Source organism: Heyndrickxia sp. FW510-T9 (assembly GCF_058781025.1).
Genome location: NZ_JBYSWK010000008.1, coordinates 1 through 115,343 on the forward strand (window position 1 = coordinate 1; position 115,343 = coordinate 115,343).

Sequence of the window (115,343 nt, forward strand, 5' to 3'; positions counted from 1 at the left end):
GTAAAACAACGTTATTTGGGTTAAAAATCAATAAACTTGGTAAGAAAAGATGCCCCGAAACCAAGCCTACTTAGGATTTATAACAAAGGACGAAAAGCAACAATTATTGCGAAAACAGAGTTACTTTATAAATAAATATACAATTCCGATAAGGATAAAGCAGCCACATAAAACAAATAACACTTTTGCTAATTTCTCCATTATTCAAATTCTCCTCTTACGAAATACTGGCTCCAATAACAAAGGAAAGTCCTATTGAAATCATCATGGAAATAAACCCAACTGCACGGTTGTCATTTTCAATTTCTACGTCTATTTTAAACTTAGGCGTTAAAAATTCATAAATAAAATATCCGATTAATAGTAAAATAAATCCATAAACTCCCCACTTAATCATCACAAATAATGAATCATGATTGAGAATCGAATACCTGAAAATATTCGCAATACCAAAGATTTTTCCACCTGTTGCCATTGCTACTGCAATATTTCCTTTTTTTATTTCTTCCCAATTTTTATATTTCGTCACTATTTCAAATATGGTTAAAAATACAATCATACATAAAATAACAACACTATAATAACCGGCAGTTTGTACAAAATGATTTTCCCAAAAATGTTTCATGTAAATTAAATACTCCTTCATATCAAGATTAGAGGTGGAAGGACATATGGAAAGCAAGCAAGGCGCTTTCGCTTTTCTATATGTCTAGCTACAGCGCCTATCGGCTAACGAATTTCTACGTCTCCTCCCTACGATAAGTCAACATCAGGTGAAATTGGTAGTTCAATTTTCAATAGCTCGTGAACTACCTCAGCACGGTTTCCTTTATCTCAGTCGAAGACTACTCAGGTGAAATTACACTTCAAATTTCACTCATCCGTACGCCGATGTGCAAGGCGCTTTCGCTTTTCTTATTTAAATTCTACAACTGTAATCCCGCTGCCGCCTTCCCCGGCCTCTCCTAATCTTATACGTTTTACAGAGCGATGTTGTTTCAAATATTCTTGAACTCCTGATCTAAGGGCACCAGTACCTTTTCCATGAATAATAGAAACTCTCGGGTAGCCGGCTAATAATGCGTCGTCTATATACTTTTCCACTCTGAGTAAAGCATTTTCAAATCTTTCACCACGAAGATCAAGTTCTAGACTAACATGATAATCTTTTCCTTTCACCGTAGCAAGAGGCTTAGGGGTCACTTTCTTTTCAGATTGAACAAATTCCATATCCGATTCTTTTACTTTCATCTTCATAATTCCCATTTGAACTTGCCATTCATTATCCCCAATTTTTTCAAGGAGCTGACCTTTCTGATTAAAGCTCAGAACCTTTACCTCGTCGCCTGGGACTAATATGCGTTTTTTCTTGGTCGGCTTTGCAATCACGGACTTCTCAATAGAAGGAACTGCTTGTTCTAATTTTTTGCGCGCTTCTATTAATTCATGTTCTTTTATCTCGGCATGATGATTTATTCGCATTTTACGCAAATCACGAATAACATCCTCTGCTTCTTCTTTAGCTTTTTCTACTATCTTCGCCGCTTTTAATTCTGCTTTCTCAAATAATACATCCTGTTTCTCATAGAACTCGTTCATTTGTTTTTGTAAATCATTATGAAGCTTTTCTGATTGCTTTAAAAAATCCTGTGCCTTCAAAAGCTCGCGTTCTGCCTCACGCTTGCTATTTTCTAAAGCAGCGATCATATTTTCTACTTCATTACTTTCTGTCCCTATATGGGCACGAGCAGATTTAATAACATAATCAGATAAGCCTAATCGTTTGGAGATTTCAAATGCATTGCTTCGACCTGGAACACCAATCAATAATTTATAAGTCGGACTCAGTGTTTCTACATCGAATTCCACACTTGCATTAATAACACCTTCACGATTATATCCGTAAGCCTTTAATTCAGGGTAATGGGTTGTTGCAACCACTTTTGCCCCTCTTTGGTACACCTCGTCTAATATGGAAATTGCAAGAGCTGCTCCCTCTTGAGGGTCAGTACCCGCTCCAAGCTCATCGAATAATACTAATGACTCATGATCAACATATTTTAATATATCAACGATATTGACCATATGGGATGAAAAGGTACTTAAGCTCTGTTCAATCGATTGTTCATCGCCAATGTCTGCAAATACTTCTTTAAAGACGGCAATTTCTGAACCATCTAATGCGGGAATTTGCAAACCTGCAAGTGCCATTAAAGTACATATTCCGATCGTTTTTAAAGTAATGGTTTTCCCACCTGTATTCGGACCAGTAATAACCATCGTTGAATATTCTTTTCCAAGTGTTATGTCATTCGTCACTGCTTCTTCGATTGGTAACAGAGGATGTCTTGCTTTAAACAAATGGATAATGCCATTGTTATTTACTTTCGGCTTAGTACCTTTAATTGTTTTGCCGTAACGTGCTTTTGCAAAAATAAAATCCAGTTCACCAAGGACTTCGACTATAATCATCAAGTCGTTCGCAGCTTCGGCTACTTCAGCTGATAATTCCATTAAGATCCGTTCGATTTCCTGAATCTCTTTCATATGAATTTCTCTTAATTGATTATTTAATTCTACAACAGATTGCGGCTCAATAAAGAGTGTTTGTCCCGATGATGATTGGTCATGAACAATCCCACCATAGTTTGAGCGGTATTCTTGTTTTACAGGGATTACATAACGGTCGTTCCGTATCGTGATGATGGCATCCGAAAGCATTTTCGCAGCATTTTTGGAACGAATCAAGCTTTCAAGCTTTTCACGTATCCTTGTTTCATTTGAGCGAAGCTGCCCGCGAATATGCCTCAATGTATCGCTTGCAGAGTCTAATATTTCACCGTTTTCATCAATAGCTTGCTTAATCTTATGCTCTAGCGGGGTTAAAACTTCGATTTGCGAAACCTTCTCTGCTAAAATAGGTACTTCCACTTCGTTTTCGATTAAGCCCTCGATAAATCGTTTCATATTTTTAGATGCGAATATCGTGCTTGCTGCTTGCACTAATTCAATTGGATTCAAAACACCGCCAATCTCAGCTCTTTTTATATGGGCACGAATATCATATATCCCACTTAACGGTGCATGACCTCTTAACCGTAATGCATTAGCGGCTTCATCTGTTTCTGCTTGGAAACGTAAGACTTCTTCATAGGAAGAAGATGGTTTTAACGCTTGGATTTTTTCAGCCCCTAATGTGGAGGATGCATGCTCTCCTAGTAAATCCTTAATTTTATTAAACTCTAATGTCTTTAATATTTTTTCTTGCATTAAGTCAGCCTCCTGCCGTAGCTGTTACCCACGATTAAGAAATGCGATTAACTCTTCTGGTTCAAGTGTATTTAACACAGTATTTTTTTCAACCCAGCCTTTTCGCGCAGTTCCTACTCCTATATCCATATAATTTAAGTTTTCAATATGGTGGGCATCAGTATTAATCACGATTTTCACACCTTGCTCTTGTGCTTTACGAACATAAGCAGGCATTAAATCCAGTCTGTTTGGATTAGCATTCAATTCCAGAACAGTATTCGTTTCCTTTGCTAGTTCAATTAATAAATCAATATCTACATCATAACCTGGCCGTCTTCCTATTTTACGACCTGTTGGATGAGCAATAATATCAACATGCGGATTCATTAAAGCTGTTTTCAAGCGTTCAATTATTTTCGATTGGGGCTGTGAAAACCCCGAATGTATGGACGCAATCACAATATCCATCTCCGCTAATATTTCATCATCATAATCTAATGTACCATCGGGTAAAATATCCATTTCAATTCCGGATAATACTAATATATCATCATATTTTTCATTTAATCGCCTAATTTCTTCTTTTTGCTCTCTAAGTCTTTCCACTGTAAGACCATTTGCTACTTTAAGATATTGGGAATGGTCGGTTATCGCCATGTATTTATAGCCCTGTTTCCGACATGCTTCAATCATATCCTCTATGGAAGCTGTCCCATCTGACCATGTGGTATGCATATGGAGGTCACCTTTTATATCATTTAAAGAAACAAGCTCAATATTAGAATGAAACTCTGTTACTTCTTTGCCATCTTCCCGAATTTCAGGAGGGATGTAAGGAAGTCCAAAGTGATCGAAAAATTCATGCTCTGATGAAAAGGTATGAATATTTCCTGTTTCTTGATTTTCCACACCGTATTCGCTAATCTTCTCTCCGCGCTCTTTTGCAAGCTGGCGCATTTTAACATTATGATCCTTAGATCCGGTAAAATGATGAAGCGCAGTAACAAATTGTTCTGGTTTCACAAGACGAAAATCAATATTGATATCATACGTATCCGAAATGGTAATAGACACTTTTGTTTCACCGCTGGCGATTGCCTCAGATGCCTCATTTAATCTCAGCAATTGTTCCTTTACTAACTTTGGATTTGTAGTTGCAATCACATAATCTAAATCTTTTAACGTTTCCTGTAATCTTCTAAGACTACCTGCTCTTGAATATTTTTCGATGCCTTTCATTTCCTTAAGTGCTGCTTCGACTATGTCAATATATTTCAGCATATAAGCAAGGGAAAAGCGATCAGGCTTAGTGCCAATGGAGTCGATTGCCTCCAAAATCTTTTCCTCTGTCTTTTTCCCGAATCCCTTTAGTGCTTGAACTTCCCCTGACTCACAGGCATCTCGTAATGACTCGACATCAATCACACCTAGTTCCTGATACAAACGGGCAATCTTTTTCCCGCCAAGTCCCTGCAATTGCAATAAGGGAATAAGACCTTTTGGAACCTCTTCTTGAAGCTCCTTTAAAAATGTCGATGCACCGCTTGAAATATATTCTTCAATAACGGTAGCAGTGCCTTTCCCTATACCATTCAATAAAGTAAAATCCTCAATTTCCGATAATACTTTCGGTTCTGCTGTTAAGGAAGCAGCTGCTTTCCGAAAAGCAGCTATTTTAAAGGAGTTTTCTCCTTTTAATTCTAAATAAATAGCAATTTGCTCTAATAACCGGATAACATCTTTTTTGTCTATATTCATGAATTAACACCATCCCCATCCTAATTACCAACTCCATATCTATACTATATACTAGCAAATGAATGTAAAAAAAGAAAAAACTCCTCATTTTGAGAAGTTTTATCCTACATACTCTAGCCACCATTGCTTTACTTGATCGGATAAGATCGGAGTATTTTTAATAATTTCCTTGGCTAAAAATGATTTGTCGATCCAATGCTGGATAATTTCGATTGGAATTAAGGCCCCAATGTATAATACAATAAAGACAAGTAGGTAGACTTCAATAAATCCCAGAATACCACCTGCCCAAACATTTAATTGTTTAATCACCGGGAATTTAGCAACAAAGTCAAGCATATTACCAATAATATGCAAGATGATTTTTACAGCAAAAAAGATGATCGCAAAGGCAATAGCTCTGTAATATGCTTGTTCGAGATTCATTCCATCAAAGATCATTGTAAACGAAGCATTTTCATGCAAGGAAGGGTACGGTATCCAAAGCTTTAATTTTTCTGCAAAATCAGCATAATACATATATGCAACAATAAAGGCAATGATAAAGCCTGTCACATGAATTAATTGAAGAATAAAACCTCTTCTTAACCCATTAAAAAAACCGATCACAAAGATTAATAGTATTACAATATCAACCATGTCAGTTTCATTCCTTTATGTTTATTCTTTTTAGGTGTGGCAAAAAGATGTTCACAATCCTTACAAAAGCAATATATTGCTATGAATCAAATTCATTCCATCATTATGCCTTCTTCTAAAATACTAGATATTATCATAACACGAACCAAGCATTTTTGGGAAGAATTTGTCCACCCATGTCGATTAGGAAAGAAATATTAATTTAGAGAGTACTGTTAAAAATATAGAGTTCTAATCCGCCTTATGCATACACATTCACTAAAGTTATTCGAACCGAATAAAAGCCCGTTCACGTGCATGCATAAGGCTATATATCAACATCCATGGCATATCGAGTTTGGAGGAACAAAATGTCCAATATTATTATTCAAGCAGCACCAACTTTATTAGAGAAAATGAAAGCACATTATCAATCTTCAATTATTGAAAAAGTTCCACAAGGCGGACTGTTTGTAGCAAAAGAAAATAACTGCACTATTACCGCGTACCGTTCAGGAAAGGTCATGTTTCAAGGGAAAAATAATGAGTTGGAGGCAGTTAAGTGGGGAAATGCTGAGCCTTCAAAACCTTCTGGTGTTTCCAAAGCAAAAACATCCGGTTCCGCTCTTCCAGAAAATATTGCCACCATGTCCTTTATCGGCTCCGACGAGGTTGGAACTGGAGATTATTTTGGACCAATAACCGTTGTAAGTGCATATGTCAAAAAGGAGCAAATCCCATTACTGAAGGAGCTTGGCGTTAAAGATTCAAAGGATTTAACCGATCCACAAATCATGAAAATTGCAAAGGATTTACTTTCTGTTATTCCATATAGCTTACTTAAACTGAAAAATGAAAAATATAATCAATTACAGTCTTCTGGAATGTCTCAAGGGAAAATGAAAGCAATCCTGCACAATCAAGCATTGATTCATTTATTAAACAAGATTTCACCTGAAGAACCAGAAGGCATTCTCGTGGACCAGTTTGTCGAGGCAAATACTTATTTCCGCCATTTACAAGGCCAGAAGGAAATTTGTAAAAAGAATATGTTTTTCAGTACAAAAGGGGAAAGCATTCACATTGCCGTAGCTGCTGCTTCTATTTTAGCAAGATATGCTTTTGTAAAGGCAATGGATGAATTAAGTGCGGAGGCTGGTTTTACCATTCCTAAAGGGGCTGGTCATCAAGTGGACCAGGCTGCTGCAAAACTTATTAGGCTTAAAGGGGAAGTTTGTTTAGATCATTTTACAAAGCTACATTTTGCCAATACGGAGAAAGCAAAAAAACTTTTGCGGAATAAGTAGTTTCTTGTGAGGCGGCGCCCTTCACCCATTCCGGATAATCGGTATTGGTGTGTATTCGAATTCTGCGGACTTCAGATCCCTTATCTGTGACAAAACAAGCTGATTCCTGGGTCCCGCATATACATGTTCCGTTATTTTTGGCAAAAAACAGTGATTTTCTTATGTTTATAGAAAATAACCGGACACAGGTTCCGCTATTTGCTTAAAAAACCGCTTTTTTATCATATTTGAGGACTCACGTTCCGCTATTTGCAAAAATTCATAGAAAAACTGCTGTTTTTTGGCCAATAACGGATCTGGTGTCCGCTTAACCCTTGAAAATGCCCATTTTGTCACAGATAGCGGAATCTCTGTCCGCTTAAACTATGGTACTAAGTTTTTTACACATTATCGGAACTACCTTCTATTATTCTTTCAGGATGGGAATAAATATTAAACTGGTTTTTTCTAATAAAACCTACAACTGTTATCCCTAGATCATTAGCCAGCTCAATAGCCAATGTTGTTGGCGCTGATTTTGAAAGAACAATCCCTATTCCCATTTTAGCCACTTTTAATAAAACTTCCGAAGAAACTCTACCGCTAAAAGAAATTATTTTATCATTACGAGGTAGTTTTTCCTTCAAACAAATCCCATAAAGTTTATCAAGTGCATTATGACGACCTATATCGGTTTGAATATAAAGTAGTCCCTCAACATTGCAAAGAGCCGCATTATGAACCCCGCCGGTTTGCTGAAAATCAACGGATTGCTCCTGCATAAGCTTCATAAGACGAAAACATTGCTCATTTGTAATCTGGGTTTTACTAAAGACAGTTCTCGCTGTTCTTGCATCATTATGAAAATAAAATTGTCGACTTTTTCCACAACAGGAACCGATAAATCGCTTTGAATAAAATTCCTTATTAATAGATTGCTTTACCTTCAGGCTGATATAAACGAGTCCCTTTCCCTCGTCTACTGACATAGATTCGATTTCTTCGAATGTACGAATCAAACCTTCGGATGCTAAAAAGCCAATCACCAGCTCCTCTAAACTGGTCGGTGAACAGACCATTGTAGCAAACTCCTCATTATCAATAAAAATAGTAAGAGGATATTCAATCGCCACCTCATCCTCCATATCAACAAAGGAATTACCATCATATTTGACCATAGGTAAACTTTTCCTTACATTCTGATTCATGATTCTCCCTACTATCACAGAATATTCTTAATAATTATTAATCTTAGAGTAGCAAACTTTTAAGAAATTGTATAGAAAGACGCTATAAAATGAGTAACATAAGGGTCCTATCATAATTTGTAGATTTAGCTTGTATAATTTATATGATAAAATGAATAAAATGATTATAAAGGAGATGAGTATAATGTACGATGTATATACTAGTGTAAATAAACGGGAACTTATGGGATCGGTCTTAAAGGCATTTGCGCTTGCACTTTGTATGGCAGTAATCGGGATGCTTATCGGTACCATGGTACCACCAGCATTGTTTATGCCATTAATGGTTGTTGAATTCATCATGATTTTATCCGCATTCCTTTTAAGGAAGAAAAAGAGTGTAGGCTATGGATTCTTATACGCCTTTGCTTTTATCTCAGGGATTACAACCTATCCGATTGTTGCCTATTACTTAGCGACATCAGGAGCTAAAGTTGTTTTATCCGCATTCACTGCAACACTTGTTATCTTTGCAGTTATGAGTTTTGTCGGCACGAAAACGAAAAAAGATTTATCGTTCTTAAGCGGGATTTTAATGACAGCTCTACTTGCATTAGTGGTAATCGGATTGATTAATATCTTTTCACCGTTTTCCTCTACTGCACTCTTTGTTGCATCCATTATCGGAACAGTTGTCTTCTCACTTTACATTATGTTCGACTTTAATCGCATGAAGCGCATGGAATTTACAGAAGAAGCAGTTCCAATGCTTGCACTTAGTTTATTCTTAGACTTTATTAACTTGTTCATAGAGTTGTTAAGGCTGATTGGGTTTATTAGTAGGGATTAATAGACAAAACGCAGAACCAATTCAAGGTTCTGCGTTTTTTTATTATCCTCGTAATTCAGCACCGGCTTTGTCTTTCACCGCTGCAAGAACTTTATCATGTGCTTTTACCACTTCTTCATCTGTTAAGGTTCTTTCCGGATCCATATAAGTTAACGAGAAGGCGATGGATTTTTTGCCTGGTTCCATATGTTCCCCTTCATATAGATCGAAAATAGATACATTCTTCAATAATTTGCCGCCTGCGTTCTCAATAATTTCTTTTAGCTCACCGGCATTCACTTTACGATCTACCACTAGTGCGATATCGCGTGTCATCGCTGGGAAACGTGGAATAGCATTGTATTGAAGAGCTGAAACTTGATGTTCAAAAACTGGTTTCATATTGATTTCGTATACATACGTTTCTTTTAAATCCAAGTCTTTTTGAACTTGTGGATGTACCTGGCCCACATATCCAATTACGTTTCCGTCAAGGACAATCTCAGCTGTTCTTCCAGGATGCGTTCCTTCCACAGCAGCCGCTTGATAAGAGATGGAATCACTTACACCAAGTTCTTCAAACAATCCTTCAAGAACACCTTTTGCAACATAGAAATCAACTGGCTTTTTCTCGCCTTGCCATGGATGATTTAACCAAAGCCCTGTGATTGCTCCTGCTAAATGTTCATGTTCTTCTGGCTGCTCACTATCTGTTGTTTTTAGAAATACAGATCCAATTTCATATAAAGCAATAGAATCATTTTTGCGTGCATTATTATAAGAAACTACTTCTAAAACTTGCGGAACGATGCTTAAACGTAAATAGCTTCTTTCTTCACTCATCGGCATTGCAAGACGGATTGGTTCGCGCTTTTCAAGGGCAAATTGAGAAGATTTCTCTAAGCTTGTCAATGAATACGTAACCGCTTGGTTTAGTCCTGCTCCCTCTAAAAATCTTTTAGTCGTACGGCGTTTTCTTTGAATATCGTTTAACCCACCTGGAGTAGCAGCACCGGTTGGCAAGGTTGTTGGTAAATTATCATATCCATAAAGTCTTGCAACTTCTTCGATTAAATCTTCTTGGATGGTAATGTCTCCACGGCGTGTTGGAACAGTAATAGTAAAGGTGTCATTGTCAACCTCAACGCCAAATTGCAAGCGATCGAAAATGTCCTTCACTTCTTCTTTTGTGATGGAGGTTCCTAAGAAAGAATTAATTTTTTCAAGTGAAATGGATACAACAGCAGGTTCCACTTTTAAAGAATTAACTTCAACTGTACCATCAAGAACTTCACCACCAGCATATTTAGCCATTAATTGGGCTGCTCTTTCTGCCGCAGCATGAACTCGATTTGGATCAATGCCTTTTTCATATCTTGCACTTGCTTCACTTCGTAAGCCAAGATCTTTTGATGCATTTCGGACTGTTTGAGCGTCGAAATATGCGGATTCAAGTAAGACTGTAGTTGTATCAGAAGTAACCTCTGAATTCGCACCACCCATTACACCTGCCATCGCCACAGGTTCTTTACCATTGGTAATAACAAGATGGTTAGCTTTTAATGTTCTTTCGGCATCATCAAGAGTGACGATTTTTTCCCCTTCATGTGCTAAGCGGACTACGATTTCTTTTGAGCCAAGTTGATCATAATCAAATGCATGTAATGGCTGACCATACTCTAAAAGGATAAAGTTTGTAATGTCTACCACATTGTTATGTGGACGAATCCCTGCAGACATTAATCTAGTTTGCATCCATAATGGGGATGGACCAATTTTTACATTTTTAATCACTTTTGCTGTATAGAGTGAATTTTCTTCTTTTGCTTCCACTTTAACAGAAATATAATTGGAAGCTTTTTCAGAAGAGTGCTCATGGCAGGCGCTTGGAAGCTTTACTTCTTTCCCTAAAATAGCTCCCGTTTCATAAGCTACACCAAGCATGCTTAAACAATCAGATCGGTTTGGCGTTAAGCCTAACTCTAGCACTTCATCATCAAGATTCAATAATGCTAGTGCATCAGCTCCAACTTCCACATCATCAGGGAAAACAAAAATTCCTTCCGCAAATTCTTTTGGAGCAAGTTTCGCATCGATTCCAAGCTCTTTAAGAGAGCAAATCATCCCGTTTGATTCTTCTCCACGAAGCTTTGAACGTTTGATTTTAAAATTGCCGGGTAAAACAGCACCAACTGTTGCTACCGCAACCTTTTGACCTTTTGCAACATTAGGTGCACCACATACGATTTGTACTGGTTCCCCTTCTCCTAAATCAACTTGGCAAACGTTTAATTTATCAGCATCTGGGTGCTTCTCACGTTCCAATACATGGCCCACGACGACACCACTTACACCCTTGCTCTTTTGTTCTACACCTTCAACCTCGATACCGCTGCGTGTTATTTTTTCCGCAAGGTCCCCGGCTTCAACTCCTGTTAAATCTACATATTCTTGCAGCCATTTATAAGAAACTAACATTTATATCCCTCCTACTATAATTAGGATTTTCACCTAATTGTTGCCCTTCGAATTTTGTTTAATTTCCTAATAAGATTTCATTCGGGGCATCTTTTCTTTTATAAGAAATCCATCTACCCTCAGAATCAGAAACTTTATAGTTTTTCCTTACACAAACAACAATAATAAAGAAAAGAACCTTTACTCCTGAACAGCAAATTGCTTTAAGAAGCGAATATCATTTGTATAGAAATGACGAATATCATCAATACCATACTTTAACATCGCAATACGCTCAGGTCCCATTCCAAAAGCAAATCCTGTATATTTTTTCGAATCAAATCCGGCCATTTCAAGAACATTTGGATGAACCATCCCTGCTCCTAAAATTTCAATCCAGCCAGTACCTTTACATACATTACATCCTTCACCACCGCAAATCTTGCAAGTGATATCCATTTCAACAGATGGTTCTGTGAATGGGAAGAAGCTTGGGCGTAGGCGGATTTCACGATCTTCACCGAACATTTTCTTCGCAAACACTTGAAGAGTGCCTTTTAAATCACCCATTGTGATGTTTTCATCCACTACTAATCCTTCGATTTGCATGAATTGATGAGAGTGTGTCGCGTCATCATTATCACGACGATATACTTTACCAGGGCAAATAATTTTTACTGGTCCTTTACCTTCATGCTTTTCCATCGTTCTAGCTTGCACAGGAGATGTGTGAGTACGAAGCAGCAACTCTTCTGTAATATAGAAGGAATCCTGCATATCACGAGCCGGATGTCCTTTCGGCAGATTTAATGCTTCAAAGTTATAATAGTCCTTTTCTACCTCAGGACCTTCTGCCACTTGATAGCCCATTCCGATAAACAAATCTTCAATTTCTTCAATCACCTTTGTTAAAGGATGTTGGTTACCGATCTTTACTGGACGGCCAGGAAGAGTGATATCAATTGTTTCAGAAGCTAATTGCTTCTCAACAGCTGCCGCTTCTAATGCTTTTTGCTTTGTTTCGATTTTTTCACTGATTGCTTCTCTCACTTCATTTGCAAGAGCACCCATTTTAGGTCGTTCTTCAGCAGATAGTTGACCCATTCCTCTTAAAACTTCGGTAATCGGTCCTTTTTTTCCTAAATACGCAACACGAATATCATTAAGTACTTTTAAATCTTCAGCTTGCTCAATTTTTTGTAGAGCCTCTGCTTGAAGCTCTTTTAATTTTTGCTCCATGTTTTTTCCTCCTTTATTAAAAATGGCTATATTAATTAATCTGTTTTATAGCCTTGGTGCGTACACAGGAACGAATTTTTTTCTGGGCGAATAATTATAGTGAACGTGTACGCCGTATCAAGGCGGTTTGAACAACTATTATTGCCTGAAATATAAAAAAACCCCGTCTCCACAAAGGGACGAGGTTATCATCGCGGTACCACCCTAATTAACATAAAATAACATTATGTTCACTTACTTTGATAACGGTTTTTCACCGAAGCATCTTTACGTTTCAAGAAACGGTCCCGATGCTGACTCCAGGGGTGAACTTCACTTATTTTTTCATAAAAATGCTTTCAGTCTTAGGCATTTTCTCCCTGCATGAAATTCATAAGCTACTTTTCCCTATCATTGTCTTTCATTTTAATTCAATTGTTTTTATTATAGTATTTTGTGAAATGATTTTCAAATGTATTTTGATATATTATGTCATTTTTTATATATGGTAACGCCTAATTTTTAAAATAATACATCAAAATGCCAGCAGCGACTGCAACATTCAATGATTCACTCTTTCCGAAAATTGGGATGTACAGATTTTTATCTGTTAAAGATAACACTTCTTTAGATACACCATTTCCTTCGTTACCTAGAATAAGGGCGAAAGACGGTTCTGGCTGCACTTCTTTATACGAAATTCCATTTTCTAGAGCTGTACCGTATATTGGTACATTTGCATCTTTAAGTTTGGGAATCCATTCCTGCAAACTTCCCGTTAAAAATTCTACATGAAGGTGGCTACCTTGAGCAGACCGAAGAACCTTCGGATTATATATATCTGCGGTGCCTTTACCTAAAATAATAGCATCTATCCCTGCAGCATCTGCCGTACGAATCATAGTACCAAGATTTCCAGGGTCTTGAACACCATCAAGTAATAAAAATGATTTTCCTGAGAAGTTATCAAGCTTGGTCCTCTTTATTTTACATATAGCGAAAATACCTTGAGTCGTTTCTGTATCAGAAATCATTCTGCTTATTTCCGGTGTAACTCTAGTTATCGATAGATTACTCACGTCCCAGTTTGCAGGGATATCCACTTCTTCACTAATGATTATCTCTAAAACTTCCTCTTTATACTGTAAAGCTTCCTCCACTAAATGAAAGCCTTCTAGAATATATGTATTTGTTTTCTCACGTTCTTTTTTGGTTAAAAGCTTCTTCCATTGCTTAATTTGCGGATTTTGAACAGATTGGATATATTTCACAAGTTTTTTCTCCTTATTATTACTTGTCTACCATTATAACTTATTTTTCATACATAGAAAATTTACTAGGTGTAATGATAAGAGAGATAAGATTAAAAAGGAGTGTGTCTTCATGAACTTAAATCTTCGAAATGCCGTTATTCACAATGTCTCCGGGAATACCCAAGCGGAATTAAAGGATACGATTGTTGACGCGATTCAAAGAGGCGAGGAAAAAATGCTGCCGGGATTAGGCGTTTTATTTGAAGTAATTTGGAATAATGCAGATCAACAGGAACAGAATATGATGCTTGATACGTTAGAACAAGGATTAAAACAATAAACGAGTTTGGTCTGTCCGGATTATCCTTTGATTCGGACAGGACTCTGCGGTTTCTCGCTTGGTCTGTCCGAATTATCCTCTGAATTGGACAGTTATCTTCCATTTTAACGGACTACTTACCATTCTTTTTCTTCAGCTTGTCCTTTTGAACCCTTATAAAGGACAGCTTGATTTGCTTTTTGCTCCTCTTGTCCTTTTAAACTCTTTTAAAGGACAGCTTGACTTGCTTTTTACTCCATCTTGTCCTTTTAAACACTTTTAAAGGACAGCTTGACTTGCTTTTTACTCCATCTTGTCCTTTTGAACCCTTTTAAAGGACAGCTTACACTGATTTCTGCTCCCACTTGTCCTTTTGAACCTTAGAAAGGACAGCTTACACTGTTTTCTGCTTCAACTTGTCCTTTTGAACCCTTTTAAAGGACAGCTGACCTTGATTTCTGCATCAGCTTGTCCTTTTGAACCTTTATAAAGGACAACTTTCCCTGTTTTCTGCTTCAACTTGTCCTTTTGAACCCTTTTAAAGGACAGATTACCTTGATTTCTGCATCAGCTTGTCCTTTTAAACTCTTATAAAGGACAGCTTTCCTTGTTTTCTGCTTCAACTTGTCCTTTTGAACCCTTTTAAAGGACAGATTACCTTGATTTTTGCTTCAACTTGTCCTTTTGAACCCTTTTAAAGGACAGATTACCTTGATTTTTGCTTCAACTTGTCCTTTTGAACCCTTTTAAAGGACAACTGACCTTGATTTTTGCTTCAACTTGTCCTTTTAAACTCTTATAAAAGACAGCTTTCCTTGTTTTCTGCTTCAGCTTGTCCTTTTAAACTCTTATAAAGGACAGCTTTCCTTGTTTTCTGCTTCAGCTTGTCCTTTTAAACTCTTTTAAAAGACAGCTTTCCTTGTTTTCTGCTTCAGCTTGTCCTTTTGAACTCTTATAAAGGACAACTTTCCTTGTTTTCTCCTTCAACTTGTCTTTTTGAACCCTTATAAAGGACAGATTACATCACTTTCCGCTCACTCTTGTCCTTTTGATCCCTTATAAAAGACGACTAACCCTGATTTCCGCTCCCTATTGTCTTTTAAAGCCTTATACTCCATTACGTTAATCCATATGTGAAAATTTTGATAGAAAAAACACACGAGATTTCCACTGCGAAATGTCGTGTGTTTGATAATTGCTTTTCTTTCCTTACTCAAATGTAATTCTATTTACAGTATCACTATCTAAGCGTTTAATTACTTCTGTAATTAGCTTCACTGCGTTTTCATAATCATCACGATGCAGCATGGCAGCATGTGAATGAATATAACGAGTTGCTATCGTAATTGCAAGTGATGGCACTCCGTTTGCAGTTATATGAATGGAACCTGCATCTGTCCCACCACCTGGGATGGATTCATATTGATATGGAATATTTAATTCATCCGCAACACCAACGACAAAATCACGAAGCCCTTTATGGGATACCATAGATGCATCAAATAGGATAATTTGCGGACCTTCACCCATTTTACTCATTGCTTCTTTGTCGGAAACTCCTGGTGTATCGCCGGCGATACCTACGTCTACAGCAAACCCGATATCCGGTTTGATCACATGAGCAGCAGTTTTGGCGCCGCGAAGACCGACTTCTTCTTGTACATTTCCTACACCGTAAACAGTATTCGGATGGCTTTCATTTTTCAAGTTCTTAAGAACATCGATCGCAATTGCGCAGCCAATACGGTTATCCCACGCTTTTGCTAACAGCATTTTTTCATTATTCATAACGGTAAATTCGAAATAAGGTACAACCATATCTCCTGGCAATACGCCCCAGGCAAGCGCTTCTTCCTTACTGGATGCGCCAATATCAATGAACATATCTTTGATTTCATATGGCTTTTTACGCACTTCAGCTGATAATACATGTGGCGGCTTAGAACCGATAATACCTGTGACATCGCCTTTTCTTGTGACAATTGTTACGCGTTGGGCAAGCATGACTTGTGACCACCAGCCACCAACGGTTTGAAAGCTAATAAAGCCTTTGTCATCAATTTTTGTTACCATGAATCCAACTTCATCTAAATGGCCAGCTACCATGATTTTCGGACCGTTTTCATTGCCTACTTTTTTCGCAATTAAGCTTCCTAAACCATCGGAAGTTACTTCATCAGCGAATGGTTCTATGTATTTTTTCATTACATCATGAACTTCACGTTCGTTTCCTGGAATCCCTTTTGCATCTGTCAGGTCTTTCAGCATTGTTAATGTTTCATCTAATTTCGCCAATATCATGACCTCCGAATTAATAATATTTATCTTCTCTATTATAATAGAACGAATCAAAATGCACAAAAATTCTGCTATTAATATCCTTACCCTTGTCTTTAATATTTTATTTTATTTATGCTAAATGTTCACGATTCTTTCTTTTCTCGCGTTTCCCGAAAACAATTTTAAAATTGAAACTAATTTCTATTTTTATCGTAAGTATAGAACGAAAAAGGAGGTTTCTTTAACATGAACTTGTTAGAATGTATTAATAGCAATTCTTTTAAGCATTGTACCACTTATTTTGTATATTTTTCTTCTAGTTTGGGTACATTCCATAAAAACAACTAACCAAAAACAAGTGGAGCAAAATGAACAAATCATTAGATTGTTACTTGACATTAATCATAACTCGAAAAATTCACAAGTGTAGTCAAAAATAAAAATGCCCTTTAACGGGCATTCCTTCATATTCATGAAGTTTCATTAAAAAATTCACGCCACTTCATGACAATTACTTTTTCTCTTAATATAAAAAACAATATGGAGAGTGCAAGTAAAATCATCACTATTATACCTGGTGTAAAACGGGAAATGAATTGTCCGAATACAGTGTAGAAAAAGACTAGAGGAATATTAGTTATTACAGAGCCTTTCATGTAGTCACGAAAATTCGGGCTTCTTTCTAATAAACAGATCGTTAAAAGTTGATAATGTATGAATGGAATAAGACGTAAAATAGCGATTTGACCAACGGTTAGCTTTGCGCGATGCCCGAACCATTTTTGTTTAATCTTTACGAATTTATCATAGGTGCGCGGCATTTTTTTAAGCCAAACATAGCTGATTGCGGACAATAGCAGTAACCCTATTAAAGAATAAACAATTCCGAGTAAGCTTCCAAATAGAATTCCTCCTGCCATACAAACGACTGCAACAGGGATAAATAGAAATTGCCTTAGTAAATGGAATAAGATAAAGAGGAATGGGGCTAAAATGGCACTACTTTCAACAAATGAAAATAAGATCAATAATTGATCATTCACCTTCTCACCCGCCTTCGATGATTTCTCTTGGATGACTGACATATAATATAACATATTGAACAAACATAATTGTTATTACTCAAATATGTAAAATGAGATAGAAAAGGACTAGATCCAGCAGTGCTAAAATCGGAAATCCCCATTTAAAATTACGATGCTTTGTTTTATGGTGAAATAGATTCATCCCAATCGTCGTTCCACATGCCCCACCAATAATTGCAATTGTCCATAGCGTTTTTTCCGGGATTCTCCATTTATGTTTTTTTGCATAACTTTTATCCACCCCCATGATAATAATCCCCGCTAAATTGATAATGATAAAATAAGCAATAGCAATCTTACTTAACACTCTTCTCCCTCCTATTATGTAAAAAGCCATTCTCTGGAACTAGAGAATGGCTTTTTAGGTCTAGCTACAGCGCCTATCGGCTAGCGGATTTCTCCGTCTCCTCCCTACGATAAGTCAACATCAGGTGAAATTGGTAGTTCAAATTTCAATAGCTCGTGAACTACCTCACTGTGTTTCCTTTATCTCAGTCGAAGACTACGAAATCCGTACGCCGATGGGCAAGGCGCTTTCGCTTTTCTTATTTAGAAAATTGTGTTTTAGCTTGGTTAGCAAGTTCTGCAAATGCTTTTTCATCATGAATAGCAAGATCAGAAAGCATTTTACGGTTTACTTCGATACCAGCAAGCTTAAGACCATGCATTAAGCGGCTGTAAGAAAGACCGTTAATACGTGCAGCTGCATTGATACGAGTAATCCATAGCTTACGGAAGTCGCGTTTTTTCTGACGACGGTCACGATAAGCATACATATAAGATTTCATTACTTGTTGATTTGCAACTTTAAATAATGTATGTTTTGAACCAAAATAACCTTTTGCTAATTTAAGAACTTTTTTACGACGTCTGCGGGTAACTGTTCCGCCTTTTACACGTGGCATAATATTTCCCTCCTATATCAAATCGTTCAATTACTTAAGATTGTCAAGCATATGGCGAATGCGTTTGAAATCACCTTTAGAAACAATTGCTGCTTTACGAAGCTTACGTTTTTGTTTTGTAGATTTATTTGCAAATAAGTGGCTTGTGTAAGCATGAGAACGTTTTAACTTGCCAGAACCAGTTCTCTTGAAACGCTTAGCTGTGCCGCGGTGAGTTTTCATTTTTGGCATGGGGTATTCCTCCTCATTACATTACTTTTCAGTTTTTGGTGCAAGAACTAAAAACATACTGCGTCCGTCCATTTTAGGCTTTGATTCCACTGTACTTACCTCTGCACAAGCTTGTGCGAAACGATCAAGTACTCGTTGACCAATTTCTTTATGTGTAATAGCGCGGCCTTTGAAACGAATGCTTGCTTTTACTTTATCTCCCTTTTCAAGAAACTTAAGGGCATTGCGAAGCTTTGTATTAAAATCATGTTCTTCAATGGTAGGGCTCAAACGAACCTCTTTAATACTGATGACTTTTTGATTTTTACGTGCTTCTTTATCTTTCTTTTGCTGTTCAAAACGATACTTACCATAGTCCATAATTCGAGCTACTGGTGGTTTCGCATTTGCTGCAACCAGAACAAGATCAAGGTTCACCTTTGAAGCAATTTCAATTGCTTCATTACGAGATTTAACACCAAGCTGTTCACCGTTTTGACCGATTAATCGCACTTCACGTGCACGAATGCCATCGTTAACCATCATATCTTTACTAATAGTTAGCCACCTCCAAGGTATTTTTCGAGCAATCAGAAAATCTTATGATTACAAAGAGTAACTATAGCTCGTCTTATGCTTCCTGGAAGCCAAGGCAAGCTAGAATAAATGGTTTGGGTTAAAGAAACGTTGCTTTTCACCATCCTGAAGCGTTTTGTATCGTCAGGTTTCTAAAAAACAATAAAAAAGTGCGGGAGAAAGTTCCCGCACTTACATTCACGCATGAATAGTTTTGAATGTGATGAATTTCGAAACCTGCCAACTGCAACACATGCGTCAATCAGGCGAGAAGCGGGAGCTTCTTCTTTTCCTCAAACGAATATTCAATTTACCTTAGATAATATATCATATAATATTATTTGATGTCAATGGCTTTCTACTTTTTACTTTTTCAAACAACATCATTAATATTATCAAAGATTCTTTCAATGCGCAATAGATTTTCTATTATTTTTGCACTTCTGCTTTTAAGCTTGCAAGAAATTGTTCAAACGGTACCGTTTCGGATTTTTGTTCTCCATATTTTCTTACATTTACCGCATTTTCGCTAACTTCATTATCGCCTACTACAAGCATATATGGAATTTTTTGCATTTGAGCCTCACGAATCTTATAGCCCATTTTCTCGTCACGGACATCTAACTCAACCCTAAATCCTGCTGCACGAAGCTTTGCTTCAACCTGCTTAGCATAGTCTAAATGGGCATCTGGAGAAACAGGGATAATAGTTGCTTGAACTGGTGCTAACCATGTAGGGAATGCCCCTTTATATTCCTCAATCAAGTACGCAACAAAGCGTTCCATTGTGGATACTACACCACGGTGAATAACAACTGGACGATGTGGTTTTCCGTCTTCACCAATATAGTTTAAGTCAAATCGTTCAGGAAGCAAGAAATCAAGCTGTACAGTAGATAAAGTTTCATCTTTACCTAATGCAGTACGAACTTGTACATCTAGTTTTGGACCATAGAAGGCAGCTTCTCCTTCTGCTTCAAAATAGTCTAAGCCAAGATCGTCCATCGCGTCCTTTAACATGCTTTGTGCCTTATTCCACATCTCATCATCATCAAAATACTTTTCCTTATCCTCTGGATCACGATAAGAAAGTCTGAAAGAATAATCCGTTATATTAAAGTCTTTATAAACTTCAATGACTAATTCTACTACTCGTTTAAATTCATCGCGAATTTGATCCGGACGAACAAAAATATGAGCATCATTTAAAGTCATCCCCCGCACCCTTTGCAGTCCTGATAAGGCACCTGACATTTCGTAACGATGCATCGTTCCAAGTTCAGCAATTCGGATTGGCAGTTCACGATAGCTATGAATGCCATTTTTAAAGACCATCATATGATGTGGACAGTTCATTGGACGTAGTACTAGTTGTTCATTATCCATATCCATGACAGGGAACATATCCTCTTGGTAATGATCCCAATGCCCGCTTGTTTTATATAGATCCACACTACCCATGATGGGTGTATAAACGTGATCGTATCCTAGGCTTTCTTCTTTATCCACAATATATCGTTCAACCACACGGCGAATAGTTGCGCCTTTAGGAAGCCATAATGGCAAGCCTTGTCCTACTTTTTGTGATGTCATAAATAAATTTAATTCTTTCCCGATTTTACGATGATCCCGCTCTTTTGCTTCTTCTAATAAGCGAAGATGTTCTTCTAAGTCTTCTTTTTTGAAGAAGGCTGTTCCATAAATACGTTGAAGCATTTTATTGTCACTATTACCTCGCCAATATGCACCTGCAATACTTAAGAGTTTGAATTCTTTAATCTTTCCAGTAGATGGCACGTGGACACCACGGCAAAGATCAATGAAATCTCCTTGTTCATATACTGTAACGTTTTCTCCCTCAGGAATGGCATCGATTAATTCTTGTTTATATTCATCTCCGGCAAATAGTTGCTTCGCTTCTTCGCGGGATACTTCTTTCCGGATAATTTCAATATTTTCATTTACAATTTTTTTCATTTCTTTTTCGATTTTAGGAAGGTCTTCTGGTGTAATCGAAACATCGATATCCATATCATAATAGAACCCGCCTTCAATTACGGGACCAACGCCTAGTTTTACATTATCAAACAAGCGTTTAATCGCCTGAGCCATTAAATGTGCTGTACTGTGGCGAAGAATTTCTAGTGCTTCCGGTTGATCAGGAGTAATAATTCCAATCACGCCATCTTCATGGATTGGTGTGCGCAAATCAATCAATTTGTCGTTCAATTTTCCTGCAAATGCTTTTTTCTTCAAGCCAGGACTAATGGATGCTGCAATATCTTCTGTTGTTGTTCCACTGGCAAATTCCTTAACAGCGCCATCTGGAAACGTAATTTTAATGTCAGACATATATGTCCACTCCTTTAATTTATTAAAAATAAAAAAACCCGTCCCTATGGAAAGGGACGAGTATTATTTACACGTGGTTCCACCCTATTTTTCATCACTAAATAAATAGAAATGACTTAGGAAATTTTTAACGGAATTTAGCCGTCAACTATTACTAATATTCATAGTTGAAGTTTAGAGGTGGTAAGTATTCGTATCGTGTTAGAAAGCTTTCACCATTACTTTCCTCTCTGAAAACCGTAAAAGAATACCCTTGTCCTCATCATTACTTTTCGTATGTTTCAATTCGTATGTACGTTATTATAGAAGTTTCTTTTCAGAAAATCAAGAGTATGCGAATTTTTTTCCTTTACCAATGGCTCTTTTCTTAAATCATGCTGCTTTTGTATCAATCTATACGAAAACAGCCTTATTTATTTGCAGCTTTTCCAAGATAAATTGATCTTTCCTCCCAAAATTGATCCTTAGTTCCGAGAATAATTCTTTCTTCAAAAATTTTTTGAAGTGTACGAATTAACCCATTATCGAATGAATCCGCATAAAGGTATATTTTATTGGGAGCAATTGATAATAATGGTGCGATAGTTACAGAATCTATATAGATGGGGTGATTGGTTAATAGTCTCCGATCTAACAATTGAGTAAGATTGCTTTTTGTCATTTCTTGAAATTGTTCATTATAGAAAATGCCATATTCTTCGAAATAAATTCTTACCACATCTAATTTAGATTCACGGTTTTGTATATATTCTCTTAACATCTGGATAAATACCTGATATTCTTGCTCCATTTTATATTCATCGATAGCTAATTCTACGTATACAATGATTTGTTCGTAATAATCCTTCAATCTAAATTTCGTAAGGGAATCAAATGAAACGGTATCGTATTGTTCTAATAAAGCAGAGACTGCTTGACGAATCATTTTTGTTTCATTTATTCCACCGATGATAGAAGTTAATTCGGGTCTATCGCCATTAAACATCTCAATAACAATCTCCAAAATATTATTTTGTTCGTCTTCCTCTTTATAGAAGAAATACTCTGATAAGATATCTTTTACCCAATCATTTCGCTTCTTTTGCATAATAAATTGGATGAATCCAGATTGAACATTTTCTAGCGAAATGGCGGAAAGATCTATTGTTAAAAAATATTGTTTTTGATTTTGAAAGATTGTTTCGTGGAACCATATTTCTTTGTCTCTTTTTATAAAATATTCATGCAGCCACACGGCATCATCTAAATGTTTAAAAATAAAATCCAACATTAGCCCCCCTTGCTATGGAAAATTCCATGTTATATATATATGGGGGGCTTGGTTATTTTAGAAGTCGTGGATAAAAAACAATCATGACTGCTTTCAGGCAAGGGATGTAATTGTTGGTCGATTTACTTCTTTTCGCAGTTATTCGGCACATCTAAAGCTTGTTCAAAAGGGTTGACCAAAATTTTATTTTTTATATGAAAAAAGAGCCAAGTCACTACTTTGGCTCTTAACTTCTCATATTTGGTCCTTCTACTAAAATTGGAGTGGAGAGATATTTCACTCTTTCCATAATCCTAGCAGCTTTCATCCGTTCTTCTTCTCCTCGTTGTGAATATGTGAGGTGATGCTCTAAGCCGCCATAATCGAAATTCGATGTGAAAAAAGTTGGCAAGTTTTCTTGCATTCTAAACTGGAGAATAGATCCTAGAATTTCATCACGAGTCCAGCTTGTCATGGCCTCAGCACCAATATCGTCCAGCATTAGCACCGGCGCATTCTTGACCATTTCAAGTTTTTCATTTAACGTATGATCCGCTAATGATTGTTTCATTTCTCGGAAAAATTCGGGAACATAAACAAGTAACGAAGATACTTGCTTATGTTCGGCTAAATGATTGGCAATCGCTCCTAAAAGGTATGACTTTCCAACACCAAAGCTACCATGAAGAAATAAGCCTTTTTGCTTTTTTTCGGTTTCATATTCTCTGACAAATCGTTCAGCAAATTCGTAAGCATTTAGTCTTCCAACAGATTTCAATGAAAATTCACCAAAGGACGCATGCAAAATATCTTTCGGAACATATAAACTTTGAATTAATTTTTCATTTTTCTTTCGTTCATCGTATGCAATTTTTTTGCGACATGGGCGATAATGAACATCAATATCATTTTTTCGTAAAACTAGCTCCGGTTCATACCCTTGCATCATATTAACACAGCGGTCTAAACTGGAACATTTCCCGCAATCCTTTGTTTGCGAAATGTACTCATATAATTTCATCAAACTCTTTTCGACCATGGAGGTAGTAACCTCTCCTGGATTTTGCAATAAAAATTCTCGAATATGAGGATGATTTAATATTTCTTGCTTCATTTCATTATACGTTTTTTGAAAACTACTGTTTTTTGATAGCTTTTTTAACGTATCATTAATATTCTCCAACGTATTCACCTCCTATTTTTTATATTTTTGTTGGATGGATTCAAGTCTTTTCCGCTTTTCTTCCAAAGATTCTTCCGCAGTCGCTTCACCTTGTTCATTATTTTGCTTGTCATCCTTTTCCATGAACCACTCAGGTAGCTTTTCAGTTCGGATTGTTTTCCTGCTAGAACTTTTTTGTGTATTTTTATTTTCTGCCCATTGTTGATATTGACGATGTTCACTTTTTGCTAATTCCATTGCCTCTTTAACTGTTTTTACCTTTTTACGAGTCCAATGAGATGCAATTTTCTCCATATAATTCTTTGTTAGCTTCATATCCGTTTTTAATAATACATATTGTATTAAGACATTAATGACTCCAGGTGAGAGTTTTTGCTGAAACATAATATCTTCAATCGCTTGCAGATCGCCTTTTGACGGTTCTCCGCCATCAGAAATATCAATTAACAGCTGCCTTGGAGAAGTCGTTTCAAGATAATGAACAAGCTTATCTTCACGTGTATCTCCAACTTCAATCATTGTACGGTCTTTTAATGGTTGCAGTCGATCAACAAGTTTCGGCAAGTCATTTGCATGTTCAAGTTGATACCAATCACGAGCCGCCTTCCTAAGTTCATCGATATCAATGCTTTGTTCTGCATTTAAGGCACTTAAGAAAATATTCTGCATATCAATAGCATTAATGTGATATAAGAATGAAAGCTTCATAATTGCTTCTTTCACACTTGTAGAAATAACTTTCTGCGGTAAAATTAAACCCTTTAGACCAGATAAAAATAACTCAAAATCGAAGTTTACTTCCTCAATTCTTATATTTTCTGGACTCATTTTTGAATGAAATTGTAGGTCTTCATGAATATTACTTTCCTCGTGCGCCTCATGACTATTTATTAAATAATCCCCATTGCCAGATAAAAAAACATCCTGAAAGGAACGTGTAATTTCTTGATATTCGTCTTTTTTAAAGGCTTTATCAATAAAAAACTTCTTTAATTTCAAAAAATGCTGCTTTCCTAATTGTTTATATAAAAATACATTTAGAATTCCATCAGTAAAAAATTGTTCAGGAGTAAGTGGAGGCTGCAGTTCATAAACAAAGATTCTCTCTTCATTACTGTTTTTCACGTATGTCTTCAACAAACCAATGCCCTCTAATTTTAGGCGTGCATCATAAATATCGCGTAAATTTAATGATAAAAAATTCATCAAATGATAATGCGTACATTCTTCAGACCATAATCGATTTCCTTCTATTTCATTCCAAAGAGAATTATATAAACTAAAACAATTTACTCCAATAAGTGGCTGATAAAGTAATGAGATAACTTTACGATCATATTCATGCAATATCCCATTTGTTAAAACTTGGTATCGATCAACCGGTTGTATCTCATTCCAAAACTGTTTCATGAAAGCCACATCCTTGCAAAAATCAATAATGAAAAAGACTAGAACGAAAAATCTCTAGCCTTCTACTATTCCTTTTTGATTAGTTCCTTTAATTCTTCTAAAAACACGTTTAGATCTTTAAATTGTCTATAGACCGATGCAAATCTAACATATGCCACCTCATCTACAGATACAAGCCTGTCCATCACGAGTTCACCGATTTTTTCAGAGTTAACCTCAGAATATCCTAGATTACGTAGCGTTTTTTCAATTTCTAATGAAATTCTTTCTATTTCAGCTAGCGCAACCGGCCGTTTTTCACATGCCTTTATGAGCCCTCTTAAAATCTTCTCACGGGTGAATTCCTCGCGAATCCCTTCTTTTTTCACTACAATCAGTGGGGTTTCCTCTACTTTTTCAAAGGTCGTAAATCGATATAAACATTCCTCACATTCACGCCTTCTTCTTATTGCACGTCCTTCATCAACGTGGCGAGAATCAATCACACGAGTTCCATTATTTTGACATGACGGACATTTCATTATATCAGCTCCGTTTATATGTACATAGTTATTTTCATCATATATAAAAGAAGCCAAAATCACAAGAAATATTCTTTTAGCAGTACAAAAAAACGAGGAGAAAATACACCTCGTTTTACTTTTTAATTCATTTTTAAAGAGCAGTTATTTTAGATTGTTTTACTTGGACAGGACCCATTCCACGAGGCAATTCAATTGTTTCACGTGTCTCGGCACCAAGGCTTTCAGCAATATAGTTAGCGGCAATATTTGGATCTAAATTACCGCAAGTGTATACATCAATACTTGCATATCCATGTTCAGGAAAGCTATGAATTGTTAAATGAGATTCCGAAATAATAACAACTCCGCTTACACCTTGTGGTGCAAATTTATGAAATGCTACCTCACGAATTTCAGCACCTGATTTCAATGCTGCATCAACAAACGTTCTTTCAACAAACTCCATATTATTGAGTTTTTCAAAATCACAGCCCCATAATTCAGAAATTACATGACGACCCATTGTTTCCATTGATCGTTCCCCCTTTTAAGAAATATTTTTGCGATCAAAGAAAATTTCAAATGAAATTTTCATGCAACTACCACGGGGGAAAGTTAGTCCAAAGAGGTCCTAACCCTTTAAGCAGTTACAAATTATTCAATTTCTGCTTCTGAAATACAACTAACTGTTTCAAGAAGTTCACGATTGATAGTATACTTTGTTACCGTCAATTTTGCAATATAGGAATGAAAAAAATATAATTTATTAAAATCATATTTTCTAAAATTGTGATTTTACTGCTGTAAAAATCGGATTTTCCTTCTAATAATTAAGCATAGAAAAACCCGCTGATTTTCAGCAGGTTTTTCGTGATTTATCCAGCTTTTACCTCTAGAGATGAGGTAAGTTCATTCGCAACATATTTCATTAAATCGACAACTCTGCAGGAATAACCCCATTCATTATCATACCATGCCAATACTTTCACCTTTTTTCCGTCCATCACAATCGTTGATAATCCATCTACAATTGCCGAATGACTGTTCGTATTAAAGTCAACGGAAACAAGCGGCTCCTCTGTAAAATCAAGAATGCCATTTAATTCGTTTGCAGATGCTGAAATAAATGCAGCATTCACTTCTTCTATTGTTACTTCGTTTTGTAAATCTACTACTAAATCTACTAAAGACACGTTCGGAGTCGGAACTCGAAGCGCCATCCCATGCAGCTTTCCTTTTAATTTTGGAAGAACTAATGCAAGTGCCTTTGCAGCACCGGTAGTAGTTGGGATAATTGATTGTCCGCATGCTCTTGCGCGACGTAAGTCTTTGTGTGGATTATCAATATTTTTCTGATCATTTGTATAGGCATGGACAGTTGTCATTAGGCCATTTTCAATGCCAAATTTTTCATCAAGTACTTTAACGACAGGTGCTAAACAATTTGTTGTACAAGATGCATTCGAAATAATGTCATGCTCCTGAATATTTAATGCGCTTTCATTCACACCCATTACTATCGTAACATCTTCATTTTTGCCAGGTGCAGTTAAGATCACTTTCTTAGCACCAGCCTCAAGGTGCAATGCTGCTTTTTCACGCGAATTAAACTTACCAGTTGCTTCTATTACAATATCTATATTAAGCTCCTTCCATGGAAGCTCAGCAGGATTTCGATTATTTAATAGTTGTACACGTTTTCCATTTACAATAATTGCTTCAGCTTCTGCAAAAACATCTGCTTCAAATTTACCGTGATTTGTATCATATTTAATTAAATGTGCTAATGTTTCAGCTGGATAACTAGCATTAATGGCTACTATCTCGATATTTTGTTCTAGAATTGCTTTTCTAAATACCATGCGACCTATGCGGCCGAAGCCGTTAATTGCTACTTTTGCGTTCATAAATGCTGTCCCCCTGTATAAATGTTATGCACTATTTACAAACAGTATAACATATTAATCCGATTATGTGATACTGTTTTCGCTAAAAACTTAGTTTCGGGCATCTTTTCTACAAAAAGCTACTGATTCATAGTCCAATTAAGGATGTTTATACCGTTATCGTTTACAAAAGCGATGCTTAAGAAAAAAGACAAAAAAAACACCATATTTAGAAATACGGTGTTTTAAGGAGTTAATTTCCAGCTATTTATTAACATATTTAACTGATTTTCTGTATCTATTATAGAACCATTATTATCGATAACAGCATCAGATAATGGGATTTTATCTTTCAACGGCATTTGTGCGGATATTCTTGCTCTCGCTTCCTCTTCTGAAAATTGATTACGGTTCATCAATCGATTTAACTGGATATCTACTTCAACATATACAAGTATCGTTTTCTGAACCATATGGGTTAACTTACTTTCAAACAAAAGCGGGATATCGAGAATAATTGTCTTCTTCCCAATAGAAATTGCTTCATCCTTTTTCTCATTCATATATTTTCTTACGGCAGGATGGACAATGCTATTAAGAAGTAGTCTTTTCTCTTCCTGGTGAAATACGATTGCACCTAGTTTCCCCCGATTAATCGATAAATCATCCATGAGGATTTCTTCCCCAAATTCTTTTACTATTTCCAAATAAGCATCTTCACCAATATTAACGACCTCCCTTGCCGCAATATCAGCATCAATAATCGTATATCCCTTTTCTCTTAACATATTGGAGATAGTACTTTTTCCGCTTGCAATTCCACCTGTTAATCCAATAATTATTGCCATGTTGTACTTGTCCTTTCAAATTTACAAGAATAAACAACTGGTTATTTTCCCCTTACTTTTTGACAGTTTGGGCAGTAATGAGTCCCTCTTCCTGCTGTGACTCGTTTTTCGATAGGAGTTCCACACTTTTGACAAGGCTCTCCTTTTTTCCCATAAACAAAATGTCGCAGCTGAAACATTCCGATTTGTCCTTGTGTATTAACATAGGTTCTTACGGTACTGCCACCTTTTTCAACCGCTTCATTTAAGGTGGCAATAATTTCTTGATGGAGGACGTTTATTTCTTTCTTTGTTAAAGAGAGTGCCTTGCGCTCTGGATAAATGTTCGAACGAAATAACGCCTCATCCACATAGATATTTCCTAAACCGGCTAGAACTGTTTGATCTAGAAGAACCGCTTTAATATTTCGCTCTGTTTTCCCTAATCTTTCTTTTAAATAGGCACTTGTAAATTCACGAGAAAACGGTTCAGGTCCGAGCTGCGATAATGGGAGAGAGGAAAGTTCCTCGCCTTTTTTAAATAAATGCATCGTGCCGAATTTACGTACATCTTTATAGCGCAGTTCTGTTCCGTCTACAAACTGAAAAATAATATGTGTATGTTTATCGACTTCCTCTGTTTTTGGAAACAACCCATAACGGCCTTCCATTCGTAAATGGGATACTAGGGCATAGTCATTCGTATAAAAGATTAAAAATTTCCCTTTACGATCAATCTTTTCAAATGTTTGGCCTATTAGAGCATCGATAAATTGTTCTTTATCCTCTGGTTTTTTGATTATTTTTGGCCAATGAACGATTATCTCTTCTATCGTTCTGCCTATCACCAATTCTGTCAAGGTTCTTTTGATTGTTTCTACTTCTGGTAATTCAGGCAATTTCATTCGCCTCCTAAACTGCCTTGTTTATTATTTTGCATCAAACCATGTCGCACCATATGAATAATCGACTTTTAATGGAACATCAAGTGAAAGTGCATTTTCCATTACTTCTGGCACTATTCTCTCTAAAATCTCAAGCTCTTCTTTTGGCGCTTCAAAAATCAATTCATCGTGTACCTGTATTAATAAGCGTGTTTTCAAGTTTTCTTCTTGTAACCTGGCAGCCATATCAATCATCGCTTTTTTGATAATGTCTGCTGCACTGCCTTGGATAGGTGTATTCATTGCCGTACGCTCAGCAAAGCTGCGGATGTTAAAATTCCTGCTTGTAATTTCAGGGATATATCTCCTTCTATTCAATAAGGTTGTTACATATCCTTTTTGCTTAGCCTCTTGCACAATATCTTCCATATAATCCTTCACACCTGGAAAGCTTTTAAAATAACGATCAATAAACTGACCAGCTTCTTTTCGAGTAATCCCCAAATTTTGCGAAAGACCATAATCACTAATACCATATACAATTCCAAAGTTAACTGCTTTTGCTTGTCTTCTCATATTAGAGGTCACTTCATCATGAGAAACATGAAAAACATCCATGGCCGTTTTTGTGTGGATATCCATGTCTTCATTAAAAGCTTCGATTAGCTTATTATCGCCAGCAATATGTGCTAATACACGTAATTCGACTTGAGAATAATCAGCTGAGAAGATAAACCAGCCTTCCTCAGAAGGAACAAACGCCTGTCTAATCTTGCGTCCCTCTTCTAATCTGATTGGAATATTTTGCAGGTTTGGATCGATGGAGCTTAATCTGCCTGTTTGTGCCAATACTTGATTAAAGCGGGTGTGAACTTTCCCATCCTGTTCATTGATTACCTTTAACAAGCCTTCAATATAGGTGGATTGTAATTTCCCAAGTTGTCGATACTGAAGAATTTCTTTTACAATCTCATGATCAGACTCAAGCTTTTCTAATACATCTGCAGAAGTGGAATAACCTGTTTTCGTTTTTTTCAACGGTGGCAATCCGAGCTTTTCAAATAAAATGACCCCTAATTGTTTTGGTGAATTAATATTAAATTCTTCGCCTGCTAATTCATGAATTTTTTTCTCAATTTCATTTAATCTTTTCGTAATCTCCTTGCCCATTTCTTCTAATTTGCCTTTATCCACTGTGATACCGGTTGATTCCATTTCAGCTAAAATAAATGATAATGGTAATTCCAGATTTTCATAGAGGGATAGCAGTTCATTTTTTTCGAGCTCTTTCATGCATGGATTCACTAATTCTGATATTCCTAATACTTTCCGTACAACATGTTCAGCTACTATTTTTTCCTCAGGAATTTTCCGTTTAGCACCTTTTCCATACACTACTTCATCGGTTTGGACATTTGTATACCCATGTAATTTAGATACAGAAGTGAAGTCATCTGCATTTTCTGATGGATTAAGAAGATATGATGCGATCAATAAATCAAATTGAATGCCTTTTAGATGGATCCCATGCTTCTTTAGTGCAACGATCGCTTGTTTTCCATCATAGACATTTTTTATTTTCGTATCATCTTCCGCCCAATTTTTAAACACATCAGAAGATAATGCTACTTGTGCTGGAATATAGTATTGACCTTTTTCATTTTTTAAACCAAATCCAATAATCTCACCGGTATGATAATTTTCATCAATCATTTCTAGGTACATAGAATTTTCTGCAGCAAATATTTCTTCCGTAATATTGCTAATTTGATCGTAATTAATTTCGTCCATCGGCTCATTTGAATTACTCGTATTTTCTACGTTCATTTTATCTAGTAAGGAATTAAAACCTAGTTCCTTAAATAACCCTATCAATTTCTCATTGGTATCCATCTTGTATTCTGTATCTTGAAGAGAAATTGTAACTGGTGCCTCTCTGAATATTGTCGCAAGTTCTTTACTCATGATTGCTTGGTCTTTGTTCTCTGCTAGTTTTCCTTTTAATTTATTCCCACTTACTTGATCAATAGAATCAAGTAGTTTTTCTAGTGTTTCAAATTCCTTTAATAATTTTATAGCCGTTTTTTCGCCGACACCTGGAACCCCCGGAATATTATCAGAAGTATCACCCATTAGTCCCTTCATGTCGATGATCTGCACAGGTGTTAAGCCATATTTTTCTTTAATATGCTCTGGAGTGTAGGCTTCTATTTCGGTAATTCCTTTTTTGGTAATGCATACAGTTGTTTTTTCGGAGCTTAATTGAGTTAAATCTTTGTCACCGGAAATTACCTTTACCTCAAAGCCTTCTTGTTCAGCAGTTTGTGATAAAGTACCAATGATATCATCTGCTTCATAGTTTTCTAATTCATATCTATTGATACCATAAGCGTCTAATAACTCGCGAATATACGGAAATTGTTCTGACAATTCTGGTGGAGTTTTTTGACGAGTTCCTTTATATTCTTTAAATGTATTATGTCTGAAGGTTGTTTTTCCCGCATCAAAAGCCACTAGAATATGAGAAGGGCTTTCTTCTTCTAAAATCTTCATCAGCATCGTTGTAAAGCCATAAACAGCGTTTGTATGTATTCCCTTATCATTATTTAAAAGTGGCAATGCAAAAAAAGCACGGTATGCAATACTATTGCCATCAATTAGAATTATTTTCTTTGTCAACACTATAACCTCCCCAAATATTAGCACTCGTTCTGTTCTTTTTATTCTATCATGTACATGGCTAAAGCGAAAATTTCATGTGCGGATAAATACTCTTATAAAACAAAAATAAGTCAGCAAAATGCTGACTATAAGTAAAACATATTCAGTTTAAAAATTTTCTAATGCACTTCCATTTAACATCTTAAGGCGATGTGGTGGACAAACGGATAATTCTCCCGCTATAACCTCTTCATTTTCTTCATTGGTCGCAGTAACCTGTATATTAATCGTATGTTGTTTTGAATTTACTTCTGTAATTTCAAACATAAATTGCACAGTTGCATAATGGTATACCGGTTTAATAAACCTAATATTTTGCGATAGTATATGAGATCCAGGACCAGGCATATATTTCGAAATAGCTGAGGTAATGATACCTGTAAGCATAATTGCTGGTACAATTGGTCTTTCATACGGGGTTTGTGAAGCATAATCATGCTGAATGTATAAAGGATTTGCATCATCTGTTAATCCAAGAAAAAGCAGAATATCTTTATCTTCAATTTTTTCTGTTAGTGATAGTTTCTCTCCAACTTTAATTTCATCCATTTTTCTTCCTAGTTTTCTCTTCTTTCCTAATAACATAATAATGTCGCCTCCATCAGCTGTAAACGGTTACAAATTATAAAATATTGAAAAGTCAATATTATCTGTATTTCACTATAATATCATTATTATTGATCCTAAACAAGAACAAAGACGGAAGCGCTATAGATAGACGAAAATGAAGAAAAGGTCAAGCCAGTAAATTGGCATGACCTTAAAAGAAGAACTTTCGTAAACTATTATGCTAAAACATTCATTACATTGCGAACGGACAAAGCAGACTTATCTAAAGCTGCTTTTTCATCAGTAGTTAATTCTAATTCAATTACTTTTTCAATTCCGTTAGCACCAAGAACAGTTGGTACTCCAAAATAAATGCCATCATATCCGTATTCACCTTCAAGGTATGCGATGGAAGGTAATACACGGCGTTGGTCTTTCACAAGCGCTTCTACCATTTCTACAAGGGATGCAGCTGGTGCATAATATGCACTTCCATTTCCTAAAAGGTTCACAATTTCGCCGCCGCCTTTGCGTGTACGTTCCACAATAGCATCTAAACGATCTTTCGGAATTAATGTTTCTAATGGGATGCCACCAGCATACGAATATCGAACTAATGGAACCATATCATCACCATGGCCCCCTAGAACAAAACCGGTTACATCTTTAACAGAAAGGTTCAATTCTTGTGCCACAAAAGTACGGAAACGTGCAGTATCAAGTACTCCGGATTGACCGATTACTCGGTTTTTAGGGAAACCTGATTCTTTAAATACTGTATATGTCATAGCATCGACAGGATTTGTTAAAACAATGATAAAGCAGTTTGGAGAGTATTTCACAATTTCTTGAGTAACACTTTTCATTACTTTTTGGTTTGTTTGCACTAAATCATCGCGGCTCATCCCCGGTTTACGTGCAATACCAGCAGTAATAACAACTACATCTGAGTCTTTTGTATCTTCATAATTAGAAGTACCGATAATATTTGCATCGAACCCTTGAACAGGACCAGCTTCTAACATATCAAGAGCTTTTCCTTTTGTTGGATTTTCTGCTTGAGGTATATCAACAAGAACAACATCACCAAGTTCTTTTTGTGCTAATAAGAATGCAGTTGTAGCTCCAGTAAAACCTCCGCCGATAACGGAAATTTTCTTTCTTTTCATTGTCATTTGAAAGTCCCCTTTACTTCTATGAAATGAAAATTGCCGGCATGTGAGAGTACCCACCAGCCGGCAATTTCTTGTCGCCTGTAATCAGGCCGAAATCATAATAGAGCTTTATGCTTATTCCATATTTTTGATTAATTCAGTTCCGAACTCAGAGCATTTTACTTCTGTAGCTCCGTCCATTAAACGAGCGAAATCATAAGTTACAACTTTAGAAGCAATTGTATTTTCCATTGACTTAGTAATTAAATTAGCAGCTTCAGTCCATCCTAAATGTTCAAGTAAAAGAACACCAGAAAGAATGACAGAAGATGGGTTTACTTTATCTAGTCCAGCATATTTAGGTGCTGTTCCGTGAGTTGCTTCAAAGATTGCATGCCCTGTTTCGTAGTTAATGTTTGCACCAGGAGCAATACCGATACCACCAACTTGTGCAGCAAGTGCATCAGAAATATAGTCACCGTTAAGGTTCATTGTTGCAACAACATCGAATTCACGAGGACGAGTTAATATTTGTTGTAAGAAGATATCTGCAATAGAATCTTTTACAAGGACTTTTCCTGCTGCTAATGCATCATCTTGCGCTTTGTTCGCAGCATCTGTACCTTGCTCGTCTTTGATTTTATCGTATTGAGCCCAAGTAAATACTTTATCACCGAATTCTTTTTCAGCTAATTCATAACCCCAATTTTTGAATGCGCCTTCTGTAAACTTCATGATATTTCCTTTATGTACAAGAGTTACAGATTTACGGCCTTCTTTAATTGCATAGTTAATCGCAGCGCGTACTAGGCGAGATGTACCTTCTTTTGAAACAGGCTTAATACCGATACCAGAAGTTTCAGGGAAACGGATTTTATTAGCTCCCATTTGATTTTGAAGGAATTCAATTACTTTCTTTACTTCAGGAGTGCCTTCTTGGTACTCAATACCAGCATAGATATCTTCTGTATTTTCACGGAAGATTACCATATCAGTATCTTCAGGACGTTTGATTGGAGAAGGAACACCTTCAAAGTAACGTACTGGACGCAAGCATACAAATAGATCTAATTCTTGACGTAATGCTACGTTTAAAGAACGGATACCTCCACCTACTGGTGTTGTTAAAGGTCCTTTAATAGCAATTAAATATTCGTTAATTACATCAAGTGTTTCAGATGGTAACCATTCACCAGTTTGATTGAATGCTTTTTCCCCAGCTAAAACTTCTTTCCATTCAATTTTACGTTCGCCTTTATAAGCTTTCTCTACTGCTGCATCTAGAACTCTTTGAGATGCTGCCCAAATATCTGGACCGATTCCGTCACCTTCAATAAAAGGAATAATAGGATTATTAGGTGTTTTTAATACACCATTTTCAACTGTGATTTTTTCACCTTGTGACATGTCTTTCCCTCCAATTCAGTATCAAAGGTTAGAAGTCAATGCTTCTAACCCATTATCTCCAATGTATATTACACCAATTTTTTAGCTAATTGTAAATACAATCTCTAAAAAGTCTTTATTAACGATTTTCAATTGTTACGTAAGTTTGCATTCCTGGTCCTGTATATTCTGCACGAGGACGGATAAGACGATTATTTGCATATTGTTCTAAAATATGCGCTAACCATCCAGATACACGACTTACTGCAAAGATTGGAGTAAATAAGTCATGATCAATTCCTAAGCTGTGATATACAGACGCAGAATAGAAATCAACATTTGGCGGAAGACCTTTTTCAGAAGTTACGATGTCTGCAATTTTCGTTGACATTTCATAGTATTGTGGTTCGCCAGTAAGCTTTGTTAATTTTTCTGACATAGCTTTTAAGTGTTTTGCACGTGGATCTCCTTGACGGTATACACGATGACCAAATCCCATGATTTTCTCTTTATTATTAAGTTTTTCATGGATATAGGCATCTACATTGTCTACTGAACCAATTTCAGTTAACATTTTCATTACTTGCTCATTTGCTCCACCGTGTAGAGGTCCTTTTAGCGCACCAATTGCAGCTGTTACACCGGAATATACATCAGAAAGTGTAGCAACACAAACACGTGCAGTAAAGGTAGAGGCATTTAATTCATGGTCAGCATGTAATACTAATGCTTTATTAAATGCTTCAACAGCAATTTCATCTGGCTCTTTACCAGTTAACATGTATAGAAAATTTGCAGCGAAACCTAAGTCTTTTCGTGGAGATATAGGTTCTAATCCTTTTCGAACACGAGCGAATGCAGCAACTAATGCTGGCATTTTGGCTTGTAAACGAATTGCCTTACGATAGTTAGCATCATCTTCCATTACATCTGCTTCTTCATCATATAATCCTAAAGAAGATACAGCAGTTCTTAATGCTGCCATAGGATGTACGGATTGTATAGGAAATGTTTTGAAGCTTTCTAGTACTTCTTTCGGAAGCTCCATGTTATCAGCTAATTGTTGTTTTAATTCTTCCAATTGAGCTTTATTTGGAAGTTTTAGATGCCATAGCAAATAAATTACTTCTTCAAAGCTAGCATTTTCAGCAAGATCATCGATATTATATCCGACATATGTAAGTGTATCATCGATAATGGAGCTGATGGATGATGTTGTAGCTACAACACCTTCGAGTCCACGAGTTGTTGTCATGACTTTCTCTCCTTTTACAATTATTCTTACCCAATTTACCTGAGCTATAAAATAAAATAATAAAGTTTATTTGTTCCGGGCTTATCCGGCCACCAAGCAATCGCTTAATGTATGTAATATATGCAAGCGGTCATTACCTATTATAATATAATATCGAAACTTGTCTAATTATAGGCTCACTGACATATTCGCTTCCAACCCTATTATAATCAATTATCTGACTTTTGTGAATGGAAATGGGTTCAACTTGGTGAAGATTGTTTTTTTAGAAAAATAAGATTGATTAAGGCTTTTTTTCTTAATCTTGATTCTTTCGTAAATGAAAATCTTTTAAACCTCTTCATTCATCTTAAGAATCGATATCCTTTTTAAGAAAAGATGCTCCGAAACTAATTCTAAGTTAGGATTTAAAACAAATTTCGAAAAGAACAGATTAAAACCGACTTTTGGATTTAACAATTATACGAAAAGATCCTTGATTAATTTTATCATTTCATTTTTTAAAAATTGTATACAATTTTCATACATTTTCATAAATCTCTTTTTTTTACCATACCTTCCATGTAAAATAATAGTAATACTTGCCAGGGAGGGGCTAGCTTGAATCCTGAATATATATATAGAACAATACGATTATTGATTGTTATCGGAATTATTGTTGGAGCTATTACCTTATTTGTTTTCATTTCAAAGGTAGCTTATCCATTTCTTATCGGAATTGTCATTGCCCTTTTCATCAACCCTCTAGTCAATCTTCTAGAAAAAAGAGTAAAACTACCGAGAGCGCTTGCGGTTATTATATCCATCATTTTGATAATTAGTTTTTTTATAGGATTAATAACATTATTAATAACTGAAATTGTTGCGGGTGCCAATTACTTAGCCGATGTATTGCCAAACCATGTACAAACATTAGTCAACTATATCGAAAATTTTATCGCATCCCAGGTAATTCCTCTATATGACCAAGCTACAAGTTTGTTTAAAAGCCTTAATGCAGGACAACAAGATACAATTATGCACAATATTCAATCCGCTGGACAAAGAATTGCATCAAGTGCCGGTGACTTTCTACAAAATTTCTTTCAAAAATTGCCAAGTATTATCTCTTGGATTCCTAATGCAGCAACCGTTCTGATTTTTTCATTGCTGGCAACGTTTTTTATTAGTAAAGATTGGTACCACCTAACAAAATTCGGGCAGAAATTTCTTCCGGAAAGAGCGCAAAAAAGTGGGAAAACGGTGTTTGCTGATTTAAAAAAGGCACTGTTTGGATTTATTAGGGCACAGTTAACCTTAATTTCCATCACCTTAGTAATTGTTCTTATTGGTCTATTGATTTTACGAGTAGACTATGCGATTACCATTGCGTTAGTAAGCGGAATTGTAGATTTATTGCCGTATTTAGGTACTGGAGTTGTGTTCATACCATGGATTATTTATGAGGTGATAACCGGGCATACATCCCTTGCAGTTGGTCTTATAGTATTGTATACGGTTGTTATTGTCCAAAGACAATTTATGGAGCCTAAAATCCTCTCCTCAAGTATTGGATTAAATCCATTAGCAACACTCATCGCTTTATTTATTGGATTTAAATTAGTCGGTTTTTTAGGGTTAATACTTGGACCAGTTACATTGGTGATTATCACGACACTTAATAAAGCAAACGTCTTTCGCGATATATGGAATTTTATCATGGGCAAACCAAATACTGATTTAAAAGAATAAACCAAGGGTTTTGCCCTTGGTTTTTTGTATGGTTTCTAATTACAATACACTTGCATGACCGTTATAAATTACACCTCTGTTTGCATCCACAGTAATTTCTTGACCATCTACTATTTTCTTCGTCGCATTTTCAACTCCGACAATAACTGGAAGCCCTAGGTTAATTCCAACAACAGCTGCATGACTTGTTAGGCCACCCTCTTCCACAATAAGGGCACTGCATTTTTCAAGGATTGGTACCATTTCACGATCTGTACCGATTGCTACTAATACAGAACCATCTTTGACTTTTTCTATAGCTTCTTTTGCATTTTTAGCAATTACAGCTTTCCCGTACCCTGACTTTCTGCCGATTCCTTGCCCCTTTGCTAAGATATCACCAACAATATGCACCTTCATTAGGTTAGTCGTTCCTGCTTCACCAACTGGTACACCTGCAGTAATAACTACCAAATCCCCATGTTTTACTAAATTAGTATTTAAGCTTTCTTGTACTGCTAATTCTAGCATTTCATCTGTTGATGTAACTTTTTTCCCGTATTGAGGATATACTCCCCAAACTAATGATAGCCTACGAATAACATAGTCATTAGAAGTCACTGCAACAATCGGTGCCTTCGGACGATATTTAGAGATCATTTTGGCTGTGTATCCACTCTCTGTTGGAGTTATTATCGCTTTAAGTTCCAAATTAAGCGCTGTATGTGCAACAGACTGGCAAATGGCATCCGTCATATTGTGATCACTATTTTTGCTGCGATTGGATAATATTTCACGATGATCTAATGCCTCTTCAGCATGAATCGCAATCTTATACATTGTTTTAACGGCTTCAACTGGATATGAGCCTGCTGCTGTTTCACCGGAAAGCATGATCGCATCCGTACCATCAAAAATTGCGTTTGCCACATCACTTGCTTCAGCTCTTGTCGGCCTAGGATTTCTTTGCATAGAATCTAGCATTTGTGTAGCTGTTATGACTGGTTTACCAAGTTCATTACATTTCTTAATTAATTGTTTTTGCACAAGCGGAACTGCTTCTGTAGGAATTTCTACCCCTAAATCTCCACGAGCAACCATTAAACCATCTGAAACATCTAATATCTCATCGATATTATCTACACCTTCTTGGTTCTCAATTTTAGGGATGATCCCAATATGTACAGCATTATTTTCCTCCAATAATTTTCGAATCTCCAACACATCGGAAGCACGGCGAACGAAGGAGGCTGCAATAAAGTCTATGCCTTGTTCAATTCCAAAAAGAATGTCTTTTGCATCCTTATCTGTAATACCAGGTAAATTTACAGATACACCTGGTACATTTACACCTTTTTTATTTTTTAATGTTCCGCTATTTAAAACATTTGTTTTTATTTCTTTTTTATCATGATCAATATCTGCTACTTCCAATTCAATTAAACCATCATCAAGTAAAATTTTCGAACCAATATGAACATCTTCGATTAGTCCTGTATAAGTGATTGAAAACTTTTCTGGTGTTCCTAGGACTTCTGACATTGAAATAACGGTTTGTGTTCCCTCTTGCAATTCAATTGATCCATTTTCCATATCGTTTGTCCTAATTTCGGGACCTTTTGTGTCTAATAAAATTGCCACTGTCTTTTTCGTATTTTCTGATGCTACCCGGATATTATTAATCCGCTTTCCATGTTCTTCATGATCACCATGTGAGAAATTTAATCTCGCAACATTCATTCCCGCATCCATTAATTTTTCCAGCTTTTCTACACTTTCGCTTGCTGGTCCTATGGTACAAACTATTTTCGTCTTTTTCATCTTATTACCTCCGGGATTTAAATAGATAGCTCTTTGGAAAGTTTAAACATATCAAAGTTTAGCTCGTGCTTTCTGTTCAATGCTTCAATAATATCATAATCTACTAACTCGTTTTTTTCGATGCCTACTGCCCTTCCGCCTTTTCCATCCATCAACAGTTCAACGGCTCTTGCTCCAAGACGACTTGCTAGTACTCTATCTGAAGCAGTTGGTGAACCGCCGCGTTGAATATGACCAAGTACAGAGACGCGGGTTTCAATATTAGAAGCTTCTTTCAGTTCATCTGCGAACTTATTTCCGCTTGTCACCCCTTCAGCGACAATAATAATACTATGCTTTTTACCGCGCTCATTACCCTTTTTTAGTCGCTCAACTATATCTTTCATATCATAATTTTCTTCGGGAATAAGAATGGTTTCTGCTCCGCCAGCAAGACCTGACCAAAGAGCAATATCTCCTGCATCTCTTCCCATTACTTCAATAATAAATGTCCTTTCATGAGAAGAAGCTGTATCACGAATTTTATCAATTGCATCTAATACTGTATTCAATGCTGTATCAAACCCAATTGTAAATTCCGTTCCAGGTATATCATTATCAATGGTGCCAGGCACCCCAACACAAGGAAAGCCTTGCAACGTTAGTGCTTTTGCACCTTGATAGGAGCCATCTCCACCTATCACTACGAGACCTTCAATCCCATGTTTTATGAGCTGATCTATCCCTTTTTGTTGTCCAACACTCGTTTTAAATTCTTCACAGCGTGCGGAATGGAGCATTGTACCTCCACGATGAATAATATCTCCTACAGATCCTAATTCTAATTTTTGTATTTTCCCGTTTATTAAACCATTGTAGCCATTGTATACGCCCATTACCTCAAGATTATGGTATATCCCTTTTCTTACAACAGCACGAATAGCTGCATTCATACCTGGTGCGTCTCCACCACTAGTTAGTACACCAATTCTCTTCATATAAAAACACCTCATTGTAAATAGGTTAATAAGTATGAATCCTTTTTAGCTTGTTTAAAGTAAATACTTTCTATCCAAACATCCAAATGTTCAATCATTGAATATTATTAAAATACCACTAATCACTCATCTTCACAATTGATTTAGTGCTGGAAAGCTATAATGCAAAATAAAATCATAATTGTAAGCGTTTTAATGAAAAGAAGCAATCGGGAAAAGTACCGATTGCTTCACAAATTAAAGGCAGGAGAAGACCATTTTATTTAGAATTTACATATTCTTTCAATTCAGTATATTCTCCCATTTTTCTAAACTTATCAAATCGATCTTGGATAAGCTCATCTGAACTTAAAGCAAGCAGTTGTTTCAATGAATTTTGTAATACTTTATCGATTGCTTCTGCTTGGGAATGAATATCCTTATGTGCCCCACCTTTAACCTCAGGTATTAGCTCATCAATAATGCCAAGCTCTTTTAAATCCGGTGCAGTTATCTTCATGATATTTGCAGCCTTTTGGCCTTGGCTAGCGTCCTTCCACAACAGGGCTGCTGCGCTTTCTGGCGCAATAACGGAGAACCAGGAGTTTTCTAATATATGAATATGATTCCCAACACCAATTCCTAATGCACCACCACTAGCTCCTTCACCAATTACAATACATATAATTGGAACGCGAAAACCAGCCATCTCAAACAAGTTTTTGGCAATGGATTCCGCAATGCCACGTTCCTCTGCTGACTTACCAGGAAATGCCCCTTTTGTATCAATAAACGTTATAATAGGGCGATTAAACTTGTCTGCCTGCTTCATCAACCTTAAGGCTTTGCGATATCCTTCGGGATGCGGCATACCAAAGTTACGTCGGATATTTTCCTTCGTATCTTTCCCACGTTGTTGCCCAATAATCGTAACGGGAAGACCTTTATATTTAGCAATTCCACCAACAATAGCTTCATCATCTCCAAAAAGACGGTCGCCATGTATTTCGATAAAGTCAGTGAACAAATGCGGAATATAGTCTAATGTTGTTGGCCTGTTTGGATGACGTGCCACTTGAACACGATCCCACGGCTTCATATTTTCATAAATATCTGTTTCAAGTTTACTTAAACGTAACTCTAATTTTTCGATTTCAGATGATAAATCAACATCAGAGCTTTCCGTAAACTCTTTTAGCTCTTTTATTTTTTTGCGCAATTCTATTAACGGCTTCTCAAACTCCAGTTCATTCACCATTGCAATTCACCTACTTGACCATGAATTTCAAGTACAGTCGTAATTTTTTCTTTTAATTCTAATCTTGATATAACTGCATCAAGCTGACCATGCTTTACTAAAAACTCCGCTGTTTGAAATTCTTCTGGTAATTCTTCACGTATCGTCTGTTCAATAATTCTTCTACCGGCAAAACCAATAAGAGCGCCAGGTTCTGAAAAATTATAGTCCCCTAATGAAGCAAAACTTGCGGTAACTCCCCCGGTAGTTGGATGTGTCATAATCGTAATAAACAATCCACCATTATCACTAAACTTTTTCAACGCCGAACTTGTTTTGGCCATTTGCATTAAGGATAAGACACCTTCTTGCATCCTAGCTCCACCGGAAGCTGTAAAAATAATAAAAGGAAGATTTCGTTTATCCGCTTCTTCAATAGCGCGTGTAATTTTTTCACCAACTACAGATCCCATACTTCCCATAATAAAAGTTGAATCCATAATTGCTATTACAATTTCATGCTCGTTAACCTTCCCAATTCCAGTTAATACTGCCTCATTCATCTTTGTTTTCTGACGTATTTGTTCCAGTTTCTCTAAATAACCAGGGAATCCAAGCGGGTTTTCAGAAATTAGCTGCCCGTCCATTTCTTGAAATGTTCCCTCATCAACAAAGCTTTCCACACGTTCGAATGCGTTCATTTTGAGATGATATCCACAATGGAAACAAACTTTTAAGTTTTTTTCTAGATCCTTGGTATATAAGATTTTACGACAGTTTGGACATTTTGACATTATTCCTTCAGGAACATCATGCTTTGCAGCTTCTGACGGAATGGTTGCATACTTTTTCTTTTTAGGTTTTGAAAAAAAATCTTTCAACAAAATATTTTTCCTCCTTTTAAACAAAGGCTCTTTTCTTAAAATTTGTTGTTTTTATATCGCTAATCTCATAAATTTTTTCATTCCTTATTTGAATGGGTACTCCTTATTAGAAAATATGCCCAGAAACCTTATGAAAAGTATTATCAAATTACGAAAAGCAACAATTTAAACGAAAACAGCCTAAACAAAACTAAGGAAGCAGTAATTTAATCACTTACTTTTTCCAATTTCAGAAAGTTTCATAGTTCTTGATCTAACCTCTTCAGGATCGACCTTCAATCGTGCTACTCCCGTTTCCATTGCAGCCCTAGCTACAGCGGATGCTACTGCTGGAGCCACTCTAGGATCAAATGGTCTTGGAATAACATAGTCAGCGTGAAGCTCCTCAGCCGCAATTAAGTTTGCTATCGCTTCTACTGCTGCTTGCTTCATTTCTTCATTAATATGGGTAGCACGAACATCTAATGCACCACGGAATATCCCTGGGAAAGCCAATACATTGTTGACTTGATTTGGAAAATCAGAACGCCCAGTTCCAATAACAGCTGCACCTGCTGCTTTTGCATCTTCAGGCATAATTTCCGGATCAGGATTTGCCATTGCAAAGATAATGGAATCTGGATTCATCGATTCTACCATTTCTTTTGACAATGCACCTGCGACAGAAACACCAATAAATACATCAGCACCTTTAATAACGTCAGCAAGTGTACCTTCTTCTTTATTTCGATTTGTATATTTAGCAACCTCTGATTTAATTTTATTCATTCCAAATGCACGACCATCAAAGATAGCACCTTTTGAATCGCACATAACGATATCTCGAACACCATAATGATAAAGTAATTTTATAATAGCAATTCCAGCAGCACCTGCGCCACTAGCCACAACTTTTACTTCTGATAATTTCTTGCCGACAATTTTAAGAGCATTCACCAATCCTGCCACTGTAACAATAGCCGTTCCATGTTGGTCATCATGAAAAACAGGAATATTGACTTCTTTCTTCAATCTTTCTTCTACTTCAAAGCAATGAGGTGCAGAAATGTCTTCTAAATTTACACCACCAAACGTTGGTTCCAATAATTTCACTGTTTCAACGATTTTATCTACTTCCGTTGAATTTAAACATATAGGAAAAGCATCAACACCAGCAAAACTCTTAAATAATACCGCCTTTCCTTCCATTACTGGAAGTGCAGCTTCAGGTCCAATATTGCCTAAGCCTAATACAGCTGTTCCATCTGTAACTACTGCAACCATATTTCCCTTCATAGTATATTCATATACCGTTTCTGGTTTATCATAGATCATTTTACATGGTTCAGCCACACCTGGTGAGTAAGCAAGACTTAAATCCTTGGCATTTCTCACAACTACTTTAGAAGTAGTCTCTAGTTTTCCTTTGTTTATGCGGTGCATATGTAATGCTTCTTCTCGTAAAGACATGATTTCCACTCCTTCGTATCCTAAAAAAACATTGGTCAGACCACACATGTCTATTAAATAATATAACATATTTATTTTACACATGAAAAATTTTATTGTAAAACTACGTTTTCTTGCCCCAACAAGTCTTTTAACATCATTAAGCACGCTTCCGAACCATCCACCCAATCTTTTCTTGGAAGCTGCAAAGTACGACTTTTGTTTTCATAATATAAAATTACAGGGATTTCACCTTGAAATTCACTTATTGTTTTTTTCATTTTCTCCAAGATTAATGGTGAATCTATATGTTTTGAAATTCTAATAAACAGTTTTTCATTTTCCTTTTTATATTTTTCCGCTACTTCATCAATACTGGTTATTTTTTGGATAACAAACTGGAGCTTTTCATTTCGCTCTTCCACGTCTCCTTCCATAACCACAATTTCTCCTTGTTTACAAATGCTGCTAAATTGTCGGTATATATTCGGAAAAATAACGGCATCAACTTCTTCCGTAGCGTCACTAATTTTCAAAAAGCCCATTACTTCCCCTTTTTTAGTACGAATAGTTTTAAAATCATTGATATAAATACCAACCTTACAATGCCTTTGTCCCTTTTTTATATCCAATAGCAATGTAATGGAAAGGTCCCCGAGCATTTCACTATATGGACTAACTGGGTGATCAGATAAATACAATCCTAAAACTTGTTTTTCGAGTAAAAGTTTGTCCATACTCTTCATTTTTTCCACTTCCATATATTTTGGTTTCAGTTGAAAAACATCCTCTTCCGAAAACAAATCATATCCTTGTTCATCAGGCTTTACTAATGCAGCATGATCAATAGCAATATCTAAACTGGCAAGTAATGTTGCGCGTTCTTGGTTAAAATCATCCAGTGCCCCCGAATAAACAAGTGACTCTAACACTTTTCGATTTAATGCCTTTGTTGAAACCCTTATACATAGATCAAATAAATCGGCAAACGGCTTTGCTTGCCTTGCATCTATTATTTCCTTTAATGTTGCTAAGCCAACTCCTTTAATCGCTGCTAGGCTATAACGTATCGAACCTTTTTCTACAATGAATGGGTAGAAGCTTTGATTGATGGAAGGCTTTTGTACTTGTATCCCCATTTGCTTCACTTCTCTAACATACTGTGATATTTTATCCTCATTGCCAATCGCAGATGTTAAGAGCGCAGACATAAAATAAAGTGGATAATGTGCTTTCAGATAAGCAAGCTGGTAGGCTATATAGCTGTATGCAACAGCGTGACTTCGATTAAAGCCATAATTCGCAAATCGGACAATTAAATCGTAAATATCATTTGCCGTTTGAGGGTCATAGCCTTTTTCTTTCGCACCTTGTACAAAATGAACTCGTTCTTTATCCAATACTTCCTTTTTCTTTTTGGAAACCGCTCTTCTTAATAGATCTGCCTCTCCTAATGAAAATCCAGCCATTTTGGAAGCAATTTGAATAATCTGTTCCTGATATACTATTACCCCATACGTTTTTTTCAAGATAGATGCTAGATCAGGATGAGAATATTCTATAGATCCTTGCCCATGTTTTCGCTCTATATAAGTTGGGATGTTTTCCATAGGACCTGGCCTATATAAGGCATTAACAGCAACAATATCTTCAAATTCAGATGGTTTTAGCTTTTTCAGGACATTTCTCATACCATCCGATTCCAGCTGAAAGATACCAGTTGTATTACCTTTACTAAGTAATGCAAATGTTGCTTTATCAGTTAGAGGTAATTTTTTTATGTCTATTTTTTTGCCGATCCCTTTTTGAATACTTGTAACAATTCTTTCTATAAGAGATAAATTCCGGAGTCCTAAAAAGTCCATTTTTAAGAGTCCGATTTCCTCCAGTATGTCCATAGGATATTGTGTCAAATAAACACCATCATGTCCTTCCTGAATAGGAATAAGATGACTTAAAGGTTTGTCACTTATAACTACTCCCGCTGCATGGGTAGAGGTATGTCTTGGCAAGCCCTCTAGCTTTAAAGCTGTTGCAAAAAGCTTATTATGCAAATCTGATTCCTTTACAAAGCCTCTAAGCTTATCCGAATCTTGATAAGCCTCTGTTAATGTTGTACCAGGTCGAGATGGAATTAGTCTTGAAAGTTGCTCCAATTCTTTAGTATTAAAACCAAAAGCACGCGCAACATCTCTAATGGCGGCTTTCGCTGCAAAAGTTCCGAAAGTAAGAATTTGGGCAACATGAAGCTTTCCATATTTTTCTGCAACATAACGAATCACTTCATCACGGCGGTGGTCTGGAAAATCAATATCAATATCTGGCATCGTAATTCTTTCCGGGTTTAAAAAGCGCTCAAATAATAACTCATGCTCAAGGGGATCTACATCTGTAATATTTAATGTATATGCAACGAGAGAACCTGCTGCAGATCCACGTCCTGGCCCAGTTAAGATGCCATTCTTACGAGAAAACCTCATAAAATCCCATACTATTAAAAAATAATCATTGAACCTCATCTCATTTATGACTTTTAACTCGTATTCTAATCTTTGTTTATAATTAGTGTTTACATGGTCGATTCGCTCACTCAATCCTTGTAAACACAGTTCACGCAGCAGTTCATTTGTAGATTTGTTTCCCTCTACCGGGAATTTCGGCAATAACCTCTGCCCCATGCTTATTTTTATATTGCAGGATTTTGCGACCGAAATCGTATTTTCCAGGGCATCTACCTCCGCAGCGAAAATCTGAATCATTTCTGCCTTTGACTTGAAATAATACTCTCTCGACTTTAGAGTAGTCCGTGATTCATCACTTAATTTTAATCCTTCACCAATAGCCAACAAACATTCATGACTAAAAGCTTCGTCTTTTTCAATATATTTCACGTCATTTGTAACGATTGATTTCAATCCGATGCTTTGACCTAATTCTTTTAATTTTTGATTCATCTTATCGTCATCGGGAAGCTGGTGATTTTGCAATGACAGAAAAAAGGAGTCCTTCTCAAATAATTGGTGATAAATCTTGGCTGCTTCCATAGCTTTTTCAGGTTCATTTCGCAATAAAAGCTCCTCTATTTCACCTTCCATTCCAGGTGAAAATGCAAATAAGCCTTCCTTATACCCTTTTAACCATTTTGTTGGGATTCCAGAAGGTGAGACTGTTTGAATAGTACTGGATATTTTTATTAAGTTTTCATATCCTTTATCATTTTTAGCTAATAAAACAAGTGGATATGATTTATTTTCCTCTGTAATACTTAAAACATCTGCTGTCATTCCAATAATCGGTTTAATCCCATGCTTCATACATTCTTTATAAAAAGGAATAGCACCATATAAGACATTCCGGTCTGTGATTGCAAGTGTTTGATAATTTAATTCGAGCGCCCGCTCTATTAACTTTTTAATTGAAACGGTACTAGATAATAAACTGTATGCCGTTGATATTTGAAGGTGAATAAATGACAATCTTTTCTCCCACCCTTATATTTCTTTTTTTTATTATAAATCTACAATACCAAAAAAGAAAATATGTTCTCATTTTTATCTTTCATTTTTTTTATTTCATATACGTCCATTTTGTCCCATATAGTATATTAAGGGAATTTAGATTTTAGGAGATGGTTCTAGTGAACGAAGCATTCTTTCCAGCCTTTTTTAATAGCTTTTTTATCGGTTTTGGCGTCATGATTGGAGGTACATTAATCGGAGGTCTTGCCTCCTTCATTACTGGACAACCTCTTCTTACGGAAATTACGAGAATTTCCAGCAATTTGCGAATTTGGGCTATTATCGCTGCAATTGGTGGCACATTTGACACAGTATACAGTTTTGAAAAGGGATTTTTAGATGGTGGGACAAGGGATATTGTAAAGCAACTTTTACTTATTTTATCTGCTATGGGAGGAGCCAATACCGCCTCTATCATCATCTCTTGGCTAACACAGGAGCATGTCCAATGAGAGTCCCAACCATACATCGAAAACCGGTTTGGCAGAGATTTTTTGCAGGGATCGTTATCGGCGGTTGTATTAGCTGGATGATCTTTCTATTCATGTATGGCGCCTTACAGGAAAAACAATCAATAAAAATTAAAACACAGAACTCCACCATTAAAGACCTTATTGATGAAAAAAAAATCTGGCAGGATGAATGGAATAAACTTACGAAGAAAAATACAGAAATGTTAATTATCCAAAATGTAAATGTAAAAATTAAAGGTTATGAGAAATACGGAATAAAGGATTCTCACAGCATTTTTGAAAAGGAAGAAGAGATTAAAGAAGATCTTCGGTCTTTACTTGTAAAGGATATTAATGCAGTATATCAAAATAAGGAATTAATTTATAAAACAATTGAAAATAAGACGTTAAGAATTAATAATCGCCGTTATAATCTAGTAATAAAGGACATATTATTCTATTCAACCATTAATATTAGTTTGGAGTTAAAGTTAGCGGATTAGTAAAGCCTCAAATAGAGGCTTTACTATCTTTACATACTTCTACTAAATCCTTCATTACATTCTTTGCATCTTCCCATGAATAGATCGATGCTCCTGCTGCTAATGGGTGGCCGCCTCCATTATACCTACGGGCAATCTGATTAATAATCGGCCCCTTCGAACGAAGTCTCACCCTGATCTGATCCTCTTCTTCGATGAAAAAGCACCATGCTTTTATACCTTTTATATTCCCAAGCTGACTTACAAGCTGGGATGCTTCTGCTGGGACAACATTATATTCACGGAGCATTTCTTTCTTCAACAGCACAACTGCAGCACCATTATCTAGAACTTCAAAATTTTGTAGGACATATCCTTGTAATTTAACAACTTTAGGATCTAATTCATACATTTTGTTGTAAAGTTCATTCCTGTCAAATGTATAACGGATTAACTCCCCTGCAAAATCAAAGGTTTTTTGCGTAGTACTTGGATATAGAAAACGTCCGGTATCTCCAACAATTCCACCGTATATTAGTCTTGCAGCATCATCCGTCATTTTTAACCCTTTGTCCTTACCATACAAATAAAATTCATAGATCATTTCACTGACGGAAGAGGCATTTGTATCTACCCACAAAATATCTCCATAAGGATCTTCATTCGGGTGATGATCGATTTTTATCAATTTATCTCCTAATGTATACCGGCCATCGCAAATCCTATCTTTGTTTGCTGTGTCACAGACGATAACTAAGGCACCTTTGTAAGTTTCATCTGGAATTACATCAAGTGATCGTAAAAACTCTAATGTCGGTTCCGATTTACCAACTGTATAAATATTTTTGTCTGGATACGAAGCCTTTAAAATTTCTGCCAAACCACCTTGGGATCCGTATGCATCCGGATCAGGGCGTACATGACGGTGTATGATGATGGTTTCATAATGTTTTATCGTTTCTAGTATTTCCTGTTTCATTGTTCTCCCCTTCGCTAATTTGTCATTCGTTTTCAAAGATACTTAGTAGATATTTTAGGCAATTATCGTTACAATATAGTTTGTATTCTTTTAAAGGCTCTTTTCGTAAACCTTGTAACGTTCGGGACATTCATACTAATCCGTATAACAACAATCAATGCGAATATAGCCTTAAAATATGGATTAATTATTGTTTTTTGGAGGATTAAACATGATTTTATTGGTATTTCTAATTGTTATTTCGCTTTCCTTTTACGCTTATTATAAAATGAAATATGTACGTAGCAAACTGCAAATGGAAAGAAAATATTTATCAGGAAAATCCAGTATTGCCCTTGGATTATTTGTAGCCTTATTCGGAATCAATCAATTGTTTCTCTATCATACAACAACGACTTACATCGTTGCGACCATTTTTATTATCATCGGTTTCCTTAGTGCATATTTCGGATTTAAAGCATTAAAATATTATAAACCATTTGCTATTAAAGAAATGGAAGAATTAAATAATTAGTTAATATATGCCGCTTGTAAGAAGCGGCATTTTAATTAAGAGATAACAAGATCAATTATTCTGTCTAGCTTCAGCGGTTAGCGGATGAGCAAGGTGCTGAAGCTTTTCTACCGATCAATAAGCTGGCATGTTAAAAGCGCTTTTCCGACCAATATCCCTTCATGATACACCTCTACATCGACCTTTCCAAATTTCCGCCCAACTTCCATTACTTTTGGAATAATTTCGATTGTACTTTCAATTTGAACAGGCTTGATAAAATAAACAGTCATGTTTTCGATGATGATATCTTCTCTTTTTTGCTGACGTAATTTCCGATTAGCTGCTTCATACACAAGCGTTGTGAAAACACCATAAGAAATCGTACCAAGTGGATTGGTCATTTGCGGAGATACCTCAAAAAAATAACTTTCTCTATCTTGATTTTTAACCGGTGAATCAAGGCGAGTTGTAATAATATCATCAATCGTCTCACCAACTTGAGGCTGGCGTTGTGTCATTTGCAGGGCTTTTAAAATATCCTGTCTGCTAATGATTCCTTGTAGACGTTGATAATCATCCACAACAGGAATGACTTCAATTCCTTCCCATATCATCATATGACTTGCAGAGGTAAGACTCGTTTTTTGACTAACTGTAATCGGGTTTTTCGTCATTACCTTTTCAATCGGCACTGAAATTTCTTGTTCAATGATGTCCTTGGCTGTGACCATCCCCTGCACCTTCATATGAGAATCGACTACAGGAAAACGACTATGTGTGGTATAACGCTCTTTTTCATACCAATTTTCAACCTTTTCATCCATTTTCAAATAAATCGTTTCCGCTAATGGTGTTAAAATATCTTCCACCAAAATAATTTCCTTTTTGATCAGCTGATCATAAATGGCACGATTGATCATTGTTGCAACCGTAAACGTATCGAAGCTAGTAGAAAGGATTGGTAATTCTAATTGATCAGCAAGCTTCTTCACATGATCTTCCGCATCAAAACCACCTGTAATGAGCACAGCAGCACCGGCACGCAATGCAAGTTCGTGAGCATTTGTCCGATTTCCAACAATCAATAAACTGCCTCTGTCAGTGTACTTCATCATCGCTTCTAATTTCATAGCCCCGATGACAAATTTATTTAATGTTTTATGTAATCCTGTTTTCCCTCCGAGAACTTGTCCATCGATGATATTAACTACTTCTGCAAAAGTGAGCTTTTCAATATTTTCTTTTTTCTTTCTTTCAATTCGAATGGTTCCAACACGTTCAATGGTACTGACATACCCTTTATTTTCAGCATCTTTTATAGCCCTATATGCAGTACCTTCACTTACATTCAAAGCTTTTGCAATTTGCCTCACCGAAATCTTCTCTCCGACTGGCAAGGTATCTATGTATTCCAATATTTGTTCATGTTTCGTTGCCAAGCTTTTCACCCTTTTTTTGCAAGAGGCATTATTTATGCTTCATTATAAAGTGAAAAGCTCGGTTATTCAATTATTAAGGTGACGATTTTAAACTTATTAGTGAGACCTAATTCGTTTTCTAGTTGGAATATCTCTCCTGTTATATAGATTTTTCTTTTGTGAATATAAAAGGGCTGAGAGGTTTCCGGCGATCACTAATAAAGCAAAACCTAGCCACACAAAAGCAAATAAACTACCGGCTCCCGAGGCAGCGAAATGCAACTGTGGAATGGCATAATAAATGAGAGCTGCTGCAAGTAAAAAACATAATACATATCTATTTTTTTTCATTACAATACCTCCATTTTTTAAAGCTTGTTCTATTTTATGCGTCAAATATTGAAAAGTGACAAAAAACTAATATAAGCATTTTTTTGATGAAAAATTAATGCGCATTATTAAGGAATGGTGTATGATTTATTGTAAGATAATTCGAATTATTCTAAATGCAAATTGCAAAAAAGGGGCTATTTATGTGTAAGATTAAATGGAGAGGAATCGATGTTATTCAAAAATATATATCAGATAGGAAGTTTTTCAATGTTTAAGTATTTTATTAATGGATTAATAAGCTTGTTACTAGGTATACAGCTATACTATTTTGCAAAAGGATTATCAGTAACGATTATACCTGCAGTTCTCCTAATAATATTAGGTATTCTATTGATGATAGGCTCCTTTATTTACTCAAATAGACAGTTATCAAAGGAAAATAATTCGACTAAATAGTCTTTAAAGAAACAAAAAAATGGATAACTTTACATTTAATACTGTAAAGTCATCCATAATGACTAGTTAAGTTAATTCATTTTCCCTGACGATATTCCTTTTTGAACATCATAATTCTAACATATCACCTGGATTCATTATCTTCCCATTTTTGTGTTCGAGCATTTCTAAAAATTGTTCTGGGTCTTGCTTTATTGGCGGGAAAGTGTTGTAGTGAATTGGTACAACGATTTTTGCATTCAAAATGCGTGCTGCATAGGCCGCATCTTCTGGCCCCATCGTAAAATTATCCCCAATTGGCAAGAAAGCTAAATCAATAGGGTGTCTTTCCCCAATAAGCTTCATATCAGAAAATAATCCGGTATCTCCCGCATGATAAATTGTCTTTCCTTCAGCCATTAATAATACACCTGCAGGCTCACCTAAATAAATGATTTCCTTATTGTCTGTATAATAAGAAGAACCGTGAAATGCTTGTGTAAGTTTTACTTTTCCGAAATCAAATTCGCACGCACCGCCAATATGTAGTGGATGTGTTTTTAATCCTTGCCATTCCATATAGGTTGCTATTTCATCATTAGCTATAATAAGAGCACCGCTTCTTTTGGCGATTTCAACAGTATCACCGACATGATCGTTATGTCCATGTGTTAATATTATCACGTCAGGATTTTCATTCTCAGCCTTTAAGTCAGTTAAAGAATTTCCATTTATAAATGGATCAAATAATATCGTTTTCCCATTCGTTTCAACTTTAATAACCGAATGTCCGTGATAAGATACTTTCAAGTTCTTCACTCCTCTTTTATTTTTCTTTACATACTTCTTGAACCACCCTTGTATTTCCTTCTACAATTTTAATTTATAGAAATAGTTTTTAAAATTTGATATTCTATTAGTGAACTTAATTAAGGGAAGGCTCTTTTCTTAAACTTTTTTGCTTTTGCAAAAGAAGTTTTAAGAACCTTTTTGTTCTTCTTAAGAACAAATCTACTTTTTAAGAAAAGATGTCCTGAAACTAAATCTAAATTAGGATTTAGAACAATTTACGAAAAGCTACAATTTATTTGAAAACAACATAAGGAGATGAATACCCGTGAACCACCGATTACATAGTTTAGTGGAATGGTTAAAAACAGAAAATATTGATGCAGCATTCATCACTTCATCTGAGAATGTTTTTTACTTAAGCGGCTTTAATAGTAATCCGCATGAACGTTTACTTGGTGTAGCAGTATTTCAAAAAAAAGAGCCTTTCTTAATATGCCCATCTTTGGATGTTAATGATGCACAGCAATCAGGTTGGGAATATGAAGTCATTGGCTGCTCCGATACAGATAATGCATGGGATATTCTTTCGAAAAATATGAAGGATAGAGTTCCAAACATCCAAGTATTAGCGCTTGAAAAGGAACATATTAATATTGAACGATATGAAGAAATAATGAAAAGATTCACTGGTACTTCTTTTGTAGCGGCAGAAGAAAAGCTTCGCGAACTTCGCCTTGTTAAAGATGAAAACGAAAAAAGAATTTTAAAAATAGCCGCAGAATATGCGGACTTTGCGGTACAGGTCGGTATTAATGAAATTGCTGAAGGCAAAACAGAGCTTGATATCATTGCAGCTATTGAATATGAATTAAAGAAAAAAGGCATCTCCAAAATGTCATTTGATACAATGGTGTTAACAGGTAATAATGCTGCTTCACCACACGGTAATCCAGGATTAACGAAAATTAAAAAAGGTGATCTCGTATTATTTGATTTAGGTGTCATTTATGAAGGTTATTGCTCTGATATAACTCGGACTGTTGCTTACGACCATATTAATGACGAACAGCATAAAATTTACCATACTGTTCTAAAAGCAGAGGAAGAAGCTGTAAAAGCTGTTAAACCTGGAGTTAAAGCAAAAGAACTCGATCAGCTTGCACGCAATATTATTTCAGAGGCCGGATACGGAGAATATTTTACCCACCGATTAGGACATGGATTGGGAATTGGAGTCCATGAGTTCCCTTCTGTAACGAATACGAATGAATTAGTTATTAAAGAAGGTATGGTCTTTACGATTGAACCGGGTATTTATGTTCCAGGTGTAGCCGGAGTTCGTATTGAAGATGATGTTTTTGTTACGAAGGATGGAGTGGACATCTTAACATCCTTTGATAAATCCTTGCAAATTGTTAAATAGTTAGATTCAAAAAAAGAATCCACTCTTACGATATCTATAGTTAAAAGTGTTCATAAGACTTTTATCTATGAAAACATGTAAACGAAGTAGAAAATATTCTACTTCGTTTTTTAATATTTGTATTTACTTTTGATCACACCAAAAGATACTAATGCATCTTATCTGCATTTGAAATCACTAGCGTTTTTAGTTAAATCAACAGATATAGTTTTTATTTTATATGCAACTTTAGGAACGTATGCTGGAGTTTCATGAAACTTTACGATGTATAAGTCGTAAGGTGGATTATGAGCACCCTCAAAAGTAACAAATTGTGCTACAACTTCATGTTGATTACTGCTATTGTTAATCCTATTTATACTACGTATCTTTGAGCAAAAATAAGCCTTTCCATTAGATAGTTCACTAAAGTAAGTTGAATAGTGCCAAATAAGGGTTTCTTCCAAAAAGGTTTCTTTAGTTTCACTTGTTTGAGTATAACAATTCGGAATAAATAACATTAATAAAAAGAAACAAGTAAGGATTTTAGTTATCAATTTAATTAACCTCCTATTTAGTGAGTATGAGTTGTTTCTTTAAAAACTATTCCCGCTTTGTAAAATTTTCTAATTACGCAAATAAACACCAAAAAAAGAAGAGGTAAACACCTCTTCCTTTACTTTGTTACTTTATTTAATTGTACTTTAGTTATCAATTGGACGAATTCTTTTTTTAATTATCCAATTAATGAATTTGCATCAACATATTCAAGCTGAAGATCGTCAGCAACTGCTTTATAAGTACATTTACCATCTAAAGTATTTAGACCTTTGAATAATGGTTCATTATCCAAGCATGCTTGTTTGTAGCCCTTGTTCGCAATCTGTAATGCATAAGGAACTGTAACGTTTGTTAACGCGATAGTTGAAGTACGCGGAACAGCACCTGGCATATTCGCAACTGCATAATGAACAACACCGTGTTTTTCATAAGTAGGATTATCATGCGTTGTAATACGATCGCTTGTTTCGAAGATACCGCCTTGGTCAATTGCAATATCCACTACAACTGAACCAGGTTTCATCGTTGAAATCATTTCCTCTGTTACTAATTTCGGAGCTTTAGCCCCTGGAATTAATACTGCACCGATTACTAAATCGGCATCTTTTACAGATTCAGCAATATTAAATGGATTGGACATTAAAGTTGTAATATCGCTGCCAAAAATATCATCAAGCTGGCGAAGACGGTCAGGGCTCAAGTCGATTACAGTAACTTCTGCTCCTAAACCTACTGCCATTTTTGCTGCGTTCGTTCCAGCTACACCACCGCCGATAATGGTAACTTTTCCTCTTTGCACTCCAGGAACACCTGATAAAAGAATTCCTTTACCACCATGGTTTTTCTCAAGGAATTGAGCGCCGATTTGTGGAGCCATTCTACCTGCTACTTCACTCATTGGCGTTAATAATGGTAAAGAACGATTTGGAAGTTGAACAGTTTCATATGCAATACCGATCACTTTGCTTTCTAGTAATGCTTTTGTTAACTCAGCTTCTGCTGCTAAATGCAAATATGTAAATAGAATGAGACCTTCTCTAAAATATTTATATTCGCTTTGTAATGGTTCCTTTACTTTCATGACCATTTCCATGGACCATGCTTCCTCAGCTGATTGAACAATTTTAGCACCTGCTTGTGCATAATCCCCGTCCATAAATCCGGAACCTAATCCCGCACTAGTTTCGATAAAAACTTCATGCCCAGCTTTCGTTAAAGATACAACACCAGCTGGAGTCATAGCCACACGATTTTCATTATTTTTTATTTCCTTAGGTACACCAATACGCATAGGAAAAAACCTCCTTTATTACATTCGTTTAAATAATATATTAAAAAAATAATTGTAGAAAGCACTTTCATTTTATCAAATATACTCGTATTTTCCTATTAATTTCTCTCTCAACATAAAATTAATAGAAAAACCGCCATAATGGCGGCAAAATTGATGCTTATCTTTCATCATTTTGATCATTGATATGAAATTGTCCGTCAGGCTGATCTACTACACCGCTCGCATAAGCATCCATAATTTGATTTGTCGTTTCTTCAATTGCTTGATCATCATAGGACAGGTTTTCGTTTTCATTTCGCTTTTTCATTCAAACACTCCTTCAATATTAAATCTCTTCTATTTTTCGATAAATTTCATAAAATATCCGAAAAAAGGAGAGGAAATAAATTGAAGTCTAGAGATCTTTATCGAGTTCCCGGACAATATGATTTAATTCTGGGAGTATAAGTTTTTCCAAAGCTAATTTAACTGCACCAGATGAGCCTGGTGTTGAAAAAATCACCCGATTACGATAAGTGCCCGCTGCAGCTCTGGAAAGCATCGCAGCTGGTCCAATATCTTCTGTATAGCTTAAAAAACGAAATAATTCACCGAAACCGACAATTTCTTTTTCAAATAAACTCGAAACCGTTTCAATCGTAACATCCCGTTTTGCAATACCAGTTCCACCATTTAGAAGAATAGCTTTAATTTTGCTATCTTCCAATATAGTATGAATGGTTTGAATGATTTGATTCCGCTCATCCTTTACAATCTGGTAGAACACCACTTCATGCCCTTTTTCCATCAGCATCTCTTTCATCAATCGTCCGCTTTTATCATTTTCAACATTCCTAGTATCACTTACCGTGATAATGGCACAATACACTTGAACTGGAGCTAGTCGCTTGTGTTCCGTCACACTCATTTTTTATTCGTCCCTCTGCTTATCTAATAAAAATCGATACTGATAATATTTTTCAGCAAATTGATTCACTTTTCTAGAGAATTGATAGTTACTGCTAGCTCCAATTGCAAGCGAAATTAGTGAAGATTTGGATGAATTTTTTTTATTAAAAAGAGAAATAAAAAATACCTTCATTAGTTGTTTAAATGGTTCCTCAAGCCAACGACAATCCATAATCTTTTCCATACCTTCATAAAAATACGAGGTGTTTTTCTCTTCTAAATCTCTTAACAAATCGTCCCAACCCATTCCTCTTAATCGCCTTGGAAGCGAAGCTGCATGAAATACTTTTAAAGAGGTCATCATTTCAAACGGCTGCTGAACATCATAGCCGTAAGAGACAGCTGTTAATTGTACAGACCGTAAGTTTATTAAGATTAACGCTAAGAAATCAGAGCTTAAGATTAGGGGCTGCCCAGTTGCAGTCATACCACCTTGAAACAAGGAATAAACCTTATGGAGGGAAATATGTCGGTCTGTTATATATGCTAATTGATCAACGGAAAGCTTTTGCATATCTTGAATCATATAGATGGAATCATCAAAAACTCTTGCAGATTTTAGGATTCTCTCCTTCGCATCCTCTTGAATTTGCAAACCTTGTAGCAGTGAATGAAGATGAAATAACCATGTGTCTATTTTTTCAAAAAAAGGCTCTGATAAGTTCTCTGGAATTGCAGAGAATGCCTTGTCCACCCACTTTCCATACAGACTTTGCAAATCATTTTCTTCATATAATTCAAAGGATCTAATCCATTGATCAATATTTTCCCACACTTTTTGATCACTTTTAGTCCATGTCATGTAATAACTCACCTCATCCTGAGGAATATATTTCTATTAAAAGAAGTATAACAAAAAGAAATGAATCATGGTACTTGGTTTGAAAATTACATTTTCATTTGAGTCTGGTACAAAATTGTCAATTACATCAAAGTCATAAGCTAAACATCTGTTAATTACTTCAGCACATGAAGGAATGCTAATACTAATCTGTAAAACTATTAAGGTTAATAAATTAACAGTTCTTTCAAAATTACAACCTCCAGTAAATTTGTGCGTTCTAATATAACGTGAAGGAAGCAATAAGATAATAAAATTATCTAAGAATTCAAAAAAAAACCAAAAATACCACCGATAAATAATATCATTGGCTTTCAAATAAAAAAATATCCAGCCATAAAGACTGGATACAAAGTGTAAAGTAGAAAGTTCAGAATTTTTAAGGGGGATAAAAATTATTCTTGTTACTCATTATAGGCTTATTTAAAGACTATTTCATGAGCCAATGTATATAGGAATAATTATCCATTTTTTCTCTGTTTATTAATTTCAGCTCATAAAGTAATTGTGCCAAAAGTCTATGATAACGTTCAATGTCGTTTGGAACATCAACTTGTTTTATCCCACCCATTCAAAATCATTTTTATCTAAATACAAATTAAATTGTGAAAGGGATAAATCAGGTTAAGATAGAATATATATTCAGGTGATAATTTTGCTATAAATATATAGTTTAACTATTACTTACTTTTTCAGTGAAAATAATAAATGGAACAAAGTCATGTAATTACTCGAACATAAAGGAATTGAACCAGGAGAAATAATAAATTTCATTAACGTTTTGAAAAAATTGTCATCAATCGGTTATCTTAGCCCTACTCAAATGAGAAGGGCTTTTATTGTTTTATTTTAACCATAGATACTAGTCCACTCCATAATGGACAGAGTGAATAAACTGTTTGTATCAATTTTTACATTTGGTATTTCGGGATGTGATAAAATTGCCAGCTTTAATAGGAAATATACAAATTTTAAATGTAGCCGGGTCTGCAACAGTAAATTTTGGAGATACAGGATTTATATCGCCAAAGTCTGCTGCTAAAGAAACATTTGGTTCAAACGGAGGTGCTAATGGGGTTGTCGTAATAAACTTTTCTGCAATCAGTATAAACAATACTTTTAATAAAAGCATTCTGGATCAACCTATAACAGGAAATAATTAAAAAAATGGCCCTCTCAAATGAGAAGGGCCATTAGTGTGGATCGTGATGGATTGTTATTTTGTGTAGTTGACAATCAAAATATACTACTTAACTCGCATTTCTTGGTCAACTTTGATTAAATAGTGATTATTAAACATATTCCACTTTAATGCCCTAAACTCACTACTTGATTGTGATTACTTTTTTCTTCGCTTTAGTATAACGTTTAGTTTTATGATGAATTGGATTAGTGGACAGAAGAATAAGCAACCTCCTTCATGTAACATTACTTACATAAGGAATGTTGCTTTATTTTAGGTTTTGGTCTGATAATCACAATGATACTGCAATAAGATGTTTATAAATCTTGATTTGACGCAATTCGGATAACATCTCTCGCAATCATCACTTCTTCATTCGTTGGAATGACCATTACTTTGACAGGTGAATGAGGATAACTGATAAATGCTTCTTTTCCACGAATTTTATTTAACGCTGGGTCCCAATACACTCCCATAAATTCAAGACCACGAAGCACTTTTGCTCTGATGACATCACTATTTTCACCAATACCCGCTGTGAAAATAATCGCATCGACACCAGACATTTTCGCTGCATAAGTCCCAATGTATTTATGGATACGGTTAGCAAAAATTTCAAGGGCTAAATCAGCACGTTCATTCCCTTCTGCTGCTTGTGATTCGATATCACGAAGATCGCTTGAGAAACCTGACACCCCTAGTATTCCTGATTGCTTATTGAGGACATCTAATACCTCATCAACCGTTTTTCCTGTTTTCTCCATTATAAAAGGAATAAGTGCTGGGTCCAGATTTCCGGAACGTGTTCCCATCGCAACGCCTGCTAATGGAGTAAATCCCATCGAGGTATCAATTGATCTCCCGCCTTCTATCGCCGCAATACTAGCACCATTTCCAAGATGACAGGAAATTAATCTTAATTGTTCAATCGGACGTCCAAGCATTTCTGCAGCACGCTCCGATACATACTTATGCGAAGTGCCATGAAATCCATATTTCCGAATTCCGTATTTATTATAATATTCATAGGGTAAGCTATATAAAAATGAACTTTCCGGCATTGATTGATGAAATGCTGTATCAAATACCGCTACCGCTGGAATATTAGGTAGAACATTTTTAAATGCTTTAATTCCAGTGATATTTGCGGGATTATGAAGAGGTGCTAATTCTGATAGACCCTCTATTTGGTGAATAACTTCATCATTAATTAATATGGAGTCATTAAATACTTCTCCGCCATGAACAACTCGATGGCCGACACCATTAATTTCCGCTAGAGATTTAATAATCCCTAGCGATGTCAGCTTCTCTAGAAGCAATTTTACTGCTACTTCGTGATTTGGAATATCAAAAGTTTCCGTTTGTTTTTCACCGTTAACCGTTATATTAAAAATCGAATCTGTTAATCCGATTCGCTCAATAAGTCCTTTTGTGATTACTTTTTCCTCGGGCATTTCAAATAATTGAAACTTTAAGGAAGAACTTCCGGCATTTATTGCAATTATTTTTGACATTGATACCGTCCCTTTTTTCATATGATTTATCCATACGATACATTTAAACATGTAAAAAAGTGTTTATCAAGCTAATGCGGTAAATGGAATCGGTTCCAATACGAAGTAAATATATTCAAAGCTTTTCAAAAATTACGCCGGTGTTAACCGGCATTTTATTTCTTATTTTCAACAAACCAATTTTCGATTTTCTGAAGGATACTCTCCATTGCTCGCTGATTGGACAGTGACGGTAAGGATGCAAATAGAATTTGTTTTGGTGCAGCAATCTCTTCTGTCTTTTTTTGTAAAATTAAAATACTTTTTGCTGCCTTCTCATTTTTAAACATAGATAATGGAAGCTGAAGAACTCCTTGAATATGTGCTTGTTCTTGTAAAAAAGCATGCAGTTTAGGAGATTCCTTGGATTCAAATAAATCATTAGGGATAAGAAAGAATAAATATCCCCCAGGTTTGATATGATTCATGCTTTGTTCTATAAATAAATGATGAGCATAGGAGTGTCCTTCTTCTGCTTTTAATTGGTATTTTTGTGCTCCGAGATCATTCGGATAATATCCGACAGGCAAATCACTTACAACGGCATCAACAGGGTCCACAAATAAGGATTGTAAAGAATCTTGGTGGAAAAATTGAACAGGATGCCTTTGTAAATTTGCTCCAATATAAGCAAGCTTAAGTAAGAGATCATCTACGTCTGCCGCATAGGCATCTATTTCCTTTGGACTCAAATGATTTAATATAGTTGTTAATAGATTACCTGTGCCTACAGCTGGATCTAAGAGAGAAAAGCTAGAAATGTTTTCATGGAATTTTTTAATTAAATATCCTAAAAATAATCCAATGGAATCAGGTGTCATCTGATGATTAGGCTGAACACTATCTTTCATTCCTTTTAAGATTGCCAATTGAAATGCTTTTCGAATCTGTTCATTTGAATAATGATTTATTGGAAAATCGCTATACATTTTCTCTAATCTTTTTTTCGTAATTTCGCTAAGTTCATTCTGCAATATATCTTCGTGAAATATATTTTCACCAGTTTCAGCTAAAGCATCTAAATATGTGCAGGCTAATTCTGCCTGTAATATATCTGCTGTTTCATTTAATACATTAAAAATGGTTTCTACGCCTTCCAACTTCATTAAAATCCTCCTACAATAATTGACCCCGATTGAAAATCGGGGTTAAATAAATCCAATTATATAAATGTTTTATTATCAAATAAGTTACAAACAAGATTAAAAATTGTCTAGTTCATGCACCTATCGACTAGCGGAATTCTGGGTCTACTTCCTGTGATAAGTCAACAACAGGTGAAAATGGAAGAGCTATTTTTACTTGGTAAAATTAAACTTCAAATTTTACTCGGTAATATTAAACTTCAAATTTCACCAGTCCGTGCGTCGATGAGCATGGAGCTTCCATATTTCGTTTTATTTCGCTTGCTTTGCTGCTTCTATCGCTTTTTCGTAATCTGGGTGATTAGTTCCCTCACTTACGTATTCTACATATGTAACCATATCATTGCTATCAATGACGAAAACGGCACGTGCTAATAGTCTTAATTCCATCATTATAACACCATAGGCTTCCCCAAATGATAAATCACGATGGTCTGAAAGGGTAATAACATTATCAAGTCCGCTCGCTGCACACCAGCGCGCTTGTGCAAATGGCAAATCTGCCGAAATGGTTAGAACTTTTACATTTTCTAATTTTGCTGCTTCTTCATTAAAGCGTCGAGTTTGTGCATCACAAACACCAGTATCAATGGAAGGAACAACACTTATTATGCGAACCGAACCTTTTGAATTGTCTAGTGTTACTTCTGACAAATTATTTGCTAGAACAGTGAAATTCGGTGCTTTATCCCCTTCTTTTACTTCATTGCCGAGTATAGTCATATTATTTCCCTTAAATGTTACTGAAGTCATTTTACATTCCTCCACAAGTTAAATTTTATTATCATATTCCTATCATACTGAAGAAAAAAGTATTTTTCCAATTAAAAACCTCGCCATAGAGGCGAGATTCACATTCTGTTTTCGTATAATTTTTTTCATTTCGTAAATTGTTATAAATACTAATGTAAAATTAGCTCGTGCCATCTTTTCTTAAAAGGTTATTTCTTCTTGACCTGAATATAGATGATTATAAGGTTTTTCGCTTACTTAAGGCAACATAGTAAAGAAAATAGCCTTATTAAAAATCAAAATCCTGTTTTTGTTGAGTAGGTTGGTGTGACTTCCATCCATTTGAATTTTTGTTATTTTGATCATTTTTCTTTAGCATCGACTGAATTTTATCTACTACACTAGGTGCGACATCTAAGATTTTTTCTAGGAGATGGGTACTCTCATCGAGATGAAGCATCTTAACACCTAAAGAATTTACAATTAAGAAAGCGATCGGTGTAATGGAGACACCTCCACCACTTCCTCCACCAAACGGTAGCCCTGATCCGCCACTGTTCTGTCCCTGATTTTGGTCATTAGATGATTTACCATTTGTATTAAACTGACTTCCACCCGCCGCAAATCCAAATCCCACTTTGGAAACGGTTAAGATGACACTTCCATCAGGTGTTTCAACTGGGTCACCAATTATCGTGTTAACATCTATCATTTCTTTTAAATTTTCCATCGCGGCTGTCATTAAGCCTTCAATTGGATGGTCACTCATTTTGACTCCTCCTTTTCATTAAATGGAATGATTTTCGTCTTCTGACATTGCGGTTAAAGGCTTTGTCTTGAATGAGCCCTTTCCGCCTCTCCAATACTTCAATATTTTTATTCCTGCTAAAATAGCATTCCCGATTCGAATTTTAAACATACATTTTATCTTTGTTTGTGATATAGGGATTCGAAAGGAGGGATAGATTGAGATTTCCGGTTGCACCATTAGCTTCATGTATTTACTGAACAAACCGATAATTCCACCCTTAAAAGACCAAGCGACACCAGTTAGTATCCCTGTTATGGCAGCATCCTTTACTCCAATAACAGAATACCATTCGAATTGTTTAATCCTTATTGTTTTTAAAAATTTTCGAATCACCATACTTAAATCAAAAACATGCTGTAAAAGCTCTTTATAATCGGAAATTCGTTCACTTATTTCATGAGGAGTAATATTATTCGTTTCATGTCCTTCCCCATTATTCATTTTATAAATAAGTTTGGGTTCATCCTTATCAACTTTCACCATGGGTACTTCAATCGTATGTCGCAAAAATTTCCAAACTGTTAATTTAATTTTAAAGTGATCATCATCTTGTTGATGAGAAAAATCCAGTATGATGGTGACAGTCGTAAACCAAATAATGAAAAATAATAGAATAAGTAATCCAAGAATTATAGCGGTTACGATCATCATGGCACACAACCTTTCAGCTTAGAACAAATGCGGAAGCGCCTTGCCCATCGGCGTACGGATTTCGTAGTCTTCGAATGAGATAAAGGAAACACAGTGAGGTAGTTCAAGAGCTATTGAAATTGGTACTTCAAATTTCACCGAGTGAAATTAGTATTACCAATCTCACCTGATGTTGACTTATCGTAGGGAGGGGACGGAGAAATCCGCTTGCCGATAGGCGCTATTAAAATTGAAGTACAAATTTCACCTGTAGCTAGCCGTAGACAATTTATAAAAAAGGACTAAATTTTATGGTTTCCTAAACAACACAAAAATAAACCTGCTCTTTATAGAGCAGGCTGCAATTGTTTTTTTATATTTTCATGGATTACGGTTGTATCTGCAAAAATATCATGTAACTCTTGCTTTTTGGGAGTAGTGGCAACGATCACGTACAAAATCCAAATAGTTGCTGATATGTACCTTCCAATTTCCGCTACTCATCGATCATTTAGTCATGATTATACACTAAGGCTATTCGTTTTTTTCCATTTACTGCTTTTATATACATTTGAAGCTGATAAAATAATAATTGCTGCCCATATACATACAAACGCCCACATGTTTGCTTTTGTAAAATGTTCACTGTAAAAAAATACACCTAGGATGAGCATGATTGTTGGAGCAATATATTGTAAAAAGCCTAACAAATACATTGGAATTGCTTGGACACCCTTAGCAAAAAACAGGAGCGGTGTGGCAGTTACAATTCCTCCCCCCATTAATAATAGATCTGTTCCTAAAGATCCCGAAAACATCACTAAGTTTCCCTTTAAAGAAAGATAAATGAGAAAAATAAGAGCAAAAGGAGTTATTGTCATTGTTTCTAATGTTAACCCAATAGTAGAATCGACTTTTATAACCTTTTTTACTAACCCATAGACCCCGAAGGTCAAGGCTAAACTAAAGGATATCCAAGGAAATTGACCAAATGACAATGTGAGAATAATCACCCCAATCGCTGCGAGAAGAAAGGAGATAATTTGCACAAAATTAAGCCTTTCTTTTAAAACAAATACACCTAATAAAATACTAATTAATGGATTAATATAATAACCAAGACTTGCTTCTACAATATGATCTGCATTTACTGCCCAAATATAAATGAACCAATTCATTGTAATGATAATGGAAGCAAATATGAGAGATAGCACTGTTTTTCGATTAGTCTTTATATTTTTTAAAGTTTCTACGAATTTTTTCCACTTTTTTGTCACCAGTAGTAAAATAACCATAAAAATAAATGACCAGAAAATTCGGTTTGCTAATATTTCATCTGCCGATACATGATGCAGCCATTTCCAATATATCGGTAGTACTCCCCAAAAAATATAGGAAAATGACGCATAAATAATCCCCATTTTTTCATCCTGTTTCATACTCTTCTCCTCTTTTCTAGAAACTGAATCTATGATGTAATTTATACTCGTTTCTCAACGTTATTATTATAATGGGTGTTTATGTACAGATTTTTGCTTATTGTAATCTGTTTTAAATCCTATTGAAGACTTAGTTTCGAGCATCTTTTCTTAAAAAATCTTTTCATTCTCACCCCAAATAAGTTTCATTATAAGATATTCTTCTACAAAAGTAACGTAGTTTAAGAAAAGAGCTATTATAAAAGAAAGAAAGGTAGACAGTATAAATAAACCGTCCACCTTTTTTGTTAAAAATATTTGTTAAAATTTTTAGTTGACCTTTTCCATTTCACGTTGACGTAATTCAATGCGGCGAATTTTTCCTGAAGTTGTTTTTGGCAATTCATTAATAAATTCAATTTGACGCGGATATTTATAAGGTGCAGTCAAATTTTTCACATGGTCTTGTAATGTTTTGACTAGTTCCGGTTGTTCTGGAGTTATTCCTTCTTGAAGAATAACATAGGCCTTCACAATATTTCCGCGGATTTCATCAGGACTGGCTACAACAGCACATTCTTTTACAAAAGGATGTTTGACAAGGGCATCTTCCACTTCAAATGGCCCTATTGTATATCCGGAGCTGATGATGATATCATCTGATCTACCTTCAAACCAAAAATAGCCATCTTCGTCTTTCTTAGCCCTGTCTCCAGTAACATAGTAATCTCCTCTAAATTGCTTTGAAGTTCGTTCGGGATCCTTGTAATAATTTTTAAATAATGCTGGTGTTTCAATGTGAACCGCAATATCGCCTACTTCTCCAACCACACAAGGATTTCCGCTTTCGTCGATTATGTCAACACTATTCCCAGGAATTGGTTTCCCCATCGAACCCGGCTTTACATCCATTTCTTTCGTAATACCAACTAGTAGGGTATTCTCCGTTTGTCCGTACCCATCTCTTACCGTAATATTAAAATACTTCCTAAACGTCTCAATTACTTCTCTATTTAATGGTTCTCCAGCAGACACTGCACTATGTAAAAGTGGTAATTGATATTCATTCAAATTGTCTACTTTCGCCATTAAACGATATTCTGTAGGCGTACAGCATAACACATTTATATCATATTTTTCTAAAAGATGTAGATACGTTTTTGGTTCGAATTTCCCGTTATACACAAAACCTGTTGCACCTGAGCCTAAGACAGATAAGAACGGACTCCATATCCATTTTTGCCACCCTGGACCAGCTGTCGCCCAAACCACATCATCTTCTTCGATGCATAACCAATTTGGTGCTGCAGCCCTTAAATGGGCATATCCCCAGCCATGAGTATGCACGACACCTTTTGGATTACCTGTTGTTCCAGAAGTATAGGATAAAAACGCCATATCATCTTTGGAGGTATTAGATATTTCAAGATGATCCCCAGTTGCATTCATTAATTCATGCAAGGAATTCCAACCGTCAGTTTTTTCTCCAACGACAAATTTAATTATACTTTTCGCATCTACTATCTCATCAAATTGATGAACATATGGATAGTAAGCTGCAATAGCTTTAACATTTGCATGTTGAATACGGTATTGTAAGTCTTTTGATTTCAACATTTCGGAGCTTGGAATTACGACAATCCCGGTTTTTAAAGCGGCAAGATATATTTCATATGCTTCAATTATTCTGGGAACCATTACTAAAATAACGTCGCCCTTTTTCAGACCGCTGTGTAGGAAAACGTTCCCAATTCTATTGACATTCTTCATTAAATTAGTATATGTAATTTCTCTTTTTTCGCCTTGTTCATCTTCCCATCTTAAGGCCATTTTAGAAGGATCTTGTGCAAACTGTTCAACTTCTTCTACAATGTTGTATTTTTCTGGTGCTAATAAATCCTCACGGTTCATCCAAACTCCTCCTCGCACATTTTCTTCTTTACTATTATACATAATAATTTAAAAATTTGTAATTATTAAATAGAAATACATAAGCGCCTTATTCATCGGCTTACGGATGAATAATATTTGAAGTTTAATTTTACCGAGTGAAATTAAACTCGCTATTTCACCTGATGTTGACATATCGTAGGGAGGAGACGGAGAAATCCGCTTGCTGATAGGCGGCACTGGAGATAGACGTGGATCATAATTTTTAAAAAGGTTAGCCTAAAGAGTTTTATTAACATAAAAAGGAGCGGGCATTTGCCCACTCCCTTATCCATGCAATATTTAATTAATGAATATGTCCGCCTAGTTGTTGTTCAGCCATAGAAACAAGGCGTTTTGTGATTTCACCACCAACTGATCCGTTAGCACGTGAAGTTGTATCAGCACCAAGACTTACACCAAACTCATTAGCAATTTCATATTTCATTTGGTCAAGTGCTTGTTCTACACCACTTACTAATAATTGATTGTTGTTCGGCATGTGTTTTCACCTCCTTGTGAGTATAGATTTTGCAAAAACACATGCCTTCATGCAGTGAAACAGTTGGTAATTGTTCCTTATATAATTAATTTTTGCTATAATAATGACTTTTTTCTAAAGCTCTATTGTTATTGCTAACGAAAAGCAACAATTTATACGAAAACAGCCATATTTATTTAAAATAAATCTGAAAATTGTTCGTTTTTCATAGGATTTTCATGACTTACTATTATTGTCTCGATATTATTTACGGCTTCTTCTATAAGTGTGTCAAAGTCAACATCACTTTCATAATATTGAATTTTTGACAATTTAGGTCTAGTTTTAGGAGAAGGTGGAGTGAAAATGGTACAGCAATCTTCAAATGGTAAGCTTGAAATATCAAATGTATCAATCTTTTTTGCAATATCAATGATTTCCAGCTTGTCCATAGAAATTAATGGCCGTAAAATTGGTGTTGCTGTAACATCATTTATCGCTAGCATACTTTCCAATGTTTGACTTGCCACTTGTCCTAGACTTTCTCCTGTTACAATGGCTAATCCATCATTTCTTCTTCTGATTTCATCGGTAATTCGCAACATCATTCTTCTAGTTGCTGTCATAGAGTAACCTTCTGGAATTTGTTTGTGTATTGTTTCTTGCATTTTTGTAAAAGGTACAAAATGCATTTTTACAAATCCACTATATGCTGAAATTTTCTTTGCTAAATCGATTGTTTTTTGTTTTGCCCGTTCACTTGTAAATGGTGGACTCTCAAAATGAACAGCCTCTACTTGAACTCCACGTTTCATCGTTAAATATCCAGCAACAGGGCTGTCGATTCCTCCTGATAGCATGAGCATCGCTTTTCCAGATGAACCAACAGGAAGCCCTCCAGCACCTTGAATGACCTCAGATGATAAATAAATAGCATCTGGTCGAACATCCACCAATAGGTTAATATCTGGATTTTTTACATCCACCTTAATATTTTCGATATTTTTTAAAATATATCCCCCAACAGCATGATTAATTTCATTTGTATCATACTCAAATGTTTTATCCCCTCTTCTTGTTGTAACTTTAAAGGTGTTTCCTGGATTAAAGATTTGCTCTACTAATGATAATCCTACTTGTTGAATATTATCGATATTTCTTTCCGTACGAACAGCTAAACTAAATGATTGGATGCCAAAAATAGTAGATAATTTCTCCATAATTGGCGTGCTTTCTTCACCGTTTAATAGAATGTACATGCGGTCATGTCCACCTAGGATGTGGATATTTGGATGATCTTTTAATGCCCCACGAATATTTCTTTTTAAGTGAGTAATAAAATGCTTTCGATTTCTGCCCTTTGTAGATAATTCTCCATATCGGATTAATATACGGTCATAATTCACTTTGTATCCCTCATTACCATATTTAATTTTTGTAAAACTTGTTGAATGGTTCGGATAAAGCCCCTCGCTTCATCCATAGTATTTTCATATGACAGGCTAATTCTTACTGCACTTTCAGCAACATTTTCTGGAACTCCCGCCGACAATAATGTTCTGCTAAGTTTTTTTTGCTTCGATGAGCAAGCACTTGTTGTTGAAACATAAACTGTTTCCTTTTCAAGTGCATGTACAATAACTTCCCCTCGCAAACCGACCGCAGAAAAGTTGATGATATGTGGTGCGGATACAGTCGGATTTGTATTTACTTGTATTTGTGGTATTTGATCAAGTTCCTCTATTAAAAAATCACGGATCTGCCCGAGTGCCGCACTCTTTTCCTGTCTTTTTTCTTCTATCATCCGCATAGCTTTCGCCATTGTTACAATACCACCGGTGTTCTCCGTTCCGCTCCTAAGTTTTCCTTCTTGGCTGCCTCCCGTTAAAAGCGGTGATATTCTAACACCTTCACGTTTAAATACAAGACCATTCCCTTTAAGACCATGAAATTTATGTGCTGAAAAGGTACATAAATCAATATTTGCTTTGTATAAATCTAATGGAACTTTTCCAAATCCTTGTACATGGTCTACATGAAATAATACTTTTGGATATTTTTTTAAGATGCTTCCAATTTCCTTAATTGGTTGAATCGTCCCTAATTCATTATTTACGTGCATGACGGAAACCAGAATTGTTTCCTCTGTTATCGCTTTTTCCAGATCCATTACATTTACTTGTCCATTTTGATCAACAGGTAAATAAGTAATCTTATATCCCAATGTTTTTAATTGTTCACATGTTTCGTATACTGAGGCATGCTCAATATTCGAGATAATAATATGCTTTCCACGAGAAGAATATTGTAAGGCTGTTCCTTTAATAGCTAAATTATTCCCTTCTGTGCCACCAGAAGTAAAAAAGATTTCATTTGCTTTCACATTTAGAATATTAGCTATTTGCAATCTAGCCTGTTTTATAAGTTCTTCCACCTTACCACCTAAGTCATGTAAGGAAGATGGATTCGCAAAGTACTGTGTTGAAATTTTGACAAAGGCATTTACTACCTCGTCATATGGCTTTGTTGTTGCGCTATTATCGAAATATATCATGAAAAACACCTTCATTAATTTGAATAGTAAAAATAAAAATATTAAAATGCTAACAATCATAAATCTTATCATAAGTTGTGATTATTGAACATAAAAAAGACAAAAGCGGAATCTGCGCTTTTGTCTTTATTCTTCCTCATTTAATAATTTTTCAATATGTTTTAAAGCACCAGGTTCCACTTCTTCTACCGCTGTTGCCGCTTCCTCAAGCGCTAATCGGTAATCGAAGCTTCTAAATGCCTCTTCTGCTTCCTGTAAACCGATTGCAACCTTTTGATAACGGGCACGATACCGATTACCATACTGAATTACCTTCTCTGCTAAAACAGCACTCTCTATAAGATCTTCTGTTTTTCCGCTTAAATGTTCCACCGTATCCATAGCATTATTTAAATGATTATGTACAGAGGCCATATTTAATGGCTTCTCATTCAGGCTTGTAAAAACATCCTGTATATGTTCCATAGCCTGTTCAAAAACAGATTTATAGTCATTTGGTAACCCCGGAACATTACTTTTGGAAATTAATCTTTTCATTTCAGTAATTCTTCTTTTAAGCTCTTGGATCTTATCCCGTGCTTCTAGTTCATCTTTTCTTAATGTTTGAAGATGCTCAGAAAATTCTTGCTGTTCCTTCTCTAACTTTTCAATTAACTGTTTGATTTCCTTTAAGTCTTCACTAAGGATAGTAAATGCTGAGTTTTCCTCATTCAATTTCGTTTCAAGCATTTCATATCTTTTAATTAGCTGAGTCAATTCTTTCTCAATATTATTTGGTATCTTTTGTTCACCATCTAACAGCTGATAGCTTTCTTGAACAATTTCTGTTTCAGATATTAATTTTTCATTCGTATCTTTTAATTTTTCAAATAAGCTTATAACGGTGTCCTTATGTTGATGAATGTATTGTTTTGCATGAACTTCCTTTTCAAGCAGATCATATAATATTTCGATTTTTTCTTTTATTTCTAGGGCACCTTTTTCTACTTCAGCAATTTCTGTATTTTCGAGAAAGTTACTATAAGTATCAAGTGCCTTCTTCAGATAGTCCACTTCTTTTTCAAGCTGCAGATGTTCTAATTTAAAACCTTTTTCCGCCATCTCTTTATGGCCCTCTGCGATTTCATTCACTTGTGAAGGAAGGATTGTGTCAATTTCCGTTAGTAATTCAGGAATTTTTTCGATTTTTTCATCAAGCTGTTCCAAGTTAGAAGTTAAGTCAATGACGACTTCCCGTGCTTCTAAATAATCCCCGTTCGTTGTTAATTCTTCAAATTGCTGTAATCCGTTAGCAATTTCCTCAAGCTGATGTTCTAATTTCTTAATTGATTTCCCATAATTATGTCGATGAATGAGCAAGTGTTTTTTCAACGATTTATATTTTTTGTGTGAATTTTCTATTTCTACTCTGTTTTTTTCTTCGCTGCCGATTAATTCACTTAACTCGGAAAGAATGTTTTCTATTTTCGCTTCAATATCCTGCAACACTTTTTCAATCTTTGCCTGCTCGCTTTTCGCACGTTTAAAACGGTATTTATCCGTATACTCTTCAATATCAAATAAATAATCTTCCACATCCGGAAGCTGCACTGCGACAATTTCATCCCATGACTTTCTCCATCGTTCAAACTTTTCTTCTGTTTGACCAGTCATGTTTAATTGTTTGACCTTTCCTAGTTCATCCAAAACAGGACGATTCATAATATCAATTTTCCAAGCCTCAAGCTTGTCAATTTCTTTATAATATTTTTTCCGTATGATGAAACCAATCACTAATAATATAAGAATAAGTACAATTATGCCAATGATGCCATACATGACATTAAGCCTCCTGTTTATCCGAAATGCATCTATTTTTTACGATTTTGTTATTTTATGTATGATGTAAATATGATACCATGTAACGACAATTTTTGACTATTAAATTCGCTAATTTTTGCAAAAATGAAAGGTTATTTGAATAAATATTACACTTTATATGAAAATAATCGATAATAAAGTGAAAAAGCAGAAAAAAATCTGCTTAAATAAACGAAATTACTTGAGGGTACTGCGTGTAAATAAATTTTGGTCCCCTGCTCATCTTTAGCTGTTACTCCCTAGATAGAATTAAATCGACAGCTATTTATTATTCCACAAAAAAAACACCGTCTTAATACGGTGTACGTATAGAGAAATTCACCATTTCACTATTATCTATCCACTCCACTAAAACATGAAAATACTTTTCAATAAAATATTTTTCATGAGGAAAAATGTGTAAAACTTCTCGTAAATAATGACTGTTTAGAAATGGCATGGTGATCATGCTCTTTAGTTGAATAATCTTTAGATTAATCATCGTTTGCTGTTCATTCTCTTCCCCTAGTAAGCGTTTGAATAAGTAACGCTCTTTCATTAAATAAGACGAAATGATTTCTCTAATCACTTGTGAGTCAATCGAAATTTCCCTCAAAACTAATCTAGTAAGAAGATGATGGTTGCTTTGAAATACTAATATCTTATAAATTGCCTTTTTTAAACATTCTTTACGATTATCCAAATTAATTATCTCTACTTCCTCTTCTAAAATTGATAAGTAATGTTCAAAGAAGTACACCAGACATGCTTCAAGCAATCCCTGTTTATTATGAAAATAATAAGAGATATTAGCTGAGTTTACATTGGCCTTGTTTGAAATATCTCTGATCGACGTTCCATCATACCCTTTTGTATTAAATAATAGTATGGCTGAATCCATAATAATTTCTTTTGTCGACATAACTGCCTTTGCCATGGAATTCCTCATTTCATACTTTTTTCTTGTACATTTTCTTTAAATATGCTATTTCTATAGAAACAGTTCCATAAGTGTTTACTTTTATAGACTTCTATCTTTTATGCAATTCTCCTATAAAAAAATATCGACACTTTCTAATGGATATGACAAGAAATGCTTCATTTTAAAAATATTTTGTAGAGAATAGGGTGAATTTCATGTTTCATGCAAAATCTTATCAAGGTACAAAAGAAAAAAATTATGAGCTAGTAACAAAGCAATTACAAGCTCTTATTGAAGATGAACCTAATCGAATTGCAAATCTAAGCAATGCCTCTGCCCTTTTAAATCAGTTTCTCGATACTATTAATTGGGTAGGCTTTTATTTAGTTGAACAAGATCAATTAGTATTAGGACCATTTCAAGGATTGCCAGCATGTGTTCGAATACCATTCGGCAGAGGTGTTTGCGGTACTGCAATTGCTGAAAGAAAGACGCTTAGGGTAGAAGATGTTAATCAATTCCCTGGTCATATTGCCTGTGATGCAGCATCACAATCAGAGATTGTTGTCCCACTCATAAAAAACGAAGAATTGATTGGTGTACTTGATATCGATAGCCCTATTAAAAATCGTTTTGATGAAATAGATGAAATCCATTTAAATAAATTTGTAGAAGTATTGGTTACGTATTTATAAAAATAATGTAAAAAACGCCATCTGATATAGATGGCGTTTTACATTATTTGATATTCTTCTTTTATAACAACCTGATTTTTCCCAAGACTTTTTGCATTATAAAGACCTAAATCCGCACGGTGAAATAAATGTTTGGCTTCATCTTTTCGTTCCCTATTCCAATAGGAAACACCACAAGAAACCGTAATCTGTGGGTTTGTATTTTCTTTTACGGCTTGGACTAACCTTTTTGCAATATGAGCTCCTACTTTTAAAGATACACCTGGAAGGTAGACTGCCAGTTCTTCTCCTCCCCAACGTGCTCCTATATCTGATGATCTGATATTGTCCAAAATTAAATTAGCGACTTGTACGAGAACATCGTCTCCAATCTGATGGCCAAACGTATCATTTACTTCTTTAAAATTATCAATATCTAATAAAATAAATGTACCTTCCTTATCAGACAGCATTGATTTCGTAATTTGATTGTTCAGATAACTCTTTACAAACAATTGAGTCAATTGATCCGTTATCACCATCTTCTCTAATTTTTCCCGCAAAATGGAGTTCATAATCGCTAAGGTAGAATGGTGGATTAAGGATTGAAATAATTTAAACATATCAAATGAAAAGAAGTATGGCTTCTCCTGCAAAACAATGCTAAAACCTTTCAATGAATTGCTTTGCATCATCGGAACGGCCATCATCGATAAATATGGTAAAGAATCGCTTGAAATCTTCCCATTTAAATCGCTTAAAAGGATAGAATCCTTTTGATTTTGTAACGATTGAAAAACAAATTGTATATAGTCCTTCCCGCTTTCCGATGAAAAAAACTCACTGCTTCCATCCAATATCGATTTTGTATTATCCTCGTTAACAAGAATAAAAGCAATCGTTTTTACATGAAATGACTTAGAGATTTGTGCTATTAAAAAACCAACGGTCTCCTGTAAACGTGAGCTTCCATTTAATACATGGGAAGTTTCATTAATTAATTGCAAATCTTCTATTAGCCTTCTGGATTGCTGATATAGCTTTGCATTTTCTAAGGCACTTCCGGCAGTGTTGGCGAGCAATCTTATAAATTCAATCTCATTCGGTTTAAACATAAAGGAAGCATAGGTTATTACTTCCAAAACACCATAGACCCCTTGCTTTCCATGCAAAGGTGAATATAATCTTGTTAAATGGCTGTCACAAGTTGTATCGATTTGCGTAGTTCCATTTACAAATGATTGCATGGCACTGTCATTCATACTGTCATATTGTAATGGTTTAACAGGTAGTTCTTGATTGTAGTGATTATCGTTAGAGATCATCAAACTATATTCAAAGTTCGGAAAAACTCGTTTTAAGGTATAAATAATTTCAGACAGAACATTCTCTACATCCATGGACGAATGAAATTTCTCTGTCACTCTAAATAATTCTTTATACAAATACTCATTATTCATGTCCATCTACAATCCCCTATTATATCTGATCCTTTTATAATGAAAGATTACAAATATACAAATCCCTTAATAGTACTATTATACTATTGTTTTCCTAAAATTGTATAGATACGATAAGAAGTTTAATGAAGATTTAAAAATATAAAAACTATCACTTATCTCAACTCAGCAAGTAACTGTTGGACCTTTTACTTTCACTTCGCTGTTATTGGCAAATCTAAGGCTTGTTCAAGCGGATCAGCCAACAATGTATTTTTCACACTAATTAGAGCAATAGAGCATGGATAGTTCATTTTCACCTTGACTTTATTGTAATTGGATCATATAATGAAATTTGTGTAAAATAATGCAGCCTGTGCGGACAACTTTATGAATGTATTTTGTTCCCAGTCTAGAGGGTATTTGTAGAAATATTGAAGTAACGATCGGTGATTTTATATCCCAATTCACTTCTCACCTCTAGAATGTGGTGTATCGCGTAACCCTTAGCTGCTAGGGCGATGGTACATGAAAACATCATACCCATATTTGCATGTTCACATCTGTTTTTATTTTACAACAAAATAAAAACAAAGAGGAGGAGTCATTCATGGCTCGCTATACTGGTCCAAGTTGGAAATTATCACGCCGCCTTGGTATTTCACTAAGCGGTACTGGTAAAGAATTAGAAAAACGCCCTTACGCTCCAGGACAACACGGTCCTAACCAACGTAAGAAATTATCTGAATATGGTTTGCAATTACAAGAAAAACAAAAGCTTCGCCATATGTATGGAGTAAACGAACGTCAATTCCATAACACTTACGTGAAAGCTGGCAAAATGCCTGGTAAGCACGGTGAAAACTTCATGATTCTTCTTGAATCACGTTTGGATAACCTTGTTTATCGTCTTGGTTTAGCTCGTACACGTCGTCAAGCTCGTCAGCTTGTAAACCACGGCCACGTTCTTGTTAATGGCAAACGCGTTGATATTCCATCTTACCGCGTATTACCAGGACAAACAATCGGCGTACGTGAAAAATCTCGTAACTTATCTAATATTAAAGAATCAATCGAAGTAACAAACTATGTTCCTGAGTTTGTAACATTTGATGCTGATAAGCTTGAAGGTACTTTCACACGTTTACCAGAACGTTCTGAATTACCAGCAGAAATTAACGAATCATTCATCGTTGAGTTCTACTCTCGTTAATAAAAACGGTTCGAATAAGCCGGTATTTAAAAAGCAGAAAAACGTTGATATATCGACGTTTTTCTGCTTTTTTTATGAATTGTGGATGGGTAACATAACATTGACGGTTGTTCCTTTATTGATTTCACTTTCAATCATAATCTTCCCTTGATGCTCTTCAATAATTTTATAACACATCATTAATCCTAAGCCGGTTCCTTTTTCTTTGAGACTATAAAAAGGCTCTCCAAGATATGGAATACGATCTTTTGGAATTCCGCATCCTTGATCAATATAACGAATTAAAACAAAGTTGTGGTCGTGTTTCATTACTTGAATCACTATTTCCCCTCCACTTTGCATCGCTTCAATCGCATTTTTTAAGATATTGATAAATACTTGTTTTAATTGGTTAACTTCGCATCGAATCAATGGAATGTCGTCTTTCTCCTCCATCATAATTTGTATATTGTTCATGGTTGCTTCAGGATAAACAATAATTAAAACCTGTTTGATTAACATTCGCAAATCCTGTAGTTGAATAGTGACAGCCTGTGGCTTGGCTATTGCCATAAAATGATTGGTAATGGATTCAATTCTGTTAATTTCAGATACCATCACATCGAAATACCATTCATTGCTCTTATCTATAGAAGATTGTAATAAACTCAGAAATCCTTTAAGCGAAGTCAATGGATTTCGAATTTCGTGTGCAATTCCTGCTGATAATTGGCCTACCACAGCAAGCTTTTCCGATTTTCTTAATAATTCTTCTGTTTGCTTCAGTTCCGTTATATCACGCCCTATAATCACAAGTCCTTTACGTTTGCCATCTGGGTAAAAAATAGGAACTTTAATAATATCGAAAATTTTCCCATCATGTTGAGGAACTATTTGACTTCGGATAACACAGCCTTTTTCCCACGCTTCTTGATCGGTTTTCTCGCTAAGAGAAGACGTATCTTGAAAGAGATTATTACATGCAGGAACCAGTTCGCTATATTTTTTGCCATGATAGGGAACATTCTCAAATTGAAAATAGGAAAGGGCATACTTATTCGCTTCAAGCCACCTTCCTTCACCATCTTTAAAGATAACAATGTCAGGCATGGCATTAATTAAAGTACGTAATCTTTTTTCGCTTTCTTTCAATGCTTCTTCCATTCGTTTATTTTTCGTAATATCTCTTAAGATGGTTACGAAAGCTGTCACATTTCCTTTTGCATTTACAATTGGAGAAACGAAGCTGCTAACATCAATAAGACTTCCATCTTTATGTTGTCTAATCGTCTCAAACGACATCACATGCTTGTCATCCAATATTTTTTGAAAGATTATGTTGCAATGATCAACTAAAAAATCGGGAATAATAGGGACTTGTCTCCCTATTACTTCTTGTTCAGTCCAACCGAATACTTCCTCAAACGCTTTATTCACTTTTATGATATTGTGTTTTAAATCAAAAATAATAATAGAATCAACAGTATTTTTAAGAAACAAATCCAATTGTTGTTTAGTCAATTGTAGATCTTCTTCCATTTGCTTATTTTTAGTAATATCTTTTACAATTCCATAAACTCCCACAATCTCATTGTCTATAAAAATAGGGAAGCTTTTTATTATTAAATCTAATCGATATCCACCTTTGTGCTTGACCGCCACCTCATATTCCTGTGGTGCTCCTTTCATTGTTTTATCTAAATACTCCATCCCTATTTCCCAGTATTCTGGAAGAATCAATGAAGAAAGTGAAATCTCTTGAAGTTCTTTAACCATATAACCAAGCATTCTTTCCAAAGCTGGATTTGCATCCAATAAATTCCCCTGAAAATCACAAGAATAGATGCCATCAGGATTATGATCAAAAAGAGATTTATAGAAATCGGATACTTTAATTGATTTTTTCTCTACATCTTGTTTTTTTTCATTAAGATCGGCTATGATAGCCCCGCTATTGATAGTTGAAAAGGATGAAAGCTTTGCATCTATCACGCTATATAAAGAAGTTTTTGGAGCAAAATAAATGTCCTTAAAATTTGTTAATGGTGGAGGTATAACGGAAACAACGAAACCGATCGGCATTCCTCCATAGATATAAGGGGTTAGCTCAAAACTCCAAACCCCATTTAAGTGTTCATAATACCATTGCTTTTTTGACATTAAGGAAAATGATAGAGAAGGACCGCTTATCAAGAAATGGTTCGAATTAATCAAACCTTGTTCGTAAAATAAAGAATCCGCCTTAATAACCTTTCCTCCGCGATCTAACACCGCTAAACAGGACTTTGACTGCCAAGAAATCTTCTTGCTTTGGTAATATTCCAGCAGCTTAAACCGTTCTAATCTCAATTGCTTATGTAGCATCCCATTAACATCTTGTGCCGCTTTCATTACTACAGATAAAAAATGAGGGTGATTGACTGTCCATATCCCTGTCAGGTCAATAACACCCAAAATTTTTTGGGTAGCTGGATCATGGATAGGAGCTGCTGAGCATGTCCACTTTTGTACCTCTTGGCAAAAGTGTTCTCCGGCAAAGACTTGAATCGGAGAATTTGTTGCTATGGCTGTTCCAATGGCATTTGTGCCTGCGTTATTTTCAGCCCAAGAGGATCCAGCTACAAAATTAATATCTTCCGCCTTTAGCATTAAAGATAATTCCCCGTCCAAATAAAGGATTTCACCTGAAGGGTTACAAAACGTTATCAAATAGCCAGAATCCATATACATATCTTTTAATTCCGTTAGTATCGGTCTTAAAGTACGAAATAGGGGATCTGTTGTCACATATTCCTTAATTTCTTCTTCAGCAAGGGTGATAGAAGTCTTACTTTGAAGTGGGCTGATTCCCTGCTCCAAACAACGCTGCCATGAATCATACATTATAGGGCTGATCGTTTGGGGTGTGCCATTACCAGAAATAAACTTTTCCCATTCATATTCAAGTTTTAGCCTTTCTACTTTCAGGTAAGAATACTTATCTGAAACTATTAGATTATTCAAAGCCATAGTTTTCACCCCAGAGAAAAAATTGTAATTTAAGATTGGGTATTTTTTATTAAAATTTCCCAAATATCAATATTATGTATTTTTCGACTAAATAATATATCACCTGCTAAACATTATTATTTTTGTAAGGGTAGATGAATTATATCAAATTTAGGAATTATCTGAACAGTAGTAAACTCTGATAAGTGACAAAAAAAAGCACTCGTAAACTTTTAATCGTGTCTACTCTATAGAGTACATGTTAATTTTTCATTAATGGTTTTTTGGTTTTTTTATTACTTGAGTAAATGTTCTCAATATCTTTTATGAAGGACATTTACTTTTTGTTTTTACTGTATCTTGTCCTTCATCTACTTCATGAAGGACATTTTCCTTTTGCTTTTCCTGCTTCTTGTCCTTCATCTACTTCATGAAGGACATATTCCTTTTGCTTTTCCTGCATCTTGTCTTTCATCTACTTCATGAAGGACATTTTCCTTTTGCTTTTCCTGCATCTTGTCCTTCATCTACTTCATGAAGGACTCTATCATTATTTAAATAGCAATTGCAAAAACCCTAGAACCATTGTTGTAACAATGGTTTCTAGGGTTTTTGCAATTGGTTCATTTAGAGAGCTTTTAAAATATTAACAAACAGTATCCTATATTTAATATCTATATTCATCTGAATAGTAATTTGTTGTTTCATTGCTTGCCATTTACATCAACTCACATTGTTTAATTCTCTTCTGTAATTACCGTTGCATTATAAATTACTATTCTTTTACCATTTAAATCAAAAAGCACCTTATTCCCATATTCAGTGTCTTTAATATCAATTTTGCCTTTGTATTCTTTAATCAACTGCCCATTATTTCCATAAACTTTTACCGTTCTTTCTAAACCACCAGAGTTATTAGAATGAATGTTTTTTATGGTTCTTTCTCCAGCAGCTGTATTGAAATACCAAAATATGAGACTACCAATAATTAATATAATCACTACAAATATTCCAAGGCCGATCTTTGAAGAATTTTTATTTGCGGTATTATTACTCACCTAAATCTTCCCTCCTTTTCTATAGCATATTTTACGAATATTAATGAAAATAGTTTCAGTTGATATGTAGGTACAAAACTTTATGCTAATGGTTCTTCTTTAGTTTTTTTCACTTTTTGAGTATTTTTCCAATTGTATGTAAGAGATAAAAAATAATATAAAAAGCATAAAAGATTTCGATTTCAAAATCTTTTATGCTTTGCACTGAGTGGAATCATTTTAATTAAATGAATTTAATCAAGAAATATTTCTTTTTCCCTTTACGGATAACGGTAAATTCACCTTCAATACGGTCACTTTCTGCCAATACATAACCTACATCAGAATTACGTTCTCCATTTATATAGATCGCTCCATTTTGAATATCTTCACGAGCTTGACGTTTAGAAGGAACGATTTTTGCTTCCACTAGTAAATCAACAAGATTTAAATCGCTATCCTTTGAAATGTCAAAGGAAGGTACATCTTTAAAGCCTTGTTTGATTTCACTTGCAGTTAAGTTTTTGATATCCCCGCTGAAAAGCGCATCCGTGATTTTCAATGCTTGCTGCAAAGAGGCTTCACCATGAATTAGTCGTGTCATTTCCTCTGCAAGAGCTTTCTGAGCTTTACGCAAGTGCGGTTCCTCTTCTACAGATTTTGCTAATACTTCAATTTCCGCGTGAGATAAGAATGTAAAGTATTTTAAGTATTTCACTACATCTGCATCTGCAGTATTAATCCAGAATTGGTAGAACTCATATGGACTCGTTTTTTCTGGATCTAACCAAACAGTTCCGCTTTCCGTCTTACCGAATTTTGTTCCGTCTGCCTTAGTAACAAGCGGAATTGTTAAACCATAAGCTTTTGCACCCTCTTCTTCCACTTTCCGGATGAGCTCTAAACCAGTTGTGATATTGCCCCATTGATCACTTCCGCCAATTTGTAATTTACATTCATGGTTTTGGTATAAATGTAAAAAGTCAATGGCTTGTAAAATCGTATAAGTGAATTCTGTAAAAGATATTCCCGTCTCTAATCTGGATGAAATCGTATCTTTTGCCAGCATATAGTTGACACCAATGTATTTTCCGTAGTCACGCAAGAATGTAACTAAATCCATAGAACCTGCCCAATCATAATTATTTGTCATGATTGCTGCATTTTCGCCTTCAAACTGGAAAATTTGCTTAAGTTGCTTCTTGATACCTTCCACATTTTCTTGAACATTTTCAATAGTAAGCAGCTTTCTCTCTTCTTTTTTTCCACTTGGATCTCCGATTAATCCTGTTGCACCACCTACTAATACAATTGGACGATGCCCAGCCTGTTGAAAGCGACGTAATGTCAAGTATGGCAGTAAATGACCAATATGCATACTATCTGCGGTCGGATCGATTCCGCAGTAAAGGGAGATTTTATTTTCATCTAACGTTTTTTGTAAGCCTTCTTCATCTGTTTGCTGATAAACAATTCCTCGCCATTGTAAATCTTCTAACAAGTTCATCCAAATCACTCCTTTAAAAATAAAAAGTCCCTTCGTTTAAAAAACGAAGGGACGGAATATCCGTGGTACCACCCAACTTGAGAAAAAAATTCTCCACTCAAAAATTTTTAACGAAATTCATCCGTTTGCTGCTACTAATATTCACAGCAAAAGCTCCAGAATGTAATTCATCTTCTCTATATGTATCGGTTCACACCACCCACCGATTCTCTTAAAACAGGGATAGAAAGACTACTTTATTCCTTCAAAGCACTTCATAATAAATTATTAATAAAACTTAATACATTTTAAACATACTCACGAATCAATGTCAAATCCTTTTTTGATACTTACTTTAAATTTTTGAATTTCCAAATCAAATTATTAATATTAACAACAAATTAGTTTGCATTCTTCCATTTCTAAAGGAAATTCTAAACATAACAAATAAGTTAAATTTACGGTAATCTACTAATTCCTTTCCTTGCTTATGCTATAATGAAGGTGATTTTGGGGGGATATGGATGAAAGAAAAGATAGAGATATTGAAGAAAATGTATGAAAAGTTTTTTTCGTTTTTGCAAAATGACAAACTGCTAAGACGGACACGAATTACACATGGGGTTATCTGGAATCTACTCCTTCTTTTTATGATTGTTGCAATCATTGGATTATCCTTTGCAGGCGGAGTAGGTGCCGGTTATTTTGCCTCCTTAGTAAAGGACGAACCCATTCGTACTTATGCTGAAATGAAGAAGGAAATTTATGATGATAACCAAACATCTAAAATTTATTTCGCAAACAATGTGTATTTAGGTAAAATGCGGACAGATTTAGAACATGAAGAGGTATCCATCGGACAAGTTTCCGACTATTTAATTAAGGGATTAATCGCAACGGAGGATCAATACTTTTATCAACATCATGGGATTGTACCGAAAGCACTCCTTCGTGCCATTATTCAAGAGATGACAAATTCCTCCGTGCAAACAGGTGGAAGTACATTAACCCAACAAATTGTTAAAAATCAAATTTTAACAAACGAAGTTTCCTTTGATCGAAAAGCAAAGGAAGTCTTATTAGCATTAAGATTAGAAAAGTTCTTTTCAAAAAATCAGATTTTAGATGCTTATCTAAACGACTCTACATTTGGCCGAAATTCATCTGGTCAAAATATTGCTGGTGTTCAAAGTGCAGCGAAAGGAATTTTCGGAGTAAGTGCAAAGGATTTAAATCTACCACAATCCGCCTTTATTGCTGGTTTGCCGCAAAGTCCATTTGGTTATACACCATTTACAAATCAAGGAACGTTAAAGAAAAACTTACAACCTGGAATTGATCGAATGAAAACGGTTTTAAGCCGTATGCACGATAATGGTTATATAAATGATAAAGAATATCAAGATGCCCTTCAATATGATATCAAAAAGGATTTTATTGCTTCCGTAAAAAGTCCAAGGGAAAAATATCCGTGGCTGACAGATGAAATCGAAAAAAGAGCGATTGGTATCATTGCGATTATTTTAGCTCAAAAAAATGGACATTCCGAATCCGATTTACAAAATAATAAGGCATTAAATGATAAATATGTAACACTAGCAAATCGAAATATACGTCAAAATGGATATCAAATTCATACGACAGTAATAAAAGATATATATGATAAAATGCAAAAAGCAAAAAATGAATTTAATGGGTATGGGCCAATCAATACCGTTACCTATACAGACCCTAAAACAGGAAAAGAAAAAAGCAGAATAGAGCCCGTCCAAATTGGTGCGATGCTGATTGAAAATAGCACAGGTAAGATATTAAGCTTTGTTGGCGGACGTGATTTTAAGCTTGAACAATTAAACCATGCAACACAAGCAAAACGCCCAAATGGATCGACTATGAAACCATTGTTAGTATATGGACCGTCCCTTGAGCTTGGAAAAATATCTCCCGGAAGTATGATTGCCGATACAAAATTCTCTATTAAGTCTGGCGGTAAAGAATGGAGTCCAGAAAACTATACGGTCGGAAAAGAATATGGACTTGTAACGGCAAGACAAGCGTTAGCCAATTCCTATAATATTTCTGCAGCGAAAACGTATTTAAATATTATGAATCAAAGGCCAGCTGATTATTTAAAGAAAATGGGCATTACAAGCCTAACAGATGGTGATTATTATAATCCTTCGCTATCACTTGGGGGAATTACTAATGGAGTTACGGTTGAGGAAAATGTTAATGCATATGCCACATTTGCCAATGGCGGCCAGTTTGTAGACGCTTATTTAATTGATAAAATTGTCGACAAGAATGGAAAAACGATTTACAAGCATAAGTCAAAACCAGTGCCAGTTTTCAGTCCGCAAACGTCTTATTTAACTATTGATATGATGAGAGATGTATTAAGTTACGGTACAGCAGTATCTGTTAAAGGAATGCTTAAGTTTTCAGCAGACTGGGCTGGAAAAACAGGTACTACTCAAGATTGGAAAGATGCATGGTTTGTTGCTACGAATCCAAATGTTACGTTCGGAACATGGATTGGCTATGACACTCCAAGTGATTTAAGAGCAGTAAACTATCCAAGTTATAGCATAAGAAATTTACAAATATGGAGCAAACTAATGAATGCTGCTTATGATGTTAAACCAGGCTTAATTGCTCCTAAAGAACGTTTTAGTATGCCTAGTGGGATAGTAAAAAAATCATATTGTGCTATTTCCGGGAATTTACCATCTAGAGCATGTTCGAATGCAGGTCTTATACGATCTGATTTGTTTAATGCGAAATTTGCTCCGACAAAGATAGATGACAGCTTACTGGAAGGTAAATATGTAACAATCAAAGGCAAAAACTATTTAGCCTTAAGTTCAACACCAGCTGAATTCGCTAAATCTGGATTTTTACTAAATCCAGACTTTATAAAAGAAATTGGTGCGAATCAATTGAAAGATTTGAAAAAGCTAATACCTAATAATCCACTTTGGAGTAAAATTCTCGTTCCAGATGATCGAATAACGGATGATGGGAAACCACCATTACCTGTAAAAGTAACGAGAGAAGGAAATCTTATCAAATGGACAGTGTCACCTAGCTCGGATGTTGTTGGCTATCGAGTATATAGTGAAGATGGGAAGAAGCTAACATCTGTTAGCAGTGGTTCCACTTTATCTTATTACACAAATAATGCACAAGTATATGTTGTAGCAGTAGATGTTGCAGGTAATGAATCAATCCATTCTAACATTATTCAGATTGGAAATAAGAATCCTGAAGATGATCAAAAAGATACAGGGCCAGATGGAAAGAAGAAGGATAACGAGGATTTAGATATAATTGATCTAAACCATTAATGTATAGCGAAAGGAAAGCCCGCACCATAAAAGGTGCGGGCTTTCCACTATCTAGAGGTTAAGGAAGTATAAGATTATTACCTTATGTTTTATTTAACATGTTTAACCCTGTCTAGCTCCAGGTGAAATTTGCACTACAATTTCAATAGCGCCTATCGGCTAGCGGATGAGAAAGGAGCTTCCACTTTCCTTAATCTTCCATTGTAGATAAATCACCAACAGGCAAATCAAGTTCCCAAGCCTTTAGGACTCGGCGCATAATTTTTCCACTTCTTGTTTTTGGAAGCTTGTCACGGAACTCTATTTCTCTTGGCGCAGCATGGGCAGCGAAACCTCTTTTGACAAATTGGCGAATCTCTTCTTTTAATTCATCAGACGCTTCATACCCCTCTATTAATGCAACAAAAGCCTTAATGATTTCACCGCGTACAGGGTCAGGCTTGCCTATTACTCCTGCCTCTGCAACAGCTGGATGCTCTAATAATTTGCTTTCCACTTCAAATGGACCGACACGTTCACCAGCAGTCATGATGACATCATCCACGCGTCCTTGAAACCAGAAATACCCCTCTTCATCCATATATGCTGAATCACCTGATACATACCAGCCGTTTGGAAAGAAGTACGAATCATATTTAGCTTGATTGTTCCAAATCGTATACATCATTGATGGCCAACCACGTTTAATGGCAAGATTGCCCATACGATTTGGAGGAAGAACATTGCCTTGGTCATCCACAATCGCTGCTTCCACACCAGGGATAGGTTTTCCCATAGAACCTGGCTTTATATCCATAGTAGGATAATTACAAATTAAATGTGCACCTGTTTCGGTCATCCACCATGTGTCATGAATACGATGATTGAATACCTTCATTCCCCAGCGAATAACCTCTGGATTAAGCGGTTCACCAACACTTAAAATATGACGAAGAGACGAAAGATCATATTTTTTAATAACCTCATCGCCGGCACCCATTAACATCCTAAAAGAAGTTGGTGCACTGTACCAAACCGTAACACCAAATTCCTCAATTGTCCTATACCATGCATCAGGGCTAAAGCGTCCACCAATGATGACATTGGATGCTCCCGTCAACCAAGGACCGAACATTCCGTAAGATGTTCCAGTCACCCATCCCGGGTCGGCTGTGCACCAATAAATATCCTCTTCCTGTAAATCTAATACCCATTTAGCAGTTTGATACTGTTGGATCATGGCATTATGGACATGAAGCACACCTTTTGGTTTACCAGTAGAACCTGAAGTATAATGTAGGATCAAACCATCATTCCTATCTACCCACTCAATCTCTAGCTTCGAGGATGCTTTATCTAAGTGCTTTAGAAAATCTACATATTTTCCTTCTTCCTTAACATCTGATCCAACTAAAAAGATTGTTTTTAAAGCCGGTAATCTATCAACTGGAACACGATCCAATAATTCAGGAGTTGTCACTAATACCTTTGCTTCACTATCTTCTAAACGATCTTTAACAGCACCTTCCATAAATGCTTCAAACAATGGGCCAACTATGGCTCCAAGCTTAATTGCTCCTAGTGCCGCAAAATAAAACTCAGGCGATCTTGGCATAAAAACAAAAACTCTATCCCCTTTTTCAACATCACCATATGATTTAAAAACGTTTCCTGCTTTATTTGTGTATTCTTTCAGTTCCTTGAATGTATACTTTTCTTTTCTTGAATCATTTCGGTAATATAGCGCTACTTTGTTTTTACGAAACGATTCTGCATGACGATCAATCGCTTCATAAGCTATATTCACCTTGCCTGTTTCAGCCCATGAAAATGACTTTTCTGCTTTCTTCCAATCAAAGGCATTGTATGTTTCTTCATAGTCTTGAAGATTATATGTTCCCTTAATTGCTGGTAACGCTTCTACTTTCATGCTTACAACCCCTTTTCCAAGATAAGAAAGTTCAATATTCAATATTAAACTTATTAAATAATCTTTTTCTTGAATCCATAAACATTATTAAAATAATTTTCACACAATTATTATAATATAAAATTTCTAATATCTCAATTTTTTTAGGCTGGAACGTATCTATGAAAATGTTATAATATATAGGGTTCAATTAAATGAAAACGCTTACCTTTTGAAATATTAAAAGTCTTTTTTATATAATTATGATAATTATGTATAATAATAAATAACTATTTAGCGGGTGAATTACTAAATGGAACATAAAAAAATTTATAATGCTATGGAACTTAAAACTGCACATGGAAATATAATCATCGAAGGGCCAATTTCTTCTAAACAACTTACAAACTTAGAATTCCATAAAGATTTAGTCGCTTTTCGCCCCTCTTCCCTGCAGCACAAAGCTTTAATCGAAATTGCAGATTTGGCTGAGGGCAGGATCATCATCGCTAGAGAGCATGAAACAGTAATTGGCTATGTTACCTTTCTCTACCCAGATCCTTTAGAGCGCTGGTCAGAAGGAAAAATGAGTAATTTAATAGAGTTGGGGGCAATTGAAGTAATCCCTAAATATAGAGGCGCATCAGTTGGAAAAAGCTTATTAAGAGTTTCGATGATGGATGATTATATGGAAAATTATATTACAATTACAACAGAATATTATTGGCATTGGGATTTGAAAGGAACGGGGCTCAGTGTTTGGGAATATCGTAAGGTAATGGAAAAAATGATGAAAGCAGGCGGGCTAGAATGGTTTGCAACGGATGACCCTGAAATATGCTCGCATCCTGCCAATTGTTTAATGGTGAAAATAGGTAAAAACGTGAACCAAGATTCCCTCCAGCAATTTGATCGTATTAGATTTAAAAATCGATTTATGTATTAGAAAAGTCTCTTTTCTTAAACTTTGATCCTTTTGAGGTGAAAACTTGTAAACTTCCTTATTCGTGGAAGAATGACTAACCTTTTTAAGAAAAGATGCGCTGGAACTAATGCTACATTAGAATTTAAATCAATTTACGAAGAGTTAAATACTATATGAAAACAGTCTAGCAACATTACTATAAACTATCCGGGAGTTTAAATATGACTAAAGATGCCGTATTTATTTATTCAAATGAACTTCTTTCTTATCGTTTTTCTAATAACCATCCTTTCAACCAGATGCGCATCAAATTAACTTTGGATTTATTAACAGAAATGAAGGCGATTGAAAGTTCAGATATTATTATACCTCGCGTTGCTACAGATGAAGAGCTTTCCTTAAATCATGATCCATCTTACATAGCTGCTGTAAAAAATGCTGGAAATAATCAATTATCACGTGAAAAAGCCGAAAACTTTGGGTTAGGGACAGAAGATACACCAATATTTGAAAATATGCACCTGGCAAGCGCATTATCAGTAGGTGGAACATTGACAGCAGTTGATGAAGTGATGTCAGGCAGATATTCACATGCCTTGCATTTAGGTGGCGGGTTACACCATGGTTTTCGCGGAAAGGCATCAGGATTTTGTGTATATAATGATTGTTCCGTTGCTCTTAAATATTTGCATGATAAATATAATGCTAGAGTTCTATACATTGATACAGATGCACATCATGGAGACGGGGTACAATGGTCATTTTATGATGACGAAAATGTTTGTACTATTTCTATACATGAGACTGGCCGATACTTATTTCCGTGGACTGGTAATGCAAACGAATGGGGAATTGGTAAGGGCTATGGATATTCCTATAATATTCCTTTAGATGCATTTACAGAAGATGAGTCTTGGCTTGAGTGCTATACCACTGCTGTAAAAGAAATTGCTGAGTATTTTAAGCCAGATGTCATCCTGACTCAAAATGGGGCTGATGCTCATTATTATGACCCACTTACTCACTTATCTGCAACGATGAAAATTTATCGTGAAATACCAAAGCTAGCCCATGAGCTGGCACATCAATATTGTAATGGTAAATGGATTGCAGTTGGCGGAGGTGGTTATGATATATGGCGTGTTGTACCAAGAGCATGGTCTTATATTTGGCTCGAAATGACAAATAACACGAACATTGAAAATACACTTCCGAAAGCTTGGCTAGAAAGGTGGCAGCCAAAATCGCGCGTTTCATTAATATCAACATGGGATGATCCTGATAACATGTATGGGCCAATTCCAAGAAAAAAAGAAATTACAGAAAAAAACAGAAAAACACTGGAGAAGGCTTTACATATGATAAGGAGTAAATAAAAAACAAGACCCGTTTGGTCTTGTTTTCATCATTATTATTTATAAACATCTAGCTCATTTAGAGGCCAGAATCGAATTTTTACTTTCCCAACTACTGATTTCATTGGGACAAATCCAAAGATACGGCTATCCTTGCTTATTCCGCGATTATCACCTAATACAAATAAATATCCTTTTGGAACGACTTTAGCATCCGTTGGTGGATCTTGCAGAGAAAAATCTCCAGTTAATTTTTGCATTGGCGGAAGCGCGCTTTTATATTGCTTAAGATACGATTCATTATATGCTTTTCCATTAACATACAATACATCATTTTTCATTTTAACTGAATCACCTGGAAGTCCGATAACTCTTTTTACATAATCCTCGTTTGCATCAGGTGCATGAAAGACAATTACATCAAATCGCTCAATCTTACTTAATTTACTTACAATAATCCTGTTCTCATCCTGAAGATTTGGCATCATTGATTGCCCTACCACTATAGATGGTACAAAAATAAAGTATCTGCAAACAAATACGATTATTCCTGCGAATATAATGGATTTAATCCATGAGTATACTTCCTTCTTCGTCTCTTTTTTCATTTTATTACCATCCTTTTAATATGGCTCTTTTCTTAAATTTTATTGCTTTTGAAAAAGAAAATCTTATTAGCTTTTTTATTCGATTCAAGAATGGATATCCTTTTTAAGAAAAGATGCCCCGTTCTTAAGTCTAATATAGGATTATAAACAAATTACGAAAAACAACAATCTATACGAAAACAAACATTAATATTCATCCAAGCATAAGTAATACTTATATAAATTCAAAAAACTTACTCAGTGGTTGAACTACGGTGTTCAATTCTATGTGGAAGAATAACGATATTTTCAGACACCTTTTCTTTATTCATATATTTAGTTAGTAGCCTCATTGCAACTGCTCCGATATCGTACAATGGCTGGACAACCGATGTTAATTGTGGACGAACCATTAGTGCTAATCGAGTATTATCTGATGTGATAACTTCTAATTGTTCAGGAATAACAATTCCATCATCTTGTGCACCATGAACAACTCCAAGTGCCATTTCGTCATTTCCGGCAAAAATAGCTGTAGGCTTCGTTTGTAGTTCACTTAATTTTTGCCAAGCTTCAATCCCGGAATCATACGTATAATCACCTTCGATCACAAGATCCTCATTAAACGTTATGCCTGCATTTTGAAGTGCTTCTTTATACCCTTTAAGCTTTAGTTCCCTGTTAATTGGATCATGAAGTGGTCCAATAACCATAGCAATATTCTTATGACCTTTATTGATGAATTCATCAATTGCATCATAGGCAGCTTGTTTATAATCAATATTGACCGAAGGAACTTTATTGAATGGCTCGATGGATCCAGCTAAAACAATCGGGACCGGTGAACGTTCAAATTCCAAAACATGCTCATTTGTAATATTACCACCCATAAAGACAATACCGTCCACTTGTTTTCCAAGCATCGTATTTAGTAAATGCAATTCCTTTTCTTTATTTTGGTCAGAATTACTTAATATAATATTATAGTTATACATCGTCGCAATATCTTCGATGCCGCGTGCCAATTCAGCAAAGAAAATATTCGATATATCCGGAATAATAACTCCAACGGTCGTTGTTTTCTTACTTGCTAATCCACGTGCTACCGCATTTGGACGATAACCAAGTCTTTCGATAACTTCTAATACTTTTTTTCTGGTTGCCGGTTTCACATTCGGATTACCATTCACTACCCTTGAAACAGTTGCCATTGACACATTCGCTTCTCTAGCAACATCGTATATTGTAATATTCATTTTTCTTCACTCCAATTTTACACTTCTATGTACTATTTTATTAGTATTTTCATTTCTTTTCTATTTTACCAAACAGTATGTAACTAAAAAAATTAACTTAGAACAATCATACGATACATGCTCATATCCTGCAATGAATTACACCATTTTAACAACAAACTATTACTATTTTCCCAAAAAGAAATTCGCCTGCTCTTATTAAGCTATAGAAATGTTGACCACCCTACTCTTTACGCAGTTATTCCCATATCTAAAGCTTGTTCAAAGTCGATATACAACACAATTTAAAATTATATAAAAAAACCCCGACAGATCTCCGGGGTTAGACTCTTGCTGGTTGTGATGCTAGCAATTCTCGATAAAATGTATCAAACTGTTGTAAATCCATTTGCTGTGCCGCATCAGATAATGCAACTGCGGGATCTGGATGCACCTCTGCCATTACCCCATCAGCCCCAATAGCTAGTGCCGCTTTTGCGGCTGGAAGAAGCAAATCTCTTCTTCCAGTAGAATGTGTTACATCCACAAACACTGGTAGATGTGTCTCTTGCTTTAATATTGGAACTGCAGTAATGTCCAATGTATTCCGCGTCGCTTTTTCATATGTACGAATGCCACGCTCGCATAGGATAATTTGTCCATTTCCTTGTGACATAATATACTCGGCTGCATGGATAAATTCATCGAGTGTCGCAGCGAGTCCCCTTTTCAATAATACCGGTTTATTTATAGATCCAGCAGCTTTTAACAGTTCGAAGTTTTGCATATTTCGTGCACCTATCTGGATAACGTCAATGTAACTTGCCGCCTTTTCAATATCTGCAGGTGTTACAATTTCACTTATTACTGCCAAATCAAATTCATCGGCTATTTGCTTTAAGATTTTTAATCCTTCAATCCCCAACCCTTGGAAATCATACGGTGAGGTACGCGGCTTAAATGCCCCGCCTCTAAGTAATTTAAGCCCCTTATCCTTAACTGACTTAGCTACCTCCGCAACCTGCTCATAAGACTCAACCGCGCAAGGTCCAAATACGAAATGCGGTTTCCCATCACCAACCGTTTCACCTTTTATTGAAACAATTGTATTTTCTGGTTGTTTTCTGCGAGAAACAAGCAATGCCTTTTGTTGATTCTCTTGTTGGAGATCTAGCCCAGCTTTAAAGATTTCTTTAAAAATATGTTCAATGGTTGCAGTGTCAAATGGGCCATCATTATACTCTTTTATAATATTTAGCATTTTTCTTTCACGAACTGGATCAAATCGATTCACACCCTGCGTTTCTTTAACTCGTCCAATTTCCTGAACTAAATGGCCTCTTTCATTAATTAACTCTAATAATTTTAAATTTATATCTTCCACCTGTTTGCGTAAATCGTTTAGCTCTTGATTCCCCATTACTGACATCCCTTCTTTTAGTAATACAGTTTAAGCACTTTATCAGTATGAAGGTATACTATTTACACCTTCAGAAACGTTTTTTTCATTTGCGTAGTTAAAGACATTTTGACTTTATCAAATATGTGATATCAAGACAGACTCCAATTGTGTTTTAAAATTTTTAACTATATGTTACATTTTAGATAGAAAATACTTTCGTTACTAACAGCTGTTTTCGCTCCTATGAGTTGTTTATCGTAATTGTTATAAATCCAAATTAGACTAAAGAACGGGACATCTTTTCTTAAAAAGGAATAGCCATACTTATATCAAATAAGGAAGGTTATAAGTTTTTCCTTACAAAAACAACAAAGTTTATGAAAAGAGCCTTTAAAAACATATATTAGGATTCATTATAATCCAATGATGTATAAATGTCACTAAAATCACCTTTAATATTTAAACGCGTTTAAGTGTTAAAGTGTTTTATAAATTTTAAACAAGAAGGTGTATCATCTTGCAAGAAAAGAAGAAAATATTTGCTTTAGACATCGGTACACGTTCAGTGGTTGGAATCATTTTAGAAGAAAACAACAAACAATACAATGTCTCCGATATCTTTGTAAAAGAACACGTGGAAAGAGCAATGTTGGACGGACAAATTCATGATGTTGTTTCCGTTTCCAAAATCATTCGCGATGTAAAAGAGGAAATGGAAAAAAGGCATGGGGTATTAACAAAAGTTTGTGTTGCTGCTGCAGGTCGCGCTTTAAAGACAGAAAAAGCAAAGGTGTCCATAGCAATCAAGGGAAAACCAATTATTACAAAGGAAGATGTTTTGCATCTTGAATTAAGTGCCGTTCAAAAAGCACAAAGTATTGCCGCAGAAAAAAATTCTATAGAGAAAAGTCGAAACTACTATTGCGTAGGATATTCCGTTTTCCAATATCAATTGGATGGAGATGAAATTGGCAGTTTAATCGACCAACAAGGGGAGGAAGCATCCGTAGAAATTATTGCTACCTTCTTGCCTAGAGTAGTTGTCGAATCATTGATTTCTGCATTACAACGTGCAGATTTAGAGATGGATGCACTGACTTTAGAGCCAATTGCTGCTATTAATGTGCTTATCCCAGCTTCAATGAGAAGATTAAATGTAGCACTTGTTGATATTGGAGCAGGAACGTCCGATATTGCTTTAACAGAATGGGGAACAGTCACGGCTTATGGGATGGTACCTGTAGCTGGTGATGAAATTACAGAGGCAATTAGCGACCAACTACTGCTTGATTTTTCTCTCGCAGAAAAGGCAAAAAGAGATCTATTACATAATGATTCTATTGTAGTGGAAGATATATTAGGATTTGAAACAGAAATAGATAGAGAAACTGTTGTAAAGCAGATAGAATACGCTATCCACCGCCTAGCTGATGCGATATCAACGGAAATAATGCAGTTGAATAATGGCAGGGCACCAAAAGCTGTAATGCTCGTAGGAGGAGGAAGTCTTACTCCAGAATTGCCTAAAAAAATAGCGGCCTGTTTGCAGCTACCGGAAAATCGGGTAGCCATCCGAGATTCAAGCGCAATCCAAGGACTTATTCTTTCGGAAAAAATTCCAGTAGGACCAGAATTTATTACACCGATTGGAATTGCCATTGCTGCTACTCTTACTCCTGTTCATTATGTTACCATTTATGTAAATAATCAGCCAGTCCGTTTTTTCGAAGTAAAGCAATTGACCATTGGTGATTGTTTACTTGCATCAGGCACAAAAGTAAGTTCTTTACACGGGAAACCTGGAATGGCAATAATAATTACCTTAAATGGACAGCAGATTACCATACCTGGGGCACATGGGCAACCACCACTTATTAAAAAAAATGGCGTAGTGTGTAGTCTGGACGAACCAATCCAAAATGGTGATGAAATTATTGCTATAAAAGGAATGGATGGACATTCACCGCAAGTGAAAATTGCACAGTTTTTAGACGATATCCCGGCGAAAACTGTATATATTAATGAAAAAAAACACGAAATTACATCAATCGTTAAAAAGAATGGTAGTTCTGCAACTTCGGATGAGCTTCTTGAAGATCGCGATTCTCTAGTGGTAGAATTCCCCGAAACGATCGAGGAATTGCTAAAAACTACAAAGCAAGATCAGCTACTAGCTGATTTACAGCCATTTAGAATTCGTTTAAACGGCAAGGAAACATTTTTACTTGCTTTCTCTAGTAAATTAGTAATAAATGAAAAAGGAGCAAAGCTTTCGCAAGCATTCCAAAACAATGATCGTATTCAAGTAATATCTAGCTCCCTTAACACGATTAAGCAGCTAGCAGACATAAAGAACATTCTTTTAAACTACCATATACATGTGTTTTTTAATGATAGAAATGTAACGATGATGAAACCGAGAACAGAATGGTATCGAAATAAAGAAAAACTAACAGAAACGGATATTGTTTCTCACGGCGATGTTATTGAAATGAAAATGATTGAAATGGAACCGTTTATTTTCCAAGATATCTTTCGTCATGTTGAAATTGATATTCCAAAAGAAAGTTCAGGAAAATTCCACTTAGTGAAAAATGGAGAAGAAACAACATTCTATGAAACGGTTATTGATGGAGACAAATTAGAAATTATTTGGGAGCATGTAATCCGACAAAAATAAAAACAAGCAAGGATTTTTCTTTGCTTGTTTTTTTGTTTTATATTCTTTATTTTGTAACTTTATCCGTTAGAATCTTTGATTTTTCTTTTACTGATTCGGCAATATTATTTCCTTTTTCCATCGTTAAATCTCGTAACTTAGTTGAAGTTTCCTTTGTTGCAGCGATAAGTTCGTTTCCCTTTTCTGTCGCCATCATTTTAAGTTGGTTACTTCTATTTAATAATGAATCAACTTGTTCAGATAAATCGTTGCGAATTTCTTTTCCCGATTTTGGAGTCAATAATAATGCTGTAGCCGCACCTACTATACCGCCAATAATAGCACCAACTAAAAAAGTCTTTGTATCTACATTTTCATGGACTTCACTTCTGTTCATTTCAGTCTTTTCCATCGCAAGTTCCTCCTATTCACTTCTTACTCTTTTTACTTCCCTTAGTTCCATATCTGCTTGATCATCAAAGGTCATAGACTCTCTTTTACTTTCTTTTTTCTCCAACCATTTATCTCTTAATTCTTTAATAACAGAACCCCATTGTAAAACCTGAGCAATTTTATCCTGATTATTCACTACTTGTGTGGAAAGGCTTGATGAAACCTTTCGAATAGACCCATTAAATTCTTTAATGGTTGTGCCGACATCTTGAACCGCATAAACAACACTATTTAGTTTTTCTGATTTCATTTGAATGTCTTCCGCAAGTTCATTTGTTTTATGTAATAATGAAGTTGTTTCAGTCGTAATCCCTTGTAATTGTCCTTCTAAGTCTTCCATCGTCTTAGAAACACGATCCAATGTTCCTTTCATCGAGTTCAACGTTTTTGTGAGACTGATGACAAGCACTAAAAATGCCACCGCTATTAATGCAACACTTAAATAAAGAATGATAATCATTTGAAAACCTCCAGTTAACTAAACAATTCCCCAATTACGGACAACGTAAACATAAATTTGCCAATCTTCTTTCATTTAACAAACGCCCTAATTTGAGAAGTCTTTTTCTTCTATTTTCTCATATTCGTGTTCTTTCGCCAAATATAAAATTATTTAGACTTTTAAATCGGGCAAGATATGATATTTTGGGTTACAATAAAATAGTATGTAAACTTTTTATTGGAGGAGTTCAGCATGAAAGATCCGCGCATTGAAAAACTGGCGAAAAATTTAATTAACTATTCTGTTCAATTAAAGCCTGGTGAGAAAGTACTCATTGAGAATTTTGGATTACAACGTGAATTAGTAGTAGCACTTGTCAAAGAGGCATATGCAGCAGGAGGATATCCTTTTGTTTCTTTAAAGGACCAACAGGTTGATCGTGCACTATTAATGGGAGCAGTACAAGAGCAGTACGATATGAAGGCAGACTTTGAAGCAAATGTCATGAAGAATATGGATGCTTATATTGGACTTCGTTCTGGTGACAACATTAACGAGCATGCAGATGTTCCAGATGAGAAAATGAAAATTTCGGGAAGTACGGTTGGTAAGAAAGTACATTCTGAAATTCGAGTGCCGAAAACAAAATGGGTCGTACTTCGTTATCCAAATTCTTCAATGGCACAATTGGCAAAAATGAGTACAGAGTCATTTGAAGAATTTTACTACGATGTATGTAATTTGGATTACAGCAAGATGGACAAAGCAATGGATTCATTAGTGGAATTAATGAATAAAACAGATAAAGTAAGACTTGTTAGCCCTGGAACAGATCTAACTTTTTCCATCAAGGATATACCGGCAATTAAGTGTGCTGGCCACCTTAATATACCAGATGGAGAGGTTTACACAGCACCTGTTCGAAACTCTGTTAATGGTACCCTTACATATAATACACCGTCCCCTTATCAAGGCTTTACGTTTGAAAATGTGAAGCTTACATTTAAAGATGGAAAAATTGTCGAAGCAACAGCAAACGATACAGAAAGAATTAACAAAATTTTCGATACGGATGAAGGAGCAAGATATATTGGTGAGTTTGCCATTGGAGTTAATCCATATATCCTTCACCCAATGCAGGATATTTTGTTCGATGAAAAAATCGCCGGAAGCATTCACTTCACACCTGGCCAATGCTATGATGTAGCACCAAACGGAAATGATTCTAATATTCATTGGGATATGGTATTAATTCAACGTCCGGAATATGGCGGCGGAGAAATATATTTTGATGATGTACTAATTCGAAAAGATGGACTTTTTGTATTACCTGAATTAGAATGCTTGAATCCGGATAAATTGAAATAAAAAAAAGGCTGCTGTAAAAAGCAGTCTTTTTCATCATTAATTAGATTGTATTAAGCTCTCATATGATTTTTGGAATTTTTGAATATCACCAGCACCCATAAATAAAATAACACTGTTTTCAAGTTGCAGTAATGGTGAGGTATTATCTTCCGCAAGTATACTAGAGCCTTCAATTTTATCCTGTAAATCCTTTATGGATAGTTTTCCATGATTTTCACGGGCAGATCCAAAAATCTCACATAAGAAGACATCATCCGCTAGACTTAAGCTTTCCGCAAATTCATGTAAAAACGTTTGTGTTCTTGTAAAAGTATGTGGTTGAAATACAGCAACTATGTTACGATCAGGAAATTTTTGTCGTGCTGCATCAATGGTCGCTCTTATTTCAGTTGGATGATGTGCATAGTCATCTATAATAATCTGAGATCCAATTTGTTTTTCCGTAAAACGACGTTTTACTCCTTGGAAAGACTTAATATGCGTTTGAATTGCCTCTGTTTCAAATCCTTCATAATGGCATATCGCAATAATAGATAGTGCATTTAGTACATTATGATCACCAAAGGTAGGAATTTCAAAGGAAGCATAATAATTATTTCTTACATGCACGTCAAACTTTGTTCCAGTCGTATCTTTTACGATATTCTTAGCTTGAAAATCATTTTCTTCTTCAAATCCATAAAATAGCACAGGTACTTTAGCTTGGATTTTTTGTAATTGCTCATCATCTCCATATGCAAAGATACCTTTTTTCACTTGTAATGCTAATTCTTGAAATGCAGAAAATACATCATCAATATTCGCAAAATAATCTGGATGATCAAAATCTATATTTGTCATAATAGCGTAATCTGGAAAATAGGAAAGAAAATGGCGGCGGTATTCACACGCTTCGAATACAAAATACTCAGCATCTTTCACACCACTACCTGTACCATCTCCGATTAGATAGGATGTAGGTCTCACATTTTTCATTACATGTGCTAACAACCCTGTTGTGCCCGTTTTTCCATGCGCACCGGTAACAGCTATACTTGTGAATAGCTGCATAAATTCCCCTAAGAATTTATGATAACGAATAACTGGAATTCCCTTATTTAAGGCTTCTTCAATTTCTTCATGTGTATCAGGATAAGCATTACCTGCGATTACCGTCATACCAGGTTGAATATTTTCACGCTGGAAGGGCAATATTTTTATACCTGAGTCTTCTAAGGCTTTCTGGGTAAAAAAATACTTTTCATAATCTGATCCTTGCACTTTATAACCCATATCATGCAGTATTTGTGCCAAAGAACTCATTCCGGAACCCTTAATGCCTACGAAATGGTATACAGTCATAATAGAACCTCCAACAATGTCTATATGTATGCATTATATGACAAAGACTATTTTTTGCTAAGAAAAAACTTTATTTTCACTTGGTTATGTAACTCATTGAAAAGTTTTATGCCTTCGTTCATTCTTTCGTCTATTTCATCAATACGAAAAACATACTTATTTATTATAGCACTTTTTATGATGGGTGACTATGTGAAATTGGTACCTCAAATTTCAATTGGTATCTTCGGAGGAGTTATTAATACGGTTAGCATTCCCGCTTTTATGGATATTTATAGTATTTCAATACATAAATGAACAATCGGTCACCATTTAAAAAAAGTCGGTGCAATGATTATTTTCACTTTGCACCGACTTTTTTTCTATAGGAAATTATGAAATTTCAATTGTGGATAACCTTTTATAAAAAGTTGTCTACGTATAGCGCAAGCAGCTATCAGCTAGCGGATTTCTATGTCTCTTCCTTGCGAGAAGTGGCAACGGGTAAAATTAAACTTCAAATTTCACTCATCCATACTCCGACGACCAGGGCATTTACGCATTTGTTCATAATCTTACCTATTCTGTTCCAGATAGAACATCATATTCTTCTTTCGATATTAATATATCCCTAGGCTTGCTCCCTTTTGCCTCTGATATAATGCCTTGCTGTTCCATCATTTCCATTAAGCGCGCTGCACGATTATAGCCAATTCTAAAGCTTCTTTGAATAAGGGAAGTAGATGCAGCACCTTGTTCTAAGACGAAATCGCAAACATCAGAAAAGATTTCATCTTCTTCATCTTGTATGATTGCCTTCTTAAGAAGTTCCTCTTGTTCAAATAAATAATCAGGCTTTCTTTCCGAGCGAACATGGGCCACCACCTGATCAATTTCTTCATCTGATACATATGTACCTTGAAGGCGAACGGCTTTTGAAGAACCATTTTCTAAAAAGAGCATATCCCCTCGTCCTAATAATTTTTCTGCACCGCTTATATCGATAATAGTTCTTGAATCAACTTGTGAGGAGACAGAAAATGCAATCCTAGTTGGAACATTTGCTTTAATTAAACCAGTAATGACATCAACTGATGGACGTTGAGTTGCAATAATCAAGTGAATCCCACATGCTCTTGCCTTTTGGGCAATTCGGCATATCGCTTCCTCCACATCGCCAGGCGCCATCATCATTAAGTCTGCTAACTCATCAATGACAATCACAATAAAAGGAAGCTTTTGATTAAACTGTCTATTTTGTTCTGCCAACTCATTATAACGTTGAATCTCTCGGACTCCAGTATGTGCAAATAATTCATATCGCCTTTCCATCTCTTCTACAGCCCATTTTAGTGCAGCTGTTGCAGCTTTTACATCGGTTATGACAGGACTCACTAAATGCGGGATGTAATTATATGGTGCAAGTTCCACCATTTTCGGATCGATCATTAACAATTTTAATTCATCTGGAGTTGATTTATATAAAAGACTCACAAGTATGGAATTAATACAAACACTTTTTCCCGAACCAGTTGCTCCTGCGATTAAACCATGGGGCATTTTTCTTAAATCAGTAATAACCGGCTTTCCGGAAATATCTAGTCCTAATGCGGCGGTAAGTGGCGACTCACTCTTTTGAAATATTTCGCTGGAAATAATTTCACTTATATAAACCGGTCGGCTTTGTGCATTAGGAAGTTCTATACCAATCGTATGTTTGCCTGGAATCGGTGCTTCAATACGAATATCTTTAGCCGCAAGACTTAGTTTAATATCGTCGCTTAAATTCGTAATTTTATTGACCTTAACACCAGGTTCTGGTTGAACTTCAAATCTTGTCACAGAAGGTCCTTGGCTTACATTTACAACCCTTGCTCGAACATTAAAACTCAATAATGTTTCATCCAACAATTCACTTTGACTAAAAACCCATTCTTTGTCCAATTCATCTCGCACAGGCGGAATTAATAAATTGGTGGATGGGAAAACATAATCCTCTATAATATATTCTTCATCAATGTTTACAGACGCTGCTATTTCTTCTTTTGCATTTTGCATATCGGTCACTATTTGTTTATTCGATAATTTTTCTCGGTCTTTTTTCAGCATAATAACATTGAATGGAATATGAGAGCGAGCAGGCGTTTCGTTATATAGTATTGGATCATTTGCTTGTTGGGCTTCGTTATCCTCAACAACTTCCTGTAATTCAACATATTCATCTTCTATATGATTTTCTGGAAATTCGATATGTTCCGCCGTAATTGGCTCTTCTATTTCCACTATATTGGATTCATTCATCTCCTGTTCTTGATTCAGATCCAATTCCTCTTCGATTGTTCCCTTATGTATTTTCTCATTATTAGATGTTTCATTTTGTGTAATAATTTGTTCTTCTTCAATTAGATCATAATGCTGACGTAGTGTTTCTATCTCATCTACTTTTGGCTCAATTATTCCATTACTTATTTGTAAATCTTCGTTATTTAAATCTATATCATTTTTTTCAAGCGGATGATCTTCCTCTACAATCGCACATTGATTATGGAGTTGTTCCGCTTCTATTACAATTTGTTCACGATCTTGTTTTTCTTCCACAATTGCGATTTCATCGAGGTGTTGTACCTCTTCTAGATCGATTTGTTCACGATTTTGTTTTTCCTTCACAATTGCGACTTGATCGAAGTGTTGTTCCTCTTCTATTTCAATTTGTTCTCGATCTTGTTTTTCTTCCACAATTGCGACTTCATCGAGGTGTGCTTCCTCTTCTATTTCAATTTGTTCTCGATCTTGTTCTTCTTCCTCAATTGTGACTTGATCGAAATGTGGTTCCTCTTCTATTGCAATTTGTTCACAGTCATGATCTTCTTCCACAATTGCGACTTCATCGAGGTGTTGTACCTCTTCTATTGCAATTTGTTCACGATCTTGTTCTTCCTCCACAATTGCCATTTGATTTAAATGTTGTTCCTCTTCCTCTATTCCAAGAGAGCCACTGTGATCTCTCATATTGATTTTTGAATTATTCCTTTTTGGAGGTCGATTAAACCCATATACTGGTGAAGGAATTTCCGTTGGTCGGAAAGGCTGTTTTATTTTCGGTTGGATTTTGGGCTTAATCCCCTGACTTTGAGTGCGAGAGGTAGTTTTGCTATTCCTATTCTCCTCTTTTTTCTCCAAGATTGGCTGATTTTTAGCTTTTCTTATCGACTCATTCTGTTTTTTGAATATGTTGTCATTTTCTATTTCCAAAGGAAAGCGAAAGTTTCCTTTTGGATATTGATATGTAACTTTTGTTTCCATTTGTGCATTTATATTTTCACGCTGCACCTGCTCAAAATTTTCAACTTCATCATAATCTTCATTTTCTTGAGATCCAAATATTTTCAAAAAACTTTTAAACCAACTCATATTATCACTCTTTCTATTGTTAACCTATAAAGGAAAAATAAGCATTAAGAATTACCTATACTTTCATTATACAAAGATATAGTGAAATTTCGAGGTATTTTCGTATTAAGCATCAAAAATAAGAAAATTAGCCTGATAACTAACAAATATTAGCAGAATAAATCCATTTTTAAAAGGAAAATTAATAGAGATTAACGATAGACGATAGAAGGAGGAGATTGTGTTGAAATTCGTTAATTCAATATTAGCTATTGGAATTGCTTCAGGGCTATTAATGGGATGTGCCACTAATAAAAATGGAACTACAAGAAACAATGTGAGCCCAGTTCGTTATAATCCAAATACAAACCCAAATTATAACAACAACATGGATCGGGTTAGTTACAATGACAATTTAGGTCCGGGAGCAAACGTAAATTATCGGAACAATAATAATGTCGGAACCGATGTAAATAATCCAAACAATGTAAATAATAATTACAGAAATGCCGATGATATTGCCGACAAAGTAGCTAATTTAAATGAAGTTAATCGCGCAAATGTCCTTGTAACAGGCAATAATGCGTATGTTGCGGTTATGCTAAATGACCGTTCTAGAAATGAATTACCAAGAACAGTAAAAAATAAAATAATTAGAACCGTTAAAAAAGCGGACAATCGTATCGACAATGTATATGTATCTGTTAACCCAGATTTTTTTGATAGGATGACTGATTACGGAAATCAAATACGGAGTGGACATCCTGTTAGAGGTTTATTTGACCAAATCGGTGGAACTATTAAGAGAGTATTCCCTACAAGGTAGAAAAACGCAAGCGCCTTGCTCATCGGCGTACGGATTTCGTAGTCTTCGACTGAGATAAAGAAAACACAGTGAGGTAGTTCACGAGCTATTGAAAATTGAACTACCATTTTCACCGAGTGAAATTTGAAGTACCAATTTCACCTGATGTTGACTTATCGTAGGGAGGAGACGGAGAAATCCGCTAGCCGATAGGCGCTGAAGCTAGACAGATAAGAAATAGGGGTCAGCACACGCTGACCCTTTTTTTATTGTTTTCTCCGATTTTTCCCCATAATAAAAATCGGTTCAAGCTCTCCATTTTCATACATAAATGACAATGCAGTAATTGGTACATGACCGTTAGTGAAAAAACTCATCGACATTTGCGCTAATATATCGTAGCCTGTTTCATTGTGGATATCACAAATTATTAAAACATCCTGATGGGGAACCGCTACCGCCATCTCGCCTTCTAACTTCTCCGACATTTCCTTCAAAAATTTTTCGTTTAAAATTCGACTCGCATCATAACCATCATTCGTATTCAAGAAATAAAAATCGTTACCTGCAACGGTATCCTTCTTCAATTCAGTAGATAATGAACGAAGATTAAACCTAGCCATTTCACAAATCTTTTCTCTATCCCACTCCTCTTTTTCTAATATTTCTTTATCTATTAGCCGATAAGTATTACCTAAATCTAACGCATAATAGATGCGAGTTTCTGCTGTATGCTCATCCGTTAAAAATCCATTTCCTTCAGATGATTCAGTAGGGAAAGAAGTTGAGCGAATGACAGGGAATATTTTTTTTTCATTGCCAGCGATTTTTTGCTCAGTACCCATTACTTCCAGTGCTTCTTCTACATAATAGACAACTTCGTCAATAGCCTTTTCATGCTGTTCATGCCATTTTGAAACTGCACTTGAAAGTGATACTGTGATGCCTTTACCTGTTTCTTTATTTTCAAAACGCATCGTTTCCTTGTCACGATCATAGTGAATACTTCGATTCTCTTTATGTAATCTTTTTTCAAGCTCTTTTTTCATACTTTTCGAATCCATTTTCACGATTTATCATCCTTTTAGGTAAAAATTTCGTTACCTCATTTTACATGAAAAAACCTCTATCTTAAAGACAGAGGTTTTTTCAATTATTCAAGACCATTTATAAAATTTTCAATTTCTTCTTTTGTTTTACGATCTTTACTAACAAATCTGCCAAGCTCATTTCCGTCTTTATACGCAATGAAGCTTGGAATTCCAAATATGCTTAACTCTCCACACAAATCAATATATTGATCACGATCTACATAGACAAAGGTGTAATCCGAGAATTCCGCTTCTAGCTCTGGTAAAACTGGATCTATGAAGCGACAATCAGGGCACCAATCCGCTGAAAACATAAAAATATGTTTTCCTTCTTTGGTTAATTCATGAAATTTTTCTACAGATACTAATTTTTCCATGTCTATTCCTCCTTGACTGTTACTTTCTATATTTTAAAGAAGAAACAATTTTCATCATTTTTTCCGCATCACTAGCTATATTATTCATTCCTGTTTCTGTAGTCATTTTTATGCCACCAAGTCCAACGGTTACTTCATAAAGATTTTTCTTCACCTTTGAAATAAAAAGATATCCGAATCTTCCCTTTGAAGTGAAAGATTTATCAATAAGAAGACCTTTATTAGGTTTGGATATTTTATATACTTCTTGGCTTTTTTCGTCCTCTTTTTGATTATAAAATAAAAGGTAATTTTGATTTCCGCTTTTCAAAATCACATTATTTGGAGATTCTTTTTGAATCTTCATTCCAAATGGAAGATATAGCTTTAAATGTTTTGTTGTTTTTTTGGCTTCTTTCGGTTTGTTTGTAAAGACTTCATTTACATTTTTAATCGATTCCTTTTGTTGTTCTTTTATAGAGGTGCTGCATCCAGAGATTAAGCCTATTACAAAAACCAAAAGTATTCCCAAGGTTAATTTTCGTAAAATAGTATGTTCCCCCTAAACTACATGAGTATTTATCACTATTTTAACTTTATAAGACAAAACTTGACAAGACAGAAGATTTCAAGCTTCTATTGAGGTTCTATATTGATATTGTCCAATCAATAATTTCATTATGTGAACGAACATTTCTTCTCGTGTAACTAATCCATTCGTAAATATTCCGATTGCCCCTTCTTTTTTGCGGACATTTTTTTTATTTGCATATTCGTCCATAACTGGCCCAAGCTCTTCACCAGTGCGTAAACGTGATGCTATTTCATCTGGAAGCAGAATTCTAGCACCTCCTGCAATAAGAGGTGCTGTTCCTTTTTGTACTAACGCTCCCCAATTACATACGAATAACCCTGATTCTGTTTCAATTACTCCACCTTCCAGCCCTATAGCTATATCGATATTGGGGCTTTTTAAGCAAGTTACCGCACGCTGAACTGCTCCTTTAATTGTTTCCTCATCGGAAAAAGGTTGGGGGCTAACTCCTGAAGGAACATCCATTGCTTGAACTTTCACATCCATATTCATTTGTTTAAAGGCAAGTTTTACCGCATTTATTTTAGCTGGATTATTGGATCCAATTGCAACAAACATGATGATCTCTCCTTATTACTCTGTTGGTAAGTACTGGATGAAAAATAACATGATAACAAAAGAGAGGAGCTCTATGCCCCTCATCTCTTTAAACTATTTTGAACGAATTGTATCAACTGTAGCTTGATCACATGATTTTACTAGCTTTACGAGCAAAGCTTTTGCGGCAGCATAATCATCGACATGAATAATGGATGCATGTGTATGAATATAACGAGAACAAATTCCGACAACTGCACTAGGTACTCCATCATTTGATGTATGAACTCGTCCTGCATCTGTACCGCCTTGGGATACAAAATATTGGTAAGGGATGTTGTTACTTTCTGCAGTATCAAGAACAAATTCACGTATACCTTTATGTGTCACCATTGAGCGGTCAAAAATACGCAATAATGATCCTTTTCCAAGTTGGCCGAACTCATTTTTATCTCCAGACATGTCATTTGCCGGGCTCGCATCGAGCGCAAAGAAGATATCAGGTTTAATCATATTTGCTGCAGCTTGTGCACCTCGAAGGCCAACTTCTTCTTGAACATTTGCTCCTGAATAAAGGATGTTTGGGATGGATTCCCCTTGGAGTTCCTTTAATAATTCGATGGATAGTCCGCATCCGTAACGATTATCCCAAGCTTTTGCTAATATTTTCTTTTCGTTTGCCATGACAGTAAAAGGACAAATCGGAACAATTTGCTGACCAGGCTTGATTCCTATTCGTTTAGCATCTTCACGATCATCTGCACCGATATCTATGAGCATATGTTTGATATCCATTGGTTTATTTCGTTGGCTGTCATCTAATAAATGTGGTGGGATGGAACCAACAACACCAACAACAGGACCGTTATCCGTGATAATATGGACACGTTGAGCAAGCAATACTTGGCTCCACCAACCACCAAGTGTTTGAAAACGGATCATTCCATTGTCTGTAATAGACGTAACCATAAAGCCAACTTCATCCATATGTCCTGCTACCATAACAGTAGGACCACTCTCGTTCCCACGTTTGATTCCAAATATGCCGCCTAAACCATCTTGTACTACTTCTTCTGCATATTTTGAAAGCTGTTCACGCATAAATTTTCTAACTTGATGCTCATTACCTGGTGCTCCTGGTAATTCAGTCAATGTTTTAAATAAATCCAGCGTCTCTTTTTCCAATTGTTCCAACCTCATTTCAAACTAATTATGTACCCCTTCATTTTACAGAACTTTCTTACTGCTTTCCAGTTATCTGTTTGGACACATTATTTTTCTTAGGTGTCATAATTAGTACAGATAACCTTTTTATGAGTTATGATCTCTGAAGGAGAGTCTTATCTTATTAAGAATGTAAAAAGTAATACAAAAGGGCAAACGTCAATTCACATAAGACTACTTAAGTTATTTTTGTAATGGAGGGTTTTTAATAATAATTCCATCACTATCTAAAAAACGTAATAAATCTCCAAAAATCACATTATCTGAATACATTAAGTCATTTTGTACTTTATCTAAATTGGGAGTACAAAGATTTCTTTTGACCTTATCACCTGTCGACTTATTGTAGCACCCATTATCTAAATAGGCATATTTGTTTGTTACAAAGCTTCCATCACGAAAAACAACTAAATTTTTCTTATTGGATGAAAATAAACTTCTTCCAAAATCAACGACTTCTTTATTTGGTTTTACCCCCAATATATCTAGAATCGTTTGCCTAATATCAATTTCGCCACCCAATGTATTAATTTGTTCTCCCTTTTCTCCTGGTACATGAATAATAAATGGAACTTTCTGTAGATTTAGTTGATCCGTAGGTGAAATTTCCTTTCCTAGGACTGCCTCAAGCTCCTTATCGTAGCTTTTCGATATCCCATAATGATCCCCATATAATACAATAATGGAATTATCATATAAACCTTCTTTTTTTAGCATATCAAAAAATTTTTTTATTGCCTCGTCCTCATATCTTACGGTAGCAAAGTAACGATGAACCAAATCAGCATTATCCTCGTCAATGTTCAAATACTTATCCGCTTCATCATTTAGCAAGAAAGGGAAATGGTTCGTTAAGGTTATGAATTTTGCATAAAACGGCTGTGGTAGCTTTTTTAAATTTGGGATAGATTGCTCAAAAAATGGGATATCTTTCAAACCATAATTTACTGAATTTTCCTCAGTTACTTGATAATCCTTTTTGGAAAAAAAGCGATCATAACCCAATGTTTTATACATATTACCTCTATTCCAAAACGTTTCATCATTACTGTGGAAGGCAGCACTATAGTAGCCTTGCTCCTTTAATATTTTCGGAAGTGCATAATAGTCATTATGTGGTCTTCTTACAAACACCGACCCTCCTGATAAAGGATAAAGACCATTGTCAATCATAAATTCTGCGTCAGATGTCTTCCCTTGGGCAGTTTGATGATAAAAATTCGGGAAATAATAGCTATCTTTTACTAATTTATTTAGAAATGGCGTAATTTCTTGCCCATTTACTTTCCGATTAATCACAAATTGTTGGGTAGATTCTAATGAAATTAATATAAGATTCTTCCCCTTAGCCTGGCCATGATAATCAGAATTAGTTAATGTAACATTATTTCCTTTTTTCAAGTAGCTTTCCACTTTATGAATATCATTACTTTCCGCAAATGCGGATTGTACCAACATTTTTGAATTAAAAAGTATATCGAAAACATGGTAGTTAAAGGTTCCAATTGTTTTGACAAGCAACTCCCTATCATATGTTTTTTTATAAATGTTAGGATTTTCGATTTCTCCTCCTACCAATACTGATAAAATCATCATAATACTTATCGCTAAGGAAGCGCGATGTTGTTTCTTCGTCATCAAATTTGATTTATCAATAAATTTAATAGCAAACCAAATAAGGAATATTATGTCGATAACAAGAAGTGGATCTGTCCACCTAAGCAATTCAACCGTACTTTGACTTAATCCACCAACATTTTGAAATTGAAAAAGCACAGGCACTGTCACATAATCAATATAAAATCGATAATAAAGTAAATTTCCAAAAAGGATACCCGTTAATATCGTATACATTACTAGCATAAAAATAAGTCTTTTTTTATTCGAAAAAAAGAAGCTTATACCTAATAAAAAGGCAATAGAGCCAATCGGATTTATTAACAGCAATATTATTTCAATAAAAGACTTTCCACTTAAATCGAATCCCAAAAAATAAACAAGTATCGTTTTAATGGATAATAGTGCAACCGCCATGATATATAAAGCAAACTCATTCCATTTTTTCATCGTGTATTCTCCCCTCGCTTACTTTATAGTAAAAAAATGGGCTGCATATTACAAGAAAAATCATTTTATTTTTAAAATGTTACGAAAATGAATATCATGTTATAATTACATGAAGCTGTTTTCGGATAAGTTGTAGCTTTTCCTAAATTGTTTTAAATCCTAAATTAGTCCTAGCTTATGGGCATGACAGGATACCTGAATCAGGAGGTTTTAATACATGACCTGGAAATCCTTTATTTGCGGCGTTACAGTTGGAGTTATTAGTGGTTATTTATTGAATGAAGCAGTAAAAAAGAACACCTATCTATCCAGTGAAACCGTATTGGCAAATGTGAAAAAGGCATTCAAAGAGGAAGGACCCGTTGATGGTTCATGGATTCAAATGACAAAAGAAGAATATGCTAAATTTGCTATAAAAACAAAGGTATACCGAGGTGGTATCACTTGTAATCAAAATGGAATAAGGAAGCAGTATGAATTTATTGCAGATGCTTTTACAGGCAGTGTTTTAGATGTTTATCCTATTTCATAAAAAATACATAAATAGGTGTTCCATTCAATTGATGGGACACCTATTTTCTATGCATTGGGATTTATAAAATTTTACACTTCGAATAACCTTTTATAAAAATTGTCTACTTCTAGTTAAAATCCCTTATTCTTTTCTACCGTTCACAATGTATAGCCTCGATTAAATTACCTTCCTTACCCCACTTTAGAGCTCGATAAATAGCATCGTGATAAAAAATAAACCAAGCGCCATCTTGAATTGCTTCTGTAATCCATTTTTCTTTAGCGAAAATAGAAGTCATCGGATAATCATCATAAGCAAGAACCCATAACGGATTTTGATGTGCATGAGTTGGCATGATATCTGCCATATGTATTGCTTTCTCCCCCATACTCTCGATAAGAATTATGGAATGCCCATCGCTATGACCCCCTGTATGAATCATATGAATGGTATCTTCGATTAACACTTCTTTTTCATAGGTCACAATCTGAGATTCTATTGCTTCCCAATTTTCCTTCCAATAAGTACTTTTGGAACGGATATTAGGGTTTCGCATTTCATCCCATTCTACCTGAGAAGTATAAATAACAGCATTCGGAAAAGTAGAAACAAATCCATCATTGCTCGGTTTTGTTAACCCACATGCATGATCGAAATGCAAATGGGTCATACATATAACATCGATATCTTCTGGTGTAATCCCCATTTTTTTTAAAGAATCTTCCAGTTTAGATTCTTCAGTAACACCAAAATTCCGCTTCTGTTTTTCTGACAATTTGCCTTTTCCTATCCCAGACTCTATTAATATATTTTTACCCCCAGCCTGCAGAAATATAGGATCTGTTATTAAGGGGATTTGATTTGTCTCACTGACAGGATACTTTTTGGACCATAATGCCTTCGGAACAACCCCAAACATTGCCCCTCCATCTAAATGTGTGATACCGCCATTAAGCCAAGTTAATGTAATATCTCCTATTGTTAGCGTTTGCATTTCTTCATTCCCTCCCTAATGTCTTTTTAATTTTACCACTAAAAAAAAATACCCTCTACCATAATCATTTGGCTAGAAGGTATATTACATTAGTTTATTTGTTTTGATATTGTACTTCACTGCGGTAAATTCTCTGGCCACGTGCAGAAAACTTTTCCTCATATTCTGTCATAATATTATTTTCAAAATCACTATTGTGTAAATCCAAGCTAACATACTTTAATAATAGACCATATTCAGAAAAGCTTCTTAGGGAGTATTCAAACAAGCCTTGATTGTCTGTTTTGAAATGAATTTCGCCACTGTCAACCAAAATATCCTCATATAATTTTAAAAAGGTTTTATACGATAATCTCCGTTTTTCATGACGGCTTTTTGGCCATGGATCAGAGAAATTCAAATAAACTCTTTCCACATCACCTTTTGCAAAAAAATCACGTAGATTTGTACCGTCTATATTCATTAATTTTAAATTCTGCAGTGGTTCTTCGATTATTCTATCTAATGCGGAAACAATTACACTGTCCTGCATTTCGATGCCAATATAGTTAATTTCAGGATTTGCTTTTGCCATTCCGTATATAAATTGACCTTTGCCAGTGCCAACCTCAATATGAACAGGATTGTTGTTTTGAAACTTTTCATTCCATTTATTTTTAAAAGCCTCAGGATTCTGAACTACATAATCTGGATTTTGTAGTAGCTTATCCTTTGCCCACGGTTTATGTCTTAAACGCAAATTTCACACCTCGTTTTTTCTTAAGTTGTAACAGGCTTTTTCGCCTGAATAAAGTTAATAAGATTACGATAAACTATTTATTATCACAAGTTCAAATCCGCTAGACGTAGACAATTTGTTGAAAAAATATCCACAGGGTTAAATTTGACATTGTACGTTTAACAATAAAGAAACTGGCTGCTTGCCAGTTTCACTTCATTCATCTATTCCAAAAACATTAATGAAAGGATTGTGCTTAAAAATGCCGCTTAACCATCATAACCAAATGACACTGTTAAAAGATATATTAAACAATCATCAGACCGATTGCTGTGGGTCTGTATCGGAATGTGAACAATTAGGAAGATTAGTGAAATCCCTTTTGGTAAATCCAAGTATAGATGATAATATAAGGCCAGTATTAGAGCAAGTTTATGCTTACAGTCAAGATGGGATTAATACCCACCACTTAGATGACCATATCTTGTCCCATCAAGGTAATATCTCACATTGGGTCGACGATATGAATTCTTATTCCTAGTCTTTTATCTCGTGTAAAAATTGAATCCAATAATTCATTTCATGATAACGGTGTTTTTCCTTATGCCATTGAATAGAAATTAGTGTCTGCCTAACCACATACCATTTCATTCTAAGTAAAAGATGTTCTGATAAATTTAAACCATATTGCTTAAGCCAATTTGTCCAGTTTTCGCGTGGAATATATAAATATAAGAGCATTCCAATATCTAATGCCGGGTCGGCTATTACGGAGCCGTCCCAATCTATTAAATATAATTGATCATCTTCTGAAAGCAACCAATTATTGTGATTTATATCACTGTGACAAACGACATATTCTTCGTTTTTTATGTTGTTTAAATCATCTTTAAGAAAGGTAATAGCGGATCTAACAATAGATAACTGTAATAAATCGTTATCAATACTTGTTTCTAATTCTAAAAGCATTTTTTCCGGTTCGAATGAAGCTTTTCCCAATCGCTCGAGCATGGAAACTAATGGAGAAGAATCATGGATTTTCTTCAATAGTTTGGCAACACGATCTTGGCTCATTTCCTCAGGCTTTAACTCTCTGCCATTTAACCATTGCTGCGCCGTTATAACATCTCCATTTTCCATCCTTTTTGTCCAAACTAGCTTAGGAACAATTCCTTCAGCTGAGAGAACGGCTAAAAAAGGAGACGAATTTCTTTTTAAAAATAACTTCTGTTCCTGATGTTTGGCAAAGAATGCTTCTCCTGTTGCCCCCCCTGCCGGGAGTATTTCCCAGCCTTGACCAAGTAAGTGTTCCAACTTCATTCACCTTCAGTTTCATGTGCATGTTTCGTGCATACGACGTATCTAAAATCTATATTATACTATAATTAACTAAAAACCTACATGAGTTTTTTCCCAAGCGGCGGGTATATACAAATAAAAAAAGACAGCTATTGGAACAAGAGTAGATAACAATAGCCATCTTTTAATAAATTTTATCGCTTTTTGACTTTTTTCGTCAAGGTGATTTTTATCATTTCCTGTATTTTTCAGCATTTTCATTCATAATTTTCTTCTTCAAAAGGGCTCAAACTATCTTCTTCCCATTCCATTCTTTTGAAACTAGCAGTCTGACAATAATCTAAAAGTGTTTTTGCCGCTTTTAATTGCATATGTTTTAATGGTGCTCGCGTATTTCTCATCATTTCGAACCATTTTGGGTATTCTCTTTTTTCTAATATTGAGAGACCATATGGCTTTTCCATAAAATCAATAAACCCATTTCTACTAATAATCGCTTTCTTAACTGGAATATCTACATTGTAATGAGAAAAAATCTGGCGTACAATATTGGACATTCTATTCAATGAAATCATTGGATTTAATATTTTTTTTTCATGTTTGTTTGATCTTTTCAACCAAAATCGATCATTAGAGCCTATGAATACAGCATCTTTTTCTTCTTCAAGAAAGGTAAGACACCATACCTCCATTGGGGTAATAAAAATAATCTCCATCTCAATAGGTGCCTTTTTTAATAAAAATATAGGCTCATACAGAAGCAAAAAAGTATCTGGAAAGCGCTGCAAAAAGGTTTGTAACTTATCATCATATAAATATTTGGTTTGGACATTTGATTTTTCATAAATAGTAGAGCTAGCCCATTTTAATTGAAAGTCATATAGTTGGTTTAAGAATAATTGCTTTAGTTCCTCCTCTGTATCAGGTCGAAATGATAATATAGGAGCGAATTGGATTGATTTATCTTGATTACTTTGCAAATCTTCTGCTGTATCTGTTTTTTCCTTTTTAAATATTTTTGTCACCTTGTTAATAAGACTGGATTTCTCCTCTTCGATTTCATCCCATTCCTGTGGTTCAACAATAAGTGAATTGGATTCCCAAGCTTCTTTTAATTTTTCCCACTGCTGTGTTTTCAACCGAATATATTGCGATGGATAGCGATACGCATCCTGCTCATATCGAGAAACATAGTCTTGCAGCTTAATTAATTGTGCCAATCAAATCCCTCCTTTATCAATCGGTATTTGAATGCAGCGTATGTATATTCTTTATGACATATTTAGGTGTTTTATTTAAATGAGTCTCATATAATACGATTTGATTAGCTATAAACTTTTCATCTTCATTGATAATATGTTTCAGCGATTCCAATTGAAACGGATTTTCTCCAAGCCAATTTCTTGCTAATGTTATATGGGGTTTAAATGGTCTTGGATCCAATTGGAACCCTACCTTTTCACATGAATCATAAACTAATTTTCTTATTTCTATTAATGCTTCCGATTCTTTTGTATTAGCCCAAAAAATTCTCGGTGAATCTTCCAGCCCAAATACTCCTAGTTGATTTAGAGTTAAATCAAACCCTTCAGCATTACTCAAAGCATCTTTTATATTCCCATCTGCTTTTTCCAGTTGTTCTTCATTTGCGTTACCTAAAAAAGCTAATGTTATATGATAATCCTCTTGGTGAACCCAACTTTTAAAAGGGAGTTCTCCTTTCATATGTTCACATTTCTCATATAGATATTGTTTTATAGATTGTGGCAAAAGTAAAGCATAGAAATAATGATGTTCTTCCAATTTTTTGTACCTCCCTTTGGCATTAACTAAGGCTCTTTTCGTAAACTTTATATTAATCAGATACAATACATGCTATTCTACTGTATTCAAATGATGATTTTATTAGAAAATTTACGAAAAGATGCCACTATGCCAGTATTTATTCAGGATTGCAAATTATTACGAAAAACAACAATCTTAGTGAAAATAGACTTAACTAAGCTTTTTGGATCTCTTCTACAAAATATCTCTGCAGCAACTTTGTCATTTCTCCTGGTTTTCCATTGCCAATTTCTTTTCCGTCCACTCTTACAATTGGCATAATTTCAGATGTTGTGCTTGAAATAAATACCTCATCGGCAGAAAAAATATCATTCACCGAAAATTCCTCTTCC

General features: G+C 35.3%; 100 protein-coding genes, 1 pseudogene and 4 other annotated features (1 of these 105 running past the window's edge). Of the genes and pseudogenes, 20 read left to right on the plus strand and 81 right to left on the minus strand.

Going from position 1 to position 115,343, the window contains the following annotated elements:
* Nucleotides 1-217: 217 nt before the first annotated feature.
* The 4 genes from AC3WJF_RS06090 to AC3WJF_RS06105 all read right to left on the minus strand — a co-directional run bounded on the left by AC3WJF_RS06090 (nt 218) and on the right by AC3WJF_RS06105 (nt 5,649).
* On the minus strand, nt 218-625 hold the full coding sequence (locus tag AC3WJF_RS06090; protein ID WP_492450319.1) for a DUF350 domain-containing protein: 408 nt from the start codon (nt 623-625) through the stop codon (nt 218-220).
* A gap of 290 nt (nt 626-915) precedes the next feature.
* Nucleotides 916-3,270: an endonuclease MutS2 gene (locus tag AC3WJF_RS06095; RefSeq protein WP_492450321.1), complete on the minus strand. Its 2,355-nt coding sequence runs from the start codon at nt 3,268-3,270 to the stop codon at nt 916-918.
* 24 nt (nt 3,271-3,294) lie between these two features.
* On the minus strand, nt 3,295-5,010 hold the full coding sequence (gene polX, locus AC3WJF_RS06100; protein WP_492450323.1) for a DNA polymerase/3'-5' exonuclease PolX: 1,716 nt from the start codon (nt 5,008-5,010) through the stop codon (nt 3,295-3,297).
* A 99-nt stretch (nt 5,011-5,109) separates the two neighbouring features.
* Nucleotides 5,110-5,649 (minus strand): CvpA family protein, encoded by a 540-nt coding sequence (locus AC3WJF_RS06105; RefSeq protein ID WP_492450325.1) that lies wholly within the window; start codon nt 5,647-5,649, stop codon nt 5,110-5,112.
* A gap of 350 nt (nt 5,650-5,999) precedes the next feature.
* Here AC3WJF_RS06105 and rnhC point away from each other — a divergent pair, with 350 nt between their 5' ends.
* Complete coding sequence (gene rnhC / locus AC3WJF_RS06110; protein WP_492450327.1) at nt 6,000-6,935, plus strand: ribonuclease HIII; 936 nt, start codon at nt 6,000-6,002, stop codon at nt 6,933-6,935.
* A gap of 380 nt (nt 6,936-7,315) precedes the next feature.
* On the opposite strand, the gene fdhD is transcribed toward rnhC, so the two are convergent.
* Nucleotides 7,316-8,122: a formate dehydrogenase accessory sulfurtransferase FdhD gene (fdhD, locus tag AC3WJF_RS06115; RefSeq protein WP_492450329.1), complete on the minus strand. Its 807-nt coding sequence runs from the start codon at nt 8,120-8,122 to the stop codon at nt 7,316-7,318.
* 184 nt (nt 8,123-8,306) lie between these two features.
* On the opposite strand from fdhD, the gene AC3WJF_RS06120 reads away from it, so the two are divergent.
* Entirely contained in the window at nt 8,307-8,951 is a 645-nt protein-coding gene (locus tag AC3WJF_RS06120) for a Bax inhibitor-1/YccA family protein (RefSeq protein ID WP_492450331.1), read from the plus strand.
* Between the two features lie 42 nt (nt 8,952-8,993).
* On the opposite strand, the gene pheT is transcribed toward AC3WJF_RS06120, so the two are convergent.
* The 3 genes from pheT to AC3WJF_RS06135 all read right to left on the minus strand — a co-directional run bounded on the left by pheT (nt 8,994) and on the right by AC3WJF_RS06135 (nt 13,876).
* Complete coding sequence (gene pheT / locus AC3WJF_RS06125) at nt 8,994-11,408, minus strand: phenylalanine--tRNA ligase subunit beta (protein ID WP_492450333.1); 2,415 nt, start codon at nt 11,406-11,408, stop codon at nt 8,994-8,996.
* 180 nt (nt 11,409-11,588) lie between these two features.
* The gene (pheS, locus tag AC3WJF_RS06130; protein ID WP_492450335.1) at nt 11,589-12,626 is read right to left on the minus strand and encodes a phenylalanine--tRNA ligase subunit alpha; all 1,038 of its coding nucleotides are present in this window, start codon (nt 12,624-12,626) and stop codon (nt 11,589-11,591) included.
* Between the two features lie 172 nt (nt 12,627-12,798).
* Nucleotides 12,799-13,029, minus strand: a binding site (T-box leader).
* A 91-nt stretch (nt 13,030-13,120) separates the two neighbouring features.
* A complete protein-coding gene (locus AC3WJF_RS06135; RefSeq protein ID WP_492450337.1) occupies nt 13,121-13,876 on the minus strand; it encodes a TrmH family RNA methyltransferase in 756 nt (251 codons plus the stop codon).
* Between the two features lie 112 nt (nt 13,877-13,988).
* On the opposite strand from AC3WJF_RS06135, the gene sspI reads away from it, so the two are divergent.
* The gene (sspI, locus tag AC3WJF_RS06140) at nt 13,989-14,198 is read left to right on the plus strand and encodes a small acid-soluble spore protein SspI (protein WP_492450339.1); all 210 of its coding nucleotides are present in this window, start codon (nt 13,989-13,991) and stop codon (nt 14,196-14,198) included.
* A gap of 1,188 nt (nt 14,199-15,386) precedes the next feature.
* Here the strand turns inward: sspI and AC3WJF_RS06145 are convergent.
* From AC3WJF_RS06145 to citZ, 20 genes are all read right to left on the minus strand, one after another.
* Nucleotides 15,387-16,472 carry a M42 family metallopeptidase gene (locus AC3WJF_RS06145; RefSeq protein WP_492450341.1) on the minus strand — a complete coding sequence of 362 codons (1,086 nt, stop codon included), beginning with the start codon at nt 16,470-16,472 and terminating at the stop codon, nt 15,387-15,389.
* A 455-nt stretch (nt 16,473-16,927) separates the two neighbouring features.
* A complete protein-coding gene (locus tag AC3WJF_RS06150; RefSeq protein ID WP_492450343.1) occupies nt 16,928-17,500 on the minus strand; it encodes a TVP38/TMEM64 family protein in 573 nt (190 codons plus the stop codon).
* Between the two features lie 79 nt (nt 17,501-17,579).
* Nucleotides 17,580-17,849, minus strand: a complete 270-nt coding sequence (locus AC3WJF_RS06155) for a DUF1294 domain-containing protein (RefSeq protein WP_492450345.1) — start codon at nt 17,847-17,849, stop codon at nt 17,580-17,582.
* A gap of 238 nt (nt 17,850-18,087) precedes the next feature.
* Nucleotides 18,088-18,447 (minus strand): 50S ribosomal protein L20, encoded by a 360-nt coding sequence (gene rplT / locus AC3WJF_RS06160; RefSeq protein WP_492450347.1) that lies wholly within the window; start codon nt 18,445-18,447, stop codon nt 18,088-18,090.
* Nucleotides 18,448-18,477: 30 nt separating this feature from the next.
* Nucleotides 18,478-18,678 (minus strand): 50S ribosomal protein L35, encoded by a 201-nt coding sequence (gene rpmI / locus AC3WJF_RS06165; RefSeq protein ID WP_492450349.1) that lies wholly within the window; start codon nt 18,676-18,678, stop codon nt 18,478-18,480.
* Nucleotides 18,679-18,699: 21 nt separating this feature from the next.
* A complete protein-coding gene (infC, locus tag AC3WJF_RS06170; protein WP_492450351.1) occupies nt 18,700-19,203 on the minus strand; it encodes a translation initiation factor IF-3 in 504 nt (167 codons plus the stop codon).
* A gap of 188 nt (nt 19,204-19,391) precedes the next feature.
* Nucleotides 19,392-19,528, minus strand: a sequence feature (ribosomal protein L20 leader region).
* A 134-nt stretch (nt 19,529-19,662) separates the two neighbouring features.
* Complete coding sequence (gene thrS / locus AC3WJF_RS06175) at nt 19,663-21,585, minus strand: threonine--tRNA ligase (protein ID WP_492450353.1); 1,923 nt, start codon at nt 21,583-21,585, stop codon at nt 19,663-19,665.
* A gap of 49 nt (nt 21,586-21,634) precedes the next feature.
* Nucleotides 21,635-21,860, minus strand: a binding site (T-box leader).
* A 134-nt stretch (nt 21,861-21,994) separates the two neighbouring features.
* On the minus strand, nt 21,995-22,855 hold the full coding sequence (locus tag AC3WJF_RS06180; RefSeq protein ID WP_492450355.1) for a putative sporulation protein YtxC: 861 nt from the start codon (nt 22,853-22,855) through the stop codon (nt 21,995-21,997).
* A 226-nt stretch (nt 22,856-23,081) separates the two neighbouring features.
* Nucleotides 23,082-24,017 (minus strand): primosomal protein DnaI, encoded by a 936-nt coding sequence (gene dnaI / locus AC3WJF_RS06185; RefSeq protein ID WP_492450357.1) that lies wholly within the window; start codon nt 24,015-24,017, stop codon nt 23,082-23,084.
* A 12-nt stretch (nt 24,018-24,029) separates the two neighbouring features.
* Nucleotides 24,030-25,427: a replication initiation and membrane attachment family protein gene (locus AC3WJF_RS06190; RefSeq protein ID WP_492450358.1), complete on the minus strand. Its 1,398-nt coding sequence runs from the start codon at nt 25,425-25,427 to the stop codon at nt 24,030-24,032.
* Nucleotides 25,428-25,492: 65 nt separating this feature from the next.
* Nucleotides 25,493-25,948 carry a transcriptional regulator NrdR gene (gene nrdR / locus AC3WJF_RS06195; RefSeq protein WP_492450360.1) on the minus strand — a complete coding sequence of 152 codons (456 nt, stop codon included), beginning with the start codon at nt 25,946-25,948 and terminating at the stop codon, nt 25,493-25,495.
* Nucleotides 25,949-26,081: 133 nt separating this feature from the next.
* Nucleotides 26,082-26,462 carry an adenosylmethionine decarboxylase gene (speD, locus tag AC3WJF_RS06200; protein WP_492450362.1) on the minus strand — a complete coding sequence of 127 codons (381 nt, stop codon included), beginning with the start codon at nt 26,460-26,462 and terminating at the stop codon, nt 26,082-26,084.
* 343 nt (nt 26,463-26,805) lie between these two features.
* On the minus strand, nt 26,806-27,837 hold the full coding sequence (locus AC3WJF_RS06205; protein WP_492450364.1) for a glyceraldehyde-3-phosphate dehydrogenase: 1,032 nt from the start codon (nt 27,835-27,837) through the stop codon (nt 26,806-26,808).
* 224 nt (nt 27,838-28,061) lie between these two features.
* On the minus strand, nt 28,062-28,664 hold the full coding sequence (coaE, locus tag AC3WJF_RS06210; RefSeq protein ID WP_492450366.1) for a dephospho-CoA kinase: 603 nt from the start codon (nt 28,662-28,664) through the stop codon (nt 28,062-28,064).
* 41 nt (nt 28,665-28,705) lie between these two features.
* Nucleotides 28,706-29,542 (minus strand): DNA-formamidopyrimidine glycosylase, encoded by an 837-nt coding sequence (mutM, locus tag AC3WJF_RS06215; protein WP_492450368.1) that lies wholly within the window; start codon nt 29,540-29,542, stop codon nt 28,706-28,708.
* Nucleotides 29,543-29,572: 30 nt separating this feature from the next.
* Nucleotides 29,573-32,206, minus strand: coding sequence for a DNA polymerase I (gene polA, locus AC3WJF_RS06220; RefSeq protein WP_492450370.1), 2,634 nt, complete (start codon nt 32,204-32,206; stop codon nt 29,573-29,575).
* Between the two features lie 150 nt (nt 32,207-32,356).
* The gene (locus AC3WJF_RS06225) at nt 32,357-32,833 is read right to left on the minus strand and encodes a MaoC/PaaZ C-terminal domain-containing protein (protein WP_492450372.1); all 477 of its coding nucleotides are present in this window, start codon (nt 32,831-32,833) and stop codon (nt 32,357-32,359) included.
* A 200-nt stretch (nt 32,834-33,033) separates the two neighbouring features.
* Entirely contained in the window at nt 33,034-33,972 is a 939-nt protein-coding gene (gene mdh, locus AC3WJF_RS06230; protein WP_492450374.1) for a malate dehydrogenase, read from the minus strand.
* Nucleotides 33,973-34,086: 114 nt separating this feature from the next.
* The gene (icd, locus tag AC3WJF_RS06235; RefSeq protein WP_492450376.1) at nt 34,087-35,358 is read right to left on the minus strand and encodes an NADP-dependent isocitrate dehydrogenase; all 1,272 of its coding nucleotides are present in this window, start codon (nt 35,356-35,358) and stop codon (nt 34,087-34,089) included.
* A 118-nt stretch (nt 35,359-35,476) separates the two neighbouring features.
* Nucleotides 35,477-36,592: a citrate synthase gene (gene citZ / locus AC3WJF_RS06240; RefSeq protein WP_492450378.1), complete on the minus strand. Its 1,116-nt coding sequence runs from the start codon at nt 36,590-36,592 to the stop codon at nt 35,477-35,479.
* A gap of 600 nt (nt 36,593-37,192) precedes the next feature.
* Here citZ and ytvI point away from each other — a divergent pair.
* Entirely contained in the window at nt 37,193-38,323 is a 1,131-nt protein-coding gene (ytvI, locus tag AC3WJF_RS06245; protein ID WP_492450380.1) for a sporulation integral membrane protein YtvI, read from the plus strand.
* A 39-nt stretch (nt 38,324-38,362) separates the two neighbouring features.
* Here the strand turns inward: ytvI and pyk are convergent, their stop codons facing one another.
* The 6 genes from pyk to dnaE form a co-directional block, all read right to left on the minus strand.
* Nucleotides 38,363-40,123: a pyruvate kinase gene (gene pyk / locus AC3WJF_RS06250; RefSeq protein ID WP_492450382.1), complete on the minus strand. Its 1,761-nt coding sequence runs from the start codon at nt 40,121-40,123 to the stop codon at nt 38,363-38,365.
* Between the two features lie 17 nt (nt 40,124-40,140).
* Nucleotides 40,141-41,100, minus strand: a complete 960-nt coding sequence (gene pfkA, locus AC3WJF_RS06255) for a 6-phosphofructokinase (protein WP_492450384.1) — start codon at nt 41,098-41,100, stop codon at nt 40,141-40,143.
* 259 nt (nt 41,101-41,359) lie between these two features.
* The gene (gene accA / locus AC3WJF_RS06260) at nt 41,360-42,337 is read right to left on the minus strand and encodes an acetyl-CoA carboxylase carboxyl transferase subunit alpha (protein ID WP_492450386.1); all 978 of its coding nucleotides are present in this window, start codon (nt 42,335-42,337) and stop codon (nt 41,360-41,362) included.
* Nucleotides 42,331-43,200 carry an acetyl-CoA carboxylase, carboxyltransferase subunit beta gene (accD, locus tag AC3WJF_RS06265; protein WP_492450388.1) on the minus strand — a complete coding sequence of 290 codons (870 nt, stop codon included), beginning with the start codon at nt 43,198-43,200 and terminating at the stop codon, nt 42,331-42,333. Before accD ends, accA begins: the two co-directional genes overlap by 7 nt.
* Before the next feature lie 210 nt (nt 43,201-43,410).
* Nucleotides 43,411-44,649, minus strand: a complete 1,239-nt coding sequence (gene ystJ / locus AC3WJF_RS06270) for an NADP-dependent malic enzyme (protein WP_492450390.1) — start codon at nt 44,647-44,649, stop codon at nt 43,411-43,413.
* A gap of 92 nt (nt 44,650-44,741) precedes the next feature.
* The gene (dnaE, locus tag AC3WJF_RS06275; protein ID WP_492450392.1) at nt 44,742-48,104 is read right to left on the minus strand and encodes a DNA polymerase III subunit alpha; all 3,363 of its coding nucleotides are present in this window, start codon (nt 48,102-48,104) and stop codon (nt 44,742-44,744) included.
* Between the two features lie 161 nt (nt 48,105-48,265).
* On the opposite strand from dnaE, the gene ytrH reads away from it, so the two are divergent.
* Both ytrH and ytrI read left to right on the plus strand, forming a co-directional pair.
* Nucleotides 48,266-48,598, plus strand: a complete 333-nt coding sequence (ytrH, locus tag AC3WJF_RS06280; protein ID WP_492450394.1) for a sporulation membrane protein YtrH — start codon at nt 48,266-48,268, stop codon at nt 48,596-48,598.
* Nucleotides 48,595-49,101, plus strand: a complete 507-nt coding sequence (ytrI, locus tag AC3WJF_RS06285) for a sporulation membrane protein YtrI (protein WP_492450396.1) — start codon at nt 48,595-48,597, stop codon at nt 49,099-49,101. The genes ytrH and ytrI overlap by 4 nt, the downstream gene beginning before the upstream one ends.
* A 7-nt stretch (nt 49,102-49,108) precedes the next feature.
* Here the strand turns inward: ytrI and AC3WJF_RS06290 are convergent, their stop codons facing one another.
* Nucleotides 49,109-50,059, minus strand: coding sequence for a DHH family phosphoesterase (locus AC3WJF_RS06290; protein ID WP_492450398.1), 951 nt, complete (start codon nt 50,057-50,059; stop codon nt 49,109-49,111).
* A 211-nt stretch (nt 50,060-50,270) separates the two neighbouring features.
* On the opposite strand from AC3WJF_RS06290, the gene AC3WJF_RS06295 reads away from it, so the two are divergent.
* A complete protein-coding gene (locus AC3WJF_RS06295) occupies nt 50,271-50,573 on the plus strand; it encodes a YtpI family protein (RefSeq protein ID WP_492450400.1) in 303 nt (100 codons plus the stop codon).
* A 107-nt stretch (nt 50,574-50,680) separates the two neighbouring features.
* Here AC3WJF_RS06295 and AC3WJF_RS06300 read toward each other — a convergent pair whose 3' ends face one another.
* A complete protein-coding gene (locus AC3WJF_RS06300; RefSeq protein WP_492450402.1) occupies nt 50,681-51,994 on the minus strand; it encodes a DRTGG domain-containing protein in 1,314 nt (437 codons plus the stop codon).
* 96 nt (nt 51,995-52,090) lie between these two features.
* Entirely contained in the window at nt 52,091-52,324 is a 234-nt protein-coding gene (locus tag AC3WJF_RS06305; RefSeq protein WP_492450404.1) for a hypothetical protein, read from the minus strand.
* 249 nt (nt 52,325-52,573) lie between these two features.
* Between AC3WJF_RS06305 and AC3WJF_RS06310 the strand changes: the two genes are divergently transcribed.
* Complete coding sequence (locus AC3WJF_RS06310) at nt 52,574-52,762, plus strand: hypothetical protein (protein WP_492450406.1); 189 nt, start codon at nt 52,574-52,576, stop codon at nt 52,760-52,762.
* A gap of 108 nt (nt 52,763-52,870) precedes the next feature.
* Here AC3WJF_RS06310 and AC3WJF_RS06315 read toward each other — a convergent pair whose 3' ends face one another.
* Nucleotides 52,871-53,551: a metal-dependent hydrolase gene (locus AC3WJF_RS06315; RefSeq protein ID WP_492450407.1), complete on the minus strand. Its 681-nt coding sequence runs from the start codon at nt 53,549-53,551 to the stop codon at nt 52,871-52,873.
* A gap of 307 nt (nt 53,552-53,858) precedes the next feature.
* Between AC3WJF_RS06315 and AC3WJF_RS06320 the strand changes: the two genes are divergently transcribed.
* A complete protein-coding gene (locus AC3WJF_RS06320) occupies nt 53,859-54,956 on the plus strand; it encodes a M24 family metallopeptidase (RefSeq protein WP_492450409.1) in 1,098 nt (365 codons plus the stop codon).
* A 158-nt stretch (nt 54,957-55,114) separates the two neighbouring features.
* Here AC3WJF_RS06320 and AC3WJF_RS06325 read toward each other — a convergent pair whose 3' ends face one another.
* The 5 genes from AC3WJF_RS06325 to AC3WJF_RS06345 all read right to left on the minus strand — a co-directional run bounded on the left by AC3WJF_RS06325 (nt 55,115) and on the right by AC3WJF_RS06345 (nt 58,540).
* Entirely contained in the window at nt 55,115-55,492 is a 378-nt protein-coding gene (locus tag AC3WJF_RS06325) for a hypothetical protein (RefSeq protein ID WP_492450411.1), read from the minus strand.
* A 179-nt stretch (nt 55,493-55,671) separates the two neighbouring features.
* A complete protein-coding gene (gene ald / locus AC3WJF_RS06330) occupies nt 55,672-56,787 on the minus strand; it encodes an alanine dehydrogenase (protein WP_492450413.1) in 1,116 nt (371 codons plus the stop codon).
* A gap of 160 nt (nt 56,788-56,947) precedes the next feature.
* The gene (locus AC3WJF_RS06335) at nt 56,948-57,097 is read right to left on the minus strand and encodes a hypothetical protein (protein WP_492450415.1); all 150 of its coding nucleotides are present in this window, start codon (nt 57,095-57,097) and stop codon (nt 56,948-56,950) included.
* A gap of 87 nt (nt 57,098-57,184) precedes the next feature.
* The gene (locus AC3WJF_RS06340; protein WP_492450417.1) at nt 57,185-57,697 is read right to left on the minus strand and encodes a MogA/MoaB family molybdenum cofactor biosynthesis protein; all 513 of its coding nucleotides are present in this window, start codon (nt 57,695-57,697) and stop codon (nt 57,185-57,187) included.
* Between the two features lie 3 nt (nt 57,698-57,700).
* Nucleotides 57,701-58,540 carry an EcsC family protein gene (locus AC3WJF_RS06345; RefSeq protein ID WP_492450419.1) on the minus strand — a complete coding sequence of 280 codons (840 nt, stop codon included), beginning with the start codon at nt 58,538-58,540 and terminating at the stop codon, nt 57,701-57,703.
* 980 nt (nt 58,541-59,520) lie between these two features.
* Here AC3WJF_RS06345 and AC3WJF_RS06350 point away from each other — a divergent pair.
* Nucleotides 59,521-59,742 carry a spore germination protein gene (locus AC3WJF_RS06350; RefSeq protein WP_492450421.1) on the plus strand — a complete coding sequence of 74 codons (222 nt, stop codon included), beginning with the start codon at nt 59,521-59,523 and terminating at the stop codon, nt 59,740-59,742.
* A 337-nt stretch (nt 59,743-60,079) separates the two neighbouring features.
* Here AC3WJF_RS06350 and AC3WJF_RS06355 read toward each other — a convergent pair whose 3' ends face one another.
* From AC3WJF_RS06355 to refZ, 13 genes and pseudogenes are all read right to left on the minus strand, one after another.
* The gene (locus AC3WJF_RS06355; RefSeq protein WP_492450423.1) at nt 60,080-61,279 is read right to left on the minus strand and encodes an acetate kinase; all 1,200 of its coding nucleotides are present in this window, start codon (nt 61,277-61,279) and stop codon (nt 60,080-60,082) included.
* Between the two features lie 155 nt (nt 61,280-61,434).
* A complete protein-coding gene (locus tag AC3WJF_RS06360) occupies nt 61,435-62,424 on the minus strand; it encodes a class I SAM-dependent methyltransferase (protein WP_492450425.1) in 990 nt (329 codons plus the stop codon).
* Nucleotides 62,425-62,715: 291 nt separating this feature from the next.
* Nucleotides 62,716-63,216, minus strand: coding sequence for a thiol peroxidase (tpx, locus tag AC3WJF_RS06365; protein ID WP_492450426.1), 501 nt, complete (start codon nt 63,214-63,216; stop codon nt 62,716-62,718).
* A 268-nt stretch (nt 63,217-63,484) separates the two neighbouring features.
* Nucleotides 63,485-63,964: a GerW family sporulation protein gene (gene ytfJ / locus AC3WJF_RS06370; RefSeq protein WP_492450428.1), complete on the minus strand. Its 480-nt coding sequence runs from the start codon at nt 63,962-63,964 to the stop codon at nt 63,485-63,487.
* Nucleotides 63,965-63,982: 18 nt separating this feature from the next.
* Complete coding sequence (locus tag AC3WJF_RS06375; protein ID WP_492450430.1) at nt 63,983-64,657, minus strand: DUF2953 domain-containing protein; 675 nt, start codon at nt 64,655-64,657, stop codon at nt 63,983-63,985.
* A gap of 326 nt (nt 64,658-64,983) precedes the next feature.
* Nucleotides 64,984-65,127 (minus strand): annotated as a pseudogene (locus tag AC3WJF_RS06380) (RDD family protein); the annotation flags it as partial.
* 30 nt (nt 65,128-65,157) lie between these two features.
* On the minus strand, nt 65,158-66,075 hold the full coding sequence (gene rarD / locus AC3WJF_RS06385; protein ID WP_492450431.1) for an EamA family transporter RarD: 918 nt from the start codon (nt 66,073-66,075) through the stop codon (nt 65,158-65,160).
* A 309-nt stretch (nt 66,076-66,384) separates the two neighbouring features.
* Nucleotides 66,385-67,965 (minus strand): acyl-CoA synthetase MbcS, encoded by a 1,581-nt coding sequence (mbcS, locus tag AC3WJF_RS06390; protein ID WP_492450433.1) that lies wholly within the window; start codon nt 67,963-67,965, stop codon nt 66,385-66,387.
* 325 nt (nt 67,966-68,290) lie between these two features.
* Entirely contained in the window at nt 68,291-68,485 is a 195-nt protein-coding gene (locus AC3WJF_RS06395; protein WP_492450435.1) for an alpha/beta-type small acid-soluble spore protein, read from the minus strand.
* 176 nt (nt 68,486-68,661) lie between these two features.
* Nucleotides 68,662-69,870 (minus strand): tRNA uracil 4-sulfurtransferase ThiI, encoded by a 1,209-nt coding sequence (gene thiI / locus AC3WJF_RS06400; protein WP_492450437.1) that lies wholly within the window; start codon nt 69,868-69,870, stop codon nt 68,662-68,664.
* A complete protein-coding gene (locus AC3WJF_RS06405) occupies nt 69,867-71,018 on the minus strand; it encodes a cysteine desulfurase family protein (RefSeq protein ID WP_492450438.1) in 1,152 nt (383 codons plus the stop codon). Before AC3WJF_RS06405 ends, thiI begins: the two co-directional genes overlap by 4 nt.
* Before the next feature lie 126 nt (nt 71,019-71,144).
* Complete coding sequence (gene ezrA, locus AC3WJF_RS06410; RefSeq protein ID WP_492450440.1) at nt 71,145-72,836, minus strand: septation ring formation regulator EzrA; 1,692 nt, start codon at nt 72,834-72,836, stop codon at nt 71,145-71,147.
* 334 nt (nt 72,837-73,170) lie between these two features.
* A complete protein-coding gene (refZ, locus tag AC3WJF_RS06415; RefSeq protein WP_492450442.1) occupies nt 73,171-73,794 on the minus strand; it encodes a forespore capture DNA-binding protein RefZ in 624 nt (207 codons plus the stop codon).
* A gap of 200 nt (nt 73,795-73,994) precedes the next feature.
* Between refZ and AC3WJF_RS06420 the strand changes: the two genes are divergently transcribed.
* Entirely contained in the window at nt 73,995-74,474 is a 480-nt protein-coding gene (locus AC3WJF_RS06420) for a GAF domain-containing protein (RefSeq protein ID WP_492450444.1), read from the plus strand.
* Nucleotides 74,475-74,512: 38 nt separating this feature from the next.
* Here AC3WJF_RS06420 and AC3WJF_RS06425 read toward each other — a convergent pair whose 3' ends face one another.
* Nucleotides 74,513-75,919 carry a sensor domain-containing diguanylate cyclase gene (locus tag AC3WJF_RS06425; protein WP_492450446.1) on the minus strand — a complete coding sequence of 469 codons (1,407 nt, stop codon included), beginning with the start codon at nt 75,917-75,919 and terminating at the stop codon, nt 74,513-74,515.
* 583 nt (nt 75,920-76,502) lie between these two features.
* Between AC3WJF_RS06425 and rpsD the strand changes: the two genes are divergently transcribed.
* Nucleotides 76,503-77,105, plus strand: coding sequence for a 30S ribosomal protein S4 (gene rpsD, locus AC3WJF_RS06430; RefSeq protein WP_492450447.1), 603 nt, complete (start codon nt 76,503-76,505; stop codon nt 77,103-77,105).
* A 72-nt stretch (nt 77,106-77,177) separates the two neighbouring features.
* On the opposite strand, the gene AC3WJF_RS06435 is transcribed toward rpsD, so the two are convergent.
* From AC3WJF_RS06435 to tyrS, 3 genes are all read right to left on the minus strand, one after another.
* The gene (locus AC3WJF_RS06435; RefSeq protein WP_492450449.1) at nt 77,178-80,093 is read right to left on the minus strand and encodes a PAS domain S-box protein; all 2,916 of its coding nucleotides are present in this window, start codon (nt 80,091-80,093) and stop codon (nt 77,178-77,180) included.
* A gap of 716 nt (nt 80,094-80,809) precedes the next feature.
* Nucleotides 80,810-81,130, minus strand: a complete 321-nt coding sequence (locus AC3WJF_RS06440; protein WP_492450451.1) for a hypothetical protein — start codon at nt 81,128-81,130, stop codon at nt 80,810-80,812.
* 223 nt (nt 81,131-81,353) lie between these two features.
* Nucleotides 81,354-82,616 (minus strand): tyrosine--tRNA ligase, encoded by a 1,263-nt coding sequence (gene tyrS / locus AC3WJF_RS06445; RefSeq protein ID WP_492450453.1) that lies wholly within the window; start codon nt 82,614-82,616, stop codon nt 81,354-81,356.
* A 44-nt stretch (nt 82,617-82,660) separates the two neighbouring features.
* Nucleotides 82,661-82,873: a binding site (T-box leader), on the minus strand.
* 246 nt (nt 82,874-83,119) lie between these two features.
* Here tyrS and AC3WJF_RS06450 point away from each other — a divergent pair.
* Nucleotides 83,120-85,942 carry a transglycosylase domain-containing protein gene (locus AC3WJF_RS06450; RefSeq protein ID WP_492450455.1) on the plus strand — a complete coding sequence of 941 codons (2,823 nt, stop codon included), beginning with the start codon at nt 83,120-83,122 and terminating at the stop codon, nt 85,940-85,942.
* A 190-nt stretch (nt 85,943-86,132) separates the two neighbouring features.
* On the opposite strand, the gene acsA is transcribed toward AC3WJF_RS06450, so the two are convergent.
* Complete coding sequence (acsA, locus tag AC3WJF_RS06455; RefSeq protein WP_492450457.1) at nt 86,133-87,851, minus strand: acetate--CoA ligase; 1,719 nt, start codon at nt 87,849-87,851, stop codon at nt 86,133-86,135.
* Between the two features lie 292 nt (nt 87,852-88,143).
* On the opposite strand from acsA, the gene AC3WJF_RS06460 reads away from it, so the two are divergent.
* Both AC3WJF_RS06460 and AC3WJF_RS06465 read left to right on the plus strand, forming a co-directional pair.
* Complete coding sequence (locus AC3WJF_RS06460) at nt 88,144-88,776, plus strand: GNAT family N-acetyltransferase (protein ID WP_492450459.1); 633 nt, start codon at nt 88,144-88,146, stop codon at nt 88,774-88,776.
* A gap of 200 nt (nt 88,777-88,976) precedes the next feature.
* The gene (locus AC3WJF_RS06465) at nt 88,977-90,131 is read left to right on the plus strand and encodes an acetoin utilization protein AcuC (RefSeq protein WP_492450461.1); all 1,155 of its coding nucleotides are present in this window, start codon (nt 88,977-88,979) and stop codon (nt 90,129-90,131) included.
* Between the two features lie 35 nt (nt 90,132-90,166).
* Here the strand turns inward: AC3WJF_RS06465 and lepB are convergent, their stop codons facing one another.
* The 3 genes from lepB to AC3WJF_RS06480 form a co-directional block, all read right to left on the minus strand.
* A complete protein-coding gene (gene lepB / locus AC3WJF_RS06470; protein ID WP_492450463.1) occupies nt 90,167-90,718 on the minus strand; it encodes a signal peptidase I in 552 nt (183 codons plus the stop codon).
* A gap of 233 nt (nt 90,719-90,951) precedes the next feature.
* Nucleotides 90,952-91,953 carry a catabolite control protein A gene (gene ccpA / locus AC3WJF_RS06475; protein WP_492450465.1) on the minus strand — a complete coding sequence of 334 codons (1,002 nt, stop codon included), beginning with the start codon at nt 91,951-91,953 and terminating at the stop codon, nt 90,952-90,954.
* A 322-nt stretch (nt 91,954-92,275) separates the two neighbouring features.
* Nucleotides 92,276-93,352 (minus strand): bifunctional 3-deoxy-7-phosphoheptulonate synthase/chorismate mutase, encoded by a 1,077-nt coding sequence (locus tag AC3WJF_RS06480; RefSeq protein ID WP_492450467.1) that lies wholly within the window; start codon nt 93,350-93,352, stop codon nt 92,276-92,278.
* Between the two features lie 499 nt (nt 93,353-93,851).
* Between AC3WJF_RS06480 and AC3WJF_RS06485 the strand changes: the two genes are divergently transcribed.
* On the plus strand, nt 93,852-96,014 hold the full coding sequence (locus AC3WJF_RS06485; RefSeq protein ID WP_492450469.1) for a cell division protein FtsA: 2,163 nt from the start codon (nt 93,852-93,854) through the stop codon (nt 96,012-96,014).
* 46 nt (nt 96,015-96,060) lie between these two features.
* Here the strand turns inward: AC3WJF_RS06485 and AC3WJF_RS06490 are convergent, their stop codons facing one another.
* Both AC3WJF_RS06490 and AC3WJF_RS06495 read right to left on the minus strand, forming a co-directional pair.
* Nucleotides 96,061-96,405, minus strand: coding sequence for a YtxH domain-containing protein (locus tag AC3WJF_RS06490; protein WP_492450471.1), 345 nt, complete (start codon nt 96,403-96,405; stop codon nt 96,061-96,063).
* A 12-nt stretch (nt 96,406-96,417) separates the two neighbouring features.
* Complete coding sequence (locus AC3WJF_RS06495) at nt 96,418-96,906, minus strand: DUF948 domain-containing protein (RefSeq protein ID WP_492450473.1); 489 nt, start codon at nt 96,904-96,906, stop codon at nt 96,418-96,420.
* Nucleotides 96,907-97,140: 234 nt separating this feature from the next.
* Here AC3WJF_RS06495 and AC3WJF_RS06500 point away from each other — a divergent pair, with 234 nt between their 5' ends.
* Nucleotides 97,141-98,256 (plus strand): aminopeptidase, encoded by a 1,116-nt coding sequence (locus AC3WJF_RS06500; RefSeq protein ID WP_492450475.1) that lies wholly within the window; start codon nt 97,141-97,143, stop codon nt 98,254-98,256.
* Nucleotides 98,257-98,292: 36 nt separating this feature from the next.
* On the opposite strand, the gene murC is transcribed toward AC3WJF_RS06500, so the two are convergent.
* Both murC and AC3WJF_RS06510 read right to left on the minus strand, forming a co-directional pair.
* Complete coding sequence (gene murC, locus AC3WJF_RS06505) at nt 98,293-99,597, minus strand: UDP-N-acetylmuramate--L-alanine ligase (RefSeq protein ID WP_492450477.1); 1,305 nt, start codon at nt 99,595-99,597, stop codon at nt 98,293-98,295.
* Nucleotides 99,598-100,155: 558 nt separating this feature from the next.
* A complete protein-coding gene (locus AC3WJF_RS06510; protein ID WP_492450479.1) occupies nt 100,156-102,987 on the minus strand; it encodes a DNA translocase FtsK in 2,832 nt (943 codons plus the stop codon).
* A 223-nt stretch (nt 102,988-103,210) separates the two neighbouring features.
* On the opposite strand from AC3WJF_RS06510, the gene AC3WJF_RS06515 reads away from it, so the two are divergent.
* Nucleotides 103,211-103,792 carry a YhcN/YlaJ family sporulation lipoprotein gene (locus AC3WJF_RS06515; protein WP_492450481.1) on the plus strand — a complete coding sequence of 194 codons (582 nt, stop codon included), beginning with the start codon at nt 103,211-103,213 and terminating at the stop codon, nt 103,790-103,792.
* Between the two features lie 245 nt (nt 103,793-104,037).
* Here the strand turns inward: AC3WJF_RS06515 and AC3WJF_RS06520 are convergent, their stop codons facing one another.
* The 6 genes from AC3WJF_RS06520 to AC3WJF_RS06545 all read right to left on the minus strand — a co-directional run bounded on the left by AC3WJF_RS06520 (nt 104,038) and on the right by AC3WJF_RS06545 (nt 109,641).
* Nucleotides 104,038-104,835: a DUF1444 domain-containing protein gene (locus AC3WJF_RS06520; RefSeq protein WP_492450535.1), complete on the minus strand. Its 798-nt coding sequence runs from the start codon at nt 104,833-104,835 to the stop codon at nt 104,038-104,040.
* An 89-nt stretch (nt 104,836-104,924) separates the two neighbouring features.
* Complete coding sequence (locus tag AC3WJF_RS06525; protein ID WP_492450483.1) at nt 104,925-105,239, minus strand: thioredoxin family protein; 315 nt, start codon at nt 105,237-105,239, stop codon at nt 104,925-104,927.
* A 19-nt stretch (nt 105,240-105,258) separates the two neighbouring features.
* Nucleotides 105,259-105,738 (minus strand): hypothetical protein, encoded by a 480-nt coding sequence (locus tag AC3WJF_RS06530; RefSeq protein WP_492450485.1) that lies wholly within the window; start codon nt 105,736-105,738, stop codon nt 105,259-105,261.
* 108 nt (nt 105,739-105,846) lie between these two features.
* A complete protein-coding gene (locus tag AC3WJF_RS06535; RefSeq protein ID WP_492450487.1) occupies nt 105,847-106,371 on the minus strand; it encodes a DUF84 family protein in 525 nt (174 codons plus the stop codon).
* A gap of 93 nt (nt 106,372-106,464) precedes the next feature.
* A complete protein-coding gene (locus tag AC3WJF_RS06540; protein ID WP_492450489.1) occupies nt 106,465-107,535 on the minus strand; it encodes a M42 family metallopeptidase in 1,071 nt (356 codons plus the stop codon).
* Between the two features lie 222 nt (nt 107,536-107,757).
* On the minus strand, nt 107,758-109,641 hold the full coding sequence (locus tag AC3WJF_RS06545; protein ID WP_492450491.1) for an LTA synthase family protein: 1,884 nt from the start codon (nt 109,639-109,641) through the stop codon (nt 107,758-107,760).
* 217 nt (nt 109,642-109,858) lie between these two features.
* Between AC3WJF_RS06545 and AC3WJF_RS06550 the strand changes: the two genes are divergently transcribed.
* Nucleotides 109,859-110,173, plus strand: a complete 315-nt coding sequence (locus AC3WJF_RS06550; protein WP_492450493.1) for a PepSY domain-containing protein — start codon at nt 109,859-109,861, stop codon at nt 110,171-110,173.
* 133 nt (nt 110,174-110,306) lie between these two features.
* On the opposite strand, the gene AC3WJF_RS06555 is transcribed toward AC3WJF_RS06550, so the two are convergent.
* The gene (locus tag AC3WJF_RS06555; protein WP_492450495.1) at nt 110,307-111,149 is read right to left on the minus strand and encodes a YtnP family quorum-quenching lactonase; all 843 of its coding nucleotides are present in this window, start codon (nt 111,147-111,149) and stop codon (nt 110,307-110,309) included.
* Between the two features lie 94 nt (nt 111,150-111,243).
* Nucleotides 111,244-111,888, minus strand: coding sequence for a tRNA (guanosine(46)-N7)-methyltransferase TrmB (gene trmB, locus AC3WJF_RS06560; protein WP_492450497.1), 645 nt, complete (start codon nt 111,886-111,888; stop codon nt 111,244-111,246).
* A 241-nt stretch (nt 111,889-112,129) separates the two neighbouring features.
* On the opposite strand from trmB, the gene AC3WJF_RS06565 reads away from it, so the two are divergent.
* Nucleotides 112,130-112,408, plus strand: a complete 279-nt coding sequence (locus tag AC3WJF_RS06565) for a YtzH-like family protein (protein WP_492450499.1) — start codon at nt 112,130-112,132, stop codon at nt 112,406-112,408.
* Here the strand turns inward: AC3WJF_RS06565 and AC3WJF_RS06570 are convergent.
* The 5 genes from AC3WJF_RS06570 to dat form a co-directional block, all read right to left on the minus strand.
* On the minus strand, nt 112,405-113,181 hold the full coding sequence (locus AC3WJF_RS06570) for a phosphotransferase family protein (RefSeq protein WP_492450501.1): 777 nt from the start codon (nt 113,179-113,181) through the stop codon (nt 112,405-112,407). The two genes, AC3WJF_RS06565 and AC3WJF_RS06570, sit on opposite strands and share 4 nt — an antisense overlap.
* 75 nt (nt 113,182-113,256) lie before the next feature.
* Nucleotides 113,257-113,427, minus strand: coding sequence for a hypothetical protein (locus tag AC3WJF_RS06575; protein WP_492450503.1), 171 nt, complete (start codon nt 113,425-113,427; stop codon nt 113,257-113,259).
* A complete protein-coding gene (locus AC3WJF_RS06580; RefSeq protein WP_492450505.1) occupies nt 113,424-114,386 on the minus strand; it encodes an NERD domain-containing protein in 963 nt (320 codons plus the stop codon). The genes AC3WJF_RS06575 and AC3WJF_RS06580 overlap by 4 nt, the downstream gene beginning before the upstream one ends.
* Nucleotides 114,387-114,402: 16 nt before the next feature.
* The gene (gene thpR / locus AC3WJF_RS06585; RefSeq protein ID WP_492450507.1) at nt 114,403-114,969 is read right to left on the minus strand and encodes an RNA 2',3'-cyclic phosphodiesterase; all 567 of its coding nucleotides are present in this window, start codon (nt 114,967-114,969) and stop codon (nt 114,403-114,405) included.
* A 196-nt stretch (nt 114,970-115,165) separates the two neighbouring features.
* Nucleotides 115,166-115,343 carry the 3' end of a D-amino-acid transaminase gene (gene dat, locus AC3WJF_RS06590; protein WP_492450509.1) on the minus strand. The gene runs 665 nt beyond the window's last position, so only the last 178 of its 843 coding nucleotides appear in the window; its start codon lies beyond the right edge, outside the window; it ends in the stop codon at nt 115,166-115,168.

Coding starts and splice junctions, on each gene's coding strand:
- AC3WJF_RS06090 (WP_492450319.1), bottom strand. CDS start 625: ATGAAACATTTTTGGGAAAATCATTTTGTACAAACTGCCGGTTATTAT.
- AC3WJF_RS06095 (WP_492450321.1), bottom strand. CDS start 3,270: ATGCAAGAAAAAATATTAAAGACATTAGAGTTTAATAAAATTAAGGAT.
- polX (WP_492450323.1), bottom strand. CDS start 5,010: ATGAATATAGACAAAAAAGATGTTATCCGGTTATTAGAGCAAATTGCT.
- AC3WJF_RS06105 (WP_492450325.1), bottom strand. CDS start 5,649: ATGGTTGATATTGTAATACTATTAATCTTTGTGATCGGTTTTTTTAAT.
- rnhC (WP_492450327.1), top strand. CDS start 6,000: ATGTCCAATATTATTATTCAAGCAGCACCAACTTTATTAGAGAAAATG.
- fdhD (WP_492450329.1), bottom strand. CDS start 8,122: ATGAATCAGAATGTAAGGAAAAGTTTACCTATGGTCAAATATGATGGT.
- AC3WJF_RS06120 (WP_492450331.1), top strand. CDS start 8,307: ATGTACGATGTATATACTAGTGTAAATAAACGGGAACTTATGGGATCG.
- pheT (WP_492450333.1), bottom strand. CDS start 11,408: ATGTTAGTTTCTTATAAATGGCTGCAAGAATATGTAGATTTAACAGGA.
- pheS (WP_492450335.1), bottom strand. CDS start 12,626: ATGGAGCAAAAATTAAAAGAGCTTCAAGCAGAGGCTCTACAAAAAATT.
- sspI (WP_492450339.1), top strand. CDS start 13,989: ATGAACTTAAATCTTCGAAATGCCGTTATTCACAATGTCTCCGGGAAT.
- rplT (WP_492450347.1), bottom strand. CDS start 18,447: ATGCCACGTGTAAAAGGCGGAACAGTTACCCGCAGACGTCGTAAAAAA.
- rpmI (WP_492450349.1), bottom strand. CDS start 18,678: ATGCCAAAAATGAAAACTCACCGCGGCACAGCTAAGCGTTTCAAGAGA.
- infC (WP_492450351.1), bottom strand. CDS start 19,203: ATGATGGTTAACGATGGCATTCGTGCACGTGAAGTGCGATTAATCGGT.
- thrS (WP_492450353.1), bottom strand. CDS start 21,585: ATGTCTGACATTAAAATTACGTTTCCAGATGGCGCTGTTAAGGAATTT.
- AC3WJF_RS06180 (WP_492450355.1), bottom strand. CDS start 22,855: ATGTTGGATTTTATTTTTAAACATTTAGATGATGCCGTGTGGCTGCAT.
- AC3WJF_RS06190 (WP_492450358.1), bottom strand. CDS start 25,427: ATGAAACAGTTTTGGAATGAGATACAACCGGTTGATCGATACCAAGTT.
- nrdR (WP_492450360.1), bottom strand. CDS start 25,948: ATGAAATGTCCGTCATGTCAAAATAATGGAACTCGTGTGATTGATTCT.
- speD (WP_492450362.1), bottom strand. CDS start 26,462: ATGGAAACAATGGGTCGTCATGTAATTTCTGAATTATGGGGCTGTGAT.
- AC3WJF_RS06205 (WP_492450364.1), bottom strand. CDS start 27,837: ATGAACGCAAAAGTAGCAATTAACGGCTTCGGCCGCATAGGTCGCATG.
- coaE (WP_492450366.1), bottom strand. CDS start 28,664: ATGGCAATAATTATTGGATTAACAGGTGGAATTGCAAGCGGAAAAAGT.
- AC3WJF_RS06225 (WP_492450372.1), bottom strand. CDS start 32,833: ATGTTATTAGGAAAGAAGAGAAAACTAGGAAGAAAAATGGATGAAATT.
- mdh (WP_492450374.1), bottom strand. CDS start 33,972: ATGACAATGAAAAGAAAGAAAATTTCCGTTATCGGCGGAGGTTTTACT.
- icd (WP_492450376.1), bottom strand. CDS start 35,358: ATGTCACAAGGTGAAAAAATCACAGTTGAAAATGGTGTATTAAAAACA.
- citZ (WP_492450378.1), bottom strand. CDS start 36,592: ATGACAACAACTCGTGGACTCGAAGGTGTTGTAGCTACAACATCATCC.
- pyk (WP_492450382.1), bottom strand. CDS start 40,123: ATGAAAAAGACGAAAATAGTTTGTACCATAGGACCAGCAAGCGAAAGT.
- pfkA (WP_492450384.1), bottom strand. CDS start 41,100: ATGAAGAGAATTGGTGTACTAACTAGTGGTGGAGACGCACCAGGTATG.
- accA (WP_492450386.1), bottom strand. CDS start 42,337: ATGGTGAATGAACTGGAGTTTGAGAAGCCGTTAATAGAATTGCGCAAA.
- ystJ (WP_492450390.1), bottom strand. CDS start 44,649: ATGTCTTTACGAGAAGAAGCATTACATATGCACCGCATAAACAAAGGA.
- ytrI (WP_492450396.1), top strand. CDS start 48,595: ATGAGAGTCCCAACCATACATCGAAAACCGGTTTGGCAGAGATTTTTT.
- AC3WJF_RS06290 (WP_492450398.1), bottom strand. CDS start 50,059: ATGAAACAGGAAATACTAGAAACGATAAAACATTATGAAACCATCATC.
- AC3WJF_RS06295 (WP_492450400.1), top strand. CDS start 50,271: ATGATTTTATTGGTATTTCTAATTGTTATTTCGCTTTCCTTTTACGCT.
- AC3WJF_RS06305 (WP_492450404.1), bottom strand. CDS start 52,324: ATGAAAAAAAATAGATATGTATTATGTTTTTTACTTGCAGCAGCTCTC.
- AC3WJF_RS06310 (WP_492450406.1), top strand. CDS start 52,574: ATGTTTAAGTATTTTATTAATGGATTAATAAGCTTGTTACTAGGTATA.
- ald (WP_492450413.1), bottom strand. CDS start 56,787: ATGCGTATTGGTGTACCTAAGGAAATAAAAAATAATGAAAATCGTGTG.
- AC3WJF_RS06335 (WP_492450415.1), bottom strand. CDS start 57,097: ATGAAAAAGCGAAATGAAAACGAAAACCTGTCCTATGATGATCAAGCA.
- AC3WJF_RS06340 (WP_492450417.1), bottom strand. CDS start 57,697: ATGAGTGTGACGGAACACAAGCGACTAGCTCCAGTTCAAGTGTATTGT.
- AC3WJF_RS06345 (WP_492450419.1), bottom strand. CDS start 58,540: ATGACATGGACTAAAAGTGATCAAAAAGTGTGGGAAAATATTGATCAA.
- AC3WJF_RS06355 (WP_492450423.1), bottom strand. CDS start 61,279: ATGTCAAAAATAATTGCAATAAATGCCGGAAGTTCTTCCTTAAAGTTT.
- AC3WJF_RS06360 (WP_492450425.1), bottom strand. CDS start 62,424: ATGAAGTTGGAAGGCGTAGAAACCATTTTTAATGTATTAAATGAAACA.
- tpx (WP_492450426.1), bottom strand. CDS start 63,216: ATGACTTCAGTAACATTTAAGGGAAATAATATGACTATACTCGGCAAT.
- ytfJ (WP_492450428.1), bottom strand. CDS start 63,964: ATGAGTGACCATCCAATTGAAGGCTTAATGACAGCCGCGATGGAAAAT.
- AC3WJF_RS06375 (WP_492450430.1), bottom strand. CDS start 64,657: ATGATGATCGTAACCGCTATAATTCTTGGATTACTTATTCTATTATTT.
- rarD (WP_492450431.1), bottom strand. CDS start 66,075: ATGAAACAGGATGAAAAAATGGGGATTATTTATGCGTCATTTTCCTAT.
- mbcS (WP_492450433.1), bottom strand. CDS start 67,965: ATGAACCGTGAGGATTTATTAGCACCAGAAAAATACAACATTGTAGAA.
- AC3WJF_RS06395 (WP_492450435.1), bottom strand. CDS start 68,485: ATGCCGAACAACAATCAATTATTAGTAAGTGGTGTAGAACAAGCACTT.
- AC3WJF_RS06405 (WP_492450438.1), bottom strand. CDS start 71,018: ATGATATATTTCGATAATAGCGCAACAACAAAGCCATATGACGAGGTA.
- ezrA (WP_492450440.1), bottom strand. CDS start 72,836: ATGTATGGCATCATTGGCATAATTGTACTTATTCTTATATTATTAGTG.
- refZ (WP_492450442.1), bottom strand. CDS start 73,794: ATGGCAAAGGCAGTTATGTCGACAAAAGAAATTATTATGGATTCAGCC.
- AC3WJF_RS06420 (WP_492450444.1), top strand. CDS start 73,995: ATGTTTCATGCAAAATCTTATCAAGGTACAAAAGAAAAAAATTATGAG.
- AC3WJF_RS06425 (WP_492450446.1), bottom strand. CDS start 75,919: ATGGACATGAATAATGAGTATTTGTATAAAGAATTATTTAGAGTGACA.
- rpsD (WP_492450447.1), top strand. CDS start 76,503: ATGGCTCGCTATACTGGTCCAAGTTGGAAATTATCACGCCGCCTTGGT.
- AC3WJF_RS06435 (WP_492450449.1), bottom strand. CDS start 80,093: ATGGCTTTGAATAATCTAATAGTTTCAGATAAGTATTCTTACCTGAAA.
- tyrS (WP_492450453.1), bottom strand. CDS start 82,616: ATGAACTTGTTAGAAGATTTACAATGGCGAGGAATTGTTTATCAGCAA.
- AC3WJF_RS06450 (WP_492450455.1), top strand. CDS start 83,120: ATGAAAGAAAAGATAGAGATATTGAAGAAAATGTATGAAAAGTTTTTT.
- acsA (WP_492450457.1), bottom strand. CDS start 87,851: ATGAAAGTAGAAGCGTTACCAGCAATTAAGGGAACATATAATCTTCAA.
- AC3WJF_RS06460 (WP_492450459.1), top strand. CDS start 88,144: ATGGAACATAAAAAAATTTATAATGCTATGGAACTTAAAACTGCACAT.
- AC3WJF_RS06465 (WP_492450461.1), top strand. CDS start 88,977: ATGACTAAAGATGCCGTATTTATTTATTCAAATGAACTTCTTTCTTAT.
- lepB (WP_492450463.1), bottom strand. CDS start 90,718: ATGAAAAAAGAGACGAAGAAGGAAGTATACTCATGGATTAAATCCATT.
- ccpA (WP_492450465.1), bottom strand. CDS start 91,953: ATGAATATTACAATATACGATGTTGCTAGAGAAGCGAATGTGTCAATG.
- AC3WJF_RS06480 (WP_492450467.1), bottom strand. CDS start 93,352: ATGGGGAATCAAGAGCTAAACGATTTACGCAAACAGGTGGAAGATATA.
- AC3WJF_RS06490 (WP_492450471.1), bottom strand. CDS start 96,405: ATGGAAAAGACTGAAATGAACAGAAGTGAAGTCCATGAAAATGTAGAT.
- AC3WJF_RS06495 (WP_492450473.1), bottom strand. CDS start 96,906: ATGATTATCATTCTTTATTTAAGTGTTGCATTAATAGCGGTGGCATTT.
- AC3WJF_RS06500 (WP_492450475.1), top strand. CDS start 97,141: ATGAAAGATCCGCGCATTGAAAAACTGGCGAAAAATTTAATTAACTAT.
- murC (WP_492450477.1), bottom strand. CDS start 99,597: ATGACTGTATACCATTTCGTAGGCATTAAGGGTTCCGGAATGAGTTCT.
- AC3WJF_RS06510 (WP_492450479.1), bottom strand. CDS start 102,987: ATGAGTTGGTTTAAAAGTTTTTTGAAAATATTTGGATCTCAAGAAAAT.
- AC3WJF_RS06520 (WP_492450535.1), bottom strand. CDS start 104,835: ATGGATTCGAAAAGTATGAAAAAAGAGCTTGAAAAAAGATTACATAAA.
- AC3WJF_RS06525 (WP_492450483.1), bottom strand. CDS start 105,239: ATGGAAAAATTAGTATCTGTAGAAAAATTTCATGAATTAACCAAAGAA.
- AC3WJF_RS06535 (WP_492450487.1), bottom strand. CDS start 106,371: ATGTTTGTTGCAATTGGATCCAATAATCCAGCTAAAATAAATGCGGTA.
- AC3WJF_RS06545 (WP_492450491.1), bottom strand. CDS start 109,641: ATGAAAAAATGGAATGAGTTTGCTTTATATATCATGGCGGTTGCACTA.
- AC3WJF_RS06550 (WP_492450493.1), top strand. CDS start 109,859: ATGACCTGGAAATCCTTTATTTGCGGCGTTACAGTTGGAGTTATTAGT.
- AC3WJF_RS06555 (WP_492450495.1), bottom strand. CDS start 111,149: ATGCAAACGCTAACAATAGGAGATATTACATTAACTTGGCTTAATGGC.
- AC3WJF_RS06565 (WP_492450499.1), top strand. CDS start 112,130: ATGCCGCTTAACCATCATAACCAAATGACACTGTTAAAAGATATATTA.
- AC3WJF_RS06575 (WP_492450503.1), bottom strand. CDS start 113,427: ATGAAAATGCTGAAAAATACAGGAAATGATAAAAATCACCTTGACGAA.